Genomic DNA, 87,869 nt, shown 5'->3' with positions numbered 1-87,869 from the left:
CGTGATCGTCAAAGTCGAATCGCCGCTCCCGTCCGGAGCGAGCATCACGTGGTCGTTCGCCTCGACGGTGGAGAGGTCCGGATCGACGGTAGTGGACTGCACCTGCAGGATCACAGGCACGTATTGATCACCGCCGGCGCTGTTATGAACGATGATCGTGGCGTAGTACTCGCCGTCCGGCATCCCGGAGGTATCGAACCGCACCTCCACCACATCCTCGTCCCCTTCATCCACCGTTCCGTTCTCCGGCACGAGATCGAACCAGTACACGGGCTGGTAGATGGTGAAGGGCGCGTCGCTCGTGTCGGCCACCGTTTCGGTCAAGCCCGCTACGCGGACCAGGCAGTTCTGAGACTTGGGCGCCGGGACGAGCCACTCGAAGAGGCCGTCGTCCGTCGTGCCGGTGGTCACCGGGTTCCAGGCGCCGCCGCCGTTGACGGAATAGTGGATCTCCACGTCGCCGATGTCGCCGGAAGAGGTCCAGGTGATGTCGTGGCTCTCGCCGATCCCCCAGATCTCGCCCCCGATGGGCGCCGTGAGCACGATGCTCGGTCCGGTGGAGGCGAGGACGATCGTCCCCTCCAGGTGGTGCGGCTCGCTGCCGTAGATGTCACCATCCATGGTCCAAGGTATCTGCATGTCGCCGGCGAGGGCGCCGACGGTCACGTTCACCGTCGCGGTTCCGGTTTCACCGGGGTAAATCTCGCCCCAGGTTCCGTCGCCGGCCCAGTTGATCGTCGCCCCGTTGCCGGTCGCGTTGTCGGTGTACATCGCCCGGCTCGTTCCCGGCACGACGAAGTCGGTGGACGAGTTCACCGTCACACCCGACGGGAAGTCGAGGGACGCGTACTTGATCCACTCGCTGTCCCCGCTCACGCAGGTGATGGAGAACACGATGTCGAACGTGGCGCCCGACGTGTACTCCGTCGGATTGCTCGTAAAGGTGGAGCCGCTGATGTTCCGGAAAACGGGAATCTCGTCCATCTTTTCCAACGAGTAGGTCAGCACCGAACCCGGATCGCCGTTGTTGGCGATCGTGAGGTACTCGGTGTGGGTCTCGTCCGGACCCATGACCACGAAAAAGTCTTCGGGCGTCACGTCGCAGGTCGGATAGAGCGCCGGTCCGACGTGCACCGACCCGAAGTAGGGAGTCCGGTTGAAATAGGTCACCGTCAGGTCGATGTCCTGATTGTCCGGGAGCGTCCCTTCCACGTCGATGACCGCCTGTCCGGAGGCATTGGTGAAGGCGGAGCCGTGGTAGGTCCCGTTGTGGTAAAGGCCGCAGAGCGCGCCCTCCACGCCGGTGACGTTCACCGTGAAGGTCGTCGCGATCTGGTCGATGGTCGAAGCGTGGCTCGCGCTCAGACTCGCCGGCGTGTCCGTGCGGACCCGCAGAGAGGGATCGCCGAAGACGTGCCAACAGTCGAACTCGATCGGACCGTTCGCGTATTCGTCCATCATCTGGCAGGAACCGAGGAAGCAGAGGGCGCCGAAGGTGCGCTTCGACTCGGCCACGAGAAGATCCGTCGTCTCGTCCTGGGCCGCCATGGGCGGGTTCCAGTCCTGGCTCTTCGAGCTTGCGTATATGCCGATGGCGCCGGTCGGGTTCGACCCATTGGTCGCCCGCATCCACGCCTCGGCGAAACAGGTGGTGCTCGTGTAGGAACCGTTCAGGCAGGCCACGCTCACGATGAAGGGGAGCATGTCGTCGTTCACGAGGGCGTTGATGTGGGTGTTGGAGAATCCGGTGGATCCCCAACTCGTCGACGACCCGTGCCCGCAGTAGTTGATGACGCTCCGGCCGTTGTTCAGGGCCGCCGACACCTGGCTCGCGGTCCCGGTGGGATCGTAGATCCGGTCCACTTCGGTGTAGGTGAAGGCGAGAAGGTCGGCGCGGATGTTGTCGATGTGTTCGTCGTCGTACTCGCCGTCGTCGCCCGTACCCTGGTTGGAGGCGACCCCCAGTCCCTTGTGGTACCAGTCGCCGCCCGCCTCCGGGTCACGCTCGTAGGCGATGGTCCTCTCGACCTGGGTCTCCACCTGCGCGGTCGTCTCGGCGGAGAAACGCCCGACGAAGATGTCCGGGTAGTGGTCGGATCCGGCGAGGAGGGAATAGCTCGGGTCGGAGGCGTAGCCGGACGAGGTCGGATAGGCCACCTGCGCCGCGTCGCCCACGAGGAGGACGAAGGCCAGGTCGCCGGTGTCGAAGGCGTTCTGGATGTAGCTCTTGATGCTCGTGGAGTTGTTCCCGATGGTGGCGACGTCGACCAGGGTGGTCTTCATTCCCATCCGGTTCTTCCAGTCCACCAACGGCTGAACGCTGCTCACGAAAGAGCTATAGGCGATGACGATCATCTCGCCCACTTCATCCACCGCGGGATAGCGGTTCTTCGTCGCCTCGGCGCCGAAGTTCAGGAAGTGGTCGTCGTAGATCTTTCGGAAATCGGACTGCATGGCGTCCCGGTGATGCCGGGTGAGCACGTTCACCACGCCGGGCCCGACGTTCTCCAGCTCGACGGTCATCCGGGTGTAGACGCGGAGCATGCCGGTCTCCGGATTGTAACGGAAGGGATTGGCCACCACGGTGAGACCGCGGAAGTCGCGCAGGATGTAGGGCTCGCGCGCCGCGGTGCCTTCCGCCGGGAACCACGTGTTGCCGGCGTAGAAATCGTCAAAGGTGTACGGCACGTCCGCCGGATTCACCGAACGGGAAAGGCTCCCCTTCGACGGCGCCACGGGGATCCGCAGATCCTCGTACACGGCATCGGTCACACGAACCTCCATGCGGGCGTCGTCGGGAATAATGACGCTCCGGCAGATGTTCGGCAGGTCCGGCAACCCCTTCTCGAGCATGTTGCTCTCTTCTCCGAGAAGGATCCGGTAGTAGGTTTGCCCGTCGATCTCCACGGGAACCTGCTCGAAACCGCCCACCTCGAACTCCAGAACGATCCTCCGATCGCCGGATTCGAGAAGCCGGACCGTAAGATCTTCTCCCGCGCTTCCCACGGCGACGTGAGAGGCGAGACAAGGGACAAACGCCAGCAGCAGCGCCGCCGTCAACAGAACCAGTCGTCTCATATTAGGGCCTCCTCCCCCTCCTGTTTTTAAGAGGGCGAATCCGGAAGGTCACGATGGGGAGCTTACTATCCAGGGAGCTTCGTGATTATAGCACGATCCCTAACTAATTGTCAAAACACTAGATAGACAAGAATCGGCTTCTTTGTCCCATCGGGGGAGGGGCGGAGGATTGGTTGCATATCTCACTGTTTTTCAATGCCTTGCACGATCCGGCCGGTGGGCGTTCTGTGGATGATCGCCTTCCGGAAGTGAAAAGAATGGAAGGGGCGTCCGGCGCCGAGGAGAAAAAGAAAGGGGGGAACGCGCGGTGCGTCCCCCCGTTCGGTCGTTTGCTTTGCGTCGCGATTACTCCAGTTTGGTGATCGCGTAAGTCAGGTTCCCCTCGTCGAGGCGGAACTCGTAGGTGCCTGAAGATGTAAAATTGATGTATCCAATGGCGGTCCCTTGACCGGATCCCAAGCACACATCTCCGGACATCGAAGTGCCGGGATCACACTCCGTTTCACCATCGCAACACCCATAACTGGGCGGATTGTCGTAGCTGCCATTCGTTACAAACTTGAAGAGATGGCATCCCTCGTCGATCTCTATGTTAACCACCCACGTACACGGCTCGATCTCCGTCATATCAGGCCCTTGAGGGGGAGTACCCCATCCCGTGAAATCACCCACAACCTGAATTCGATAGAACTCGGACTGGCAGGTGATCTCGGTGACCGTGATCGTGCCGAGGTCGAGCGTTCCCCCCGCCGTGACGACAAGGCCGGCCAGCGTGGTGTCCCGCATGTTCGAGCCGTCGATGGCGACCGCGTAGGTCCCCGCGTCGAGGCCCCGCAGCGTGAAGACACCGGTGCTCGGATTCACCGATACGGAGGCGAATGCCGTCGCGCCTCCATCCTTGGTCGCCGAAACGGTGATCGCCGGGAAAGGCGGCTCGAGGCCGCTATCGTAGGCGATGGTCCCGCCGATGGTCGCGGTGAACTCCTCCAGGATCTTCGCGCGGTAGACGAGAGAGTCCTCGTCGAGCGTGAACTGATAGCGTCCCGGCGTGTCCGCGTCGGTCAGCACCAGGTTCGGCGGGCTCCCCTCTCCGAGGAGACAGACCGGTCCGCCGAGGGAGTCGTACTCCTCGCCGTCGCAAAGGACATAGTCCGGCGGCGTGGTGTAGTTGCCGTCGGTGACGAACTTGAACTCCGGCTCGGGGAGCACCGAAGGAGGCACGTCGATGGTGTCCCTCCAGAGACAACTCTCGACCTGGTCCATCCCCGCGTCGGATGTGAAGAGCGCCTCGCTCCAGCCGTTGAACTCGCCGAGAACGTGGATGGTGGTCGCCACGCTCACGCAGCCGGGCGCGAGGGTCACCAAACCGACGGCGGTCGTCTCGCCGACGGCGATGGAGACATCGACCATCGTCGTGTCCCTGTATTTCCGGGCCGTGAACTCCAGATCCACCAGGCCGGCGGGGAGCCCGTCCAGCACATAGAGGCCCGTCGCGGGATCGGCGACGGTCGTGGCGATCCGCATGTCGTCGGAGGCGCGCACGCCCGTGATAATCACCGACGGCGGATTCGACGGGTCGTCCTGGAACTCCACCGTGCCCGAGGCCGCGCCGCCCCGAACGAGAACGATCCGGCCGAGGTCCGTGTCCCGCTCGGCGGAGAAATCGACAGCCTCCACGACGGTGTCCACGTAGCCGGGCGCATGGAAACGGAGGTCGTACGTGTCGTCGTTCAGACCGCCGACGGTGAAGACGCTGTCCGCTGAGGCGATCGTGACCGTGTCCACCGCGCCGCCGTCGCTGTAGTCCACGAAAACCGTCACCGCCGGCCGAGTCGCCGGCGCGTCGTCGAAGGCGACCACGCCGAAGATCTCTCCGCTGGGGACCACCTCCACTACGCCGAGATCGGTCCCCTTGTCGCCGGAAACCCGCACTCCCCGGATGTAGCGAACGGGGAAATTCACCTCGTCGCCGATCACCCAGATGATCACGGTGTAAACCGAGGCTTCGAGGTTTTCGATGGTGAAGCGGGTGCTGTCCGCCGCGAGGGAATCCCAGAGGGGCTCGTCTTGGTCGGCGATCCAGAAATAGGCCGGATCGGTGGAGCTGTTCAGCATGAACCAGTAGTCGCCGGCCGCCGGGATCGAGACGATCAGGTTGTCGCCGTTCTCGTCGGTGGTCGGGCCGCGACGGGCGGTTTCGTCGACCGTCCCCCCACCGGCGGCGTAGCTGCTGGGCCAGCTCTTGTCGGTGACGAACTTCCACTCGAACTGGTCGTCCGCCGCCGCGAGCGTGATCCTCTCCCTCCAGAGGCAGGGGAACAGCTCGGTCATGCCGGGCGCGGTTTCCCAGGCGCCCTCGTCCCAGTTGTTGTATTCGCCGGTGACGTGAATCGAGGAGTAGCCGCCGGAACAGCTCGGATCATAGTAAGGAATGGCGATCACGATCGTGGACGGATAGGGACCCGGGCGCCCGTAGTCGAGCACGCCCGAAATCACCCCTTCCGCCAGCGTGATTCCCGCCTGCGGATCGAGAAGCGGCGAGTTCTCGTTGTCGCCGCATCGCACGGCGATGAGCACCATCAAGCATGATGCGGCCGCCAGGAGGGCCGCCGCGGTTCCGCGTCGTTTCATCGTTCGACCTCCTCAACCTGGATTATGCACAAACTTTCTGCTGCGGAACGGGCTCGCGGCTTCCGGGGCCGACTTTCCGGCGCCTCTCGGCTCGCGACCCGTTCCTCGTGCCGAAACCTCGCGCATAACCCGGGTTAGCGATCCACGATCAGGAGGGAGTTATTGCCCCCGTATCCGTCGTCAACCCTTTGCGGGTTGTTGGGATCTTCTTTCCAGGTTTTTTCATCGATCACGAACTTGTATTGGTATCTTCCCGACTCGAGATCGACCACGATCGTCCAGATGCCGTCCCCGTCCGGGTCCTCCATGAGCCCGATCAGGTAGCTGCCGGTCTCCGCCCGTCCCCGGAGCCAGTCGTTGTCCGGCCAGCTGCCGGCGAGCTGTACCCGCTGGGCCGAGGGCGCCTCGAACTGAAAGAGAATCCCTCCGTCCACGGGGTAGGGAGGGGGTAACCGCCGTTTGATGAAGTTCAACTCAAAACAACCGCCCAGCAGCAGGGCCGCCGCCAGGGCCGTCCCGATCGCCGCCGCCGTTCTTCTTCCGCACCGCATCACGCCGACCCTCCTAGAACCGCACGATCCCTTCGATCTGGATCCTGCGCTCGTTCTCGAGCGCCTGCTCCGCCTCGGGGATGTACTCGCCGAGGCCGAGGAAATTCCGCCTCGCCGTGTCGCCGTTGGCGCCGCGCCCGAAGAGGAACATATCCCGGCCGATTTCGTCGAACTCGTTGGTCATCTCGTCCACCACCCATGGATCGACGCCGAAGGAGAGCGAGAGCTCGATCCCCTCGGCCACCTCGTAGGCGATCTCGGCGAAGGTGCACCAGTAGGAGCTGAAGACATCGAGCACGGGGTCGTTGTACTTGGCGAGACGCGTGTCCGACAGGAGCCGGATGCTCCTCCATGGGCGCGCTTCGAACCGGAACAGGCTCTCCACGAATTTGGGAGCCTTGTCCAAATCCACTCCGGCGATGGTACCACGGTAGAGAAAGTCGAGTTTCTTGTCCGCCCACAGCGTGGTCCGGATGGTCGGCTCGGCGATGAAGGCGTTCCGGCCGCCGAGAAGCACCAGTCGTTCCACCGAGACCTCGTGCTCACCCTGCTCGAGCCAGAAGTTGCGGTAGTCGAGCCAGAACTGGTTCGCCCAAGGAGTACGCTCATCGTAATCGAAGGCGAAACGCTCGATACCGAGACCGATCTTTACGGGACGGCCGAAGCGCTCGCACTCCCGGTCCAACCGGAAGCGGAGAATGTCGACCTTGTTCTCGAGCGTGTCCCATATCGAGGTGGCGAAATAGGTCTGGTCGTGGGTCTCGCGCTCCCAGGCGAGATCGACGGCCACGCCGATCTCCTTGAAGTCGTACCCGCCGCCCAGGTGCCACCGGGTGGAACGATCGATTTCGTAGCTCCCGTCCTCGATCCTCCGGTTCTCGCCGAGCTGGACGACCTCCGCCGTGTATAGGGTGTCCGCGAAGACCTCGCTCGCGTCGGCGCTCGTCCGGATCACCACGTCCGCCTCGCGCCCGTCCAACGCGTCGATCCGGGCGCGGCCGTGGAGCACCTCGGCGCGAACGTTCCAGGGGGAATCACCGCCGCCCCAAACCACGTCTCCGCCGCCGGCCCACCAGGTCTCCCAGGTTTCGGCGAATTTTTTCTGCACGCCCGTCGTCTCGCCGACGGCGCTCTCGATCAAGGAAAGCGTTCCGGGGTTGTACCCGCGATCGTACCGGCCCGAAGCCCCGAACCGCAGGTTCCGGAAGGGGTAGGCGACGCGGCCGGCGAGCACGTCCTTGTCGTTGTCGTCGTCGGAGGCATCGTAAACCGCCGTCCGGGTACCGCCGAACCGGTAGGCTCCGGCGGTGCTGTCGAAGACGGTCTCCTCCGCCGCCGCGCCGAGCGAGTCGAGCGTCGGGATCGTCGTCCCTCCGTTATCGAAGTCGTCCGAATAGAGGAACGTGAACTCCAAACCGCCCCACTCGGTCTCGGCGATCGCCCCTTGCTGGTTGTAACCGAAGTCGTGGTCGTAGATGCCGATCCCGCCGACCAGGGTGAGCGGATCGTCGAAACGCCCCACCGAGACGCCGTCGAAGAGCTTCAGGTCGAGACGCCGGCCGTGGTAGTGGAGCGATCCGCGGTCGAAACGCATCTTGGTCTTCCAGAAATCGGTGACCGTCTCTTCGTTTTCGTTGTTGATGTTGGTGAGCATGTACAGGTCGAGATAGTCGTTGGCGCGAACCTTCCAGTCCAGATCGAAGTCCATGGTGGGGCGACGCAGCTCGAAGCGGTCCCCCTTCTCTTCGTTCTGCCGGGAGATGAAGCGGCTGATCATCCGGCCGCCGAGAAAGATCTTCGCCGAGTAGGCGGTGTTGGATGTGGGGGTCATGGTCTCCATGCCGCCGCCGGCTCCGACCACCACCACCGAGTTGCCGTATTCGCCGGCGGTGACCGGGTTGTCCGGATCCGGCACCCACTGGCCGTCCACGACGAACTTGTATTCGTGTTTCCCCTCGGGGAGATCGACCGTAACGGACCAGACCCCTCCCTCCCCGCGGGTCATCGGGTTCGCCATGGTGTTCCAGTCGTTGAATGCCCCGGCGAGACTCACCTGGCCGGCGTAGGCGTCGGTATAGGAGAAGAGGATCCCGCCCTCGACCGTTTGGACACCCGCCCGGGCGGGCGAGAACGCCGCCAGGAGCATGAACAGGGAGAACGTCGAACGAGCCAGTAGGGTACGCATGGGATCCACTCCCTCTAGAAATTCCCTTTCAGGATCAAACGAACCATGTCTTTGTTGTCCGCCCCACCCGAGAGATCGCCGTCGTTGACCGGGATCGCGTCGTCGCCGATCCAGAACGGACCGTAGGAGAGGAACAGCTCCATGTTTTGTTGGGGACGGTACTGCAGCTCCGTGAACAGGCCCTTCCGAAGCCGGGCCGGATCGTTCCCGAAAGCGTAACGGTTGTAAACCTTCAGATGAGGCGTGATGTTGACCGCCGCCTCCACCGAGACCAGCTCTTTTTTGAAGTCGGTCTCCAGGTCTTTCAGTTTTCCCTGCACCCGCATCCAAGCGAGACGGCTCTCGACCTGCACTTCGGCGAAGAGATCGTAGTTCTTGGTCACATCGGTCTGCAGAGGATTTCCGAAATCGACCGTCTTGTTCCGGGCGTACCAGATCTTGCTGGTGAATCCGTTGACGTATTCCGTGTATATCTCGGCGAAGAACTCGGTCTTCCGCTTCGTCTCCAAGAAGCTCTTCTCCCATTGCCCGTAGTTGACGGAAAAAGTAATCGCGCGCTTGGGCAACAGATACCAGGAGTTGAGATAATAACCGACCAGGTCGTTCGTCCCGTCGCCGAGGTAGTCCGCGAAATCGGGACCGTAGTAGTAATAACTCGGGACGATGTTGTAAAAGCCGTATCGGGGAGTGCCGACGCGGAGAGCGCGCAGCTCCGCCTTGAGAGCCGCGTCCCGCGGAAGGCCTCGCGCGAACTGATTCCAGCCGACGTCGGAGAGGTGAAAGCCGTCCTGATCCGGCGCGCCTTCCAGGTTTTCGCGCCGGCTGTCCGCGTATTCGAGGTAGAGATCGGTGTCGCGGAGGGTGCCGCGCAGGTCGATCGCATACACCTCGTTGAATCCGCGCTCCGTCCCGTCCCCCTCCACCTTGCGGTTGTAGGTCATGCCGGTGCGGAGCGCGCCGCCCAGAAAGCTCCTCCGCAGACGGAAGATGTGGGCGTCGTCGGAAGAGGAAGGCTCGGTCGTTCCGCCCCCCACCTTCGAGTTGTTCGAGAAATCGCTCATGATGTACGTGGCGTCGAACCCCTTCCATCGACGGAGGTCGAATCGGAAGCCCTGGGCGTTGTCGCCGTCCTTCACGTTATTGGGGTCCACCACGCGGATCAGGTGGTTCTCCACCCAGAAGCGGTCTTGCCGGTGGAAGAGGTACGCGTCCAATTCGGTGTCGCCGAATTGTTTTAGGAAACGCATGTGGCTCTCCCGGTACACGAACTGCGCGTCCTCTTCCATGTTGTCGTAGGGGTTCCAGTCCGCCTCGACCTTGACGAAAGCCTCCACCCCCGGCCGCGGCACCGAAAAGATGCGGAACTGGCTCGCCGCCCAGGTGTCGCCGTTGTTGGACTCGAAATCCCAGGCGAAGGGGCGGTCCTGCTTGCGGATGTCGAGCTGGAGTTGGTACTCCCCCTCGATTCTCGTGGTGCCCGCCAGGACCGGTGGGACGAGAAGAAGCGCCGCCAGAAGTGCCGCGATCGTCCGCTTCATCGGCTCTCCCTCCCGAAGGGTATGGTGATCGACGCCATATAGGAGACGCCGAGCATCTTGTGGGTGGCGAAGCCGGCGTCGAAGGTCCACCGCGCGGTCAGAATGCCGAAGCCCCCCCAGTATTCATAGTCGAAGAGCCCGCTCCGGAGGGCGAAGACGTCATAGAAGGTCACCTCGCCGCCGATGGTGGGGGCGAGCTGGTCTCGATGGTCCTTGGCGAGGCCCGCGCTGATCGTCGATTCCTCGCGCCAACGGTAGGCGACCGATCCTTCCCAGTGCGTGGCGATCAGCGTGCCGCCGTTCCCGGGGACGAAATCGAAATGCGGCTCGCCGATGTCACGGATGATCAGTCCGGCCCTCCACTTCGGTGCGGGGCGGTAGAGCGCGCCGATGTCCGCCGCGAAATGCGTCTCCGAGCCGTAATCGATCGAACCGCCGTTCTCGACGTCCCGGAAGGAATCGTAGGAGATGCGGAGGATCTTGGCCGTGCCTCCCAGATCGATCGTGCCGATCGGACCGAGGCGGACCGTCCTCGCTAGGGCGAAGGAGAAGATATCCTCGCCGGTCACGTCCGCGAGGCCGGTGTGGTGCCAGGCGAGCCCCGCCGTTCCCCAAGATGTCGGATAGGCTAGGGCGGCGTAGTTCGCCGAGAGGTCCTCCACCACGAAGGGACGGTAGTGCATGAGGAGCACGCCGGGCCGTTTTTGACCCGCCAGCCCCGCCGGGTTCCAATAGACCGCCGAGGGATCGTCCGCGATGGCGTGGAACGCCTTCCCCATCCCGAGAGCCCGCCCCCCCACCTCGACCCGCTCGAAGTAGGCGGCCGCCGGAGAGGCGAGAAACAGAGCGACGAGGCCCGTGATCAAAACCGTCCGTCTCATCGGATCACCGAAAAAGCCTTCGTGGTCCGGAACACACCCGGTTCGACCACGAAGCGAAGGATGTAAATGCCGCCCGGCACGAGATCGCCGTCCACGTCCCGGCAGTCCCACCGGTCCAGCTCGGGATTCTCAGGTGCGATCACCGAACGCTCGTCCTCACGGGCAAGAGTACGGATCATACGGCCCCGCATATCGTAAATCTCGGCGGTCACCGTGATCCCGCGAAGCGCGTCGAATGGATCGTTCGGATTCGGCTCCGGGTCGAGGGCGAAGGTGAAATGGAGTACCTCTCCCTCTTCCGGGTTGATCACCGGGCGGTTGAGGTACAGCTCCCGGAAAGTGAAGCTCCGAGACGGGAAGGGGGGCGTGAAGAGGAACCATCGCCGCTCGACGATCCCGACGCCCATGTCCGGCGACCCGTCGGAGGGAAAGGTTTTCCTCACCGCGTCGACGACGGTCCCCGATTCGCCGACGATCAGAGTGTCCGCCGGGTCGAGGATCCTCCGTCCCGAAGCGGTTTCATAATAGGTCGTGTCGAGGGGGATGAAGACGTAGTTGTCGATCACCGCCTGAATGGAGGAGTCGATTTCATGCCCGCTCAGGTTGTCCGGCGCCGAATCGGGACCGCCCGTGCCGTCGCCGCCGGCGGTGAGCACAGCCACCATTCGGATCGAACGGGAATGATCCAGCCCGACGGGGAGGACGGGCACCGAGTCACGCGCCTCTTCGACGTAGCGCCTCTCCAGCGTCTCCCCGTAGAAGACGTCCCACGGGATCCGCGCTTCCATGGAGCGCCCCGTGTTCCCCTGTTGGAAGGTCGCCACCGTTTCGAAGCTCTCGTCGGGAACCTGCTCCACCTGGTTCTCCGTCAGGTAGCGCCAGATCTGCGGCGTCGCGTTCCCGTCCCAGGTGGCCCAGAAAAGATCCGGGTAAAAATCGGCGGCGAAGACGAAGTTTCGGCGCCAGGAGTTCAGCTCCGTCATCTTGTCCAACCCGCCGGGCAGGTAGTCGAAGAGGAGGATGATGTTGTTGTCCCAGGAGATCCCGTCCACGGCGACGTAGAGGTTTTCCGCGTCCCAGGTGATCTTGATCTGGTTGATGTCGTTGTTGAATCCCCACTTCGAGTCGTTGTCCCTCTCCTGTCGCACCTGATCGGGGAGGCCGTCTCCGGTCACGTCGAGAACGGTGTCCACGAAAACCGCCTCGTCGGTCTCGAAATCGGAGGAGTAGCCGTCGATCACGATCCGGCCGGAGAGGTCGTAACCGGTCACGGCGAGGGCGATGGAAGGGAAAAGAAGCAAGGCCAGGGCAAATGGAACGTGTTTCCGCATGGCTACGGACGGCCGGGGATCGGCTGTCGCTCCTTTCGGGACAGCAGGGTAGCAATCCGGAGAATAGCCGTCAAGCCCGTTGCGTTGCGTTGCGTTGCGTTCCGTCCTTTCCCGGACCCCACCCGATCCCGTATGATTCCCCCGTCTTTCGAAATCGACCCGGCCCCCGGCCAAGGAGAGAATCATGAGACCCCTTTCTCTAACGATCGCCCTCGTTCTGCTGCTCGCCGCCGGCGCGGCGGCGCAGGTGGATGTCCCCTTCGCGTTCGATCCATCGGAGGCGAACCCCCGAAGCGTTTCGGTGGCCGGCGAATGGAACGACTGGAACCCCGGTGCCGATATTCTGTCCGATCCGGATGGAGACGGTGTTTACGAGACGACCCTCTCGTTGGCGCCGGGCCGCTACGAGTACAAATTCGTAGTCGACGGCCAGTGGTACCCGGATCCGAACGCCGCCGAGTCGACGCCGGATCCCTACGGCGGCAACAACTCCGTGCTGACCGTCGGCGGCGAGAAGATCGCCGGCGTTTCCTACCGGATCGGGCCGCCCCGCCCGGCGGAGGGATCGGAGATCCGCGAGGTCCCCTTCCGCTTCCGCCCCGACCGGACGCCGAGCCAGGTCTTTCTGGCGGGCACCTTCAATGAGTGGAACTCGAGCGCCGACCGGATGGAAGGGCCCGACGACGACGGCGCTTTCCATCTGAAGCTCGCCCTCGCCCCGGGGGAATACCAGTACAAATTCGTCGCCGACGGCTCCTGGCACCACGACCCCGACAACGACCGGACCACCGATGACGGCTACGGCGGATTCAACTCGCTCATCGCCGTGGACGATCGCTTCCCCACACTCTCCATGGAGAAGGGGGACGGCGAGATCCGCGGCGAGGGGCTCGCCCTGGACATGGAGAATCTCCGCGTCGTCCGGATGGAGCCGGACCTTCTCACCGTGACCGCCCGCGCCTACCAGGGGGACGTGGAGGGAGCGGAACTCCTCTTCCGCAGCCGGGGCGAGGAGGAGGTCCTCCCGATGCGCGAAGTGGGCGGAGACGGCCGCTACGTTTATTTCCGCGCCGAACTGCACGCACCGCCCGAGACGGAGGGGCGCCTGGGCGTCCTCCTTCGGGACGGCGACAGGCGGGCTTTCCTGACCCGGGGCGGCCTCGCCGACAGCGCGGAGGACGCCTCGCTCCTGGAGGTCAACGCCGTCTCCACCCCCCTCTTCCACGTGCCGGACTGGGTGGTGGACGGAGTCTTCTACCAGATCTTCCCCGACCGCTTCCGCAACGGGAACAAGAAGAACGACCCGGACTTCTCCGAGCCCTATTACCGGGGGAAGACGAGCCTCGGCGATAACGGCAAATCGAACGACGAGTACTACCACCTGGTGAAGGATTGGAACGACTACGCCGGACTTCGGACCAGCCCCTACCGGACCGACGGCAAGCCGGACTGGTTCTCCTTCTATGGAGGCGACCTCGAGGGCGTGACGGAGAAGCTCGACTATCTGAAAGACCTGGGCGTCACGATTCTCTACTTCAACCCGCTCCACAAGGCGAAGTCGAATCACAAGTACGACGCCTGCGACTACCGCGCCGTCGATCCCCACTTCGGCGGCGACGACGCCTTCCGCAGGATGACGGAGAAGGCGCACGAGATGGGGATCCGGGTGGTCGTGGACGGTGTCTTCAACCACACCGGCAACTGCCACTACGCATTCGTCGACTGCGTCGAGAAAGGGGATCAGTCCTCCTATTGGAACTGGTACGAGTGGAAGAAGTGGCCCCTCCCGGAGCGTTTCGACGAGACGCACAAACCGATCGACTACTACGATTGTTGGTGGGGCTTCGGCGACCTGCCCAATCTCAATTTCGACCTCTCCCGGCCGAATCCGTCGGAACAGTCGGCCCGCCGGATCGGCGAGGCGCGTCCCAACCAGCCGGTGGTGGACGAGGTGCTCGCCGCCGTCCGCTTCTGGATGGGCGACATGGGCGCCGACGGCTTCCGCCTCGATGTGCCGAACGAGTGTCCCGCCTGGCTCTGGAAGCTCTTCCGTGAGGAGGCGCGGCGGGTCAATCCGGACGGTTATGTGGTCGCCGAGCTTTGGGGAGACGCCGCGGCGGACCTCTCGCCGCTCCAATTCGACGCCACCATGAACTACAAATATTACCGGGAGCCCGCCCTCGGTTTCTTCGCTCGCGGGAGCCTGGACGCCTCCGTTTTCGACCTGCAGCTCGCAGGCGGTCGCTACGCCTACCCGCTTCCGTCCGTGCTCGGCGCGATGAACCTGCTCGGCTCCCACGACACGGAACGATTCCTCACCCTCGCCGCCGGGGACCAACGCCGCCTCCTCCTCGCCTACCTCTTCGGCGCCACCTACGTCGGCGTCCCCCACGTCTACTACGGCGACGAAATCGGCATGGAGGGAGGGAAGGACCCGGACTGCCGGCGCCCCTTCCACTGGGACGAGCTGGAAGTGCCGGCCCGCAAGGCGGTGCACGAAGAGATCCGCAAGTATTTCGCCTTGCGGCACGATCACGACGCGCTACGGCGGGGCGAGTTCCGCACCCTCCACGCCGAGGGAAGTCTTTTCGCCTACTCCCGCTGGATGGACGAGGATCGTTTGGCGGTTCTGCTGAACGCCGGGCACGCCCCGGCGGAGATCGTCCTCGAGCGCGCCGCCCTCCCCTTCCCGGCCGGAGAAGCGACGGATCTCCTCTCCGGGCAGTCCTTCCGCTTCGACGGCGATCTGCTCACGATCCGGCTCGAACCGTTCGCCGGCGCGGTCCTGCATTTCCCCGCCGCGCCAGGGAGTGATTGATTCGGACATCCGTAATTGCTATAATTGAGCAGTAGTTATGGAGAGCGCTCCCTCCGGGGGCGCTCTCCGCGCACACGCCAACCATCCTGAAGCACGAAAAACGAGGAGAATCACGATGCGCAGGTGGAATACCCGGTTGTTCGCTTTATTCGCTCTTTTCTCCCTCCCCGGAGCGCTCTTCGCCTGGACGCCGCCGGCCGTTCCGGCGCCCGGCTTGGACGCCGCCGACGGTCCCTCCGCCTGGAGCGCCGAACACGCCAAAATCCTCGACCCGGTCTACGACGCGCCGCGGGACGCCGCCCCGGGCGACCTGATGGCTTTCTACTACGACCAGAACGAGGACCGGCTCGTGTTTCGCGTGCAGCTGATGGACGCCGGTTCTTTCGATGAACGGGTGAATCGTGTCCGGGGCGCCGGCGTGAACGTCTACGTCGCCCTGGACTACATGGACGGCGGGACCACCGTTCTTCCCGACGGAATCCGAGGTGAAGCCCCCATCGCTTGGGACCGGGTTCTTCGGATCGGCTGGGACGCGGAGGGACGGGCGACGGGGACGCTCCTGGACGACCGGTTCGACCTCTCCGAGACGGAACGGGTGAAGGAGGTCCGCGTCTCGGTGCGCGATCACATGATCACCGGATCGATCTGGCTCCCCGGCGGGTTCGCCGAAGCGACGGCCCGAGCCGCCGGAAAGAGCGGCGCGCCGGTCGAGGACGTGCTCCGCGACGCGGCCCGGACCGACGCCACGCCTGTGGAGTTCTACGTCTTCACCGCCCGCGAGGGGGAGCGGCTCGACGACATCGCCGCCTCCAATCAGTCCCGCGCCGGCGACCACAACGTCGCCTTCGTGGTTCACGGCAACCAGGGTCTCACCTGGACCAGCGTTTACTACGGCGAGCGCGGCGACACCCTCACCAACCCGGGCGATCCGGACAACCCGGAGGACGGATTCGACGAACTGCTCGACGCCCATCGCTATTACGACATCCCGCTCAACATGCACATGGCGGGGCAGCTCCAGACCGCGGCGGAGTGGCACAACCCCGAGTTCAACGACTCCATCTCCGCGGCCGTCGCCGAGGGTTGGGGGGACATCGTCACCAGCGCCTACGCCCAGCACATCATGCCCTTCGTGTTGGACAACATGAACGACTGGTCGGTGAACATCGAAAAGGTGATGAGCGACTGGCGCTACGGCGACACGTCGGTGGTCGCCTGGGTGCCCGAGCGGGTCTGGCTGGAAAGCCCGGACAACGACGGGAACGGCATCACCGCGGACGGCGGCGTGGTGGACGCGACGCTTCTCGACAACTGGGGAAGCCACGGCGTGGACGCCGTCCTCCTGGACGACTACATCCACCTCGACTACTACAACGACGTCTTCAACGATCGGCACGTGTACGTCCACGGCGGCGGCCTGAAGCTGATCCCCATGGACGGCGACTTCGTCGGCGCCATGGACAACGACTGGGGGAGCGCCTGGAACATGATCGTCAATCTCTCCTCCGACGAGATCCTGGTCTACGGCAACGACTGGGAGATCCCCGCGGAGGTGAGCCAGGGCGCGTCGAACGCCTGGGCGCTGAACAACTGGATCCACGTCATCCAGAACTGCTCCAACAACAGCGCCACCGTGGCCGTCTGGAAGATCAGCGACGTGATCCACCACGGCGCGTTCCTCTCGGGCGTCTCCAACCCGACCATCCAGAACGGCACCTACGGGCTCCTCGGCGGCAAGTACGGCTACGGCGGCGGGAACAACTCCTGGTACGTCGACTGGGCGTCCTACGACGACACGGAACACATCTGGGATTTCCACTCCCCCACCTGGGATTACGGCACGATCTGGAACAACGCCTACAACACCATCATGGGTTCGCCGAGCAACGACCTCTCCGAAACGGCGTGGTACGTGATGATGACCAACCTGCACGAGACGGGCTGGCACGACGACGGCGAGATCAGCGGTTGGATCTACCGCTACTCGAACCACATCAAGAACGCCAACGTCTACGCCGAGGCGTCGAGCTGGGCGAACGGCGACTACGCCGCCTCCACCGGCGCCTATCTCGCCGACGTGGACCAGGACGGCGTGGACGAGGGCGTGATCTTCAACGACAAACTGATGGCGGTGGTGGAGCCGATCGGCGGCCGGATCGTCTATCTCTTCGCCCGTGAGACGGGCGACGAGTACGTGGTGATCGGCAACTGCAACGCCTACTGGATCGACACGGAAGGGGACTATAACGACCCCAACCACGTGGGCGGCCTTTCGGACGTCTCCGTCGCCGGCCTGGACCGGGAGCACGACGGCTACACGATCTCGGTGGTGAGCGGTTCGGGAACGACGGTGAGCCTCGACGTGGTCCACCCGAACGTGACCAAGAGGCTGAACCTCACTTTAGGAAACAAATTTCTCGACGTGGTCTACGACGCCTTCGGCCAGGACGTGTACGTGAAGAGCGGCTTTTCGCCGGACCTTCTCGACCTGATCTGGAACGCCGAGCATGACCGGGTCTGGGCGGCCACCCCGGTGGCGGGCGCCTACTTCGGCCAGAGGAATCCCAACTCGGGCGCCACCGCGGCGATCGTGGTCGGATCGGGCGGCGCGGGTCACAATCTGCAGTACGACGCCACGCTGATGGGCGTGGACGAATTTCTCGGTTCCGGCCAGTTCGAGGTGTATCTCTTCGCCGGCGAGACGTCGGCGCCGGACGGCGCGGGGAACATCGCCGAGCTGCAGACGCTCGCGACGGCTCTCCAGGACTCGCTGAAACCGCAGGCCGTATCGGCCACCTACTTCCCGACGCCGGACCGGATCTCCATCGCCTTCAACGAGAAGGTGAAGTACGACCAGGTGACGGTGACCGGCTTCGCCGTGGACGACGACGACGACGGTGTCGCCGAGGTCGTCTTCTCCGCCGGCTGCTCGGTGAGGACGGTGAACAACAGCACGCGCATCGACATCGACCTGGACGCGTCCACGGCGGCGGCGATCGAGGCGCTGAGCCCGACCACCCTCGAACTGATGATGGCCGTGAACACGGTGCGCGATCTGGCGGGGAACGGCAACGCCCAGCTGACCAACGCGGGCGACGTGGCGATCGACGTGGCGCCGGCCACGCTGGTCACCATCGACGGTTACATCGATCCTTCCGAGTGGATCGACTCGACGCGGATCGTGAGCGACTACTGGGACAGCGACTGGACCACGCCGACCCCCGGAGACACGAACGACCTGAACGCTCTTTACGTGACCTGGGACAGCACCTACCTCTACGTGGCGCTGCAGGGGATCGTGAACGGCAACTCCTGGCTGCTCTATCTCGACACCGACCCGGGCGGCCCGGACGGCGAGTCGGACCTGGACTCCCTCGACCACTGGGAGCGGGGCGCCCTTCTCCCCTTCCCGGCGGACTTCCAGTACGGCTGCTACCAGCACCAGAGCCCTTACGATTCGGACAGTTTCTGGAAGATCACCACCGACACCACCACCGAGGACTACTCCGGGTCGATCGAGAGCGCCTTCGATTCGCAGCACTTCTACGGAACGGCGGGCGGGAGCGAGATGGCGATCCCCTGGGACGTGCTCTACGGGCTCGGAGCGGGGCAGGTCGCGCCGGGCGCGTCGATCTCCTTCGTCGGATCGATCTGCTGGGATCCGGAGCCGGACGGCGTGCTGGGCGGCGACCAGATCCCGGACAACCTCTCCTCCACGCCGCCGACGCTCGACAATTTCGTGACCATCACCGTGGACGGAAACGGCGACGGTTACCCGGACGAGAGCAACAAACCGGTGGGGGTGGAGACCGGCGACGGCGACATTCCCGCCGCGGCGCTCGCTCTCCACGGCAACATCCCGAACCCCTTCAACCCGGTCACCACGATCCGTTTCACCGTACCGGGAAGATCGGGGGCGATGACCGACGCGACGCTTGAGGTGTTCGACATCTCCGGCCGCCGGGTGGCGACCCTCCTCGACGGCGCGGTCCCCTCCGGGGCGCGGGCGGTGATCTGGAACGGCGCCGACGACCGGGGCCGCCCAGTCGCCTCGGGTCTCTACTTCGCCCGGCTCCGCGCCGCCGGCGAGACGGCGACCCGCAAGATGGTGCTGATCAAGTAAGGACCGGCGCGAATCGCTTCGTCCAGGAAACGACCGGGCCCCGGCCGCGAAGCCGGGGCCCTTCCCTTTTCATCCGCGACCGCCCGTCCCATCGCGAAAGACGATTTTCCCGTCAACACCGGCCGGGATCGAACCGTCCTCTATTCCGGCCGCTCGATCACCCGGAAACCGCGCGTTTCACGGCACGCTCCACCGGGGAGCGCCGCCACAGCGCCCAGGAGGCCCGGCATGCGCATCGGCAAATCCGTTCTGTTCCTCTTTCTCTGCCTGACCGTTCTCGTCGCCCCTTCCGCCGCCGCCGTGGACGGATTCATCCGGTACGAGCGCCTCGGCGAGAGGGTGCTCGTGCTCACCGAGATCTCGCCGATGGAGAACATCGTGGTCGCCCTTCTCACGTCCGAAGGGATCGTCGTCTTCGACGCGACCGGCTCGCGGGAAACGGCGGAGGCGATGCGGGAGATCATGATCCGCGAATTCGGGAGAGACGATTTCGCCTACCTCGTCAACACCCACCATCACTGGGATCACACCTTCGGCAATCAAGTGTTTTCCGACGCGGTGGGCGTCGGCTACGAGGAAGTGCCCGCCCGCATGGCGCTTGACGCGGCAAGGATCCCGACGCGGATTGAAAATATGGAACGCCGGCTCTCGCAGCTGCGGGCGGAACGGGATACGCTCCCCGCCGGATCGGCGGAGGCGGAAACGCTCGCCGGACACATCGCTTTCGACGAGCGGTATTTCCGCGGCATGGCGGACGGTTTCGCCTCCACGCCGCCTAAGATCACCTTCCGCGACCGGATGACCTTGCGGGTCGGCGACCGGACCGTGGAGATGGTGTTCTTCGGCCCCGCCCACTCGGGAACGGACATCCTCATCCGCGTTCCCGAAGAGGGGATCCTGATGACGGGCGATCTCTTCCTGGAACGGGGGTGGCTCCCTCTCTTCTGCGGTACTCGAAAGCTCGACGTCCCGCGTTGGATCGAGGCGCTCGATTGGGCGTTGGACGAGGAAGGGGGCGTCCGAACGGTGATCCCCGGGCACAGGGATGTCTGGCCGAGGGAGAAGCTCGTGTTCTGGCGTAACTACATCGTGGATCTGTGGGAAGGGATCCGGGCGGCGGACGCGGAAGGGCTCGACATCGACGCGCTAGCGGCCCGGTTCCCGAGAAGCGCCCGGCTCGACTATCTGAAAGCGATCGGCCACGACGACACCGAACTCACCCACTTTCAGCAAGAGAACGTGATCGGTTTCTGGAAGCAGCTGCGCGAATCGGCGGCGGAAGTCGTCGGGGCGGCGTTCGATGAGGGAGGCATCGAGAGGGGTCGCGCCGTTTTCGCCGATCTCCGGGAGGAGGGGCGCGCTTTCTTCGACGAGAACGAGTTCAACGATCTCGGCTACCGCCTCCTTCAAGAGCAAAGAGTCGACGAGGCGATCGTCGTCTTCACCTCGAACGCGGAAGCCTTTCCCGAGTCGTGGAACGCGTGGGACAGCCTCGCCGAGGGATACATGACGCGCGGAGACAGCGCGGCGGCGATCCGACACTACCGGCGTTCGATCGAGATCTACCCGGAGAACGAAAACGGGCGTGAGAAGCTGCGGGAACTCGGCGTGGCGCCGTAAAATCCCCCGCGGGAGATCCCCGAAGGAGAAACGGGCCCCGGCCGAAAAGCCGGGACCTTTTCCATTCCCCGGATTCCATGGGCGGGAAAGCGAGAGGCCGGGGAAAATCCCCAGCCTCTTCTTCTCGCTCTCGATCGGGTTCTCAATGAATCAGCACGGCCTTCCGCCGATCCGTAAAGGAACCCGCGTCCATCCGGATGAAGTAGACACCCGACGGGACAGGAGCACCGGAAGCGTCACGGCCGTCCCAACGGACGGTGTGGATCCCCGCCGGCAGGATCCGGTCGGAGAGGGTTCGCACGAGCCGCCCCCGCGTATCGAAGACGCGGAGGGAGACCTCCTCCCTTTCGGCGAGGGAGAAGCGGATCGTGGTGGAAGGGTTGAAGGGATTCGGTTCGGCGCCGAGAAGGGCGGTGCGCGCCGGCGCGCCCGAAGCCGGTCCCGCCGTTCCGGTGGAAAGAACGCAGAGCGCCTCTCCCTCCCAAGGGACGTGATTCCCGAGTGTCGCCGTCACCAGAAGGGTGCCCGCCTCGGCGGGGGTGACGGTGAAAGAGGCGATTCCTCCGGACGTCGTCTCCCTCTCGTAGATCTCGTCCCCCTTCCAGAGGCAGACCAGCGCCCCCTCCGCGGGTGAGCCCCCGCTCGTCACGGTGACGGAGAAGGGACTCGGCGCGCCTACGGAGAGCGTCTCCGGGTGAGTCACGGCGAGCGCCGCCGGTTCTTCCGTCCAGACCGGCGTCTCCGGATCGCCGAGAAGGTGATACTGGAGGAAGCAATAGGCGTGCACGCTGTCCGGGTCGTCCGGGTCGTACTCGTCATTCTTGGCGAGGGTGAAGTTCTCGCCGAGCCGTGCGATCCCGTAGTCGAAGAGATTCCGATAGACGTAGCGGTCCTGCCTCGCGCTGAAGAGATCCGGATCGGGAATATCGCCGCCGAAACCGGTGCGGGTGTTGCCGAGAAAGGCGACGCCGCCGCCGTTCGGATTGCGGAGATACGCCTCCGCGATGCACGTGCGGACGGGGAAATTGCAGGGATAGCATCCAACGGTGTGCGCGATTCCGAGGCGGTCGCCGTTGGTCAGCGCCTCCACCTCGGCGTTCCCGAATCCCTCGGCGTGGCAGATCCATCCCGTTCCCATGAACTCGGTGTTGCAGTGGTCGTGATGGTTCACCAGGTGGAATCCCTGTTCCAGGAGGGCGAGCACGTCGGCCCGGTGGGAACCGGTCTCGGAGTCGTACTCCGTCGACAGCGTCCAGGACGCCGGCAGGTGCAGGCTGTCCACCTCCCCCTTCTGGCGTTCTCCATAAGTGTCGCCGCAAGTAGCGATGTCGAAACCGAAGAAGGCGGCGGTCTTCACGTAGCCCGGCGACGGCGGATTCTTTTCATAAGTGAATTGCTTGTCCAGGAAGGTCGCGATATGGGTGAGATTTCGGACCGGCGCGCGGCCGATCTCCACCTCGCAGATCCAGTCGCCGTCGTAGTCTGCGTAGTAGGTGTCGTTCGGAATGTCGATCGTCTCGTAGGGGATGGTGATGACCCGGACGTGATAGGGGATCACGTTGGAGTCGCCGGCGAAAAGGAAGGAACGGGTCCCCCAGTTCTGATGGGCGTCGGCGACGAAGGCGCGGACCTTCTCTACGTCCGTTCCGGCGTACCCCGCTTCGCCGAGCACCCACTCGATCGCGACCGCGGCGGCGCGGACGCCGCACCTGTTCCGCCAGTCCAGAAGCGGTTTCCAATCATCGACCCATGATTCCTGAGTGAGGATGACGTGATCGTAGGAGCCGGAGGGGAGCGCGCGAAGGACGCGCCCGATCGGCGGCGCCGCCGGGAGCCGCGCCTCCTCCGGATTCGCCGCCAGCCGGCGGATCGTCGTTTCCAAGTCGCGGAGCCGCGATTCGGAGAGCCCCGCCGGGAGGAGATCCCCCGGCGCGCCGGCCGGCCCGCACTCGATCACCACCGTCATCTCCTCCGCCAGGAAGAGCCGCCCCTCGGCGGGAATCCACCGAATCGGCGAGAGCCGGACCGAAGCGAGGGACAATCCGGCGAGATCCGCTCCGCCGAGAAGGGACGCCTGCCTCCCCGGCCAGGGATCGGCGGAGGAGTAGATCTGGGGATCCGGGTCGATGTCCGATCGCGTTCCCTCTCCGTCGATCGGCAGCGCCCCGCGCGCGGGCGCGACCGGATGCCGGCCCGGAAGCTCGACCTCCCGCAGGGACTCGACGCGGACGCCGGACGCCGCCGTCCCCGGCGGAAGAGCGACCCGCAGTGTCCGCGCCGGAAGGAGCGGTTCCCCCCTTCCGCCCCGGAGATCGCATCCGGCGAGACGGACGACGCCGGCGGCGATCGACACATCCTCCGGCGTCCAGCGGCAGACGAGGCGCACCTCTCCCGCATCGCCGGCGATGACGTCGACGTGCCCGTCCGCGGCGACCGGGGAGGAGATCCCCGCGGTGAGAAGAATCGGAAGAAGGAGGGCTGCGAGTCCCCTCCACGGAGCCGCCGCTTTCAATTGAAGAGTGAATGTCATGGCCAACCAACCTCCGTGGGAGTCGGTGGAGAGCGGGGGACGACCCGTTTCGCCGTTCGCGCGAGGTGGGAAGAGCGCTCGCGGACGAGATCGATCACATAGAGATCATCCTGCTTCGGCCGGTGGGACGGAGCCGACAGCACGAACTATACCAAGGAAAAGAAAGAGCCTCAAGAGACCGTCGATCCGCTCTCTTAACCGAAACTTAACCGAAGCCCCCGTGGAGCCGATCGCGAAACCCCCTCGGGGAAAACACGATACGAAATTTCGTCTCCTCGAGGCGGTCCGCCCGTTCGCGCTCGAATCGCTGGAGTTCTTCCCTCGTCGGCGATAGCCTCTTCTTGCACCGCGCCCCCGGGATTCGGGAATCCCCACGGAGGATCGAATGAAGAGCGGAAACCCCTCCTCGATCGTTCCGGCCGTCGGAGTTACCCGAGGGACCGTCCCTCCGGAAAACGCCCGCGCCGGCGCCGACCTCCCTTTCCGGTTTTCCACCCTTTTCGATATCCTCTTTTTTCTCGTCTTTCTTTATCTCTTTCTCTTCAGCATCGATCTCCTGAGCGCCTCCTTCAAGCTGGCGGGGAAAGGATTCGCCGAGCAACTCATCCGGATGGCGTCGAACCCGGTCGCGGGCCTTCTCATGGGGATCGTGGCGACCAGCGTCGTGCAGAGTTCATCCTCCACCACGTCCATCACCGTCGGCCTGGTCGCGGCGGGAGCGCTCGACCTCCGCCTCGCCGTCCCGATCGTCATGGGGGCGAACATCGGCACCACCGTGACGAACACCATCGTTTCCCTGGGCCACGCCGGACGGCTCCGGGAATTCGAAAAAGCCTTCGCCGCCTCGACGGTCCACGATTTCTTCAACATCCTCGCGGTGCTCGTGCTCTTCCCTCTGGAAATGGCGTTTCATCCGATCGAAAGGGCGGCGGTCGTTCTGGAGAGGTACTTCGAGGGGGTCGGGGGGCTGCAGTTGATGAGCCCGCTGAAACAGGTGATCGGGCCGGCGGTGCACGGGGCGACCCACCTTCTCCCCCACACCATTCCGCTCGCCGTCGTCGCCCTGGTGGTCCTCTTCCTCTCCCTCTCCCGGATGGTGAAGATCATGCGGAGGACCATCGTCGACCGGGCGGAAAAGTTCTTCAACCGGGTGCTCTTCCGGAACGATCTCTCCGGGTTTCTGGTCGGCTGGATCCTGACGGCCGTGGTGCAGAGCAGTTCGGTGACGACATCGCTGGTGGTCCCCCTGGTCGGGACCGGCGTCCTCTCGATTCGGGAGATCTTCACCTATACGCTCGGGGCGAACCTGGGGACCACCATCACCGCGCTGCTCGCCTCCTTCGCCACCGGCAACCCGTTGGCGGTGACCGTCGCCATCACCCACATGGTGTTCAACCTGATGGGGATCGCCGTCTTCTATCCGGCCCGCGCCCTCCCGATCGCCCTCGCCCTCCGGCTCGGCCGGATCGCCGCCCGCTCGCGCGGGAACCTGGTCCTGGTCTTCGTGGTCTACATCCTCCTGCACATCATTCCGCTCGGTTACCTGTTTCTGCGCTAGAGGCGGGGATGCGAAGAGGGTCGGCCGGGATTCCGGGGCTAAAAAAACGCGGGGGCCGAAACCCCCGCGCTTCGCCAGACAATCGCTTTTCGGTGTTACCAGCGGTTTCGGCGACCGCCGCCACCTCCGCCGCCGCCTCTCCGGTTGTCCTCACGGGGACGGGCCTGGCTCACCCGGATGGTGCGCCCGCCCAATTCGGTGCCGTCGAGGGCCTGAATGGCGGCCGTGGCGCCGTCATCATCCATCTCGACGAAGCCGAACCCGCGCGGCTGGCCGGTCTGACGGTCGGTGACCAGAGTGACCTCGTGGACCGTGCCGTGCTGGGAAAAGAGCTGCTCGATCTCTTCCTGGGTGGCCTGGAAAGAAAGGTTGCCGACGTACAGTTTCATCTGCGCTCCGTACTCCACTCGCCCCGATTCACTCTTTCCGGTCCCATCGGGAAGCCCGGAGGGCCGGCGACTATCGCGTGCGGAAACCGGTTCCGCGCCAACTCGAAATCTCTGACTGGCCGATCCTCGAGTCCTCAGGGGCGATGGAGCGATTCGATTCGGCAGGCAAGATTTCGTAGTTTGGAGTAAAAGTTAGGGACAGAAGTGCCTCGTGTCAAGGCGAAACGGCGTTTACGGGGCGTTCCGCCGCCGGTCCGGAGAGGGGGAGCGGCGATCGAGGGACGCCCTTGCGTTTGAACAAAACGGGAGGTTCGGTCGTCCGATTCATTGTTCGGCCCACTCCTGAGAAGAACCGGCGTAACGCCGGACCCTTCATCCCGAAACTCCACCGAACCGGGGGCGCCCGCCCGATCGGACAGGCGGCATGGTTAGACGAAAGGATCCGGAAAGGGCGGGGAACGGACCGATCGCCCGGCGAATCGGCGCCGTGACGGCGACCGGCGTCGTGATCGCCAACATGGTGGGCGCCGGCGTCTTCACCACGTCGGGAATCCTGGCGGGGCGGCTTCCCGGCTCCGGGTGGGTGCTGCTCGCTTGGGTCTTCGGCGGGCTGATCGCCCTCTCGGGAGCGCTCGCCTACGCGGAGCTGGCGACCCGGATGCCGGAGGAGGGGGGCGAGGTGGTCTACCTGCGCCGGCTCTTCCACCCCGCTCTCGGCTTCCTCACCGGATGGACCAGCCTGATCGCCGGTTTCTCCGTTCCCGTGGCCGCCTCGGCGATCGGCGCCGCCTCCTATCTCTCCTCGGGAATCGGGCCGATGCTCGGCGGGGCGGCCCCATCCGATGCGACGATCCGCGGCATCGCGCTCCTCCTGATCGCGCTGTTCACGGTGCTCCACTCCACCGGCGTCCGCCCCGGGGCTTCGGTTCAGAACACGCTCACGGCCATGAAGATCCTGCTCGTGCTGGTGCTCGCCGGCGCGGGGCTCGTTCTCGCCGGCGGCGCGGGCCGGGGAGGGGAACCGATCGCATTCCCCCGGGAGTTCCCGGACGGGGGGAATCTCGCGATCGGCACGGCGATGATGCTCGTCGGCTTCGCCTACAGCGGGTGGAACGCGAGCGCCTACATCGCCGGCGAGGTGCGGCGCCCGCGGCGGACGCTTCCTCTCTCGCTCGTCGCGGGCACGTGCATCGTTATCGTCCTCTACCTCCTGATCAACCTCTTCGTCTTCCGGGCCGTTCCCTTCGACGAGCTGCGCGGAACGATCACGCCGGTCGAATCGGCCGCGGCGCGCGTCTTCGGACCCTGGATGGGGCGCGGCCTCGGGACTCTCGTCGGCTTCGGGCTCCTCTCGTCGCTCAGCGCTTTCCTGATGATCGGACCGCGCGTCTACTTCGCCATGGCCCGGGCGGGGCTCTTCTTTCGTTTCGCCTCCCGCGTCCATCCCCGTTTCGGCGTGCCGAGCCGCTCCGTCGTCCTCCAGGGATGCCTGGCGGCGATCATGGTGATGGTCGGCTCCTTCGAACAACTGCTCGTCTATCTGGGATTCGCCCTCGGCGTCTTTCCCTGGCTCGCGGTGGCGGGGATTTTCGTCGCCCGCAGACGAGGGATCGGCGAAGGGACGGCGGTTCGGACGCCCGGCCACCCGGTGACGACGCTCTTCTACCTCACCGCATCGCTCGCGCTTCTCTTCGCCGCCTGGATCAACCGCCCCGTGGAATCGACGGCCGCGATGATCTCCGTGGCGGCCGGCTTCCCGCTCTACCTGCTCTGGCGGGCGGCGCGGCGGAGAGGGGAGAACGGGAGGAGCTAAGCTCCTTCGGGCGACGACGGGGAAAAAGCGGGCTAACGCTCCTTCTCGTAGCGGCTCGACGGTCCTTCCTCGGTGAGACTCACCACCGCCGTCACGTCACCCCGGCCGTCCCTTTCGAAGAGGAACCGGACATAGTAGACCTCCGGCAGGAGGAAGACGTCGCCGCCGATCGGGATGAGGGGGCGTTCCTCCCCGCCCCCCCGGCCGTAGGCGAGACGGTCGCCGTCGACGCGGAAACGGCGCGGGCCGTAAACGCCGGCCTATTCCTCCATCTCCCTCTCGGAGAGACGGGCCGGTTCGGCCGTCCCGCGCACCCAATCGAGAGCCCACTCGGTCCCGGCGCGGCGGCGGTCGTCGATCGTCCGGTCCCGGATTCTCTCCAGCGCGGCGAGATGGGCGGCGGCGAGCGCCTCCTCCTCGGGAACGGCGATGTCCGGAATCACGCCGGTCCCTTCCCAATCCGTTCCGGTGACGGGATGGACCGCACGCGCGAAGGGAACGTCGAAGGACAGATTGAGGTCCGGGAACACATGCTCCATGCAGGGGTGGGCGGCTCCGGCGGTCGTATCGCCGACGATCGTCGCCCGGCCCAAATGTTTCATGTCATAAGCGAATGCCTCGGCCGCCGAGGGAGTCTGTTCGCTGGTCAGGATGAAAAGATCCGCCTTCGAAAGGTCCGCTCCGGGCGCGAAGGGCTGCGTCCAGTGCTGCTTCACATCCGTCGAATCCCCCATGCGGCGGTGAAAGCTCGACAACCGCGTCGGCCTGTCGAAAAACCAGCTCGCGAGGAGTTGATCCATGGTCGGCGACCCGCCGAGGGTGAGACGGAGGTCGATGAGTACGGCGTCCGAGTGGGCCAGGAAGGCCATCGCCGCCGCCGCCGTCGGTCCGGCGCGGCCCGCGTCGTAGAAGCCGTTCATCCGCAGATAACCGACGTTTCCCCGAAGTCTTTTCACCTCGAGGAACCCGAAATTCTCGTACGCCTCCTCCTCCGCGACGCGGGCGGCCTCCTCATCGGTGCTCGTGTCGTCCGCCGCCGGCTCGAAGTACGCGTCGGGACGAACCATGATCCGAAGGTGGCCGTCGCCGCTCTCCGACCGGAGATCCTCGGTGAGACTCTGCGCGAGGGCGAAGAGGGTGAGGCACTCCGCGTACGCCCCGTCCCGGTTCCGGCGCCGGATCGTTTCCGCCATCCGTTCGCCCGCGTCGGGGAAGACGTAGTATCCGGTCAGGGCGACCGCCACGCTCTCCACGACCGCCGAGCGCGTCGCCTCGCCGACGGCGCGGTCCCGCGGGTCCGCGGCGTCTCCGGCTTGAGGGGCGGCCGGACCGGCGCGGGCGATCGCGATCGCGGCGGCCAGCGCGATCCGCGCCGCGGCTTTTCCCATCGTCCTCCGGATCATTCCTCCCTCCTTCCGTTCGAGGCGGAGCGGCCGATCCCGCCTACCTCCTCGGTCATTCCGCCGGATGATCGGGAATCCAGACGCGGATCGTCCCCTCCGCCGTCCGGATCAGGATCTCTCCCTTTTCGCGGTCCTCCTCTACGGAGATGCTCGAGGAACCGCGAACCTCGACGGCGGCGGAACCGACTGTTCCCGCATAAAGTATATCTTTCACGGGCGGCGCGAAACGTGTCGGCCGAGGCCCGTCCGAAGAAGGGGCCGCCGTCATGGAGAGCCGGACCTCCTCCCCCTCCCTCCGGACGGTCCACTCCACCCGTTCGCCGGCGCGGATCGCCGCGAAACAGGCCGTCCCTTCCCGGGTGTCGATCGGCGTTCCGTCGATGGCGGTGATCACATCTCCTTTGCGGAACCGGGCTTTCTCCGCGGCGCTCCCGGAAACGACACGGAACACCGTGGGCGGCTCGACGAACCGGAGATCTTCCTCACCCCAACGCCCTTCGATCTCGCAGGTGAGCCCCATGCCGAGCCAGGTATGCGGAAGAGAATCGTGTCTCGGCCGGAAGGAATGTGGGAGATTGGGCGCGGGGAGAAGCTCTCCCGCGGCGAGCGCCGCCGGTGGCAAAGGCGCACAGGGAAGCGCGGGGACGTTGGGAAGAGATCCTCGCGACTCCGGATGGCCGTGCACGGCGATGATCCGCACCGTGATCTCCTCGTCGCGGCGCCGGAGGAGAAGCTCCACTTCCTCGCCCGGATCGGGAACGGAGAAGAAACGGCTCCCCTTCTCGGTGGTGATCAGATGACCGTTCGCCGAGACCACCCGATCCCCGGGAAGGATTTTCCCCGCCGCCGGACCCTTCGGATCGATCCGGAGAATCCGCGGTTCTTCCCAGAATCGGAAATAACCGGGACCCGCCTCCTCGTGCACCAGGGAGAAGTTCCCTTCCCAATCGACGATCCCGAGACAGCCGGCGCTCGGAGGAACGATCTCCCCCGTTTCCGGTTCGGCGGCGGGTGTCACGACCGCGCCGGTCGCAACGGCCGCCGTCCAAACCGACAGGATCAGGACGACCGCCGGCGCTCCTCTTCCCCTTCTCTTTCCGTTCATCTCCCGGCTCCAAAGCCTTCAAGGCCGAATGAGTTTAGAACCAAACCAAACCGTCCCCCTCCGGTCCCGTGCCGGACGAATCGTTCTCCGCCCCCCCGGAAAGGAGCAAGGCGATGCTTTGAAGGGCCGGATCCTCCGGGGCGAGGTCCGCCACGCGATGCGCGGCGGCGTAGAGAACGGCCACGGCCGCCTCCCGCCCCTGATCCCGCGCGGCGGGATCACCCGAACCGGTTCGCGCCAGCACCGCCAGCGCGGCCAGATAGGCCGATCCCGCTCTTTGGACCTGCTCCGCGACGCGCCGGCCGTCCTCTTCCCGCATCTCCCGCGCCAGATTCATCGCCTGCCGGGCGCCGGTCCGGTAACCGGCCGTGAAACCACCCCAGGCGATCGCGACCGCCGCGGCCGCCGCCGCGGCCGCCAGAAGCGGAACCCGGAGGGGCCGCCCGCCACTCTTCCGGCGGAGAATGCCCTCGGCGCGGAGGGCGCGAACGACCCGCTCCTCCAGGTGAGGACCGGGATCCATCTCCCGCGGGAGCCGATCGAGGGGATTCCCCTCGTCCCCGATTTCGTCGTTTCGGTTCATCGTTCTTCTCCCTCTTCTCGCAGAAGGGATCGAATCCGGGCGCGCGACCGACTGAGACGGCTCTTCGAAGTCCCCTCGGAGATTCCGAGGCACGCGGCGATCTCGCGGTGCTTCCATCCTTCCAGATCATGCAGGAGGAGCACCTCGCGGTCCGCGCCGGAAAGCGACGCGACCGCCCTTTCCAGGTCGATCCGCACGAGCGGGTTTCCGGCGGCGGATCCTTCGGGTGCGTTTTCGAGCGGCTCCGTCCTCTCCCGGGCCCGCTTTCGGATCCGGTCCCGACAGACGCGGATCGCGATCCCCGTGAGCCACGTCGGGAAGGCGGCCTCCCAGCGGAAACGGTCCAGCCCCCGGCAGGCGCGGATCCACGTCTCCTGAACCGCGTCCTCCGCCTCCGGCCCCTCGCCGCCGAGAAAGCGGGACGAGAAGGCGTACAACCGCGGCGTGTGCCGGCGGTACAGCCGGCGGAACGCGTCCTCGTCCCCGCCGAAGCGGACCGCTTCGACCAGCTTCCTGTCTTCGCGCATGTGAGGTCCTTCACCGTTCCCTTCACCCCTGAGTCGCCGGACGCGACGAAAGGGTTGCGGGGCACGCGAAAAAACACGCCCGTCCGGGAACGCGCCGGCGTCGTGGAGATTCCCGAAAGAGAATGGCGGCCCTATTCCACGGTAAGGATCCCGAGACGGGTGATGCGGTTCTGGATCACCTGGGCGGCCTGCGGTTGGGCGTTGGGGGGACGACCCGTGCCGTAGAGGCCGTACAGATCGTCCGGGCCCAACTCCTGGTCCTCGTCGAGATCCTTCCAGACGTCGAGGTAATACGCGCCGGGACGCAGGTTGGCGATCGTGAAGTTGTACGTGGCGGGGGAGGTCTCGGGGATCCAGATCTTCATGAAGTCCCGCCGATGTTCGAAGTCGTCGAGACTGTCGAAGAGATAGAGGCGGGCGCCGATCATCGTTCCCGGCGCGCCGACGGCGAGCTGCACCGTGCCGGAGAGGCCGGTCGGCAACTCCGTGACGATCACCGTGGCCGCGCGGGAGGCGACGCCGTCCCGGCCGTCCATCGCGGAGGCGAGCATCGTCCAGGGCCCGAGCGTGTCCGGAGGCAACCAGAAGATCCGCGATCGCGTCCCGGTCAGGTAGATCGGTCCACCACCACTGGAGAAGCTGTAGGTAAGAGAATCGCCGTCGGGGTCGTAGGCGTAAACCACCACCTCCACCGTGTCCCGCTCCCCTTTGAGAACCGTGTCGGGGTGGACGGTGACGGAATCGATCACCGGATTCCGGTTGCTCGACCCGGCGGGCGTCTCCTCCACGCCGCAGCCGGGGAGGCTGTACAGCGCGATCCAGGCGGCCGCCGTGGCGATCCAGGCGGCGGCCACGCTCCCATTCCAACGACACGCCATGAGGTATACCTCCGTGAATCGTTGATGATCGGCCCGATTCCTCGGGTGGGAGCCGGAAGGCGGGGCCGGGGCCGGGAGGACCGTTCGATCCGCCAGCCTACGCTCATGGGCCACTATACGAATCCGGCGTCCGATAGGGAAGGAGATCCGGCGGCGCCCGCGGCGGATTCGCGCAACGGAGAGAGGATCGATGAGCGCCCCCGTGGAGAGTCTCGATCCCGCAACCAGGAGAACAAGAATGCACGATCCGTCCCGCAACGAGACTCGCGACTCTCTCCGGTCTCGGCGCCGGAGAATAGCGTCGCGGAACAAAGCCCGTTTCGTTTCTCCCCTTCAACGCCTTGCACCTCGCCCCCATCCCCGGGTCGGGCATCGCTCCGGACGTCCCCCGTTGGACGTCGGTGATGGAGGACCTGCTGGACGGTGACGTGGATCACCCGTGGGTGCTGTGCGGCGGCTGGGACGGTCCCACGCCCCGCACGGAGATCGAGCAGAGGCGGCGTTACATCCGGGATCTTTGGAGTGCGATCGAGAGGACGGCGGCGGAGGGATGGGACTATGAGACGGCGCTCGGCCGTCTCTCCATCGACAGCTCTTTCTCTTACGTCAAGGATTGGGAACCGTACCGGGAAAACGGCCGGGACTGGGTCGCGGAAGACCACGAGGGGCGCATGTTCCCCGCTTTCTGGCGGGCGCACCACGAGGACGGGGCGAACGCGATCGCGGCGGCCCTCGACGGTTCATCCATCGAGGATTCGAAAGGGATGCTCGACGAAATCCGCCGAAATCCGGGAAACCGGTACATCTTCTCCGAATACGCGCTGAACGTTCTGGGCTACCGCCTTCTCGGGGAGGGGCGCGCGGAGGAGGCGATCGCCGTCCTCCGGATCAACGTGGAGAAATTTCCCGAATCGTGGAACGCACACGATAGCCTCGCCGAGGCGTACATGACCCGCGGCGACCGGGAAGCGGCGGTTCGGCACTACCGGGAATCGATCGCGAGGAATCCCGAAAACGAGAACGGCCGGGAAATGCTGAGGCGGCTCGGCGCCCTTTAGGATCAACGGAACATCCGTTTCACCGATCCCCAGGAGGCGCTCCGCACCGACGTGGGCGGCTGCGGTTCGGTGAAGAAGCCGTGGTTCACCTGGCCGCCTCCCCGGAGTTCGCCGACCCAAAGCCCGCCGGTCACGAGCCCGGAGGGGAAATCGCAGATGGCGTGAGGCGCGAGGATGTTGCCGCGCACCGCGACGCCGGTGATGCGGAGAGAGTCCGCCTCGGGGAAGTGAATCAGCAGGTGGTCGAGCGGAATGCCGCCGCTCACCTGCCAGTCCATGTTGGTGATCGCACCGGCGGTGCCGCGGACGTTCACGATGACCGTGGCCTCGGCGGGCGCGACGACGGCGACCCCCCATGCGGCGTCGATCGCCGAGGCGTCCACGTCGAACACGTTCGTTCCGGCTGCGCCGTTGAAAGCCACCTGGCCGCCGACGAAGGGGGAGCCGGTCGCCGGCAGCGCTCCGTAGTAGGTCGAGCGGGCGAGCAGGAAAGAGGAGACGGCGTCCGGGTCGACCGTGGGCGTGAAGGGGATCCCTTCGGAAACAGCTCCCGAAACGGTGAGGGCGGTGAGCGTCGCCGTTCCCGCCGCGGTCAGATCGCCGTTCACGCTTCCTCCCGAGCCGGTCACGTCCCCGCCGGAAACCACGTCCCCCTGCACGCTCACTCCCGTGAGGAAAACGTCTCCCCCCGCCTCGACGCCGCCGTTGTTCACCGCTCCCGTAAACGTAAATGTTTCCCCCGCGAAGAAAGCGAAGTCGCCGGGAACGGGCCCGACGTCGTTCAGGGACATCCCGCTGAACCACGCGGAGCCGGCGCAGCCGCCGATCCCCTGATAGTCGCTGTGATAAGGAGAGGCGGCGCTCCCGATGTCGCCCAGGCTGAAAACATTGAAGAAGAGAAAGGGGTCGACGCCGGACCCGGCCGCGGCGGCGCCGGGCAGAAGGACGGCCGTGAGAACGAGGGCGATCGAAAAACCACGGAACATCGCGAAGATCCTCCAAGACAGGGATGGTTTATCGCGTCTGTCCCATGGATCGGCAGGAGCGCCGCGGATCTTGAGGGCTTCGTGGAAGAAGGCGGGGGGCGCTCCGGCGGGGAGATCGGAGCGCCCGGTCCCGCGGGCGGCGCCCGGGACGACGCCGGTGTAGAGGAATCTCCCCCTTCAACGGATCAGAGCCCGGAATCGAACTCCATCGTCTCACCCGCTTCGATACGGATCCCTTGGCCCGCCGGAAGGGGCTCCTCCATCCCGTCCAGATGGAGCATCAGGTCGTACGTTCCGGGAGGGACGACGAAACGCCGCCAGAGAGGTTCCTGGTTGTCCCAGCCGCGGCGCACCTGAATGATCGGTTCCGATCCCCCGGCGGGGACCAGATCCCATCCGGTCACTCCGCCCGAGGCGGGGGGGGTCAGCACGAAGCCGGTGTTCACGACGAGAGGAGTCTCCTCCCCCGCCCGGACCTCCACCCCCTCGAAGAGGACCATCGGTTCGGGGGACCGGTAATACCGGAGAAGCACATCGTAACGCCCCGCCGGGATCGGCTTCGCCTTCCAGAGGTAGTAGTCGTTGCCGTCCACGTTGAGGTCGAGGAGGAGATCCTCCTCGCCGCTCCTCCGGAGGAGGATGCCGTCCAGGTTCAGGTCCGGCAGTTCCTCGTCGACGCGGAAACCGATCGAACCGAGAACGACCTCCGTCGTCCCACCGCCGGCGACGGTGAAGGGATCGATCTCGACCTCCGTCGGCGGCTTGTAGTTCGGGTTGCCGAAGAGGAGAACGAGACGGTAGTCGCCGGCGAGGAGCGGGTGGAGACTCTCGGGGCCCACCTCCGCCTCCTTCACCTTCGCGCCGTCGGCGGATTTCAAGATCCGGATCCCGCCCAGGGAAATCGCCGAAGCCTCGGGAAGAAGGAGGCGCAGCTTGCCGAGGCCGGTGGACGCTTTCACGCGGGTGCTCTTCACCTCCTCCACCTTGCCGGCGACTTCCTCCCCCACCTCCCGGAGCGCGGCGAGAAGCTCCTCCGCGTCGCCGGCGGCGAAGTAGCGCCCGCCCCCCGCCTCGGCGATGCAGAGGAGTTGTCCTTTCTCCTCATCGGTCACGTCGAAACCGACCACGTGCAGAACGAAGCGCGCCCCCGCCTTCTTCAGATCCGCCGCCACGGCGCAGGGGTCGGCGTCGCACGTCTCCTTCCCGTCGCTCACGAGAACGATGGTGGTCTCCGCGGCGCGCCCTTCGATCGACGACGCAACGATCCGCAGCGAACCGGCGATCGGGGTCATCCCGAGAGGGTGGATCGCTTGAACGGCCGTGACCAGCCCCGTCCGGTCGTCGCTCCCCGGAGGCATGAGGATCTCCACGTCGCCGCAGTCCTTCTTCTCCCGGTGTCCGTAGGCGGCGAACCCGACCCGGACCTCGGCGGGCAGCTCCGGCACGAGCCGGCCGAGCACCTCCCGCGCCGCCTCGATCTTGGTCCCCTCACCCGCTTCTCCCCACATGCTTCCGGACGCGTCGAGAATGAAGAAGACCTCGGGGAACTCCTCCGCTGCGACGGATGCCGCAACGAGGAAGAAGACCAAAACGGCAAGAAATCCGGGCCGGAAAGCGCGCATGGAACCACCTCCTCATCGTGGATAGGACTCCCACCCTTCCGGCACGGACCCGGGGATCGCTCCAAGCGACGCCCCCGATCGATCCGGAAGAATGTCCTTCGCCCGCACATTACCAATATCACCGGCTCTCGACTAAAAAAAAGCGGAACGCGCATACGGTGCGGCGGCGCCCCACCTGTGGCGATTCCTCCCGGGGTGCGTGTCGCCGAATCACGACAGCCGGCCGCGCGGCGGCGGCGAGATCGCCGTTCCCCGCGTCTATTCAAGCCCTAAGGGACTCGCGGCGGAGCCGTTCGTATGGCACGATCCCTGCTGTCGTGTGAAGGTGACGACGATGGCCGCCGCCCCCACCGGCGAGAAATGGACGGGCCGAAGGACGGATCTTCCGGCATCGACGACGCACGGAAGACGGAACGGAGGATGGACCCCCCGATGACAGGGAAAGGAAAACGGAACCGGCTGATCGCGGCGGCGCTCCTCCTGCTCGCCCCTCACGCGGGGCGGGCCGCCACCGTGAGCGGCTTCATACACGGGGCCGACGACGGCGAGCCGCTCGCCTACGCGGAGGTCTTTCTCCGCGGCACGATGCACGCGCGCATCGCCGACACGAAAGGACACTACGCACTCGCCGGCATCCCGGCGGGGACCTACGTCCTCGTCTTCCAGCACGTCGGCTACGAGCCGGTCACGCGGGAGATGAAACTCGCCGAGGAGGACGAGATCCTCCTCACCGTGGAACTCCCGCCGCGGGAAAACGAGGTGGAGGCGATCGAAGTGACCGCCGAGGAGGAAGTGCTCGGCGTCCGCCACCGGCGCCTCTCCCTCTCCACGAAGGAGCTGAACCGGATCCCGGCGATCATCGAGACGGACCTCCTCCGATCGGTGCAGATGCTCCCCGGCGTCGCCTCCCTCTCCGATTTCTCCGCCGGCCTTTACGTGCGCGGCGGCAGCCCGGACCAGAACCTGATCCTCCTGGACGACGCGGACGTCTACAACCCGAGCCACCTCTTCGGCTTCTTCAGCACATTCAACACCGACGCGGTCCGCACGGTGGACCTGCAGAAGGCGGGCTTCCCGGCGCGCTACGGCGGCCGGCTCTCGTCGCTCCTGGACGTGCACAACCGGGACGGCAACCGGAAGGAAGTGGAGGGGACGATCCGGACGAGCGTCATCGCCTCGGCGGCGACCGTGGAGGGGCCGTGGGCGAAGGGCTCCTGGATGGTTTCGGCGCGCCACACCTACATCGAGCAGCTCGCGAAAGCGATGGACATCGACCTCCCTTACAAGTTCTACGACCTCCACGGCAAGCTGAACTGGGACATCGACGAGAACGACCGCGCCTCGCTCAGCCTTTACAACGGGCTGGACCAACTCGACTGGGACCGGACCGGGCTCGACATGCTCATGGAGTGGGGAAACACCGCGGCGAGCCTCCGCTGGACACACCTCTTCGGGAGCCGGCTCTACACGAACCTGATGATCGGCTACAGCCGCTTCCGCTCCACCGCGGCGATGGCCTTCCGGGACCTCGAGTTCGAGATGAAGAACGAGATCGACGACGTCTGCGTCAAGGGGAACGCCGCATGGACCCCTTCGGCGAATCACGTGGTCGAGTTCGGCGGCGAAGTGAAGGCGCTCGACTTCCGCTTCCGGCGGGGCTACGAGAACGAGGATCTGAACGTCCACTACGACGGCTACTATTCGGCGCTTTACGTGCAGGACACCTGGCGGGTGAGCCCGCTGGTCGACGTGGAGGCGGGGCTCCGGCTCGACTACTACAACGACGGCGGCTACTTCAACGCCGGTCCGCGCCTTTCGGTGCGGCGGCGCCTCACCGAGGCGCTGGCGGTGCACGCCACCTACGGCCGCTATCACCAATACCTCAACCTCGTCTCCGAGGACGGCGCCGGATTCGCCGACATGTGGTTCCCGGTGGACGAAACCCTCGATCCCGGAAACGCGGACCACTACATCCTCGGTTTCGAGCTGGGACCCTATTCCACCTTCGACCTCTCGGTGGAGGGCTACTACAAGCCGTACCGGAACATGGTGCAGTTCAGCGAGGAGTACGGCAATTCGCTCGTCGAGAGCGACGCCAAGATGGGCGATCTCTTCGACAGCGGCGACGGGGAAGCCTACGGCTGCGACTTCTATCTCCGGAACAGGTACGCCGGCTTCGAGGGATGGCTCGGTTACTCCCTCGGATGGACCAAGCGGGAGATCGACGGCTACAACTACGGCAAGGAGTTCTACACGGACTACGACCGGCGCCACAACTTCGTGCTGATGCAGGAGCGCCCCCTGGGCGAGAAGTGGCGTCTCGGCGTCGCCTTCAAGTACGGAAGCGGCCAACCGGCCACCCTCCCCGCCGGGCGCTACACCGTGCGGGACATCAACGGCCGCGAGTACGACGTCACCTTGGACGGCGAGATGAACGCCTACCGGCTTCCCGACTATCAGCGCCTCGACGTCGGCCTCTACCGGACGACGAAGTGGCGCGGGATGATCATCGAGCCGAACATTCAAGTCATCAACGTGCTGAACCACGACAACGTGTTCTTCCGGATTTACGACACCAGCGAGAACCCGGTGAAGATCGAGGACGTGAGCATGCTGCCGCTGCTCCCCATGGTCGGCGTCCGGGTTTCCTTCTGAGGGAGGTGGGAACCATGAACGCGAAATACCTCGGAAAGATTCTCCGGCGGGGAGGGATCGCGGCGGCGCTCCCCTTCCTGCTCGCCGCGGGGTGCGGCGGCGACGATCTGGCCGAGCCGGACACGGCGGAGGAGATCGTGGTCTTCGCCTACCTCTACGTGAACGAGGCGGTGGCGGACAGCAACGCGGTCTACGTCGGCCGGAATCAGGACTTGCTCGATGTTTACGACGACGGGGAAGCGGCCGTTCCGGACGCGACGGTCCTCCTTCTCGAAGAGGGCGCGGCGGAGGCGGACACGCTTTGGCAGGTCTCGCCGGGGCGCTACAACGCGCCGGGCGTGATCGTGAAACCCCTCACCCGGTATCAATTGCGGGTCGAGATCCCCGGCCGGGCGACGATCACGGCGGCCACCGTCACCCCCGCCCCCTTCGAGGTGGTGGACGGACCGCTCGTTTTCCCCGATGAGATGAAGCACGACGAGGTGGGGGACAAATACCCGATCACCTTCACCTGCGGCGATCCGCGGCAGATCTTCCTGGTGGATGTGTACTGCCTCGAGCACTGGGAAGACGCGGAGTATGTCGAAGCCTTCGGGACCGACGACTACCCAAACGACTACGACGAGTACGGCGGCGACGCCGGCGAGCCGCGCCACATCGCCCCCTTCTTTCGGATCGAGGACCTGGAAGGGAAGAACGGCGATCTCTACGAAATCGGCTGGTACGGCGACATGATGGTCTTCTACGGCCGTTACGACGTGAACATCTATTCCATCGACGACAACTATTACAACTACCTCTACCGGGAGCACCCGGAGAGGAGCGGCGGGATCGACGGCGGGATCGGCGTCTTCGGCTCCGCCTGCCGCGCCGGCTGGACGGTGAAGGTGGTGAAATAGAAAAGCGCGGGGCCCGCGGCTTTCGGTCCGGTCCGAATCGGCGAACTCACTCCTCCGGCGGCCGGATTTCGCTCGGGCCCCCGCCTTTCCATCCGAAGCGGACGCGTAAAGGGCCCGGACGATCGGTCCGGGCCCTCGAAATTTTCGTCGATCGGATGACGCTACGGACCGCCTACCCCCGGCCGGACCGGCGCGTCTCCTCCACGATCCTCTTCGCCAGAACCGATTCCTCCGCAGGATCTTCGGGAAGACGGTAGAGGCCCGCCTCCTCCATCTCCACCTGATAGGCGATACCGTGCACCTCCGCGTCCATGAAGAAGGGGGTCAGAAGCACCGGCGGAAAGATCAGCGTGTAGAGCCAGCGTTTCTTGCAGCGCGGCTCCGGGCTCTTGCCGTCCCGCCAGTAGATGTCGCCGATGGCGTTGGCGTTCAGCTCGCGCGCCTTGCGGATCATCTTCCAGACCGCCGTGTGCGCCGCGTAGTCGCCGCCGTCCCAGATCGGCCCGCGGTGTTTCCCCTTCACCTCCCCCAGCTCTTTCGCGCCGTAGATGGGGGCGGTTTGCAGCTGAAATTCCTCGATCCCCTCGTAATCGATCCGGGCCGTATGGGTGGAACAGCCCGTGAGGGTCCAAACCGTCGCGATCAAGAGGGGGAAAACGATCCATCCCCGCATTTTCGGACCTCCTCCGCGAGAATCCCCTCCCGCCGCCGGACCGCCGGCGCGGGAGAATCCGCCTACCACGTTCACCGAGGGGGGAGCCGGCGGCGATCCGCCGGTCGGGGGTCGTTCCGAGCGTGGGAACGAACCGGCGCTTTCGCGCCCCCGGTCCACCTATCGGCCGAATCGCCGGAAAATCAACCGTCCCGCCGGAAGGAGCGTCTCCACGGCCCCCCTTTCGATCGGGAACGAAACGAGGCCCGGGCATGGCGCCCGGGCCTCTCGTCGTGCGCTTCGTTTCAAACCCGACCGCTAACCCTTCCGCTTGCGGAGAAGCTCGGTCATCTTGTCCAGTGTCTCCTCATAGCGGATCATCACGGTCTGGATCACCTTCGGGTCGGTCATCTCCACACCGCCCCGCCGCAGCGCGTCCATCGGGTAGACGCTTCCGCCCAGCTTCAGCATGGCGATGTAGTCGTCCACGGCGCCCCGGTCGCCGGCGCGCACGCGCCCCGCGATCGCCTCTCCGGCGGCGAAGCTGGTGGCGTAGTTCCACACGTAAAAGGTGCGGTAGAAATGCGGAATCCGAGCCCAGCCGGCGCGGAACTCGTCGTCCAGCACCAACCCGGGGCCGTAATAGTCCTTCCAGAGGTCGGCGTACAGGTTCCCCAGAGATTCCTCGGTGAGCGCCTCCCCCCGCTCGGCCATCGCGTGGGCCCTCTCCTCGAACTCGTGGAAGAAGATCTGCCGGAGGAACGTGCCTGTGATATTCCCCATGTACATGTTGAGAAGGTAGAGGCGCTCCGCGTCGTCGTCGGTCTTCTCCAACATGTAGTCGAGGAAAAGCGCCTCGCTCGCCACGGCCGCCACCTCGGCGACGAAGCTGGAGTACTCCGAATCGTGGAAGGGCTGGTTCTCGTTGGTGAGATAGGTGTGGATCGAATGCCCCATCTCGTGGACCAGGGTGAACACGTCCTCGAGCGTGCCGCCCCAGTTCAGGAGAAGGTACGGATGGGAGTTGTAGCTCCCCCAGGAGTAGGCGCCGCCGCGCTTCCCCTTGGCGGCGTAGACGTCGATCCAGCGCTCGTCCCGCGCCTTCTTCGCCACGCGGTAATACTCGTCGCCATAGGTCTTTTTCCAGAAATCGAGGGCCATGTCGTAGGCCTCGTCGAAACCGATGGTCCTCTCCGCGTCCGGCACGAGGCTCACGTATAAATCGTACACGTGGAACTCGTCGACGCCGAGAATCTCCTTCCGGAGTGCGGCGTAGCGGTGAATCGCCGGGTAGTTGTCGTGCACGGTCCCGACCAGCGTCTCGATCACTTCGTAGGGGATGTTGTCCTCGAACATGCGCTGGTCGATGGCGCGTTCGAAGCCGCGGTTGCGCGCGTAAAAGAGGTTGCGCTGCACCTGGCCGTTGAATGTGGACGCGAAGGTGTTGGCGAAGGAGGAGTAGGCGCCGAAAAGTGCGAGCGCCGCGTCCCGGCGGACCCGGCGGTCCTGCTTGGAGACGAAGCTATAGTAGAGGGCGGGCGAGACGGTCATCTCCTCGCCGTTCTCGTCGGTCACGACCGGCCACTCGATATCCGTGTAGACCAATCCCGCGTAGGCGTCGTAGGGGGCGCCTGCGAGAAGGCTGGCCGAGGCGAGCACCTCCTCCACTTCGGCGGAGCGGTAGTGCGCCTTCTTGCGGGCGATGTTGTCGATGTAGTGATCGTACGTCTTCACGCGCGCATCGGCGCGGAAGCGATCGAGGTCGCCCGAGGGGATCATCGCGATCTCCGCCTCCAGGAAGGAAACCGCCTGCATCACCCGGGCGGCGAGCACGTCGAAACGGCGGTTCAGTTCGTTCGCCTCGGCGTTGTCCGTGTCCATGTCCCGGTACTGGCCGCTGTACACCTGAAGCTCCATCAGACGCTCGATCAGGTCGAAGGCGTATCCCAATCCCGCGGCGAGCGTCTCCGGCGACTCGCCGAGCCGTCCCTTGTACGTTTCCATCCCCGGGACTCTCGCCTCCAGTTCGCCGAAGGCGTCATTGAACGCCTCCACCGACGGGAAGATGTCGGTGATGCTCCATTGGTACTTCAGAGGGATCTCGCTACGGGACTCGTAGTAGACGATTCCTTCGTCGCCGGCGGCGGCAAGCGGGCCGGCGGCGAGCAGAAGGAGCAAACATGCGGCGATGCTGCTACGGAGGCGGATCATCGTTTCTCTCCTCGCGGTGCGGGTAGGCGCGGCGGCGCCCCGCCGGGAGCGTGGGACCGCCGTGCGAAGGCGGGGACGGGTGGGATCGCCCCCGCGGTCTCATTCGTGTTCTTGTATTGTAAGGAAGGGCAAGGCGCGCCGCAACCGCGCCGGTGCGGCGCGGGACGCGCGGGGAAAAGGCGCGGGAGGAAACGCCGGGAATCCGGCGCCCCGGCGGGCTCCCGGCCGTTTATTCGAACTGGCGGCGGAACTCGTCGAAAGCCTTCTCCAGAGCTTCCACTCGACCGCGAAGAGACTCCAGCTCCTCCGAGGCGCGGCCGGGAGCGGGGGGCGCGGCGGCGGCGCGAGGCGCCTCCTCCGCCGATTCCAGCTCCTCCGGCGACGGCGGGCCGGAGAGGAGGTGGCGATAGCGGCGCTCCTTCCGTCCGGGCTGACGGGGGAGAAGAACCACGCGGGGCTCCTCGCCGGCGGCCATCTCTTCGAGCGCCAGGCGGACCTCCTCCAGGCCGGTGAAGGGGAACATCCTCTTCGCCCGCCCGTGGACCTCGCCGGCGGTCTGCGGACCGCGCAACATCAGCTCGGCGAGAATCGCCGTGCGCGCCGCGTCCAGCCCGGTCTTCTCGATGAAACGGTGCTTGTACTTCGTCGCCCGGCTCCCCGCTTCGTCCACCTCGGTCACCCAGCCGCTCCAGCGAAGCGCGTCCAACGCCTCCCGGACCGCGTCCCGTCCGTAGGCGACCACGGGATCCCGGTTCGACTTTTGATTGCACGCGTTCACCAGCGCGTTCACGGTGAGCGGATAGTACTCCGGCGTGGTCCTCTCCTTTTCGATCAGGCACCCGACGACCCGCAGCTCTCTCTCGCTCAGCTTCTCTTCTCGTTCGTCCATCTTTTACCCCGCGTCGTTCTTCGACTTCTCCTCCGCGCCGGCGCGCCTTCGTTCGCGCCCTCCGGAATCGCGGAGTATAGGCGAGGACCGGCGGATCCCGCAAGGGGAGGGGGATGGCCCCTCCCGCTTACGGCACCGAGGAGGCGCGCGATGGACCTGCGCGGATTTCGATTCGAAACGCCCTTCCCAAGGTGTAGGATGGCCGGGGACGGGCCAGCTTCGTGAACAAATCGTTGATCCGGACGACGCGCGCGGGAGATGAGTGCCTCTCCGCGAACGAATGTCGACGCCATGCCGTAGGAGGTGGACGCCATGGCCGCGGCGGAAGCGAATCGGGAAGAACTGCTCGCCGAGATCGATTCCCTTCGAAAACGTCTGAAGGACGCGGAACAGGCGGCTCGCGCGGCGTGCGAGGATCCGGGACGCCCGCGCGGCGGCGGCGCGGAGCACGGACCGGACACGCGCCTCTCCGGCGCGAAGTCCCTCTTCCACGTCATGCTGAACGCCCCCCTCGACACCATCTCCATCCTGACGCCGGACCGCCGCATTCTCCACATCAATGAAGCGGGAGCCCGCCGCCTGGGATCGACCCCGGAGGAGCTGGCCGGCCGTCTGGTGGACGACTTTTTTTCCCACCAGATCGCCGCGTCACGCAAACAATGGATCGACCATGTCGTTCGGACCGGAGAACCGGTCTTTTTCGACGACGCCCGGGGGAAGATCATCCTCTCCAACCGCCTCTATCCGGTTTTCGACGAGAACCGGCGGGTCGAGGCGGTCGTCGTCCTGGCGACGGAAATCACGCAAAGGAAACGTGAGCATGACGCGATGCTGCGGGAAAAGGAGCGCGCGGAAACCTATCTGGAACTCGCCGACGTGATGTTGATCGCCCTCGACAAGGAACAGAGGGTCACGCTCATCAACCGGAAGGGGTGCGAGATCCTGGGAGGCTCCAAGGAGAAGATCCTGGGGGAGAATTGGTTCGATCGATTCCTGCCGCCCGACCGCCGGGAAGAGGTGAAGACCGTTTATGAACAGATTATGTCGGGGAACCTGGAACCGGTTCTGCGATACGAAAACCCGATCATCCGCCTGGACGGGGAAGAACGGATCATCGCCTGGCGAAACACGCTCCTGCGAGACGCCGCCGGATCGATCATCGGCACCCTCGGTTCCGGTGAGGACATCACCGAAAAGCTGGAAGCGGAGAGGGCGCTCCGGGAGAGTGAAAAGCGGTTTCGCACGCTCTTCGAGGAATCCACCCTCGCCATCCTCATCGAGCATCCGGACGGGCGGATCGAAGCGGCCAACCCCGCGGCCTCGGCTCTCTTCGGATACGATCCCGGGGAATGGAACGGAGTCCACGCGGCCGACCTGAGCGATGAAGCCGGCCGCGCCTTCATCACCGAGCTGATCGCCCGGGGCGGCGCGCCGAAACCCTTCACGATCGAAATGACGGGGCGCCGGAAGGACGGTTCTCTCTTCCCGATGGAGGTGCATTCCTTCAACGCCGAGTTCACGGACGAGACGATTCTCTTTATCTTTGTACAAAGCATCGTCGAGAGAAAAAAGAACGAGGAGGCGATCCGCCGGAGCGAGAAACTACTGGACGACACCGGCCGCATCGCCAAGATCGGCGGCTGGGAACACGATCTCGTCACCCGCGAGGCGGTCTGGACGCGATCGCTCTACGACATCATCGAGATCGATCCCGCCGAGCGCCCGCCCGGGCCGGACGAGCATCTGAAATACTACCCCCGGGAACAGCGAAAGATTCTCGCCGAGGCGTACGAGAGGGCGGTGCGGGACGGCGTCCCCGTCGACTTGGAACTGCTCGTTCACACCGCGAAGGGGAAACCGATTTGGTGCCGCGTGTTCGGCGAACCGGTGTTCCACGAGGGCCGCTGCGTGAAGATGCGCGGCGTGTTCCAGGACATCACGGAGAAGAAAGCCGCCGAGGACGCTCTCCGGAGGAGCGAGGAGAAGTTCCGCACCATCACGAAACGCTCGACGGTCGGCGTTTATGTTGTCCGGGAGGGAAAGCTCGTTTATGTGAATCCCAGCCTGGCCGCCTCTTTCGGCTATCGGCCGGAGGAGATGACCGCCGGGTTGGGAGTGGCGGATGTGATCCACCCGGACGACCTCGATTTCGCGGCGCGGGAAATCCGCCTGAGAATGGGCGGCAAGGCGGAAAGAGGGAACGTCATCCTCAAGGGGGTCCGCAAAGACGGATCGATCATCGATCTGGACATCTCCGGCACCCCGATCGAGTACGAAGGGGGCGCCGCCCTCATGGGGACGGTGGTGGACATCACGGAGCGTCTCGCCGCGGAGAGGGCGCTTTCGGAGAGCGAGAGGCGCTTCCGAACGGTCTTCGAGAACGCGGCGGACGCCATGATCATCCGCGATCTCGAAACCGGCGCCGTCCTCGCCCCGAACGACGAAGCGGTCCGGCGCTACGGCTACGCGAGACGGGAACTGCGCGACATGGCCCTCGTGGGACTGGATGCGGAGGAGAACGCCCCCTTCACCCCCGAACAGCTCGTGGAGCTCGAGGAGAAGGGCCGCGTCTTCTTCGAAACGGTTTTCCGGCACAGGGACGGCACGCCGATCCCCACCGAGGTCAACGCCCAAGTCATCGAATACGGCGGCAAGAAACGCCTCTTCGCCGTCCATCGGGATATCTCCGAACGAAAGCGGGCGGAGAGGGAGATCGAAGACCGCCGGGCGGAACTGGAGGAGATCCTGCGTGCGATCCCCGAAGCGCTCGTTTACGCCGACATCGAGCGGCGCATCCGCCGAGTGAATCCCGCCTTCGAACACATCTTCGGCTTCCGACCGGAGGAAGTGATCGGTCAAAAGACCGAGATCCTCTATTCGGAAAAAGGGGATTTCGGGAAACAGGGGGACAAGCGCTATAACGTCGACGCCGGAAAAATGTACGAACCGTATGAAATCGACCACAAGAGGAAGAGCGGCGAGGTCTTCCCCGCCGAGGTCGTGGGGACGCCGGTACGGAACGCGTCGGGCGAAGCGGTCGGCTTTCTCGGTCTGGTCCGCGATATTACCGAGAGAAAGCGGGCCGAAGAGACGATCCGGAACGCCCTCGAGGAGATCCGCAGTTTGAAGGAAATGGTGGAGGCGGAAAACATCATCCTGCGCGAGGAGATCAAGCAGGCGCACCTCCAAGGCGAAATCATCGGCCAAAGCGAGGGCATCCGGTCCGTCCTCGTCCAGGCGGAACAGGTCGCCCCGACCGATTCCACCGTGCTGATTCTGGGCGAGACGGGGACGGGGAAAGAGCTGCTTGCCCGCGCGATCCACAGCATGAGCCCCCGGCGCGACCGCCCGATGGTCATCGTCAACTGCGCGGCCATCCCCGACTCGCTCGTGGAGAGCGAGCTGTTCGGCCACGAGAAAGGGGCGTTCACCGGAGCGGTCGCGGGTCGTGTGGGTCGCCTCGAGGTCGCCGACGGGAGCACCCTCTTCCTGGACGAGGTGGGCGACCTCCCGGCCGAGACCCAGGCGAAACTCCTGCGGGTGCTGCAGGAGGGACGCTTCGAGAAGGTCGGCAGCGACAAAACGATCCGAGTGGACGTGCGCGTCATCGCCGCTACCCACCATGACCTGGAAAAGAACGTGAAGAGCGGCTCCTTCCGGGAAGATCTTTTCTACCGGCTGAACGTGTTCCCCATCGTCGTCCCTCCCCTTCGCGAAAGGCGCGAGGACATCGAGACGCTCGTGTGGGCTTTCGTGGGGGAATTCGGGGAGAAAATGGGAAAGCGAATCGAGAGCATCTCCCGGAAGAACCTCGACACCCTTCGGAACCACTCATGGCCGGGGAACATCCGCGAGCTGCGCAACATAATCGAGCGTGCGGTCATCCTGGCGCGGGGGAAGACCTTGCACGTCGATATACCGGAGCAGCCGAGGACGAAAGAGATGGGTGCGTTCACCCTCGCCGATCGTGAGAAGGAGCACATCATCGAGGCGTTGGAGCTCTCCAACTGGCGTGTGCGCGGGAAAGGGGGCGCCGCCGATTCTCTCGGACTCAAGCCGACCACGCTGGAGGCGCGGATGAAAAAGTTGGGAATCCGAAGGCCGGAGAAGGAGTGAAAGGGGAATTCTCCTCCAAAATAATGGGTGCAATCCAAAATATCGTAGCCCACAAAACAAATCTGGCGACGGACCGACTCGCTTCCTCGCTCTATCCTCTTGATTAGAAGAAGTTAACCCACTTTCTCTCCAAGACCGCCCCATGGCACGGCCTGTGCTTCTCTACATACCTTGGAGGATTCAAATGAAATCGCAGACTGCACGGGCATGGAACGACAGCAAGGGAGCAGATCCGATGAAATACGCGCTCTCCATCTCCGAAGGTGAAACTTTTGTCCGCGTAAGAGTTTACACGAGCGTCTCCGAGGATCTCGCCCTCGAGTTCCTGCGCGCCGCATCCGCGACCGCCGACAAGAACAATGTTAAGTCGTTCCTCTTCGACGTCCGAGGGGTCCCCTGCGCGATGGGTTCCTGGGCGGCATACGAAATCGCCTATTCCAAGCTGGCTCCCCTCGGTTATCGCTGGGACTCCCGAATGGCGCTCCTCGCCTCGCCAGGAGATCAAACCTATGATTTTCTGCGGACCGTCGCGCGGAACGCGGGATATCCGTGGAAGTCCTTCTCCGACGAGGAAGAGGCGATCGCCTGGCTCGACAATAGCCGCCCGTACGAGGAAGACCGCTCCGACAAGACCGAAGCCGGCAAGAGAGATTCCGTCTGATTTCTCGCCGCCCCAGTCCTCCTCCATATCCGGATGTTGTCGACCACTCTCCTCGTTCGATGCTATCCTGAGTTCCGAGTATATTTTAAAGGCCCTTGAGAGCCCCATCCGGCGGCCGGCGGCCGATTGGCTCGCAGGCTTCCGTGGGATCGCCTGTGGGACGAAGATGAAGAGTGAGCCCCGCTGCGCGGAATGCCCCGCCTTCGCCCTGGGCGTCTTCGGCGCCCTCCCGGCGAAGGAGAGGAAGAACCTCGACCGAATCAAGGTCTCCCATCTCTATCACGCCGGAGAGATCCTCTTTAACGAGGGGAACGAGCCGCGGGAAGTTTTCTTCCTGCGCGAGGGGCGGATCAAGATCTCCAAGAGCGGCCTTCACGGAGAGGAGGTGATGCTCCGCCTTCTCGGTCCGGGTGCGATCATCGGCTACCGCCCCCTGCTCGCCGGCGAGCCTTACGCGGCGACGGCGGAAGCGGTGGAGCCTTCCCTGGTCTGTTCCATCGCGGCGCAACGGTTCATCGGCTTGATCCGGGGATTCCCCGACCTCGCCCTCCGCATTCTGGAGGAGCTGGCCCGGGAGCTCCGCGTCTCCGAGGAGGAGCTGCTGATCCGAACCCTGGAGCCGGTCCCGCGCCGCGCCGCACGACTCATTCTCTGGTTCCTCGACTCCCGGCCCGAGGGGGCGGGTCCGCCGCAGTTCACCGTTCCGGTCCCCCGAGCGGATTTGGCGGGCATGATCGGCACCGCGCCGGAAACCCTCTCCCGCACGTTGCAGGACTTCACTCGGGCGGGTCTCCTCGAAGTGGAGGGCCGGCGGTTCCGGGTGCTCGACCTCGATGCGCTCCGGAATCTGGCGGATGGTTGACGGCGGCCGGGAGAAGGGCACGCGCGCGGGCCCGCCCATGCTACTGTGTAAGAGACGGAGAACGCCGGACTTTGAACCGAACGGACCCGTCCTCCGTCTTATGAAGAGAGAACCGGGAGCCTCGTCGGGGTCCGTCCGGACCCCGCCCACCTTCGACGCTCGTCACAATCGAAAACGGGGACGCACTCCGGCCGAACCGTCCGTGATGCGTCCCCCGATTCACGGGAGGCGGACAATGAACCGTGCAAAGATGGTTCTGCGCGCGACGGCGATCCTCCTCGTTCCGCTTTGGGCGGCGCCCGCCGCCGGCTCGGGAGTCCCCGCCTTCGACGAGGCGGCGGCGCTCATTCTGAGAGGGGACGCGGAGGCCGCGCTCGCGCGATACGAGGGCTACCTCGAGAAGGAACCGGAAAGCCGCCACGCGCCGGTCGCGGCGATGGCGATCGCCAATCTCCAACTACGGGTCCGAGCGGACACGGCGGCGGCGGAAGCCGCGCTCGACAGGATCCTGGACGATTATCGCGCCACTCCATTCGCGCCGGAAGCGGCACGTGAGAAGGGGGCATGCGCGAGGACGCGTGGGGAGTGGACGGCGGCTGGCGAGTCCTTCCGTCTCGCCGCGGAGCTCGGATCGAACCGGCGCGCCCGCCAGAGCGACGACTGGTTGAACGAGGTCACCCTCTCGGCCGCGGACTGTTTCGAGCGCGCCGGCGACCGGGCGAAGGTGATCGACACCTACGAAAAGGTGATCGAGGCGTCGCCGCCGCCGGAAGTCGCCTCGTCCGCGTATTTTCATCTGGGCGAAGCGTACGAGGAGGAGGGGGACGAGATCCGCGCGGCGGAACAGTACGCCCGGGTGATCGAAAATTATCCGAGCACCGGCGGCTTCCAGACGGCCTTGGAAAAACGGGGGCTGATCGAGCGGCACCGCGAGGTGGATTGGGCGCCGGTGGAGCTGCTCCTCGAAGCGCGGGACGCCGCGGGGACCGACTTCGACGCGTCGATCCTCTGCTGCGAGAAAGTGCTCGGCTCGACGAAAAACGAAGCGTACGTCCAGTGCGCCGAGTACGGAAAGATCTTCGCCGAGACCATGCGGTCCGCCGACTACTCCGAGGGATGCCGCAAGCTCCGTGAGTACCTCGACCGATGGCCGAACGGGCTGCAGTCCGAGAGGGGGCGTTTGATCCTGGACGCCCACTGGACTCCGATCGCCGACTGGGAAGAGCAGGCGAAGGCGAACCCGGACGATCCGGAGACGGTCGGCAGGCTCGGCGCGCTCTACATCCGGGCGCGGCAGTGGGAGAGGGCGGCGGAGACCCTCGAGCGCGCGATCGCCCTCGCGCCGGACGACGAGGGCCTCCATCTACAGCGCGGCTACGCCCTCGCCGGCATGGGCCGGCCGGAAGAGGCGCTCGCATCCTTCTCCGTCTACCTGGACGCGCACCCCAACGACACGGGCGCCCTGAACCAGATCGGCTACACCTACATCGGCATGGGCCGGCCCGAGGAGTCGGTCACCTATTTCCGGCGCTACGCCGAGGCGGCGCCCGAGGAGGCGAACTCCCACGACAGCTACGGCGAGGGGCTACTCCTCTCCGGACGCGCCGAGGAGGCGCTCGCCCAGTACGAGCGGGCGGTGGAGCTGGACCCCAACTTCTCCAACTCCTGGTTCATGCTCGGCCGGGTGAACCGTGAGATGGGCCGCGACCAAAAGGCGATCGAGGCGTACGAGACTTTCCTGGAGCAGAGCCCGAACGGCCCCCAGGCGGACGAAGCGCGGGAGGCGATCCGGGAGATGCGGGCGAAATGACGAGGAGGAGCGAAACGATGCAACAGGACTGGACGCGAAGGGAATTCCTGAAGCGGAGCGCGGCCTTCGCCGCCGGCGCCGCCGTGTCGACCGGGCTCCCCCTCCGCGCCCTCGCGGGCGTGCGGGAGCCTTACAAGCCCGCCATCGACCTCGCGGTCGCCTCGGGTGCTTCACCGGTGAAGAACACGTTGGCGGCGGTGGAGAAGCTGGGCGGTTTCGGCAAGTTCGTACGGCCCGGGGACAAGGTGGCGCTGAAGCCGAACCCGATCGGCGCCTCGCCCCCCGAGCAGGCGATCAACACTCATCCGGAGATGATCGGCGCGGTGGTGAAAGGGTGCCTCGGCGCCGGCGCCGCCCGGGTGATCGTCCTCTCCCACGACTCGCCGGACTGGTTCGAGGGGAACGGAACCGCCGAGGCGGTGCGCCGGGCGGGCGGGATCGTGAAACCGATCAACGACCGGGCGGATTACGTGGAGATACCGCTGCCGCGGGCGCGGCTCCTCCATTCGGTGGAGATCGCCCGCGACATCGCCGAGGCGGACGTCTTCATCAACATGCCGATCGCCAAGCACCACGCCGGCGCGCGGGTCACCTTCGCCATGAAGAATCTGATGGGGGCGAACTGGGACAGGATCATCCTGCACCGTCTCGACCTGCAGGCGACCATCGCCGAGCTGGCGACGGCGGTGCGCCACGACCTGATCATTATGGACGCGAACCACGCCCTCCTTACGAACGGTCCGAGCGGTCCCGGGCGGGTGTCGCGCCCCCAGACTGTGATCGCCGGCGTCGATCCCGTCGCCGTGGACGCCTGGGCCTGCCGTTATCTCGACGTGCGCCCCGAGTCGGTCGGTCACATCCGCCACGCCTGGGAGCTGGGGGTCGGCGAGATGAACCTGGATCGCCTCAAGATCGACGAGTTCGCCGCGTAGAGCGCGAGGAAAATCGATGGATCGACGCGGGGGCGCCGCCGGGCGCCCCCCTTTTTTGTCGGCGTATGGGGTGCGAGCGCCCGCCCCTTCCTCTTTCCTTCTCCCTGGTCCCCGCCCGCGCTTTCCGCTATGCTGGCCGGGCGGCCGGCGGCGGCGAGCGCCGTCCCGCGCGCCCGGCCCTCCCCCACCGGGGAACGGGCGGAAACGACACACCGCGAACGCGCGCACAAGAGGGGGATTCGATTTGGCGCCCGAGCATCCGACCGCCTCCGCGTCCGGCCCGGCCGACCGATCCACGGGCGAACTCTTCGGCCATCCGAGGGGCCTCTTCGTTCTCTTCTTCGCCGAACTCTGGGAACGGTTCAGCTTTTACGGGATGCGGGCGCTCCTGGTGCTCTACATGACCAAGGCGCTCCTCTACGCCGACGAGCTGGCGAACGGCACCTACGGCGCCTACATCGGCTTCGTCTACGCCACACCGCTGATCGGCGGGATGCTCGCCGACCGGTTCCTCGGCTACCGCCGGGCGATCCTGATCGGCGGGATTCTGATGTCCTTCGGCCATTTCGCCATGGCGATCGAGCACCCGGTCTTCTTCTTCGGCGCCATGGCGCTCATCATCGCCGGGAACGGCTTCTTCAAGCCGAACATCTCCACCCTCGTCGGCCGCCTCTACGACCGAGACGACCCGCGCCGGGACGGCGCCTTCACCATCTTTTACATGGGAATCAACATCGGCGCGGGCCTATCGCCCCTCCTCTGCGGCTACCTGGGCGAACGGATCGGTTGGCACTGGGGATTCACCCTCGCCGGCGTCGGCATGCTGGTCGGCCTCGCCGTGTTCGCGGCCGGCGGGCGCTACCTGGGTGGACACGGGCTCCCGCCGCGGCCGGAGGTGTTCCGCGAGAGCTGGTCCGGCTTCCGGAAAATCTGGGCGCTCTACATCGGCATCGCCGCCTTCGTCCCCTTCGCCGCCTACATGCTCACCCGCCCCGCCTGGGTGCAAAGCGGGGTGTACATCATCGGTCCCCTCTTCGTCGCCTACATCGTTTACGAGGCGATACGGAGCCCCGCGGCGGAGCGGGGGCGGCTCTTCGCCATCCTGGTGCTGATTCTCTTCTCCATCACCTTCTGGGCCTGTTTCGAACAGGCGGGCAGCTCGATCAACCTCTTCACGGACCGGCACGTGGACCGGCACGTTTTCGGCTGGGAGATCCCCGCCTCCTGGTTCCAATCGGTGAACCCGGCGTTCATCATTCTGCTGGCGATCCCCTTCTCGGCGCTCTGGATCCGGCTCGGGCGCGCCGGAAGGAACCCGGCGGCGCCGGTCAAGTTCGGCTTCGGGCTTCTGCAGCTCGCCGCCGGTTTCGTGGCGCTGGTGATCGCCGCCAAGACGATCGGGAACGGGGACAAGGCGGGGATGATTTGGGTGATGATCGCCTACCTGCTCCACACCACCGGCGAGCTCTGTCTCTCACCGGTCGGGCTTTCGACGGTGACCAAGCTCTCGCCGGTACGACTGGTCGGCCTGATGATGGGGGTCTGGTTCCTCAGCAACGCCTTCGCGGGCGTGCTTTCCGGTCAAATCGCGGCGCTCACCGGCGCCGAGGCGGGGTATGAGCGCGTCTTCCAGATGATCGTGTTCTTCGCCGGCGGCGCGGGGCTCCTCCTGCTCCTTCTCTCGCCGCTGATCAAACGACTGGAGCACGGAGCGGAATAACAAAGGCGTCCCCCGGGGCGCGGGCGGGAGAGGCGGCCCGGCGGGCCGAGGTTTCCCCGCGGTCGCGCCGGGCGGATCGATGAAAAAGGAGTGCGGATCGTGGCCGAACAAAAAACGGGATTCGTCGCACAGATCAAAAGCTTCCCCAAGGCCTTCTGGGTCGCCAACACGATGGAGATCTTCGAGCGGATGTCCTGGTACGGGTGGTTCACGGTGATGGCGGTTTACGTCACCGGGAGCGTGGCCACCGGCGGCCTCGGCTTCTCCACCGAGCTTCGCGGGACGCTGCAGGCGATCATCCCCTTCTTCCTCTACCTGCTGCCGGTGCTGACCGGGGCCCTGGCGGATCGTTATGGTTTCAAGAGAATGTTCATCATCGCCTACGCGATCATGATCGTCTCCTATTACCTGCTCGGCCAGTTCACCTCGCTTCCCGGCTTCGTCTTCGCCTTCACGCTGGTGGCGATCGGCGCGGCGATCTTCAAGCCGGTGGTGGTCGGCACGGTGGCGCGCGTCACCAACGACGCGAACTCGTCGACCGGCTTCGGCATCTTCTACATGATGGTGAACGTGGGCGGCTTCCTGGGGCCGATCATCGCCGGCCGGATTCGCGGCTGGGGATGGGAGTGGGTCTTCGTCGCCTGCAGCGGCTGGGCGGTGCTCAACATGCTGCTCGTTCTGATCTTCTACAAGGAGCCGGCGCGCGAATCGGCGGACGTGCGGAAACTGAGCAAGGTGCTGGACGGCCTGGTGGAAGTGCTCGGCAACCTCCGCTTCTTCATCACCGTGGGGATCGTCCTTGTCGGCCTGGTGCTCGCCAGCGTCTTCAACAGCCTGGAGGTGTCCTGGTTCTCCTGGGGGTGGGCCGGCGTCGTCCTGGCGCTCTGGATCGCGGCGAACCTGCTCATCGACCTGGCCCTTCCGAAAGAGGGCGAACAGGCGGAGGCGGGACCGAAACGGAATCCGCTGGCGAGGCGGATGCGCTGCAGCAACTGGCGCTTCGCCCTCTTCCTGCTGATCATGTCCGGCTTCTGGACGAGCTTCAACCAGATCTTCTACACCATGCCCGAATACATCCGGGACTTCACCGAGACGCGTCCGATGATCCACGCCGCCGAGCGGATTTTCGGCAAGAGCGATCCCGACGATCCGACCCGCGGGGTGGCGAGCAACATGGCGACCATCAACGACGCGGAAAGGCAAGAGATCGTGCGGGTCGTCCAGGAGCTGAAGGACGCCCTCGCGCCGGGCGAAACGCCCCGGTCCGAGCTGTTCCTCACCCTGCCGAGGGCGCGTTTCGACGCGCTCGCGGAGGGCGCCGACGCGGCGGTGCGCAATGCCTTTCCGCCGGCACTCGATCGTGAGGAGTTGGCGGAGAGACTGCGCGTCGCCGACCCGTCGCAGATCCTGGGACTCGTCGAGAGCGCGCGCAAATCTCTCGGGACCGGATGGCGCGCCGACCTCGAGAGGGAATCGCTGGAGCAAACCTCCCGCACTCTTCTCTACAGCAAGGTACGCTTGGCGCCGGACCGCCTCCGCAAAATCGTCGAGACCGAACCGAACGTGGATCGGGCGACGAACCGGATCATCGTCGCCGGCAGGCAGATGAACCCGGAGTACATCGTCAACATCAACGCCCTCGGGATCGTCCTCTTCCAGGTGCTGGTCTCCTTCCTGATGGGGCGGTTCCACCGCTTCACCACCATGATCGTCGGCATGTTGATCGCCGCGGTGGGAATCGGCTTCTCGGCGCTCGCTGGCACGGAGGGGATGATCGGCGCCGGCGGCCTCGTCTGGATCGTGGCGGCGGGCATTCTGACGTTCTCCTTCGGCGAAATGATGGCGAGCCCGACGAGCCAGGAGTACGTGGGCCGCATCGCCCCGGCGAACAAGAAGGCGCTCTACATGGGCTACTACTTCGTGGCGACCGCGCTCGGCAACCTCTTCGGCGGGATCCTCTCGGGCCAGTTCTACGGAACGCTGGCGCGGGACATGCAGCGCCCGGACCTGATGTGGCTCTGCTTCGGCGGCGTCATGCTGTTTACGGCTCTGATCTTCGTGGCTTACAACCGCTTCGCGCTGCCGAGGTCCCGGCCGGACTCCTTGACCGGCTAGGGCGGACGCGCGATCATCGATCACGAGAAGGCCCGGCGCAGCGCGCGCCGGGCCGTTTCTCTTCCCGGTCGATTTCTCGGTGGAAGGACGGGGCGGCGGATTGTTTATAATGGGGGGCGAACGATCGGAACGCCACGCGAAACCTCGACTACGAAAGGGAGCGACGTCATGAATGGCAGGCCCTCCGCGCGAATTGTTTTGCTGTTGCTCTTCCTTTTCGCGACGATCTTCCCTCTCTCCTCCGCGCGCGCCGCCGGGAAGGCGGGCCTTTATCTCATCCGGATGGAGCCCTACGGCGCCGACGCCGAGGAATACAGCCGTCCCGGTTGGGGCGGAGGCGCGCACGTCGTCGCCCCCATCCCCGATGTGAACCAGCTCCTCGCGGGAACGGCGGGCCTCGAATTCGTGAACCTCATGACCGAGACCAAAAAGTTCCGAGACTCGGTCACCGGTCTTCGTACGGAACAGCAGACGAGTCAGAATTACGGCCGTCTTTACGTGGGCGCCGAGATCGGCCCGCACGGCGGCGGTTTCTTCCGTCCCCACGTAGGAACCAACATCGCCTGGACCTTCTATTGGATCGACACGGACGTGGTGATTCCGGACGACTCGGCCCGGGAGAACGAGATCCGGCAGGACCTGGAGTCGGAGTGGGAGAACGCCTTCGGCTGGGACGTGACGATCGGCTTGGACCTCAACTTCTCGAACAAAGTCCCCGTCGAGATCGGCGTCCGCTACATGAAGAGTTTCGGCGTCCCCCAACAGCTCGGCGACAAGGCGGAGAAGATCCATCCGGAGTATTTCCAGGTCTACGCCGGCGTCGGCGTCTCCTTCGACGCGTTCCGGAAAAGCTGACGCCGGCGCGTCTCGCCGCTCGGCCCGGGGCGCGCGGCGCGGCCGCCGATTCCCCTTTTCCCTGGATCCCCTCCGAGGCGGGCCGTAGAATCGCCCCGTTGAAGTCGCCTTTCGAGAACGCGGCGACCGCCGCGCGGGGAGCACGACCATGACGCGCACCAAAATCGTCTGCACCATAGGCCCGGCGTCGAGTTCGCCGGAGCGGATCGAAGGCCTGATCGAGGCGGGGATGGACGTGGCGCGGCTCAATTTCTCCCACGGGAGCCTCGAGGACCACGGGCGCACCATCGAAATCATCCGCGAAGCCGCGGCGCGGGCGGGGCGCCCCGTGGCGATCCTGCAAGACCTGGCGGGCCCCAAGATCCGGATCGGTCCGATCGAGGAAGGCCCCGTGCTCTTGGAGACCGGCGCCACCTTCACGCTCACCGCGCGGGTGGTGGTGGGGAACGCCGAGCGCGTCTCGGTCAGCTATCGCGGACTACCGGGGGACGTGCGCGTCGGCGACCCGCTGCTTCTCGCCGACGGCGCGATCGAACTGGCGGTGCTTCGCGTCGACGGCGACGAGATCCTCTGTCGCGTCGTGGTCGGCGGCCCCCTCACCAGCCGAAAAGGGATCAACCTCCCGACCCGCACCATCCAGGCGCCGATCCTCACGGCGAAGGACCTGGAGGATCTCGCCTTCGGCGCCGAGCGGAACGTGGATTACGTGGCGCTCTCCTTCGTTCGGAACCGGGAAGACGTGGAGATCGCCCGCGCCGCCCTGCGGAAGACGGGCGCGTCGATTCCGCTCATCGCCAAGATCGAAAAGCACGAGGCGGTGGACCGTTTCGACGAGATCCTCCCCGTCGTGAACGGCGTGATGATCGCCCGAGGCGACCTGGGCGTGGAGATCCCCATCGAGCGCGTGCCGGAAGTGCAGAAGCGGTTGATCGGGCGGAGCAACCGCGCGGGTGCGCCGGTGATCACCGCCACGCAGATGCTCCGCTCCATGGTCGAGAACCCCCGCCCCACGCGGGCGGAGGTGACCGACGTGGCGAACGCCATCCTCGACGGCACCGACGCGGTGATGCTCTCCGAGGAGACCGCCGTGGGTCGTTATCCGGTGGAGGCGGTTCGCATGATGAAACGGATCGCCGTCGAAACGGAGCGGATGTTTCCACACAAGGAATGGATGCTCCGCTTCGACCGTCGCGGGACGATGACCCCCGAGGAAGCGGTGGCGATCGGCGCCTGCCAGATGGCGGAAAAGGTGCGCGCCTGCGCGATCGTGACGCACACCGTTTCGGGGAGCACCACGCGGCTCGTGGCGCGCTACCGGCCGCGTCATCCGATTCTGGCGCTGACGCCGGACGAGAGCACTTGGCGCCGCCTCGCCCTGGTCTGGGGGGTGATCCCGAAACGCGTCGACGGCGGGAACACGGAATCGGATCTGGTGGCGAGCACGCTCGAGCAGGTCCGGAACGCGGGATTCGCCAAACCGGGGCAGGCGGTGGTGATCACCGCCGGGATGCCGCTCTACGAGCCGGGAACCACGAACTGGATCCGCGTCGCGACCCTTTAGCCCGGACCATGCACGAAGTTCCTACTGCGGAACCGGCCGGAACGCCTATGATTCATGGAAGAGTGAACGCCGGCGCCGGGGTGCGGCGCCCGGGAAGCGAGAGACGCGAGACATGAAGCCGATCTACCTCGATTACAACGCGACCACGCCGATCGCGCCGGAAGCGGCGGACGCGATGATCCCCTACATCCGCGAGCATTTCGGGAATCCCTCCAGCGGCCATCCCTTCGGCGCGCTCGCCAAGCGGGCGGTCGAGCAGGCGCGGGCGGATGTGGCGGCGCTTCTCGGCGCGGATCCGGGAGAAATCGTCTTCACGGGCGGCGGAACGGAGAGCAACAACCTCGCCCTGCTCGGCGGAGCGCTCGCCCGGCGCGACCGCGGCCGTCACGTCATCACTTCCACCATCGAGCATCCCGCGGTGACCGAGGTGTGCGCCGAGCTGGAGAAGCGCGGCTTCCGCGTCACCCGCCTCGCGGTGGACGAGAGAGGGTTCCTCCATCCGGACCGCCTGCGCGAGGCGATCGACGACGACACCATCCTTGTCACCTTCATGCTCGCCAACAACGAAGTGGGGACGATCCTGCCGGTGCGCGAGCTGGCGGAGATCGCGCACGAGCGCGGCGCACTCGTCCACACCGACGCGGCGCAGGCGATGGGGAAGATTCCGGTCCGCGTGGACGATCTCGGCGTGGACCTCCTCTCCGTGGCGGGGCACAAGCTCTACGCGCCGAAAGGGGTGGGCGCGCTCTACATCCGCTCCGGCGCGCGAATCGAGAAGATCCTTCACGGCGCCGATCACGAGCGCGGCCTTCGCCCGGGGACGGAGAACGTGCCGGAGATCGTCGGCCTCGGCGCCGCCTGCCGCGTCGCGGGGGAACGGCTCGAGGAACACATGAGCGCCATGATCCGCGCGCGGGACCGCCTGCACGAGGCGATTCTCCGCGAAGTGGGCGAGAAAAACGTCCGCATGAACGGCCACCCGGTCCACCGCCTCCCGAACACGCTCAGCCTCTCCTTCCGCGGCGTCGAAGCGGACACGCTGCTCACCGAGATCGGCGATCGCGTCGCCGCGTCGGCGGGGGCGGCGTGTCATACCGAGGAGGTGGACATCTCCCCCGTGCTGCAGGCGATGGGGGTGCCGGTGGAGTGGGCGATGGGGACGGTCCGCCTCACCACGGGGCGGGGCACGACCGACGACGACGTGGACCGCGCGGCGAAGATCATCGGCGAGGCGGTGAGGCGTCTCCTTCCGGAGGGGGAGGGCGCCCCCGTCTCCGCCGCTTCCGGCGAGAACGCCGACGTCCGCCTCACCCAATACACTCACGGCCTCGGCTGCGCCTGCAAGCTCCGCCCCCAGGATTTGGAGAAGGTGCTCCGCAACCTTCCGCGTCCCGAGGATCCCAACCTCCTCGTCGGCGCCGACAAGTCGGACGACGCAGCGGTCTACCGCGTCTCCGACGAGCTGGCGATCGTGCAAACCGTCGATTTCTTCACGCCCGTCGTGGACGATCCCTACCGCTTCGGCGCCGCCTCGGCGGCCAACTCGCTGAGCGACGTCTACGCCATGGGCGCCCGCCCGGTCTTCGCGCTGAACGTGGTCGGTTTCCCCGCGGGGCGACTTCCCCTCCGCGTGTTGGAGAGGATCCTCGAAGGGGCGTTCGACAAGGCGCGCGAGGCGGGGGTGATCATCGCCGGCGGCCACACCGTGGACGACACGGAACCGAAGTTCGGGCTCGCCGTCACAGGCTTCGTCCATCCGGACCGTCTCGTGCGGAACGACGGCGCGCGTGCCGGCGACGCGCTCGTCCTCACCAAGCCGATCGGCGTCGGCGTGCTCGCCACGGCGGTGAAGCGCGGCCTCGCCGAAGAGGGAACGGCGGAGAAAATCGCGGACCTGATGGCGGAGTTGAACCGGGCGGCGGCGGAGGCGATGGAAGCGATCGGTGCGAGCGCCTGCACCGACGTCACCGGCTTCGGCCTCCTCGGCCATCTGCACGAAATGACCGCCGGGAGCGGCGTCGACGCGGAGATCCGCGCCTCGGCCGTGCCGCGCCTCGAAGAGGCGCTCCGTTGGATCGCCGCGGGGGTCGTCCCCGGCGGGACGGAAAACAACCTGGAATTCGTCCTCCCCCACGTCGACTTCGACGCCGATGTCCCCGAGGGAGAGCGCGTCCTCCTCGCCGACGCCCAGACCTCCGGCGGGCTCCTCATCGCCCTACCGGAAAAGAAAGCCGGCGCGCTCCTGGAAGACCTTCGCAAGCGCGGCGTGCGCGAAGCCGCCCTCATCGGCCGCTTCACCGCAAAGGGGACGGGAAGGATCCGAGTCGCGCGCTAAAGCGCGCGGCCCCATCTCCGCCGCCGGCGGCGCGCGAAGAAAAACACGCTCTTCTCTTTTTTCATGAACCTTTTCGCGTCCTCCCGCGTCTATCTCTATGTAACCCGACGCGCATCCCCTCTCCCCACGCCGGCCTCCCGCCCACCCCGGCCGACGGAAAGGCGCGGCGGACGAACCGAACGACAGAGTCTCCACGAACCGTGAACGAGGTTCACACTCCGGATGAAGATGCGAAACAAACCCGTGCAGTGGGAAATCGGGATCTTCTTCGCCGCGCTTGCGGTGATCATCGCCTGGAGCGACGGCGGGCGGGATCGGGGCTCGGCGGCGGCGTGGGAGAATACCTTCTCTCCGGCCGACTCATCCCTTCCGGTCAAAGAGATCGGCCCCGCCGCCCCCTGGCTCCGGATCTCCCTCGACGATTCCACCCGTCAACGCCGGTTGACGCCGGCAATCGATCGCGTCACCCGTCTCGGAGAGGACGTCACGGACGGCGCCGGCGACCACAACGACAACGATGCCGAGGGGGTCTTTCGCTGCGTTTGCTGCGGCCAGCCCCTTTTCCATTCCAACGCGAAGTCCACCTCCGGAACCGGTTGGCTCAGCTTCGAGCGATGCATCGGCGACGATGGGACACCCTCGGCTCAAAACAGCCGTCTCGGAAGCATGTGGAGCGAGGTAGTCTGCGGGCGCTGCGGCTCCCATGTGGGATACCTCTTCCCCGACGAGACGAGTCCCACCGAGGTCCGTTACCGGATCAGCGGAGACGCCCTCGTCTTCGATCCCGGGGCGACGGATACCTCGAAAACGTCGCTCTGCGGGACCGGCGGCGGCGGAACGCCGATCCCATCGGAAAACTGGGGCGTGGGACATAGTTACTCCCGCCGTTACGGTTTTTCGCACCTCTACGGAAACGCGATCGAGGAGGACGTGACGCGGATCGGGCGATAAACCCGACCTGGCCGGGACCCTACCCTTGCGCACCACAAGGCGTCCCGGCCACCCCTCCCTCCCCCGCCCGCCGGCGCCGACGGATTCGTCCGAAAGCCCGGCGGGCTTTTCGCGCTTTCGCCGCCGCCGCCCCGCCTCCGCTTGCGCCGCGCGGGAAAACGAATCATCTTTAAGAGAGAGCAACGGCGGAAACGCCCCCGGATCACTCCCCCCCACCCCCCGACCGGTTTGTTCGGTGTTTACAGAGCGCGTGAAAAGAGGAGAAACGGGATGAGAAGGGTGGGCATTACGGCCGGCGCGCTTTTTCTCCTGCTTTCGATCGACATCGGTTGCGAGGCGGAGCGGCGCGCGGCGACGGCGGGTTCCTGCGCCGCGGGCGCGTGGACCTCGCCGGGGGAGACGAACATGACATACGACATCCGTAAAACCGACGAGGAATGGAAACGGGAACTGACGCCGGAGCAGTACACGGTCACGCGCCTCAAGGGGACCGAGCCTCCTTGGAGCGGCGCCCTTCTGCACAACAAGGAAAAGGGAACCTATTTTTGCGCCGCCTGCGGTCAGCCCGCATTCTCTTCTGATGTAAAATATGACTCCGGAAGCGGCTGGCCCAGCTTCCGGCGGCCGCTCGGCGAAAACAACCTGAAGGAGATTTCGGATCCGTCTCTCGGCATGCGGCGGACCGAGGTCGTCTGCGCCCGGTGCGGCGCCCACATGGGACACGTCTTCGACGACGGGCCTCCGCCGGAAGGACTCCGTTACTGCATCAACTCGGCGGCCCTTCGCTTCGAGAAGGCGGCGGAAGCAGAACGGCCGTAACGACGGTCCGGCAAGGCGCGGCCCCGCCATTCGACAACACAACCCATTACATAACAATCTGTTGCGCTACCCCATGCCCTCTCGCGCCCGTTGTACTACATCTAGGGATGAGGATCCACCCCGCCCGGCCGGAAGAGGGGAGCGGGGACACCGGTTCGGCATTCGCCCCGCCGGATCGGCGCGCTTTGCGTCAGGGGCGGCACGGCGGCGGAAAGGCATTGCGTCATGGAAAAGAGCGAGCGAAAAACGGACGTGCTGATCATCGGCGGCGGACCGGCGGGCACCCAGGCGGCCCGCCTCATCAAGGAAAAGAGCCCGGAGACGACGGTGACCATGCTTCGCCCGGAAAGCCACTCCCTCGTGTACTGCGCGATCCCCTATGCGATCGAGGGACTCTTCCCGCTCGCGAGCACCTTCAAGAGCGACGATTTGGTCACGGGCGTCGGCGTCGAGATGATCCGGCAAAAGGCGGTTCGCGTCGATCCGGACACGCGAACGGTGACCCTGGACGACGGCGGCGCGGTTCGTTACGAGAAGCTCTTCATCGCCACAGGCGCTCTTCCCCTGAAGCCGAATCTTCCGGGGGCGGACCTGGAGAACATCTTCACCGTCAAGACGGCGGAGGACGCTCTGGCGATCATGCGCCGGCTGCAGGGAGGCGTCGAGTGCGATCCTCTCCGCCCGCCGAAGAGAGACGGCGATCCGATCCGGGCGGTGGTGATCGGCGCCGGTGCGATCGGCCTGGAGCAAGCCGCCGCCTACCGCGCCCACGACGTGGAGGTCGATCTGGTGGAGATGGCGCCGCACCCGCTGCCGAATCTGATCGACGCCGACATGGCCGGCGACGTGATCCGCGAGATGGAGAGACTGGGCGTCCGCCTTCATCTCGGCGCCGCCGTGGAGAGATTCCTGGGCGAGAAGCATCTGGCGGGCGTCGTCCTGTCGAACGGGGAGAAGATCGATCTGCGACCGGGACGGGACTTCGCGGTCCTCGCCGTGGGCATGCGGCCGGATTTGCGATGCGCCGAAGGGATCGGCCTCGACATCGACCGGGACGGGATCGTCGTGGACGACCGGATGCGGACCCGGGTGCCGAACATCTGGGCCGCGGGCGACTGCGTCGCTTTCAAGTCGGGGGTGGACGGTCGGCCCATCGGCGGGAAGCTGGCCACCAACGCCGTGCCGATGGGAAAGACGGCGGCCATGGACATGCTCGGCCTGGAGACCCATTACCCCGGCTTTTTCAACGGCGCGGTCACGGTGGCGGGGAATCTCCGCGTCGGCGGCACCGGCTTCACCGAGGCGACGGCGCGATCGCGCGGTTTCCGCACTCTCTCGACCTTCGGAGAAACCGCCACCCGCTTCCCGATGATGCCGGGCGCGGGCAAGGTCCGGGTGAAACTGGTCTTCGATCGGGAATCCCGGCGCATTCTGGGGGGGCAGGTGATCGGCGACGAAGCGGTGGCGGAGCGAACCGATCTCCTCACCCTCGCCGTCCAACACCGCCTCGTGGCGCGGGATCTCTCCCGGTTCAGCTACTGCGCGCAACCCTGGCAGACCTTCTACCCCGCCCGGAACGCGATCGTCGAGGCGGCGACGCGGGCCGCCGAGACGCCTTGCGACGGAGAGGGGTGACGGGACAAGGAAAAGCGGACGTGACCGGGGAGGGTGACGCGGCTATAATGGCCCCGTGGGACAACATCCGGAACCGGTCCGTCCCTTCTCTCCGTCCCGGCGACGATCGGGACGCGATCGGGGGAGGCGCCGGTCCGTCAGGGGGATGGGTATCGTGTTTGCCTTTCGCGCCGCCGCCCGAAAAACGGCCCTTTCGTTCGCGGTAGCCGCTCTCGTCGCTTCCGGCGGTTGCGCCGGATCCAAGGACGCCGCGGGGACCAACATCCTGCTCGTCACTCTCGACACCACCCGGGCGGACTATCTGAGTTGCTATGGCTATCAAGGACCGGTCCGGGCCACCCCGAACCTCGATTCCCTCGCCGCCGACGGCGTCCGCTTCGACAGGGCGATCTCCGCGTCGGCCGCCACGCCCGTCTCCCACGCCACGATCCTCACCGGCGTCTACCCCTACCGCCACGGCGTTCGCGTGATCTACGCCGAGGAAGGCTACTTCCTCGCCGACTCGGTGGCGACGCTCGCGTCGATCCTCGGTGAAAAGGGATGGGACACGGGCGCCGTGCTCAGCTCCTTCACCGTCTCCGAGTTCTACGGCTTCGACCGCGGATTCCGCTATTTCGACAGCGGGATATCGGACGATCCGGAAGCGGCCTTCCGGCCGAAGGGGAACGGGCTCTGGGGCTGGGAGGTGGAGAAGAACCAGCGCCGCTCCGACGCGACCACCGACGAGGCGATCCGCTGGCTGGAGGGAGCGAAACGCCCCTTCTGTCTTTGGGTGCACTACTGGGACCCGCACGACGAAAGGCTCCTTCCCCCCGAGGAAAACCAGCGGCTCTTCGAGACGGACACGAAAGACATCTACGAGAGGAAACGGCTGCAGTACGCCGGCGAGATCCATTACATGGATTCCCAGTTCGGGCGGCTGATCCGGCGGTTGAAGGAGAGCGGCGAATACGACAACACGGCGATCGTGGTGGTGGCGGATCACGGCGAGGGACTCGGCGACCACGGCTGGTGGAACCACAGGATTCTCTACCAGGAACAGATCCGCGTTCCCCTGATCGCCAAGATTCCCGGATGGCCGGCGGGAGAGGAGATCGCCGCCGCGGTGCGGTCCGCCGACACGATGCCCACGCTGCTCGCCGCGGCCGGCGTGGCGCCCCCGCCCGGACTGGACGGCCGGGACATGACGCCCGTGGTGCTCGGCGAGGAGGAGGAGCCGCGCACCGCCTACGCGGACGCGATCAACCTGTACGACCTCAACGCCGGCATGGTGCGGCTCCGCCCGGACGACAGCCTGCTCCACTCGTTGATCGACGGCGATTGGAAGCTGATCCACCGTCCCCTCCTCGAGGGGAAGGACGAGCTGTACCGCCTCTCGTCGGATCCGCGCGAGGAGACGAACCTCGTCGAGGAGGAGCCGGATCGGGCGACCCGCCTCCGCGAGGCGCTGGACCGTTTCAACGGATACGTCCGCGACTCGTTGGGCGAGGCCGCCGACCCGGAGACGTTGGAGCGCCTGAAGGCCCTCGGCTATGTGGGCGATTGAGAATCCCGGCGCCTCCCCGCGACCGGCTCCGGAGGGAGATCCGCCCGGCAAAACGCCCGCCATCCTCCTCCTCGGCTGGCTCGCCCTCCTTCTACCCTGGGCATGGCTGGTCCGCCGGTTCTGGTTCGTCACCGACGACGCCTATATCTCCTTCCGCTACGCGCGCAATCTCGCCTCCGGCCTTGGCCTTCGCTACAACCCGGGCGAACACCCGCCGGTTGAGGGTTACAGCGACTTTCTCTGGGTGATCCTCTGCTCGCTTTTCGAGCGCCTGCGCCTCGACATCGAAACCGCGCCCCTTATCCTGTCGGCGGCCTGCGGCGCCCTTCTCCTTTTCCTGGTTTTCCGGCTCCTGCTCTTCCGCTTCCGCATGCATCCGCTCCCCGCTTTCCTCGGCGCCCTCTCCCTCGCCGCCGCCCCCTCCTTCGCGCTCTGGTCCACCGGCGGATTGGAGACGATCCCCTTCGCGCTCCTCCTCTTCCTCGCCGCCGAGAGGATGCTCCTCCGCCGCACCGGGTCGGCGCCTCTCGCCGGGGCGATTCCCGGGCTCGCCGCGGCGCTGATGCGTACCGAGGGGATCTTTTGGGCGGCCGGAATCGGCGTCCTCGCCTGGATGCTCGGCGGGGGCGAGGGACGCATGAACCGGCGGGCCGCCCTCCGTTACTTCGCGGTGGTGCTCGCGGGATACGCGGTCTACTTCGCCGCGCGCTACGCCTATTACGGAGAGCCCCTCGCCAACACGGCCTACGTGAAAGCGGGGCTCGGCGGCGCCGTGTTTCTCCGCGGGGCCCGTTATGTCGCCTCCTATTTCCTCGCTTTTCTCGTCCCCTTCTTCATCGTCCCCGGCTTTTTCGCGGCGCGGCGGCGGGCGGGAGGGAAAACCGCCCTCGCATTGGCCGCTCTCGCGGCGGCGAACATCGCCTACGCGGTCGCCGTGGGCGGGGATTGGATGGCGATGGGGCGGATTCTGCTCCCCGCGCTTATCGTGCCCGGGGCGATTCTGATCGCCTTTCTGCTCGACGCGGTCCGCGACGGAGGGGGCGCCCGGCGAAGCGCCGCCGCGGCTCTCCTCGGCGGGGCGATCGTCGCCATGGGCGTCCTCCCCGCTTTCAACATCCACGCGTTCCCACGATCCTTCCTGGCGAAGCTGGACTTCCGCTACCACGCCAGCGCTTTCCGCACCGAGAGAGAGCAATGGGAACAGATGGTCCTCACCAAATCGATCTGGAAATTCTTCGGGAAACAGCTGAAAGAGATCGCCGCGCCGGGCGAGAGCTGCGCCTGCGGAGCCATCGGGGCGATCGGCTACTACTCCGGTTTATACGTATACGACACGAACGGGCTGGTGACGCCCGCCGTCGCGAAGGGGGAATCGGCGGCGGAGGCGCGCTCGCCGGGACACGACAAGCACGTCCCTCTCACATTTTTCATGGATGAAAAACCGACCTACCTGCTCCACGTCACCCCCATGACGAGCAACGTGGCTCTGTCGATGATCCGCCGCTGGCGCGGCGGCCCCTACGGACGGGATTACGTGGCGGCGTCGATTCCCCTCACACAAGAGAGAGGCGCTCCCCCGACCGCCCTTCTCTATTTCCGCCGCATTCGCCCCGAGGAGGATCCGGGAGAGGCGTGGCGGCTCTTCCTCGACGGCTTCTCCGCACGCTGACCGACACGACCGGGCGCCGGCGACCGCGCCGGCATCGGGGTCTTACCCGCCCTCCCCGGCCGCTTGATCGATCCTGTCCCGGATCGCATGCGCCCGCGCCCGCAGCTCGTCGCTTTCCGCCGTTTCGATGACCCGCAAGAGAAGTTCCCGAGCGCCGGACGGATTACCTTCCCGAATAAACCTCTGGGCGCGCCGGAGGAGGACCTCGTTCGGATCGAGCGGCGAGCGCCCCCGGATCTCCGCCAACGCCTCTTGCAGGCGCGCATCCAGGCCGGGATCTCTCGTTTCACCCCTCTCCTCCTCCAGCTCCTGAATCGCCTCGTCGGGGAAACCCTCCGCCTCGCGCGCGAGGGCGCGGGCGATCCGGTCCTCCACCATCGCCAGCCGCGCCGTCCGCGCGATCTCCGGATCCCGCGAATAGCGGAGGCGGGTCCTCTCCAAGGCTTCCGCGTCCTCCCGGGCGCCGTATCGGAGGAAGAGGAGGAGGAGCCTGAGGGCGATCGAGTCGTCGTTCGGCGCGATCCGAAGCGCCGCGAGGAGGGCCTGGATCCCGGGGACGACGGAATCGTCTCCCTCCAGATAGGTCTCCCCCAGTCCGCCGTATCCGGCGGTCCGCCCGGGCGCCTCTTCCATGCAGATCCGGAAGGACGCGCGGGCGCTGTCGAGAAGCGCGCCGGTCGAGTTCGCGGAGGAATCGGCCCGTTCCGCCCGCGACGCGCGCGCCCGCTCCAAACAGTTGATGCCATAATATAGATGAGCGTCGTAGTCCCTGCATTCCGCCGCCGCCCTTCGCAGATAGGCCGCCGCCTCCCCATGCCGGTCGGCGGCCATATGGAACAAGCCCATGCCCGTCAGGGCGATCCGGTTTTCCGTGTCTCTTTTGAGCGCTCCTTCGAGTAGGGCGATAACGTCTTTGGGCGGGGAGTCCTCCATACGCGCCATCAGACTCCCGAGACGGGCGAGCACTTCGACGTATTCCATGCGGCGGAGCACCGGGTCCGGGGATTGCTCCAATCGATTGAAGGTGTACACCTGGTAGGGAAAGCGACCCTCCCACACATACGCGCTCAAATCCTTTTCCAGGTCGGTGATCGAAACGTCGAAGGCGAGCCGCACCGCGTCACTGACCTTTTTCCCCTCTTCCAGATTGTGCAGAAAAGCCTCGATCCTCTCCTCCCGATCCGGGCGGGAGAGGAGGTAATGCATGAGCGCCCAAGACTGACCGTAGAAAATCGTACGTTCTTCGCGCCTTTCGAATTCCCGGTCACCGCGATTGGCGGAGAAGAGGTCCATCATCGGGATCGCCGGCATGCGGCGGAGGTTGTGGACGTGATACTCGATGGGGATTCCCACCTCCACCTCCCGGTCGCCGCGCACATGGAACGTGCTGTAGTACTCCGCCATTCCCTCGTCGAAACAGGGGGGAAGATCCACCCTCACGTTGTTATGGACGAAGTGATGAAAGTACTCGTGGTAGACGATCCGCATGCGGTCCTTGCAGGAGCCCGCGTTCACGACCATGTAGTTTCCGTCCGCTCGGCGGAAGAAGACGCCCGCCGGCGTCTCGTCCCATCCCTTGATCTTCACGTAGCGGGAAAAGTGGTCTTCGTCGCGGAGCAGGTATAGGTAGGTGGGGTCGGGGGAGCGCGGCTCCATGGTGTGGAAGAGAACGCCCAAGACGGCTCGGAGCATGTCCAGATTGCGGACGGTCTCCCGCGTCACGCTCCTGGGCGCGTTGCTGAAGAGGGTGTAATCCGCCGAACGAACCTCGTACCATTCCTCACCCCTTCTCGGAAGAGCCGCGGAAACCTCCACGGCCGCGAGAAAGAGCGGGATCGCCGCAAGCAGCACCGGTCTCGCACGCATAGTCCACCTCCGGTCCGCGCTCCCGAATAGAGTAAGACCCGGATGATTCGATTCCAAGGTATTTTCCGCGTATCGGTTCGGAAGCGTGCGCGACCGGAGACGGAACGGACGGGCGGATAAAGGTTTAACCCTTCACGCCACCCAGGGTGAGCCCCGACACCAGATACCGGTTCAGGGCGAGGAAGAGCGCCACCACGGGGACGCAGACCAGGATCGCCCCGGCGGAATAGTTGGCCCACTCGGTTTGGAAGGTCCCCGCCAGCGATTCCAGGCCGAGGGGGAGCGTGTTGAGTTCGTGGGACTGGATGATGACGCGCGCGACCATGAACTCGGACCAGGCGGAGATGAAGCTGAAGAGCGCGGTGATCATGAGAGCCGGGGCGGAGAGGGGGAGGGTGACCTTGACGAAAGCGCCCACCCGGGACGTGCCGTCCACCATCGCCGCCTCCTCCAGCTCCACGGGGATCGAGTCGTAGTATCCCTTCATGGTCCATACGCAGAAGGGGAGCGCCGTCGCCACGTAGGCGACCACCAGGCCGGACAGGGTGTCGACGAGACCGATCCGCCCGAGCAGGATGTAGAGAGGGAGGAGAAGCATGGTGGCGGGGAACATCTGCGTCACCAGGAAGGAGAGCATCCCCACACCCCGCCCGGGGAAACGGAACCGGGAAAAGGCGTACCCCGCCGTCGAGGCGAGGGTCACGCCGAGCACGGTCACCGCGATCGTCACCAAGAGGGAGTTGCGCATCCACAGAAGGAACGGCTTCTCGAAGAGAATGATCCGATAGGCGTCCAGCGTCGCCCCTTCGGGAATGATCGCGAGGGATGTCGAGTAAAGCCGATCTCCCGGCCGGAGGGAGATGGTGACCACCTGAAGGATCGGATAGATCGTGGCGAGGGTGACGGCGATCAGAAGCAGGTGAAGCACGGTGGATCGGAAGGCGCGCGCGTTCATGCCGCCCCCTCCTTCTCCCTCGTGACGCGCAGGAAATACACCACGAAGGCGAGAAGAATGAGGAAGATCACCAGCGAGAAGGCGGCGGCGTAGCCGTAGCGGTAGTAGTGGAACGCCGCCTTGTAGACATAGGTGACCAGGATGTGCGTCTTGTCCGCCGGCTCGCCCTGGTTGGTCACCAGCCAGATCACGTTCAGGTTGTTGAAGGTCCAAATCGTCCCGAGCACCGCCGCCGGCACGAGCACCGGTTTCAGCAGCGGCAGGGTGATGCGCCGGAGCCGGAACCACCATCCGGCGCCGTCGATGTCCGCCGCCTCGTACAGCTCACGCGGGATCGACTGGAGCCCGCCGAGGGCGATCACCATCATGAAGGGGAAACCGAGCCAGATATTGGCGATGATCGGCGCCGCGAAAGCCCAGTAGGCGTTCGAGAGCCAGGGGACCGGCGGGAGGTGGAGGTTCCGCAGAATCAGGTTCACGGCGCCGAACTCGTAGTTGAACATCCCCTTCCAGGTCAGCGCGGTGATGTACTGGGGCATCGCCCAGGGGAGGATCAGCAGCGCCCGGAACCAGGCGCGCCCGCGGATCTCCTGGTTCAGCAGGATCGCGAGCCCGATGCCGAGTGTAAGGTGGGCGATCACGTTCACACCGGTCCACACCACCGTCTTCAGGAAGATCCGGAGGATCTCCGGTTCGGTGAAGATGGTCCGGAAGTGATCGAACCCGATAAAGCTCGCATCCCGCAGATGGCCGAGGCTCATGTTCGAGAAGGCGATGACGACGTTGTACAGGAAGGGATAGAGCACCACCAGCAGCATCACGATCAGCGCCGGTCCCAGAAGGAGATAGGGGAGATTGTATTTCTTCCAGAAACCCACGGTCAGCCCTCGGTTGGAGGAAAGGATTCCTCCCGGCCGCGAGTCGAATCGCTCTTGTTACTCGTTCATTTCCTTGATCTTCTTGATCGCGTCCGACTGCATCTTCCGCGCCGCCTCCACCGGCGTCGCCTCGCCGTTCAACACGTTCTGATAGGCGGGGCGCATGGCGTCCCAGATCGCCCGCATCTCCGTCACGACCGGCATACGACGGCCGTGGCGGTACTGCTCCCAGGAATCGGCGACCCTCGGGTGGGATTGCACCTTCGGGTCCTCCAGCGCCGCCTTCCGGGTCGGGATGGTCCAGAGCCGCTCGACGTAACGGATCTGCACCTCCGGAGAGGTGAGATAGTCGAGGAGTTCCTTCACCCGCTCCAGCTTCTCCGGTTTCACGTTGGCGTTCACGCTGTAACCGACGCTGGAGATCATGGGCGACGGCCAGTATCCGGTCTCGTCGTTCTTCGGAATCGGCGCGAGGCCGAAATCGACTCCCGCCTCCTCGTAGCCGCGCCAGGACCAGGGGCCGTTGATCAGCATCGCCGCCTTCTTCTCCTGGAAGAGTGTGTGGGCGACTTCATAGTTGCAGTCCTCGGGCATGATCTTCTTCCCCCGCCGCATCTCCTGGAGGAAACGGAGGGCGCCGACCATGGCGGGCGTGTCCAGGGTGGGACGGTATTCCCGGTCCATCACCCATCCCCCCCACGCGCCGAGAAAGGGGACGAGCCAGAAGGGCTCTTTGATGTTGAAGACAAGGCCGTAGCGATCCGGCGCGCCGTCGCCGTTGGTGTCGATCGTCAGCTCCCGGGCGACGCGAACCAGATCTCTCAGGGTCGCCGGCGGCTCGGCGAGCATCTCCCGGTTGTAGAGGAGGGTCAGGTGGTTCCCGACCCGGGCCGGCAACTGCCAGACGTGCCCGTTCAACGTGTCGAAGGCGAGGGGGATGAACTGGCCGAGAAACTCGTCGGAGAAAACCTCGTCGATGGGGAGGATCGTCTCCGCCGTGGAGAGGGGACCCACCTGGTCGGAGGGACCGTAGATGATCTCCGGGCCGCCGCCGCCGAGCGCCGAGGTGAGGAACTGGGTGCGGAGGTTATCCGGCGCGAAATGGGTTTGAGAGATGGTCCAGTTCGGATGGGCGCGGGTGAACTCGTACACCAGTTCCTCGAAAAGCGCCTTCTCGGGCGGATCCATCATCTGCCAGATCGTGATCTCCACCGCTTCGCCCGGGCCGGCGGCGGATCTTCCCCCACCACTCCGGCCGCCGAAGTAGAAACCGAGGAGCACCGCCAGAACCGCCGTGACGCCGATGGCCCACCACAACGCGACCCTCTTCCGCCGGGGCGGCCCCTCGGAGGGAGCGGCCGGCGCGCGGCGGCGCGTCTCTTCCTCGGGCGGCGGGGGCGGCGCGGCGGGCGCGGCGATCGTCTCGCTTTCGCCGGAGCGGCCGATACGGACACCGGTCTCGCCGTGGAAAAAGTGCGCCTCCGAAACGGGGAACCGGATCGAGGCCTCCTCGCCGGCGCGGAGCGGCGTGTCCCCCTCGATGCGGGCGATCACGCGCTTCCCCTCCACGCGCAGGTAGATGTTCGATTCCCCCCCCATCGGCTCCACCAGATCGATCTGCGCCGGCACGCCGCCCCCTCCGGCGAAAACCTCGACCTTCTCCGGTCGCACGCCGAGGAGGACACCCTTTCCCCGGAGTTCCTCCGGCAGGCCGAGACGCTCCCCGCGAAGATCGATTTTCACTCCGGCCACCGTCATCGATTCCCCGTCCCAAAGGACGGGAAGGATGTTCATCGGCGGGGACCCGATGAACTCGGCGACGAAACGGTTCGCCGGTTGCCGGTAGAGATCGAGGGGGCGCGCAACCTGCTGGATCTCGCCGGAGCGAATCACCGTGATCCTCTCCCCCATCGTCATCGCCTCCACCTGGTCGTGGGTCACGTAGACGGTGGTGATCCGGAGGCGCCTGTGGAGCGCGCTGATCTCGGCGCGCATCTGCACGCGCAGCTTGGCGTCCAGGTTGGAAAGGGGCTCGTCGAAGAGGAAGACCTTCGGCTTGCGGACGATCGCCCGGCCGAGGGCGACCCGTTGGCGCTCGCCGCCGGAGAGCTGCTTGGGGAGCTTCGCCAGGAAGGGCGACAGGTTCAGGACCTCCGCCGCCTCCCGAACGAGTTTGTCGATCTCGTCGCGGCCGAAGCCGCGGACCCGGAGGCCGAAGGCGATGTTCTCGTACACGGTCATGTGCGGGTAGAGGGCGTAGTTCTGGAAGACCATCGCCACGTCCCTCTCTCTGGGGGGGACGCCGTTCACCAGGCGATCGTCGATCCGCACCTCTCCCCCGTCCACATCCTCAAGCCCGGAAATCACCCGGAGAACCGTCGATTTCCCACAGCCCGATGGACCGACGAGGACCATGAACTCCCGGTCCCCGATCTCCAGATTCACGTTCTTGAGGACCGGCTTCCCCTTACCGTAGCTTTTCACCAGATTTCGCAGGACGACGCCGGCCATGAGCGCACTCCTTCCGGAAGGCTTCGGAAATCGTCTCCCCAGCGCCCGCCCCCGGGGGCGGCGACGGTTCGGGCTTCTAATCGATTGGATTTTAGGCGTCTAGAAAGAGCGGGTCAACCGTTTCGAGCGATGGGGAATCAGTGGAAAAAAAAAGGCTCCTATGATATGATTTTGATGACTCTATGCCGGTTTTCACTTAATTCGAATGGTAATTCACTGATCCGATCGACGAGGAGGGTTTCTCGATGCGCCATCTGTTCACTTCTCTCGCGGTGGTTCTCCTGCTGACCGGTTTGTGGTGCGGCATCGCGTCGGCCGAAGGGTTCGGCTCGCCCACCATGGACGGCCAGCTCGACGGGGTCTACGGCGCCGCCGAGGCGAGCGATCCCACCGGGGACGGCAACGGCAACGCCAACATGGACCTGATCGATCTGCACGTCTGCAACGATAACAACTTCTGGTACTTCTACTTCTCCATCAACGCCAACATCTCCTCGACGAACTGGGGGAAGTACCGCCTCTACATCGACACCACCAACGACACCGCCGGCGCCACCTCCGACCATTGGCCCCGGAACGTCGTTGTGAACGACACGCACAAGCCGGAGTACGGCCTCGCCACCTGGGTCGATAACGCCCCCTACGGGCCCGAAGACACCCAGTTCTGGGCTTGGGACCAGGGAACGGAAGCGTGGACCCAGTACGGCTCGCTGGACGGCGCGGCGCTGAACGCGTCGACCGTATCCGGAATCGAGTGGAAGATCGCCCGGAGCCGGATCGGCGATCCCGACACGATCTGGGTGGAGGTTTGGTCGACCGGCGGTACCGACGGCGACAACGCCCAGGACACCTCCAACGATCCGGCGGGCGACTGGGACGCCGTCGACTGGTCCAGCCAGGCGGACCTGGACGTCTCGACCATGGTCGTCGTCGCGACCGGCGGCGACACCACGCCGCCGACTGTGGAAAGCGCCACGATCGTCGAGAGCGAGAGGGCCGAGCTTCTGGTCTCCTTCAGCGAGCCCCTCGACCCGACCACCGCGGAGACGGCGGGGAACTACGACGTGACCGGCGTGAACGTGACCGGCGCGGCGCTTCAGACCGACTCCTCCAAAGTGCTCCTCACCCTCGACGCCGACATGGGCCTCGGTTCCTGCATCGCCGTGGAAGCGACGAACGTGGAGGACGTGGCGGGCAACCCGATCGTGGAGAACGGGACCACCAACGTTTACGACTTCTACCTGACCGAACTCACCTTCCGCGCCCAGATGCGGCTCTATCTGCGGAACAACTCCGCGGCGCCCGACCCGGACACGGTAGCCATCGAGGGCGGCGTGGCGCCCCTCACCTGGAATCCTCTGTGCGACGACCTGCTCACCGGCCCGGACGGCGACTCGGTCTTCACCGGCACCTTCGTCTTCCAGAACACCTGCACCGCAGGCGTGACCGACACGACCACGATGGAGTACAAGTTCACCCATCAGTGCGTGAACTGGGAGAGCTCCAGCAACCACGTCTACACCCTGAACGGCGAGAAGGCGCAGGACACGCTGAACATCTGGTGGAACGACGAGGCGCCCGTGGACTTCACCGACAAGCCGATCGACGTGATCTTCTTCCTCCGCCCGAACAAGGACATGGAGTGGGATCGCGTCGTGGACTCGCTCGCCATCAACGGGAGCGAGAGCCCGCTCAACTGGGACACCGAGCCGCCGACCAACCTGCTGCTGGACGACGGCGCGCTTCCCGACTCCCTCGCCGACGACGAGGTGTTCAGCTACAGGATCACCTTCCCGACGGGGACGCGGAAGAGCGTCTACTTCAAGTACCTCTGGAAGAGCGAAACCGACACGACCTACAATTACGAGTGCTTCAACCAGAGCAACCGGGACGTCTTCCTGAACGACACCCTTTACTCCGAGGCGAACCCGATCGTCCTTCCGGTTCATGTGTGGAACTGCTGCCAAACCGCCGTGGACGATGGCGCGCCGACGATCCCGGCCCGCGTGGAGCTCCGGCCGAACGTGCCGAACCCCTTCAACCCGACCACGGAAATCGCCTTCAGCCTTCCCGCCGCGACTTCCGTCGAGTTGGCGATTTATGATGTCGCCGGCCGGATGGTCCGGCAGCTCCTGAAGGGTGAGATGCCCGCCGGACCGAGCGCCGTTTCCTGGAACGGGAAGGACGATTCGGGACGGAGCGTCTCCAGCGGCGTCTACTTCTACCGTCTCCGCGCCGCCGGCGCCGACGAGACACGCAAGATGGTTCTGATCCGGTAATCCATCCCGCCCTCCCACCGGCGGGATCCCATAAGGGGAGAGGCCTTCGGGTCTCTCCCCTTTTTGCTGTCGCGCGCTTTTCCGCGGCCGGAAACCGAACGCAGAGGCGTTTTCCCGCGCCCCGGATCATCTCCATCCGATGTCCTTGGCAAAGAGACCGCAAATGTGTAAACTGGTTTCGGATTTTGAAAAAGGAGGCGCCTCGTGAAAATCACCATCGAATACTGCCGCGTTTGAAACTACAGCCCCCGAGCCGCCGGTCTGGCGGCGCGGATCCGCGAGGAAACGGGGATCGAGCCGGAGCTGATCGCCGGAGCGGGCGGGATCTTCGACATCCACGCCGGCGGCGCGGAGATCTACGCCAAATCGAAAACGGGCGTCTTCCCGGACGACGAAGAGGTGGTCCGCAAAATCAAAAAGGCGATCGGGTAAGGGAGACGGAGCGCTCCGCCCCGCGGAACCGCTCCCCGGCCCGATCCACCACGAGGAAAGGGAGTTTATCGTGGATCGACGGTCTTTCCCTCTTGCCCTGGCGTCCCTGTTCCTTCTCTCTCTTCTTTTCCCGCAATCCTCCCCCGCGAGGAACAACGGCACCCCCATGAGCCGGGAGCAGCTGATGATCGGCTCGGCCCGCTCCTCCGGCATGGGCGGTATGACGACGATTTTGGAGGAAGGGACGACCGCGCTCTGGTGGAACCCGGGGATGCTCGGCTTCGATCCCGCCGTCCGCCTGAACTGGACCTACGTGGATCTCACCGAAGGGCTTCCCGAGTATTTCAACGACCCCGGCATTACACTCCGCACCTTCGCCGTGCACGGCCCGCGCCTCGGTTTCGGTGATTTACGCTTCGTCGCCGGCGCGGGACATACGTATCTGGATTTGGGAAACTCCGATGTGATCAATTCCCATGGGCAATTGATAAGGGAATACCACTCCCGCGACCGCCTCTACAACCTGGCGGCGGCGGTCTGCTGGAAGGATTGGGCGGGGGCGGGGATCGCCTACGAGTTCACCGATTCCAAGCTTTTGCCTTCCATCCCGGAACTGGGAATCGAGGGCTTGACCGCTTCGGTTCACTCCCTCAGCTTCGGCGCGGCGATCTCTCCGAAGTACTACCTCGACGAGAATGAGGGCGGCTTCCGCCGCTTCGCGGACGGCGGCGGCCTTCTCTTCAACCCGGTGATCGGCGTTTCCTTCCTTCACATCGGCCAAAAAGTACAGTACTGCGATGACTGCGCCGAGGAGGATCTCCCCCGGCAGTTCCACGCCGGGGCGGGAATTCGCTTCGGCTACCATCCGGGTCTTCTGGAGGGCGTCTGGAACCCGCGGCGGCTGCTCCGTTCCGACGTCCTTCTCGCCTATGAGTACGACAAATCGATCGTCGGCGACAAAGACGTGATCCATCACGCCGCTGTTGAGATCCGTATGCTGGGGTTCTTCTCCGCCCGTGCGGGCCGCGTGACCGATCGAGAAGGGCTCGGCATCAAGCAGTCCCACGGTTTCGGTTTCGGCGTGGAGGGGCTTCTCCCGGTCGACGTCCGCGTCGATTGGGCTTCCTTCCCCCGTTACTACGACTACGAAGACCGGGAGCACTGGGAGGTCACCGTCGCCCTCGATCCCGCCCTGCTCGGGTGGTGATTGAAGAGACCCTCTCGCGAAGAACGCGAAGAGAGCCAAGACATACGGAAAGAGAATACGACCTCACGCGGGGGCGCGGAGTACTTGGGCATTGCGGCCGGGTGGCGGCCACGGGTGCCCGCGAAGGGCGCCGCCACCGAGTGCGAAGGCGCGAATGGCAGGGGCCCTTCGCGGGCGGATGGCCGACAGGACCCGGCCGCGTTTTGCCCTCAGGCTCACGCACACGGCTCCCCATCGCCATCGGATCGATTTCGATTGCGATTTCGGCGGAAAGAAATAGGTGTCCGGTTACTGACGCTTCTTCCTCCTAATCCATCCGGTCCGCCACATACACCGTCAGGTCGCCCAGACGATTGGTGTAGCTCCCGTACTCATTGTCGTACCAGCCGAAGATCTTGGCGTGCGTGACCGGCTGGCGGACCACCTTCTCCGGGAAACGCGCGAGAAGCTCCGGCGTCATCCCCGGCAGCCCCTCCAGGTCGATAAAGACGAAACCGGTCCTCGTGTGCGTCTCGAATCCCTCGATCACCACCGCCGCGTTCTCGCCGATCATGTCGGTGCTCACGTTCTGCTCGTGCGAGACCTTCAGGAGCCCCTTCTGCTGGCGCTCCGCCGCTTTCTCGTACAGATCGAGCAGCTTCGCCCGATTCAGTTCCGGCTCGCCGTTTTCGTCCAGGCGCGACCGGAAGGTCAGGTTCAGGATGATCAGCGAAGCGGTGCTCGTCGGGATCCGCACCGAGTCCGCCATGAACCCGATCTCGCGGATCACCGGGATCACCTTCTCCAGCGCCGCCGCCGCGTTGGTGGAGGTGAGGATGATGTTGTTCAGAATGCTCCGGCTCTTGCGCAGGTCCTTGGCGCCCGTCTTGGGCACGTTATCCAAAACGCTCTGCGTGTTCGTCGCGGCGTGAATCGTCGACATGCTCGCCGTCAGGATCGTGTCGATGGAGAAGGCGTCGATCACCGTTTTCATCATGTGCGCCAGGGCGGTGGTGGTGCAGGAGGCGGCCGACACCAGATTGTGCCGCGCCGGGTCGTACTCCTCGTGGTTCACGCCGAAGATCAGAACCACCGCGTCCTCCGGCATCTTCGTTCCCCGTTCCTTCGGTTTGAAGTCGGCGCTGTTCATCACCTTCTCGGCGCCGCCGACCAGGTGCCCCCGGAGCGACCCCTTCCCGTGCTCCTCCGGCCGAGTCGGATCGCTGAACTGCCCGGTACAATCCACCACGATCCGCGCCCCGTGCTCCCGCCAGGGGATCTCCTTGGGATTCCTTTCCCTCCGAAGGACCTGCACCGGAACCCCGTTCACCGTGAGGAGGTCCTTTTCCCGGTCCTCGATCCGCACGCAGGGCTCCGCGGAGCACCCGTTCAGGAAATGATGGACCCGTCCGTATGTCGAGTCCTTCTCGATCGTCTGGCAGAACGCCTCCAGGTCTTTTCCTACATCCCTCCCCTGGTTGACCACGATCTTGTCGAAGTACCGGCGCCCCGCGTGGTGCCAGAGCGTCAACTTGCCGATGCGACCCAACGAGTTGATTCCCAGGATTTTCGGTCCTTCCACCCGAATCGCCTCCTCCCGCGGGACGCGGCGCGCCCCCCGTGCGTATCGGAACGTGAAGCCTTCGCTGTTCAACGGATTTCCGGTGGGATTGTAAATCGGCGGTCGAACCGATTGCGAGGATTTTCGGACCGGGAGCGGATGACTTCCCGGGATGAAATCAGAGGTTGTCGAAGCGGACGACCGGCTTGATCTCGTGCTCGCCGAGATAAACCGCCCCGTTGTAGCCGTTGATGCTGATGAAGTCGCCGCTCCGGATCACCTTGTCGCCGATGACCGTCCTTCCGGCGCGCTCGTCCACGTGGAGGGCCCGGCAGCCGACCACGCAGGTGCGGCCGATGCTCTGAGCGGCCACGGCGGCGTGGGAGGTCGCCCCGCCCCGGGAAGTCAGGAGCCCGTCGGCCCGGAAGATCATGTGAATGTCCTCCGGCACCGTGTTCGGGCGAACCAGGATGATCGTGCCGTCCGGGTCCTTCTCCCAGAGTTCGCGGATGTCCCTCTCGTTGTGGGCGACCCGTCCGGAGAGGGCGCCGCCGCCGACGCCGATCCCGCTGGTGATGTATTTCTCGTCCAGTTCCGGCGTGGAGACGAAGGTCGGTATCTCGCTCTCCTCCGGCGTGACGATATCCCGCGCCTGAAGGATGTAGAGCGAGGACGCGTCGTCCTTCTCGAAAGTGAACTCCAGTTCCTGGTGGTTGAAACCGCGAACCACCACCAGATCCTCGGCGATCCGGAGCAATTCCCTGTACACCTCCGGGAACTCCGATTCGAGGGAGATATCGGCGCGTTTCTGCGTCTGCCGCTGCTCCTCGGTAAGCGGATACGTCTCCACGAGGCCGCGCACCACGTCCTCTCCCTGGCTGCGGAGCACGAAATCGCCGTACAGGGAAACGCCGCCGCTCTTGCGCCGCGGGTTCTGCGTGAAGAGAACGCCCGTGCCGGACTGTTCGTCCAGGTTGCCGTAGACCATCGCCTGCACCACCACCGCCGTCCCCCAGTCGTCGGCGATCTTCATCTCTTTCCGGTAGTGACGCGCCCGCTCCGAGTCCCAGGAAAAGAGAACCCGTTCGATGCAATGCCGGAGCTGCCGGAAGGGCTCGTCCACGATCTCCACGTCGTGGTCGCTGATGGCGCGACGGCAGGCGAGGGCGACCTCCCGGATCTGTTCCGCCGTAAAGGACGCCTTCTTCTGCACCGACCAGCGGTTCTTGTAATCCTCGAAAATCCTGTCGAAGATTTCTTGGGGGACGCCGTAGCTGAGACCCCAACTCTGCAGAAAGCGGCGGTAGCTGTCCCAGGCCGCCCAGGCGAACCGGGGATCGCTCGCGAGGCCCTCGGCGATCGACTGATTGATCCCCACGTCGAGAAAGGTGTCCATCATTCCCGGCATGGAGACCGCGGCGCCGCTCCGCACCGAGAGGAGGAGAGGATTCTGCGGGTCGCCGAAGGTCCGGCCGGTTCGGCGTTCGATCTCCCGGAGCCGGTTTCGGAGCACCGACAGCGTGTGGGCGCGCAGGTCCTTGAACGCGCTGAGCGCCTCGTAGGTGCGATACACCTCGGTGGTTACGATGAAACCGGCCGGCACGGGATAACCGAAGCCGGCCATCCGGCGCAGGAAGGAACCCTTGAAGCCGAGGAGGATCGGATCGCCCGACGCCTTGTCGTCCGTATGGATCGGCACGAAACACTTGTCGATGTCGTAGCTCATGAGCAGGTTGCGCGTGGACTTGCCGAACGCCTCCGACTCGAAGGTGAGGGTGCTGAGCACTCGGGAGACCAGGTTGTCCAACGGTTGCAGCGCGAAACAGGAACTGATCTGGTCCCTGAGAAAAGCCTCGATCTTCATGTGAACCCTGCCCCGGTCCGCCTTCGGCGGGCCCCCCTCGACGTAAAGAGGCGCGAGCCGCTCCAGGTCCGATTCATTGAGCGAGGCGATGGTGTAGCGGGTGATCTCCCGGATGGTGCGGGAGGTGAACTGAAAGATGTTGATGAACTGATCGATGGTGAGATTCCCCAGATCCAGGCCGCGCTCGAGCATGTCGATTCGCGACCCGAGGCCGCGCGAGGAGATCCCGTCCACCCAGAGGGAACGGCGCAGAAGGACGAGCCACTGCGTCACGCGCGCGATGCCGCGTTTGGTGAGGTAACGCAGATTCTCATCCTCGATCAACCTCTCGAAGAGGACCTCCGCCAGCTTCTCGAGACGATAGGAGATACCGAGCGCCTCCACCTTCCGGTTCAAGAATCGGCCGTACATGGAGGGGATGCCGGCGGCGATGTGTCGTTTCCGATAGATGTCCTCGCGGGACTCCGCCGGCTCCGGATCGAGGATGATCTCCTTCAACCTCTCCAGGATGTCCACCAGCTCCGCGACCGCATCGAGGGGCCGGTCCTCCTCCATCGCGGCGGCCAGGCGGCGCACCGCCTCCCCTTCGACGAGGGAGGAACCCTCCAGCCCATCCAGCGCCCCGCGGGGTCCGATGTTGTATTTCCGGTCCAGCAGCTGGTAGACCCGGATCATCTGGATCGCCTTTTCCCGAGCCCCCTCGGTCGGCTCCGGGCCCGCCTCGACCCACTCCCGGATCTCCTCCGGCTTCCGGTCGAGCAAGCCGGACGGGAAGCTCTCGACCCGCTCGACCACCCGTGCGATCACGGGCCGCATGTACTCGAGGTGCTCCTTCTCGTCGGCCAGGCGCGGAAAAATCTCTTCGGGCAGATGGGCGCGCAGCGGTTCGGCGTCGCCGGTGGACCAGTAGCGAAGCACCTCCACGGCGAAGGGGATCAGGCGGCTCGAACTCTCCACGTGGCATTGCTTGCGGAGGAAATGAATCACCGAGTCCCGGCGGAGTCCGATCTCGTCCACCCGGGTGGAGACGCGGCGCAGCTCCCCCTCGGCCCCGATTTCGCGGAAGTAAATCGGGAAGAACTTGCCGAGCTGCTTGACCAGGTTGTAAACGGGGCGGATGTCCGCGTTCAGAAGACCGGCGACGTCCTTCTGGAAAAGGTCCGTGTCGCTGATGAACACCCCTCCCATCCGCAGATGGAAAATCAGGGCCGACAGGAGGCGCTTCATGCGGCCGGGGTTCAGGGAGATCAGCTCCAGCCAGAGTCGGATGTTTTTCGCGTGCGCCGGATTCACCTCGAACTGCCAGAGTTCGTTCACGCCCTGAAGCTCGGGAGTCTCGAAGCCGTGATCGAGGATCCGGTCGATCACCTTCTGGATCAGGCGGTCGTCCTCGGAGCGGAGGACGTCCACGGCGATGGTGTGGATGCAGTCGAGCACCGTCGTGTCATGCAGCAGCCAGCCCCGCCCGAAACTGTCGAACACTGCGTCGATGAAGCCGGCGGCGTGTGGGCGCTCCTCCATCCGGAGGGCGCGCGAGAGGGCCCGGTTGATCGCCCGGAGCGCCGGATCCCGTATCTGTCGGAGCAGCTCGGAGTCGAGGATCTTCAGCAGAAAGAGAACCTTGTTGGTATAGCCGGACCAGCCCTCGAAGTGACTCTCGATCTCATCGGCGGCATGGAGGTAGAGGTTCTCCATCACCGCCTGATCGGGGAGCGAACCGGTGTCCAGCACCATCTCGTCGAAGGCGTCCGCGGCGATTGTGTTCAGGCGCTCTTGGTATCCGCGGATCGCATCATGGCGGATGCGCCCCAGGGAGGGGAGCGTGTCCGGCGCCCCCGAGTCGACCCAATCCGCCGGATCGGGAAGTTCGAGCCAGATCCGGTAGGTTTCGCCCAACGCCGTTTTCATCAGGTCCAGGAGAAGGGGGCGCGCCCATCCGGGATCGTTTTCCCCGGCGGCCCGCAACACGCGGCGCACGCTGCCGCTCAGCACGCCCGCGAGACCGGGTATCGCGTGGAAACGATCGAGCAGCCCGCGGAAGGTCGCCTCCAGGACGGGCCGGTTTCGCTCGAGACGGCCGTTCGATCCCTCCACCACTTTTTCCAGATAGCGAAGGAGGGCCCGGTACGTTTCGATCCGGAGATCGGGCGTGACGCACTGTTCGCCCACGGAGAAGAAAATCTCCACGAGAACGCGGATCGCCTCGTCGCCCCTCTCGTAGGCGTTGTGGAAGTAGAAATTGCCGACCGCGTAGGAACGGAGTTCGGTCAGAACGTGGCTCCAGTTCACAAAGGGGTGGTTGAACTCCTCCAGAAGGAGCCGTGTCTTTTCATGGACCCCCACGCTCTCCCGCGTGGCGTCGAGGAGCACCTTTTGGGTCTCCGGAATCACCACCCGGGAGGCGGTCCGCCTTAGATTGATCTCGAGGGCGCTCGGCTCGCGGGCCGGCCGCTCTCCGCTCTTTCGATCGGTCATAATCCGTTCCCCCCGGGAGCCACCCTCCCGGGACATCCTCCCCCCCGCAGGATATCACTCTCCTCGAACCAATGACAAGATCGGCACTTACGACACGGTCCGCGAGCCCCGTTGTGACGTCCCCACCCCTCTGCTACTATCGGCGCGAGGGGCCCTCCCCCCGGAATGAAATGGCAGACAAGCCGGAAGGAACGGGACGCCGGTTCTCTTTCTCCTTCATCCGGATCCGACTCCGATGGGGAAGACGAACCCGGCTGTTTTCTTCATTCCTGCTTCGATCGGGATCCGTATCGCGGGAAAGAGGAACATGCGGAGGGATATCCAACTCTCGGCCGTCGGACAGGGGATCGGTGTATTCCTCATCTACGCCGCCGTCATCGCCGTCCTGACCGTTCCACTCGCTTTCGATCCGGCCGGCTTCACTCCCTCGGGTATCGATTCCGGCGCCACTCCCTGGAAGATCTGGTGGACGGCGAAAGCCGTTTTCGACCAGCATTCTTTCCCGTACTGGTGCGACTACCTCCAGCAACCGTACGGAATCACCCTTCTCTTCTACAATCCCTGCGTCCTCTACGGTTTCTTGAGCCTCCCCGCGCTGGCGATCAGCCGTTCCCCCGCCTTGATCCAGGGAATAGCCAATTTCTGGGTGCTGTTCACTTTTCCTCTCGCCTCGTCTTTCGCCTACCTGCTCTGCCGCCGCTACGCGATCGGACGACCGGCCGCCCTGTTGGGAGGATCCCTTTTCGGCTTTTCCCCCCTTCGCCTATCCTCCCTGTCGAGCCTCAATCTCCTCAGCACCTATTGGCTGCCCCTGTTTTTCCTTTTCGCCCTTCCGAGAGTAGCCGGAAGCATCCCTCCGATGCGGCGGGGTCTTCTCATGGGCGCCTGCATACTCGGGGCTTTCTTGTCCTCTCTGACCGCCTGGTTGCTCCTTCTGTTTTGCTCCTTGATCCTGATCGTCGACTCCCTTCCCCTTTTCCGGAAGAACTCCGCCGAGGAGTGGCGCAAATCGGCGGCCTCCTGGCCGATCGCCGCGATCCCCATGGCTCTTTGGTGCGGTCTGATTTGGGCTCTATCCCCTTCCGGAGTTTTCTCCTCGGAGTGTTTTGCGCGTCCCACGGATGCAATCATCGAGCGCCTATCTTCCCACGTCATCGATTGGGTAAGCCGATCGGAAAATGACCATCTTGCGCGCTACACCCTCGGTTGGGGGCCCATGTTTCTGGCAATCCTCGGCCTTCTCTCGCGCAGACGACCGTCCCTGCCCGGTGTTTTCAAGATCCTCCTCGTCTTGTCGCTGTTACTCTCTTTGGGGCCGCGGATGCGTCTGGGTTCCTCTGAAGATTCCTTTTCCCTCCCCGGTCCCTTTCTCCTTTTTCGCCATCTCGGGCCTCCTCTCTCTTTCTTTCGAACCCCTCATCGTTTTCTGCACCTTGTCTCTTTGATCATCGCGTTGGGAGCCGCCCAAGGGATCCACACACTCATGCTGGCCCGTAAGGAGTCGATTCTTCCCTGGAAACGGCGCGCGTTGACGGCCCTGACGGCGGCGGCCTTTCTTCTCCCCCTCGCGGAATTCGGGACGACTCCGGTAATAATCGAAAAAAGGGAACCCGAACCCGCGATGGAATGGATCCGGAATCACGCGGAGAGCGATGACGAAGGGGTGTTGATTCTGCCCGGTTTCAATTATGAGGACCGTGCCGAGCAAAGATTCGCGCAGGTCACCCACGATCATCCATCCCCCCTCGTTCCTCTCCCGCGTGCGAAATTCAGAGCCGCCCCCCCGGACAGGGGGAACACGCTCCTCGGTTTTGTTGTAAACGGAAGAGATGATTTGGCCCTGGGAGGACAATCACCCGATAAACTGCGGAGCATCGGCATCGTTTGGGTCGTCGTGTCCGAATCGACCCTTTCCGAGCGCCCCCGTCTCCGCTCATGGCTGGAAGAAAGGTGGACGGCTCCCGTGTTCCGCGATGAAAGTCATCGTGTGTATCGAATCGAGGAACCACCGTTCTGAGAAGGAAAGACCGCCGTGCGTCGTGGAATCATCATTCTTTGCCTGATCGCGGGAGCCGCTCTTGTCGTCTTTCTCCTGGCGCGCGGTATCGGCCGGCCCGCTCTTCCGAACATCGTCCTCGTCACCCTGGACACCACGCGGGCGGACCACCTCGGCTGCTACGGCTACTTCCGGGACACCAGCCCGAACCTGGACGCCTTCGCCGACAAGAGCATTCTTTTCGAGAACGCCATCTCCCCCATGTCCCACACCCTGCCGACGCACTGTTCGATCCTGACGGGGACGTATCCGGTCGAGCACGGCATCGTCACCAACAACAAAGAGGGGGACTTCGTCTTCCGCTCGACGGAGAGAATGCGGTCCCTCGCCGAACTCTGCCGCGACCAAGGATACCAAACCGCGGCTTTCGTCAGTGGAACCTCGCTGAAACGTTACACCGGAATCGATGTGGGCTTCGATCTGTTCGACCAGCCGGAAACGCGGCAAAGGGAAGGGAGACGGACCGTTGACAGGGCGTTGGAGTGGCTCGGGGAGACGGAGACCGGCCCATTCCTTCTTTGGGTCCACTTCTTCGATCCCCACGGACCTTACACCCCGCTAGCACCCTTCACCGACTACTTCCGGTCCGAGAAAAATCTGGAGCGTTATCTCGAAGAGCGGGGTGTCCCGAAAACCATAGAGAACCCCGACGGGAGCATTTATGATCTGGCCCGCGTCAACAACAATTACGATGGCGAAATCCGATACATGGACTTTCACTTCGGACGATTAATCGACGCCCTGCGCGGCCGGCCGGACTGGGACGATACGGCGATCCTCGTCGTCGGAGATCACGGGGAGGGAATGGGACAGCACGACATGATCAACCACGGCCGGAGCTGGGACGAACAGGTTCGCGCTCCGATGATGATGCGGGCACCGGGCATCGCCCCGCGGCGGGTACCCGGGCTCGTCTCTGTGGTGGACGCGGTGCCGACGTTGATCGGCCTACTCGATCTCGACGAGGGGCCTCTCTTCGGCCGGTTCCTGGCACAGGCGACCGGCGAGGACGCCTTGCGCGATTCGGGCCGAACCGGACCGGTCCTCAGCCTGGATGTCGCGAAAAAGGGACGGCGGCACAGGACCACCCTCACATTCGACCGTTGGAAGTACCACAGGTTGGAAGACCGGGAATGGACGGGCGCGCGGCACGAACTGTACGACCTGATGAACGATCCCCATGAACTCCGTAACATCGCCGGGGAACGGCAGGATCTGATTCCGGAAATGGAAAGGACCCTCCTGGAGATGCTGGAGCGCCAGCGGGTCCGGGGCGAGAGCCTTCGGGCCGGTGCGGAAGAGGTGGAGGCAGTGGTGGATTCGGTTCTGGCGGAGGAGCTCCGGGCACTCGGATACGTCGATTAATGAGCCACTCCCCCGTGACGAACCGAACACAACGGGTTAAAAGAGAAGGTCCCGAGCCAAGCGGCCCGGGACCTTTTTCTCGCTAAACCGTCTTTTCGGTACTAACGGACCAGGATCGCCCGGGTCGTCTCGCTGCGTCCGTCCAGGGAGGCCCGCATCAGATAGACGCCGCTGGCGACTTCGTTCCCGCGGTCATCCCGGCCGTCCCAACGAACCTCCACGACTCCGGAGGAGGAGGCGGTTCCGCTGATCCGGCGGGCGAGCCGCCCGGAGACATCGTAAACATCCACGTTGTAGGGGCCGGGCGCGGCGGCGTTAAAACGCACCGTCGTGCTCGGGTTGAACGGATTGGGACGCACGGTGAGATCCATCTCCGCCCGGGCGGGAAGATCGCCGTCGGCGATCTGCACATCCACGTCCACGTCCTGGATGATCGTCAGGGTATAGCGCTGGATGTTGCTTCCCGATCCGCCCTTCCGGAAGGTCTTCAGGAGAAACTTGCCGGAGTAGGGGAGACTGTATTGGTACAGTTCTTCCGTCGCTCCCATGCCCTCCGCGTAAACGCTGTCCAGGAGAACTCCGGTGCTGTCGTAGAGGCAGAAGTCCGGATCGCTGATGGAGTCGGTGGAGATGGGCGTCGGGTCGGGGCCGTACTGATAGCCGAGCAGATAGGTCGAACCGATCGGATCCATCTGGATGGTCACGGCGCCGCCCATCTGGAAGGAGAACCAGTCCAGATCGGTGCCGCGATCGATGGAGAGGTTCTCGGTGATCAGCGTGTCGGTGATCGTTCCGAGATCGGTGGCGTCCGCCATCACGTCGTTGTTCTCGTAGGGATCGCCGTAGTACCGCATGCCGCCCCGGATGTCATCGTCTTGGGGACCGATGAAGGTGGTGCCGCAAGCGTAGGCTTCCATCAGCTTGGTGCAGTCCTCGGGGGTGACATGGCCGAGTCCCATGCCGTGGCCGTGCTCGTGCATGCAGACGTTCTTGAGGGTCCCGTAGTTGCCGAGAGGATTCAGAAGATAACTGACGTCGTCGGTGTCGAAAAGCATATCACCGGTGTTCGGGTAGTAATCGTAGGCGAGAACATTACCCGGACCGTCGATGGAGCGACCGCTGATTCGCACGTCGCCACGGGTGCCGAGCACGCCCGGCGAACCGGGGAAGACCGCGCCGTCGTCGCTCACCTCGACATAGGTGATGCCGATGGCGGCGTCCCACCGCTCGAAGGCGTTTCGAATCTTGTTCATCCAGTTGGTGCTGCCCATGTATGCAGTGAAAACGGCCTGGAGCGTGCTGGGGGAACCGTCAACGATCGTACCGTCCGGGACGAAGCCCCAGGTCAAGGTGATCGGATCGCCGGTGGTGCCGGTGGCGCCGTCGGTGGCCGTGTACGACCAGCGGGAACCGTTCAGGTAATAATCGACCTTGCGGGTGCCGTCCGGCTCGATCCATGTCGGAAGGTTCCGCAAAATCTCTTCCGCCTGATCCCGCGGCGTGTCGGGATGTAGACAGACGTTTACGCCGGGGAGTTCATACTCCTCGACTCCCAGCTGGGCGAGACCGGCGACGGTAACGCTCCGCACGATGGAATCGAAGGGGTCTTTCGACTCGAAAAGATCCTGGATCGTGAGAGGCGATTCACTCACGCGATCCGGGCTCCCCGAAAAATGACCGGCGAAAAGAAAGGGAAGAAAAAGGAGCGAGGCGCCGGCGAGAATCCATCCTGTGTAAACGGCATAGCGAGACTTCATCAGGTCTTCTCCTTATCGAGGGAGCGATCCTCGGATCGTATACAAGCGGGGAGACCGGCTTTTCCACTAGGGAGAACGTGTTACCGATCTAATTATACAACTTCGAGGACAGATTGTCCACCGGTTAATACAAAGAGGGAAGCCACTATCTCGTTGTATTTATTCATGTTATCTCAAATCCGCCACCTTCGTCTCCGTTCGGGCTTTCTCGGGAAGCCTTTCCGCGTCGAAACCCGATCGTATCTCTTCATCGGAGTGGTCCCCCACCGTGCCCTGAAGGGAGTGCCGGGGGTGGAAGGAAAGGCACTCTCACCCTAACCCAACCCTCTCCCACCATCCTCTCCACTTCCTCCCCGGACGTACGGTGTGATCCTTCGAGGAGAAGGGGTGGGCGACCTCCCTTCCGCCGCCGGCTCTCCCTCTCGGGGCCGTCTCGACTCGCCGGGCACCCACCGGAGCCCGCCCCCGTCGAGATGATAAAAAACCCGTCGAGCATTTATCGAGGCGGGCGGAGGTGGGTCGGCGAGCGAGAAGAGGGAGGATGCAGAGCATCCGGACCGTGCCCCGAAGGGAGACCGGTGGG

General features: G+C 65.1%; 54 protein-coding genes. 28 read left to right on the top strand and 26 right to left on the bottom strand.

The genetic code is table 11. The annotated features are described in order from the left end of the window. The 7 genes from JW958_14160 to JW958_14130 all read right to left on the bottom strand — a co-directional run. On the bottom strand, positions 1-3,078 hold a 3,078-nt coding region (locus JW958_14160), incomplete at its 3' end, for a hypothetical protein (GenBank protein MBN1827400.1). A 345-nt stretch (positions 3,079-3,423) separates the two neighbouring features. Next, positions 3,424-5,709, bottom strand: coding sequence for a hypothetical protein (locus tag JW958_14155; GenBank protein ID MBN1827399.1), 2,286 nt, complete (start codon positions 5,707-5,709; stop codon positions 3,424-3,426). A 134-nt stretch (positions 5,710-5,843) separates the two neighbouring features. Next, entirely contained in the window at positions 5,844-6,260 is a 417-nt protein-coding gene (locus JW958_14150; GenBank protein ID MBN1827398.1) for a glycogen-binding domain-containing protein, read from the bottom strand. 13 nt (positions 6,261-6,273) lie between these two features. Continuing rightward, the gene (locus JW958_14145; protein MBN1827397.1) at positions 6,274-8,445 is read right to left on the bottom strand and encodes a glycogen-binding domain-containing protein; all 2,172 of its coding nucleotides are present in this window, start codon (positions 8,443-8,445) and stop codon (positions 6,274-6,276) included. A 14-nt stretch (positions 8,446-8,459) separates the two neighbouring features. Beyond that, positions 8,460-9,983 carry a hypothetical protein gene (locus JW958_14140; protein MBN1827396.1) on the bottom strand — a complete coding sequence of 508 codons (1,524 nt, stop codon included), beginning with the start codon at positions 9,981-9,983 and terminating at the stop codon, positions 8,460-8,462. Then, positions 9,980-10,864 (bottom strand): conjugal transfer protein TraF, encoded by an 885-nt coding sequence (traF, locus tag JW958_14135; protein ID MBN1827395.1) that lies wholly within the window; start codon positions 10,862-10,864, stop codon positions 9,980-9,982. Before traF ends, JW958_14140 begins: the two co-directional genes overlap by 4 nt. Next, entirely contained in the window at positions 10,861-12,195 is a 1,335-nt protein-coding gene (locus tag JW958_14130) for a hypothetical protein (GenBank protein ID MBN1827394.1), read from the bottom strand. The genes traF and JW958_14130 overlap by 4 nt, the downstream gene beginning before the upstream one ends. Before the next feature lie 184 nt (positions 12,196-12,379). On the opposite strand from JW958_14130, the gene JW958_14125 reads away from it, so the two are divergent. The 3 genes from JW958_14125 to JW958_14115 all read left to right on the top strand — a co-directional run bounded on the left by JW958_14125 (position 12,380) and on the right by JW958_14115 (position 20,756). After that, positions 12,380-15,013 (top strand): alpha-glucosidase C-terminal domain-containing protein, encoded by a 2,634-nt coding sequence (locus JW958_14125; protein ID MBN1827393.1) that lies wholly within the window; start codon positions 12,380-12,382, stop codon positions 15,011-15,013. A gap of 115 nt (positions 15,014-15,128) precedes the next feature. Next, positions 15,129-19,136 carry a hypothetical protein gene (locus JW958_14120; protein MBN1827392.1) on the top strand — a complete coding sequence of 1,336 codons (4,008 nt, stop codon included), beginning with the start codon at positions 15,129-15,131 and terminating at the stop codon, positions 19,134-19,136. Between the two features lie 228 nt (positions 19,137-19,364). Then, complete coding sequence (locus tag JW958_14115) at positions 19,365-20,756, top strand: MBL fold metallo-hydrolase (protein ID MBN1827391.1); 1,392 nt, start codon at positions 19,365-19,367, stop codon at positions 20,754-20,756. Positions 20,757-20,898: 142 nt separating this feature from the next. Here JW958_14115 and JW958_14110 read toward each other — a convergent pair whose 3' ends face one another. Then, positions 20,899-23,286 carry a T9SS type A sorting domain-containing protein gene (locus JW958_14110; protein ID MBN1827390.1) on the bottom strand — a complete coding sequence of 796 codons (2,388 nt, stop codon included), beginning with the start codon at positions 23,284-23,286 and terminating at the stop codon, positions 20,899-20,901. Positions 23,287-23,671: 385 nt separating this feature from the next. Between JW958_14110 and JW958_14105 the strand changes: the two genes are divergently transcribed. After that, entirely contained in the window at positions 23,672-24,844 is a 1,173-nt protein-coding gene (locus JW958_14105) for a Na/Pi symporter (GenBank protein MBN1827389.1), read from the top strand. A gap of 95 nt (positions 24,845-24,939) precedes the next feature. Here the strand turns inward: JW958_14105 and JW958_14100 are convergent, their stop codons facing one another. After that, complete coding sequence (locus JW958_14100) at positions 24,940-25,233, bottom strand: RNA-binding protein (GenBank protein ID MBN1827388.1); 294 nt, start codon at positions 25,231-25,233, stop codon at positions 24,940-24,942. 424 nt (positions 25,234-25,657) lie between these two features. On the opposite strand from JW958_14100, the gene JW958_14095 reads away from it, so the two are divergent. Next, positions 25,658-27,046, top strand: coding sequence for an amino acid permease (locus tag JW958_14095; protein MBN1827387.1), 1,389 nt, complete (start codon positions 25,658-25,660; stop codon positions 27,044-27,046). A gap of 260 nt (positions 27,047-27,306) precedes the next feature. Here JW958_14095 and JW958_14090 read toward each other — a convergent pair whose 3' ends face one another. From JW958_14090 to JW958_14070, 5 genes are all read right to left on the bottom strand, one after another. Next, positions 27,307-28,449: a S41 family peptidase gene (locus tag JW958_14090; GenBank protein MBN1827386.1), complete on the bottom strand. Its 1,143-nt coding sequence runs from the start codon at positions 28,447-28,449 to the stop codon at positions 27,307-27,309. Between the two features lie 52 nt (positions 28,450-28,501). Beyond that, complete coding sequence (locus JW958_14085; protein ID MBN1827385.1) at positions 28,502-29,554, bottom strand: PDZ domain-containing protein; 1,053 nt, start codon at positions 29,552-29,554, stop codon at positions 28,502-28,504. 34 nt (positions 29,555-29,588) lie between these two features. After that, entirely contained in the window at positions 29,589-30,137 is a 549-nt protein-coding gene (locus JW958_14080) for a hypothetical protein (GenBank protein MBN1827384.1), read from the bottom strand. Next, on the bottom strand, positions 30,134-30,664 hold the full coding sequence (locus JW958_14075) for an RNA polymerase sigma factor (GenBank protein MBN1827383.1): 531 nt from the start codon (positions 30,662-30,664) through the stop codon (positions 30,134-30,136). Before JW958_14075 ends, JW958_14080 begins: the two co-directional genes overlap by 4 nt. A 131-nt stretch (positions 30,665-30,795) precedes the next feature. Next, positions 30,796-31,542, bottom strand: a complete 747-nt coding sequence (locus JW958_14070) for a hypothetical protein (GenBank protein MBN1827382.1) — start codon at positions 31,540-31,542, stop codon at positions 30,796-30,798. Positions 31,543-31,946: 404 nt separating this feature from the next. Between JW958_14070 and JW958_14065 the strand changes: the two genes are divergently transcribed. Beyond that, the gene (locus JW958_14065) at positions 31,947-32,600 is read left to right on the top strand and encodes a tetratricopeptide repeat protein (GenBank protein ID MBN1827381.1); all 654 of its coding nucleotides are present in this window, start codon (positions 31,947-31,949) and stop codon (positions 32,598-32,600) included. A 2-nt stretch (positions 32,601-32,602) separates the two neighbouring features. On the opposite strand, the gene JW958_14060 is transcribed toward JW958_14065, so the two are convergent. After that, positions 32,603-33,586: a choice-of-anchor A family protein gene (locus JW958_14060; GenBank protein MBN1827380.1), complete on the bottom strand. Its 984-nt coding sequence runs from the start codon at positions 33,584-33,586 to the stop codon at positions 32,603-32,605. 185 nt (positions 33,587-33,771) lie between these two features. After that, a complete protein-coding gene (locus tag JW958_14055; protein ID MBN1827379.1) occupies positions 33,772-35,208 on the bottom strand; it encodes a VWA domain-containing protein in 1,437 nt (478 codons plus the stop codon). A 432-nt stretch (positions 35,209-35,640) separates the two neighbouring features. On the opposite strand from JW958_14055, the gene JW958_14050 reads away from it, so the two are divergent. Further along, entirely contained in the window at positions 35,641-37,863 is a 2,223-nt protein-coding gene (locus JW958_14050) for a TonB-dependent receptor (protein MBN1827378.1), read from the top strand. 14 nt (positions 37,864-37,877) lie between these two features. Next, entirely contained in the window at positions 37,878-38,762 is an 885-nt protein-coding gene (locus tag JW958_14045) for a DUF4249 family protein (GenBank protein ID MBN1827377.1), read from the top strand. Between the two features lie 172 nt (positions 38,763-38,934). On the opposite strand, the gene JW958_14040 is transcribed toward JW958_14045, so the two are convergent. From JW958_14040 to JW958_14030, 3 genes are all read right to left on the bottom strand, one after another. Next, positions 38,935-39,435, bottom strand: coding sequence for a hypothetical protein (locus tag JW958_14040; GenBank protein ID MBN1827376.1), 501 nt, complete (start codon positions 39,433-39,435; stop codon positions 38,935-38,937). A gap of 297 nt (positions 39,436-39,732) precedes the next feature. After that, positions 39,733-41,625 (bottom strand): oligoendopeptidase F, encoded by a 1,893-nt coding sequence (pepF, locus tag JW958_14035; GenBank protein ID MBN1827375.1) that lies wholly within the window; start codon positions 41,623-41,625, stop codon positions 39,733-39,735. 229 nt (positions 41,626-41,854) lie between these two features. After that, a complete protein-coding gene (locus JW958_14030) occupies positions 41,855-42,514 on the bottom strand; it encodes a YceH family protein (protein MBN1827374.1) in 660 nt (219 codons plus the stop codon). A 312-nt stretch (positions 42,515-42,826) separates the two neighbouring features. Between JW958_14030 and JW958_14025 the strand changes: the two genes are divergently transcribed. The 15 genes from JW958_14025 (at position 42,827) to JW958_13955 (ending at position 66,101) form a co-directional block, all read left to right on the top strand. Continuing rightward, entirely contained in the window at positions 42,827-46,630 is a 3,804-nt protein-coding gene (locus tag JW958_14025; protein MBN1827373.1) for a PAS domain S-box protein, read from the top strand. Between the two features lie 184 nt (positions 46,631-46,814). Continuing rightward, the gene (locus JW958_14020) at positions 46,815-47,291 is read left to right on the top strand and encodes a hypothetical protein (GenBank protein ID MBN1827372.1); all 477 of its coding nucleotides are present in this window, start codon (positions 46,815-46,817) and stop codon (positions 47,289-47,291) included. A 166-nt stretch (positions 47,292-47,457) separates the two neighbouring features. Further along, positions 47,458-48,153 (top strand): Crp/Fnr family transcriptional regulator, encoded by a 696-nt coding sequence (locus tag JW958_14015; GenBank protein ID MBN1827371.1) that lies wholly within the window; start codon positions 47,458-47,460, stop codon positions 48,151-48,153. Positions 48,154-48,388: 235 nt separating this feature from the next. Beyond that, on the top strand, positions 48,389-49,963 hold the full coding sequence (locus JW958_14010) for a tetratricopeptide repeat protein (protein MBN1827370.1): 1,575 nt from the start codon (positions 48,389-48,391) through the stop codon (positions 49,961-49,963). Next, positions 49,960-50,895: a DUF362 domain-containing protein gene (locus JW958_14005; protein MBN1827369.1), complete on the top strand. Its 936-nt coding sequence runs from the start codon at positions 49,960-49,962 to the stop codon at positions 50,893-50,895. Before JW958_14010 ends, JW958_14005 begins: the two co-directional genes overlap by 4 nt. 16 nt (positions 50,896-50,911) lie before the next feature. After that, on the top strand, positions 50,912-52,615 hold the full coding sequence (locus JW958_14000) for a peptide MFS transporter (protein MBN1827368.1): 1,704 nt from the start codon (positions 50,912-50,914) through the stop codon (positions 52,613-52,615). A gap of 99 nt (positions 52,616-52,714) precedes the next feature. Next, positions 52,715-54,730 carry an MFS transporter gene (locus JW958_13995; protein ID MBN1827367.1) on the top strand — a complete coding sequence of 672 codons (2,016 nt, stop codon included), beginning with the start codon at positions 52,715-52,717 and terminating at the stop codon, positions 54,728-54,730. Positions 54,731-54,898: 168 nt separating this feature from the next. Then, complete coding sequence (locus JW958_13990; protein MBN1827366.1) at positions 54,899-55,585, top strand: outer membrane beta-barrel protein; 687 nt, start codon at positions 54,899-54,901, stop codon at positions 55,583-55,585. A 148-nt stretch (positions 55,586-55,733) separates the two neighbouring features. Then, the gene (gene pyk, locus JW958_13985; GenBank protein ID MBN1827365.1) at positions 55,734-57,146 is read left to right on the top strand and encodes a pyruvate kinase; all 1,413 of its coding nucleotides are present in this window, start codon (positions 55,734-55,736) and stop codon (positions 57,144-57,146) included. 112 nt (positions 57,147-57,258) lie between these two features. After that, positions 57,259-59,481, top strand: a complete 2,223-nt coding sequence (selD, locus tag JW958_13980; GenBank protein ID MBN1827364.1) for a selenide, water dikinase SelD — start codon at positions 57,259-57,261, stop codon at positions 59,479-59,481. 228 nt (positions 59,482-59,709) lie between these two features. Continuing rightward, positions 59,710-60,432, top strand: coding sequence for a peptide-methionine (R)-S-oxide reductase (locus JW958_13975; protein ID MBN1827363.1), 723 nt, complete (start codon positions 59,710-59,712; stop codon positions 60,430-60,432). A gap of 405 nt (positions 60,433-60,837) precedes the next feature. Further along, positions 60,838-61,251, top strand: a complete 414-nt coding sequence (gene msrB, locus JW958_13970) for a peptide-methionine (R)-S-oxide reductase MsrB (GenBank protein MBN1827362.1) — start codon at positions 60,838-60,840, stop codon at positions 61,249-61,251. 225 nt (positions 61,252-61,476) lie between these two features. Next, positions 61,477-62,886 carry an FAD-dependent oxidoreductase gene (locus JW958_13965; GenBank protein ID MBN1827361.1) on the top strand — a complete coding sequence of 470 codons (1,410 nt, stop codon included), beginning with the start codon at positions 61,477-61,479 and terminating at the stop codon, positions 62,884-62,886. Positions 62,887-63,040: 154 nt separating this feature from the next. Next, a complete protein-coding gene (locus JW958_13960; protein MBN1827360.1) occupies positions 63,041-64,432 on the top strand; it encodes a sulfatase in 1,392 nt (463 codons plus the stop codon). After that, on the top strand, positions 64,419-66,101 hold the full coding sequence (locus tag JW958_13955) for a hypothetical protein (GenBank protein ID MBN1827359.1): 1,683 nt from the start codon (positions 64,419-64,421) through the stop codon (positions 66,099-66,101). Before JW958_13960 ends, JW958_13955 begins: the two co-directional genes overlap by 14 nt. Positions 66,102-66,143: 42 nt before the next feature. Here JW958_13955 and JW958_13950 read toward each other — a convergent pair whose 3' ends face one another. From JW958_13950 to ugpC, 4 genes are all read right to left on the bottom strand, one after another. Beyond that, positions 66,144-67,967 (bottom strand): hypothetical protein, encoded by a 1,824-nt coding sequence (locus JW958_13950; GenBank protein ID MBN1827358.1) that lies wholly within the window; start codon positions 67,965-67,967, stop codon positions 66,144-66,146. 124 nt (positions 67,968-68,091) lie between these two features. Then, positions 68,092-68,922, bottom strand: a complete 831-nt coding sequence (locus tag JW958_13945; GenBank protein MBN1827357.1) for a sugar ABC transporter permease — start codon at positions 68,920-68,922, stop codon at positions 68,092-68,094. After that, complete coding sequence (locus tag JW958_13940) at positions 68,919-69,740, bottom strand: sugar ABC transporter permease (protein ID MBN1827356.1); 822 nt, start codon at positions 69,738-69,740, stop codon at positions 68,919-68,921. The genes JW958_13945 and JW958_13940 overlap by 4 nt, the downstream gene beginning before the upstream one ends. Before the next feature lie 117 nt (positions 69,741-69,857). Then, positions 69,858-72,311, bottom strand: coding sequence for a sn-glycerol-3-phosphate ABC transporter ATP-binding protein UgpC (gene ugpC, locus JW958_13935; GenBank protein ID MBN1827355.1), 2,454 nt, complete (start codon positions 72,309-72,311; stop codon positions 69,858-69,860). 245 nt (positions 72,312-72,556) lie between these two features. On the opposite strand from ugpC, the gene JW958_13930 reads away from it, so the two are divergent. The 3 genes from JW958_13930 to JW958_13920 all read left to right on the top strand — a co-directional run bounded on the left by JW958_13930 (position 72,557) and on the right by JW958_13920 (position 76,229). After that, on the top strand, positions 72,557-74,590 hold the full coding sequence (locus JW958_13930) for a T9SS type A sorting domain-containing protein (GenBank protein MBN1827354.1): 2,034 nt from the start codon (positions 72,557-72,559) through the stop codon (positions 74,588-74,590). Between the two features lie 261 nt (positions 74,591-74,851). Continuing rightward, positions 74,852-75,022, top strand: coding sequence for an Rdx family protein (locus JW958_13925; GenBank protein ID MBN1827353.1), 171 nt, complete (start codon positions 74,852-74,854; stop codon positions 75,020-75,022). Between the two features lie 70 nt (positions 75,023-75,092). Next, positions 75,093-76,229, top strand: coding sequence for a hypothetical protein (locus tag JW958_13920; GenBank protein MBN1827352.1), 1,137 nt, complete (start codon positions 75,093-75,095; stop codon positions 76,227-76,229). Positions 76,230-76,536: 307 nt separating this feature from the next. On the opposite strand, the gene JW958_13915 is transcribed toward JW958_13920, so the two are convergent. Further along, a complete protein-coding gene (locus JW958_13915) occupies positions 76,537-77,796 on the bottom strand; it encodes a glyceraldehyde-3-phosphate dehydrogenase (protein ID MBN1827351.1) in 1,260 nt (419 codons plus the stop codon). Between the two features lie 151 nt (positions 77,797-77,947). Continuing rightward, on the bottom strand, positions 77,948-82,108 hold the full coding sequence (locus tag JW958_13910) for a hypothetical protein (protein MBN1827350.1): 4,161 nt from the start codon (positions 82,106-82,108) through the stop codon (positions 77,948-77,950). 307 nt (positions 82,109-82,415) lie between these two features. Here JW958_13910 and JW958_13905 point away from each other — a divergent pair, with 307 nt between their 5' ends. Together JW958_13905 and JW958_13900 are read left to right on the top strand one after the other, a co-directional pair. Continuing rightward, the gene (locus tag JW958_13905) at positions 82,416-84,125 is read left to right on the top strand and encodes a hypothetical protein (protein MBN1827349.1); all 1,710 of its coding nucleotides are present in this window, start codon (positions 82,416-82,418) and stop codon (positions 84,123-84,125) included. Between the two features lie 15 nt (positions 84,126-84,140). Next, positions 84,141-85,529 (top strand): sulfatase, encoded by a 1,389-nt coding sequence (locus tag JW958_13900; GenBank protein MBN1827348.1) that lies wholly within the window; start codon positions 84,141-84,143, stop codon positions 85,527-85,529. A 101-nt stretch (positions 85,530-85,630) separates the two neighbouring features. Here the strand turns inward: JW958_13900 and JW958_13895 are convergent, their stop codons facing one another. Beyond that, positions 85,631-87,286, bottom strand: coding sequence for a matrixin family metalloprotease (locus JW958_13895; GenBank protein MBN1827347.1), 1,656 nt, complete (start codon positions 87,284-87,286; stop codon positions 85,631-85,633). Between the last annotated feature and the right edge of the window lie 583 nt (positions 87,287-87,869).

It is taken from the genome of Candidatus Eisenbacteria bacterium (genome assembly GCA_016930695.1).
GTDB lineage: Bacteria > Orphanbacterota > Orphanbacteria > Orphanbacterales > Orphanbacteraceae > JAFGGD01.
This window is presented reverse-complemented; position numbering and strand designations above follow the sequence as displayed.

Coding starts and splice junctions, on each gene's coding strand:
- JW958_14155 (MBN1827399.1), bottom strand. CDS start 5,709: ATGAAACGACGCGGAACCGCGGCGGCCCTCCTGGCGGCCGCATCATGC.
- JW958_14150 (MBN1827398.1), bottom strand. CDS start 6,260: ATGCGGTGCGGAAGAAGAACGGCGGCGGCGATCGGGACGGCCCTGGCG.
- JW958_14145 (MBN1827397.1), bottom strand. CDS start 8,445: ATGCGTACCCTACTGGCTCGTTCGACGTTCTCCCTGTTCATGCTCCTG.
- JW958_14140 (MBN1827396.1), bottom strand. CDS start 9,983: ATGAAGCGGACGATCGCGGCACTTCTGGCGGCGCTTCTTCTCGTCCCA.
- traF (MBN1827395.1), bottom strand. CDS start 10,864: ATGAGACGGACGGTTTTGATCACGGGCCTCGTCGCTCTGTTTCTCGCC.
- JW958_14130 (MBN1827394.1), bottom strand. CDS start 12,195: ATGCGGAAACACGTTCCATTTGCCCTGGCCTTGCTTCTTTTCCCTTCC.
- JW958_14125 (MBN1827393.1), top strand. CDS start 12,380: ATGAGACCCCTTTCTCTAACGATCGCCCTCGTTCTGCTGCTCGCCGCC.
- JW958_14120 (MBN1827392.1), top strand. CDS start 15,129: ATGCGCAGGTGGAATACCCGGTTGTTCGCTTTATTCGCTCTTTTCTCC.
- JW958_14115 (MBN1827391.1), top strand. CDS start 19,365: ATGCGCATCGGCAAATCCGTTCTGTTCCTCTTTCTCTGCCTGACCGTT.
- JW958_14110 (MBN1827390.1), bottom strand. CDS start 23,286: ATGACATTCACTCTTCAATTGAAAGCGGCGGCTCCGTGGAGGGGACTC.
- JW958_14105 (MBN1827389.1), top strand. CDS start 23,672: ATGAAGAGCGGAAACCCCTCCTCGATCGTTCCGGCCGTCGGAGTTACC.
- JW958_14100 (MBN1827388.1), bottom strand. CDS start 25,233: ATGAAACTGTACGTCGGCAACCTTTCTTTCCAGGCCACCCAGGAAGAG.
- JW958_14095 (MBN1827387.1), top strand. CDS start 25,658: ATGGTTAGACGAAAGGATCCGGAAAGGGCGGGGAACGGACCGATCGCC.
- JW958_14090 (MBN1827386.1), bottom strand. CDS start 28,449: ATGATCCGGAGGACGATGGGAAAAGCCGCGGCGCGGATCGCGCTGGCC.
- JW958_14085 (MBN1827385.1), bottom strand. CDS start 29,554: ATGAACGGAAAGAGAAGGGGAAGAGGAGCGCCGGCGGTCGTCCTGATC.
- JW958_14080 (MBN1827384.1), bottom strand. CDS start 30,137: ATGAACCGAAACGACGAAATCGGGGACGAGGGGAATCCCCTCGATCGG.
- JW958_14075 (MBN1827383.1), bottom strand. CDS start 30,664: ATGCGCGAAGACAGGAAGCTGGTCGAAGCGGTCCGCTTCGGCGGGGAC.
- JW958_14070 (MBN1827382.1), bottom strand. CDS start 31,542: ATGGCGTGTCGTTGGAATGGGAGCGTGGCCGCCGCCTGGATCGCCACG.
- JW958_14065 (MBN1827381.1), top strand. CDS start 31,947: ATGGAGGACCTGCTGGACGGTGACGTGGATCACCCGTGGGTGCTGTGC.
- JW958_14060 (MBN1827380.1), bottom strand. CDS start 33,586: ATGTTCCGTGGTTTTTCGATCGCCCTCGTTCTCACGGCCGTCCTTCTG.
- JW958_14055 (MBN1827379.1), bottom strand. CDS start 35,208: ATGCGCGCTTTCCGGCCCGGATTTCTTGCCGTTTTGGTCTTCTTCCTC.
- JW958_14050 (MBN1827378.1), top strand. CDS start 35,641: ATGACAGGGAAAGGAAAACGGAACCGGCTGATCGCGGCGGCGCTCCTC.
- JW958_14045 (MBN1827377.1), top strand. CDS start 37,878: ATGAACGCGAAATACCTCGGAAAGATTCTCCGGCGGGGAGGGATCGCG.
- JW958_14040 (MBN1827376.1), bottom strand. CDS start 39,435: ATGCGGGGATGGATCGTTTTCCCCCTCTTGATCGCGACGGTTTGGACC.
- pepF (MBN1827375.1), bottom strand. CDS start 41,625: ATGATCCGCCTCCGTAGCAGCATCGCCGCATGTTTGCTCCTTCTGCTC.
- JW958_14030 (MBN1827374.1), bottom strand. CDS start 42,514: ATGGACGAACGAGAAGAGAAGCTGAGCGAGAGAGAGCTGCGGGTCGTC.
- JW958_14025 (MBN1827373.1), top strand. CDS start 42,827: ATGGCCGCGGCGGAAGCGAATCGGGAAGAACTGCTCGCCGAGATCGAT.
- JW958_14020 (MBN1827372.1), top strand. CDS start 46,815: ATGAAATCGCAGACTGCACGGGCATGGAACGACAGCAAGGGAGCAGAT.
- JW958_14015 (MBN1827371.1), top strand. CDS start 47,458: ATGAAGAGTGAGCCCCGCTGCGCGGAATGCCCCGCCTTCGCCCTGGGC.
- JW958_14010 (MBN1827370.1), top strand. CDS start 48,389: ATGAACCGTGCAAAGATGGTTCTGCGCGCGACGGCGATCCTCCTCGTT.
- JW958_14005 (MBN1827369.1), top strand. CDS start 49,960: ATGACGAGGAGGAGCGAAACGATGCAACAGGACTGGACGCGAAGGGAA.
- JW958_14000 (MBN1827368.1), top strand. CDS start 50,912: ATGGATCGACGCGGGGGCGCCGCCGGGCGCCCCCCTTTTTTGTCGGCG.
- JW958_13990 (MBN1827366.1), top strand. CDS start 54,899: ATGAATGGCAGGCCCTCCGCGCGAATTGTTTTGCTGTTGCTCTTCCTT.
- pyk (MBN1827365.1), top strand. CDS start 55,734: ATGACGCGCACCAAAATCGTCTGCACCATAGGCCCGGCGTCGAGTTCG.
- selD (MBN1827364.1), top strand. CDS start 57,259: ATGAAGCCGATCTACCTCGATTACAACGCGACCACGCCGATCGCGCCG.
- JW958_13975 (MBN1827363.1), top strand. CDS start 59,710: ATGCGAAACAAACCCGTGCAGTGGGAAATCGGGATCTTCTTCGCCGCG.
- msrB (MBN1827362.1), top strand. CDS start 60,838: ATGACATACGACATCCGTAAAACCGACGAGGAATGGAAACGGGAACTG.
- JW958_13965 (MBN1827361.1), top strand. CDS start 61,477: ATGGAAAAGAGCGAGCGAAAAACGGACGTGCTGATCATCGGCGGCGGA.
- JW958_13955 (MBN1827359.1), top strand. CDS start 64,419: ATGTGGGCGATTGAGAATCCCGGCGCCTCCCCGCGACCGGCTCCGGAG.
- JW958_13950 (MBN1827358.1), bottom strand. CDS start 67,967: ATGCGTGCGAGACCGGTGCTGCTTGCGGCGATCCCGCTCTTTCTCGCG.
- JW958_13945 (MBN1827357.1), bottom strand. CDS start 68,922: ATGAACGCGCGCGCCTTCCGATCCACCGTGCTTCACCTGCTTCTGATC.
- JW958_13940 (MBN1827356.1), bottom strand. CDS start 69,740: ATGCTGCTGGTGGTGCTCTATCCCTTCCTGTACAACGTCGTCATCGCC.
- ugpC (MBN1827355.1), bottom strand. CDS start 72,311: ATGGCCGGCGTCGTCCTGCGAAATCTGGTGAAAAGCTACGGTAAGGGG.
- JW958_13930 (MBN1827354.1), top strand. CDS start 72,557: ATGCGCCATCTGTTCACTTCTCTCGCGGTGGTTCTCCTGCTGACCGGT.
- JW958_13910 (MBN1827350.1), bottom strand. CDS start 82,108: ATGACCGATCGAAAGAGCGGAGAGCGGCCGGCCCGCGAGCCGAGCGCC.
- JW958_13905 (MBN1827349.1), top strand. CDS start 82,416: ATGCGGAGGGATATCCAACTCTCGGCCGTCGGACAGGGGATCGGTGTA.
- JW958_13895 (MBN1827347.1), bottom strand. CDS start 87,286: ATGAAGTCTCGCTATGCCGTTTACACAGGATGGATTCTCGCCGGCGCC.